This is a genomic window from Pseudonocardia sp. GCM10023141 (genome assembly GCF_042653605.1).
Genome location: NZ_JBHSIR010000087.1, coordinates 1 through 108,931 on the forward strand (window position 1 = coordinate 1; position 108,931 = coordinate 108,931).

The window sequence follows — 108,931 nt, forward strand, 5'->3', positions numbered from 1 at the left end:
GAAAGACCACCAAACCAGACACAACGGTCACGACCGGGACGAAACAAGAAGGTTAAACAACAAGCTTAGTGGGTACCGAAGATTCGTGCACGGCTCGGGTCGCCGTCCCGGCAGGAGTCGAACCTGTGCACCCAACAAGGCATTATGCGAACCTGAACCTGCAGCTAGTGCGTTGACCACCTACGTTCACCGGGTTGGCGACACGCCCCGCCGCGTCCCCAGATAAGCGCTGGTTGCTCGCACTCTTGATCTCGCCGACAAGCGAGATCACGAGAGGTGATGGATGGCAGAGCCCGTCAGAGCACGACGATTGTCCGATCACGAGGGCCAACGGCTGACCCAGATCGTGCGCCGCGGACGCGGGAACCCGATCAGAGTCCGCCGCGCCACGATCATCATGGCCTCAGCGTCCGGGACTCCCGTTGCGGCGATCGCCCGGCTGGTCGCCGCTGACGAAGACACCGTCCGCGACGTGATCCACGCCTTCAACGAACGAGGGCTCGCAGCGCTGGACCCTCAGTGGGCGGGAGGCCGTCCCCGCCTGATCAGTGACGACGACGTCGCGTTCATCGTCACGACGGCCGATACCCGACCAGAGGTAGTGGGCGCCCCGTTCACGCACTGGAGCGTGCGCAAGCTCGCCACCCACCTCGCCCATGACGCTGACCGACGGGTCGTCATCGGCCGTGAGCGGCTGCGCCAGATCCTGCGGGAGAACCACATCAGCTTCCAGCGGACCCGGACCCTGGAAGGAGTCCACTGATCCGGACAAGGGCGCGAAGCTTGACCGGATCGAGTATGTGACCAGCCATTATCTGATGCGCTGCTTCGCGTTCGACCAGTTCGGGCCGTTGTCGATCCGGCCGTGTCACGGCTCCACGTGGTCGCGGGAGTCGAGGCCGATGCGGTTGCCATCGACCTATCACCGCACGCATGGCGTCCGCTACTTCCATGGCTGCTACAGCCTCGGTGACGACCAGCTCTGGGGTGTGAACCGCCGCCGCAAGGGCGGTGACCATTCGTTGTCAGCGATCAAGTCGATCCGGGCGGCCCGCCCGGACGGCGCCCCGATCTACGTGATCATGGACAACTTGTCGGCGAACAAAACCCCGGCCGTGCGCGCCTGGGCCGCCCGGCACAACGTCGAACTGTGTTTGACCCCCACTTCCGCATCCTGGGCGAACCCGATCGAGGCCCAGTTCGGGCCGCTGCGCACGTTCACCATGGGCGCCTCAGATCACCCAAACCACCCGGCGCTGACGCGCCGACTGCAGGCCTACCTGCGCTGGCGCAACACCCACGCCCGCCATCCCGACGTCCTTGCCGCACAACGCCGCGAACGCGCAAGGATCCGCAGCGAACGCCACCAACCTTGGGGCCGACCCCGAGCGGCCTGACCCGGCGAACGTTCATGGTCAACGCACTAGACGGCTTGCCGTTCGCCGTTGATGCCCCGCACCGCAAGAAGCGGCGTGATGGGTATCGGAAGGTCTCCGCCGTCGTCGGTGCTGTCGCCGCAGACGGTGGAGGAGTCGGCGGCGCGTAGTCGTGCTCTACGCGCTGCGTGACTTCCGCGCTCTGGCGACCTGCATTTTGGCGCCTGAGGTGTTCATGCGGAACCGGGCCATCTCGGCCGTCACGTTGTGCATGGTTGCGGTTTGGGCATCGGTGAGGCCGTGGCGTGCGGCATCGATCAGGAGCGGGCGGGGCAGGAGGATCGCTCCGGCCAGCCAGTTGGCCTCTTCCTCCTGTTCTGGATTGCAGGTGAAGAAGTAGTGCTCGGTGATCTTCTGGACCTGCCGAACCTCGTGTCCGAGGATCATGTGCGAGAACTCGTGTGCGACGTTGCTGCGGGTTCGACCGTCCAGTTTCGCCTCTGCCGGTGTGAGGTAGCGCCCCTCGAAATTGACCGGGTTGTAGACGACGACGCGCCGCTTGCCCGGCGGGGACAGCGTTGCCGCGGAGAACGCACCGGCTTGGGCCTGATGCAGGGCGAGGAGGTCGTCGATTCCCCCGTCGAGCAGTTGATCCGCGGGCAGGACCGCGACCCGAAGGTGGACTGCGATCTTGGCGAGGTTCGGGCTCTCGCGGTCGGAGCAGTCGATCGAGGCGCGCAGCGAAGCGGCATGGCGTTCGGCCTCGGCTTTGAACCCCCGCCTCATTCAGACACTCCATCCTGGGTCGCCACCGAGAGTGGGGTCTGCGAGGATCCTGTCTTGCATCTGGTCGAGTGCGGCTCCGAGCCGCTGCGCGGCCTCGGGGGTGAACGTGGTGTGGGCCCGAAGGTGGACCTCGACGTCCGTGCTCGGGGTGGCCAGCGACTGGTAGAGGTTCGCGACGAGCGCGGCGATCTGGTCTGCGGCTTGTTCGCTCAGGTGCGGGTCGCTGTGCAGGTGGGTGCGGATCGTCTCGGGGGTGTCGAGCTCCCGTCGGCGCGACGGGTCGGTGAAGAATGCGCCGGGGTCCAGCCCGAGCCACATCGTCAGGCGGTGGTAGTTCGCGAGATCGGGCTGGTCGCCCTTCTCCACCCTCGAGAGGGTGTTGAACGGCACGCCGGACTCGTCGGCGGCGGCGCGCAGGCTCAGGCCGCGACGCGTCCGCTCTTCTCGGACACGTCGACTGAGCTCATCGACGTCGATCGGTTGCAGAGTTCGTCCTTCCTCGGGCCGGGCCAGCAACGACGACGGTAGACCGCGTACTGCGAGGTCCGCCGTCGGCGTTCTGTACCGAGAACAGTACTAACAAGAGCAAAGCCGTGCTACCGTTCTTCATGGCCGACTTCCCCAGAGTGGGTCGTCCGGACCCGATCGGGTCCGGACTCACGGTGCTCCTGCTCCCCGTATCGGGCACCAGTTCCGACGCTGGCCGCGGCGCGGACCGTTCCTCGTATCGAGACGAGCGTGTGCTGTCGACCGCACCGTTGCCCGATCGAGAGGAAGGACCTTCCATGAGCTACACCGTTGATGCCCTCGATGAGGTCAGAGCAAAGATCGCGGCCTCCGACACCGTCCTGGCCGAGGCTCGAAATCGCCTGCGTCTTGTCCGCGAGATCGCCTCCACGTTCCCCGGCGCCCTGCGGACCTACGCCAGTGGCTCTATCGCCCAGTTCACCGTCAACCACCCGGTCTCCGACGGAGACGGCGGGCTGGTGTTGAACCGACGCTGCTACCCGGCGCTCGGTCCCGACGGCGGCGGCGAGGCTCCACAGCAGGTCGTGCTCGACTTGTGCGCGCTGCTCGCACCGAAGCTCCGCGCGGACTACCGCGCTGCTACGTGCCACAAGTCGAAGCGCGGCCCGAAGCTGCACTTCGCCGTACCCATCCAGGACCAGGACCCCACCGTCGACCTCGTCGTGGGGCTGACTCGCCGCGACGGCAACGGCTTGTGGATCCCGAACCTGGAGGACAACACCTGGGAGGCCTCGGATCCTGAGAAGCATGTGCTGCTCCTCAACACCGGCACGGTGGCGCTGGTGCGTCTGCGGCGACGTGTCAATCGCCTGGTGAAGGCCTGGAACAAGCAGTTCACCGAGCCCGGATTCTCATCGCACAACCTCTCGATGCTCGCCTACGAGTGCGTGGCGGGTGGCCAGAATCTCGCCGACGCGCTGGCCGGCTACTTCGCTTACGCGGCTGAGGCCGTCGCGGCCGGCGACATCGAGGATCCCGCGGGTGTTTCCGTTCCGATCAAGTTGCTGATCCCGCGCGTCGACGCCGTACGCCGTCTGCGGCTCGCCGCTGCGGCTCTCGACGAGGCCCTTGTTCACGATGATGACCAGCAGGCGGTTCGGGCCGCTCTCGCCAAGGTGTACTGGAACTACGATCTCGACTCGGCATCGGGAACGTTCGCTGGTGCGGTCAACGCTCTTCGACGCTCGCCGCGGGTCACCACGGCAACCTTGGGCCTGGGCGGCCCTGCAACGGTGGTGCGACCTACACGTGCCTACGGCGGCGCATCGCGATGACCTGCCGTCGGAAGCGCCGTCCATCGGCCTGGACTGACACCTCCGTCGGTCGGGTGATGTTCATGTACGAGTTGCGGGCGTGCGCCGGCAACGCGCACATCGTGCGGCCCGACCCCCGACACGGAGGCGGCCTCGCCGTCAAGGTCCGTGTCGTGCCACCCGGCCTCGAGACTCGATGCGTGCGCATCTCGTTCGCCCGCGGCGGCGAAGACCCTCTCGTGCACGTCGACGGACCCGCCGAGTCGCCGCATCGCTACCCCTGCGGCGCACTGTGCATGTGGTACCCGCCCGACCCGCCCGACATGCGCTGGACCAGAGCGGACGGGCCTCGCGCGCTACTGGGACACATCCTCGCCCACCTCGTACGCGAGGAGTGGTGGCGCCGGACCGGCGAGTGGATCGGGACGGAAGCCCCACATACCGAACCAGCCGCTACTCGGACCGCGTCCGACACCGTTCTCGGCCTCGCCGGCCGGACGCCCGGCGGACCGGCGCGGCGGTGGTCCCAGACGGAGAAGGGCACGACCCCGAATATGGCAGCATGAATCTGATCGTTTCGATGGTGGGGTCGGCCCAAGGTCCGGCGCCCATCGGACCGGAGGGGCTCAGCGTCGCCGCGTGGGTAAGCATCGTGCTTCCCGCCACCGTCCTCGCGGCGCTGATCGCCGCCTCGGTCAACCTCTGGTTGGCCCGGCTGAAGAGCCGCGACGAAGAACGCGCCCGAGTTCGCAATACCTTCGCCGAGGCGTTCCAAGCCCACGCGGACTACAAGGAGTTCCCTTACGCCGTCCGGCGCCGCGACGCCCAACGGCCGGGCGAGGAACGGGTGCGCTTGTCCGAGCTGATGCGAGGCGTTCAATCGCGGCTGTCCTATTACCAGAGCTGGACGCAGTTGGAATCGTCGACCGTCGGCACTGCCTACGCCGTAATGGTGCAGCAGCTGCGGGTGGTCGCGGGCGGCTCCATCCGAGATGCTTGGAGCAGCCCTGCCGTCTCGGAGGACGCCGGTATGAACATCGCGCCGGTGATCGTCGACCTCAGCTCCCTGGCCGCCGTCGAGTCCGCGTACCACGACGCTGTCGCGGAGCACCTTCGTCGGCTCGGACCGCGGCGGCCCCGTCGATAGCTCTGGGCTGGAAATGTCGAATGGTCACGACCGCCGGGGTGGCGCGGGGCAAGCCGGACTGTCGAAGCCGGTCCTGACCGTCGTCTGTCGACACGGTCGCCGGGATAAGGCCCAGGGACTATGTAGCTCGTCGCTGACAAAGTTGGCGATCCCAACCCGGTTCGGTTACGCAGGCTGGGCGGTTGCGTTGATCGAGCGCATCGTGGTGACCATCACGTCGACGTCGAGGAAGATCCTCAGGCCCGCCGGGCGCGATGGAGCTGAAGGACGATCGATAGAGGACATCGATGGTGATGGTGCCGTTATGCGCAAGGTAGTCGATCACTTCGTTGACGAAGCAGAGCTGGGCCGAGGTCAATGTCTTGCGCTGCTGGAACGTCGCGGATGCCGCAGCCGTGGCTTCACGGTCGAGCCCGACCAGGGACCTGATGAACATGCCGAGGCCGCCTGCGTTGGCTTTGGCCTGGTCGATCCCGTCCTCTGTGCCTATCCCGGACTCGATGAAGATCCGTTCGAGCTCAGCAACACTGACAGCAGGAGCATCCGCCCCCCACCAGGAAGCCCGTGCTGACACCACCGTTCGCGTGTAGCCAGCCGACGATCGCACCTGATCGCTCGCTCCTGCACCGACCACCGACACCCGAATCCCCTGCTACCTGATGAGTTTGTCCGCGCGGAAGATCCGCCACAACGGGACGGCGACGATCACGCTGTTCAGGATCGCCATGCTCAGATAAGCGATCCCGACCGCGACGATGCCCATCGACCCGATGAGCAACAGCGAGAGCCCGACGACCATCGCACCGCTGAGCACCTGCAGAGCGATCACGCGGCCCATCTGCTGCCGGACGCGAGCGGCGGCGACGTAGGTGCTGTAGATGATCGTGAACGGGAGCGCCGCAGCCATCACGCGCAGCAGCGTCGTCCCCTGCTCGGCGTAGGACCCTCCGAGCAACGACAACAGCCACGGCGCCGCGAACAGCAGGAACGGTGTCCCGAGCAGCCCCACCGCGCACGACATCCGGAAGGCGCGACGCATCAGCGCGCCCCCGCGCCGGATGTCGTTGGACGCCTCGGTGACGTAGGACGAGGAGATGTTCCACAGCAGCACGGTGATCGCCTCGCTCACCAGCCACGGCAACGCGTAATAGGCGTTGGCCTCGGTACCGAGCGTGGCGACCACGATCAACGGCATCAGTAGCGGGATGACCACCGCCGTCACCCCGGAGGCGTACTCACCCAGGAAGATGACGCCCAGGCCCCGCCGGCTCGGCAACTCGACCGCACCATCCACCGCGTGGGTCTGCTTCCCGAGCGCGCGGGCCAGCAAGGGGCTGATGACGAGTACCCCGAGCGCCGCGGGGAGCGCCCAGGCCAGCACGATCCCGTCGGCCTGCATGGTGATCGCGAAGACCACCAGCAGCAACAGCTTGAGGCCGGAGAACGCGAGCTGCTCCAGCGGCACCCACCGCGCGGCACGCATCCCGATGAGCACCCAGTCCTGCAGTGCGAACCACGCGAGCACGATCACCAGCAGCGGGAACAGCCAGCGGCCTGCTGCGACGGGGAACAGCGCATCCGCGGCGAACAGCAGCGCGAATCCCGCTCCGAGCACGAACGCGACCGCGGTGACGACTCCGTACCCGACCAGCACCATCGACCGAACCCGCGCTCCGGCCGAGCCCAGGAACCGGGCGAACATCAACCCGGCGGCCGAACTCGACAGCACGCCGAGCATCGTCGCCGTGGACAGCACCGCGGCGGCGCGTCCGACCTCGGCCGCCGGGTACCGCACCGCGACCGCCCAGAAGACGACGCCGAATAACGCCGAGATCCCCGATGTCGCCATCAACGCGAGCGCGTTCATCTCCAACCCACGATCCAGCAGGCGCCGCAACCGCCCCCTGGGCGGAACCGCGGTGTCGGTCGGTAGTTCGTCGTTGGTCACGGTCATGCCGCTCTGCCGGGAGTGTTGAGCGCCCAGATGCCGCATCCGTTGACCGCGGACGAGCGGACCTGTGCCGCATGGGTGGTCAACCACATGGCCAGCGGCCCTCCCGCCGGCACGAGCCGCGGGTCGTTCACGACGAAGAACCGCGCACCCAGCCGTTGCTGCTCGGCAAGAACGGCCGGATCGTGCCGATCGGCGGCGAGGCTCCAGCCTTTCCTGTCGGCCATGAAGAAGATCACCGGTTCCTGCCAGTTGTTGGCGACTCCGGCATCGACCGAGGGGCTCGTCGTGCTGATCACGACCCGATCACCGGGTGCGGTGACCTCCCGCAGCTGGGTGGCACACACCTGGAACCGCCCACCCTGATCACGCATCGCCGCCTGGAAGACATTGACTGACTGGGCAGCGAGCAGGGCGACCACCACACCAGCGACCGCACCGGGTCGACGCACGGACCCGGCGCGACGCAACCACTGCCAGACCCGCTGCAGACCCAAGCCCGTCAGCAACGCGGCGTAGGGCAACGAATACACGTGATACTGGATCCCCATATCCGACCCGCTGTAGCGGCCGACCGCGAAGTAGTAGACGCCCAACGCCAGCAACCCGGCCACCACCAGCGGGAACACCGGCCCCCGGTGCCGCCACAACCACCACGCGCCGAGAACCGCCAGCGGCACCCCGACGAACCCGTAGACGAAGAACACCTCCGACCGCAGATTCCCCAGATAGAACTCCGGCGAGAGCCAAATCCGCAGATTCCCGAACTTGTTGTCACCACCCGAGATCACCCCGAACGTGTTCCCGTACTCGGTGTACAAACCGCTCGCGTGCCGCAGCCACAACGCGGGGGCGACCAGCGCCGCGACCCCCGCCACATACAGCGACGGCCTGCGCAGCCGCTGCCTCGCCGAGATTAGCAACCAGACCAGCATCACCAGCCCGATGTGCAACGACGTCGGCTTGACCAACGCCGCCATCGACGTCGCCGCCGCGGCCCCCACCAGCCACCTGCCGCGATCCTGGGCCAGCCAGCGCTGAAACGCCACCAGCGCGAGGAGGTAGAACGCCAGCACCGTCGCCTCGGGCATGAACGCGGTGCCATAGCGCATGAACGCGGGCGACACCGCGAACGCGATCAACGCCCAGCGCGCCGCCCGAGCCGGCAGCAGCCGGCTCGCGAGCTGCCAGAACGCGGCCGTCGCGACCAGCATGAACGCCAACGACACCAACCGGCGCAACCAGACCTGCTCACCGAACACCTGGTAGAGCAGCGCCGAGAGCCACGGCATCAGCGGGAACTCGGTCTCGACGTACCCCGGCCCGGCACCACCCCAGTTGATCTGCGGGAAGAACAGCATCAGGCCGTTGTCGGCGAAGTTGCGGGCGATCGTGGCGGTATCGGACTGCCGCCAGATATCGCCGGGATAGGTCAACGGCCCGAACGCACGCACCACCGACAGCACGGTCATGACACCGACGACGGCCAGCGCCGCACGGCCCAACATGTCGCCACGCAAGGTGGCGGGATGGTTCTCATCGCGCACCGAGGACGTCGTGCCCTCGGCAGTATTATGGGCATGGAAAGCTTGGACAATCACTGTCGGTACTCCCAAGGAGGGGCGCATTACGCCCACGCATGTAGCGATGACCTGACTCGCATCGGTCCGCAGCACCGTCCACCCGTCCGGTGATCAGGAGCACGCAGCGCGTCACTGATCACTGTCGGACGACGGAGGGGAACTGATGGTTCCACAACTCACGGTCGGCTCGAACCGACCGGACAATGCTCTCTATGTGCGAAGCACGCAGAGCAGGCGTAACAGGGGAGTCAACACCCTGGAATGGGCATCCGCCACAACAGAGAAGTACGAACCGGGCCCGGCCACCTGCAAAACCGATGTGAGGTCGGCGGCGGGCACGCCAAGGACGGAAGGCGCCGCGGCGGGCACTGCCGCGACGGCACGTCGCTGAGCGCCACTGTGCCCTCCGGCGCACTCGTCCTCGGCGGTCATCGACGCAACGGTGACGGCAGGAACGTCGCGTGCCGTGGACGTGATGTCGGCGTGGCTCGCGCCACCGGCCGTCAGCTGCCCGAGGCAGCCCAGCGCCGCGGAAAGGGTCAACAGCAGCACGAGTGCGAGGAATCCGGCGACGATCGTCGAGGCGCGTCGGGAGCGGTCGGCGCCGAGGACAAGAATCATCGTCAACCTCCCCCCGCTGTGACCATCGAGCGGCGACCATCGAGCGGTGCAGCCCTCGATGGTCACACTAGCGACGCGTAGCTGTAGCTGGGCTGAGAACGACCACTCAGCTCATGGGAGCCACGAGCTCCCACGTCCGACCGGCATCCTCACTGGCGAGCACACCCTGCGCGGTAGCGATCACATAGCGCCCCGGCCCGATGATCGTGAAAGCCTGCGGAGGGGCCGCCACGGAACCTTCGAGAACCAAGGCGCCGCGCGCCAGCGTCCATACGGCTCTGCCCCGATCCGCCCCGGCGAGGACGGTGTCACCACCTCCACCCGTCCGACCGGCATGATCGACCAGGTTGAGCGGCCGCGGCGGCTGCTCGGGATCCGGGACGAACGTGATCCCGCCGTCGACGCTCGCGAGCAGGGCTGTGCCGCTGGTGGCCAGGACTCGTTGAGCATCGTCGGGGTCGACCGCGAGCGCGGTCACGTCGTCGAGCTGCGCACCTTGGCGCCAGTTCACCCCGCCGTCATCGCTTCGCATCACCGTCGAGCTTGCCGAGTCCCACCCGTACGCGACGGCACCGTGGGTGGAAAGGGCATGGAAATCAGCCTGGCCCTCCAGCGAGATCGAACGCCAACTCCGCCCACTGTCGTCGCTACGGATCAGGCCGACATTCGAGGGTCGCGCATCCGCCGGGTCCGGATGGCCACTGGAGAGGAAGCGGTTGGGCCCGACGATCGCGAACCCAGCGTGTCTTGAACGAGGTCACCGACCCGTTGTGGTCCCCCGCGGGAAAGGTGGAACGTCCCCGTGCGGGAGGCGGCGTAGACGATTCCATCGTCGGGGTTGATGGCGAGCCCATGCACGTGTTCGAGGCCGGCGGGCACCACCGGAACCGGCTCACCCGTCGGCTCCGCACACCCCGCCGCGGCGAGCACCACGGCCGCAGCTCAACGATCGTCGCAGGTCCAACTCACCTTCTCTCACTCGCGCGCCTCCGATGTCGACCGGTGGTCGTGCACTATGCGCACTTCAAGCGTGGTCGTCTACTGTCCGAACCTATGTCATCGGCCGCAGCAGCCTGGCGCTTCCGGCCATGGGCTCTGATCGCCGCGGCCGGGCTCCTACTGGCCGCCGTTGCGATGTTCTGTTGTGTCGATGACCCCTCCACCGGATCGCATGACCGGGCCGACGGGCATTCCGTAGCCCGCATCGGGGACGTCGAGCTGCTCACCGTCGACGTCGTCGACAGCGGCCCGGACGTTCCCGCGGACGACTGCGTATCGCAGCCCACGGCGGACACCACAGCGACAGCCGGGATCGACGCGCCGCTCACCGACGCACCATCCTCCGTGCGGGTACCGGCGCCGATGACATCCACCTCGTCGTATTCCTACGCGGGCGACGCGCCGCTTGAGCCAGTACCGCATCTTCTCTGCGTCATGCGGACATAGACGCGCGTCTCATATTTTTTTATTACTCCTTCCATGACAGGTCGAGCAGATCGACCATGCCGTGAGTGAAATCAATTTCGCACTATCGCGTCGTCATTGATCGGATCATCAGCGCGATATCCGCTCGATCGACGATAAAATATCGCCAGAGGAAAGACGATGACCGAGAGAACCCGAGCACGGTCGGCCTTGCGGAGGATGGCGCCACTGGTCCGGCTCCTCCATCGGGTCGCGCTGGTCGTGATGCGCGAGGACACCGACGGCCAGGGCCAGCACCTGGACCCCGACGATCCGGCGACCGAGCTTCCCGATCGGGCCCGCTGGACGGCAACACACGTGCAGGCTGTGAGCAGCCCGACGATGGACACGTTCCGCGACGCGCTCCGCCCACCAGACGGCGGCACCGAACGAGAAGGCGTACTCGGCGACCTCGCCGAGTACTACGGCCTCACCCCGGAGGTCGCCCTGCGGCGGTGCCTCACCTGGGAGCAGGCCAGCATCGAAGAATGGGAGGCAGCCCACCGCGACACCCGCGAAGGTCTCTCCGATTTCTACGCCACCGTCACCTCCTGGTCCTTCGACCTCCTCTGGTACAGCTACGTACAGGCATCCGGATTCGGCTATCCCAAGAACGTGATCATCGCTGATCGGTTCGGGACGCCCCAACGACCGAAGCAGCTACTCGACCTCGGATCGGGCGTCGGCGCCACCGCGCAGATGTTCACAACGCTCGGCTATGACGTCACGCTCGCCGACGTCTCCTCGCGACTGCTGGAATTCGCCCGTTGGCGTCTCGACCGGCGAGGCGTCAAGGCCACCTATCTGCAGCTGCCCGCCGAGCTACCGGCTCGCACCTTTGACGCGATCACCGCGCTCGACGTCATGGTCCACATCCCGGCGGCCGAGCTCTCCACCACTGTGCGCAATCTGCACCAGGCACTTCGTCCAGGTGGTCTGCTGGTCGCCGACTACGACGTCCGCCGCCGATCCCGCGCCAACGCCTGGCACCTCCACGACGACGACCTACCACTGCGCTGGGCCATCGAACGCGAAGGCTTCATCCCCGTAACCTTGATCGACGGCATCGTGTGGATCTACCGGGCGGTCCCGACCGACGGCATCCGCTGGAAGGCGCGCACCGCACTCACCTGGCTGCGCCTGGCCAGCCCACTGGCCCGAGCGATACGCAGGCTCCGCCGCGAACTCGCCCGACTCGCCCTCGTCACGTTCTACCGGCTGACCCAGGCCCGACGCAGCCGGTAGTCGCGGTCGACGAGCGGGCAAGACGTTGCGTGGAACAGGAGCGGATGGTGAGACCCGGACGCCCTCCCACCGGGGCCGCTGCCAACTACTACGCGACTTAGTAGATACTCGGTCACCTGCACCAGTGGAGGTCCCATCAGCACCGTCCCGAAGCCAGCACCGGTCGCCCGTGCTGAGGAGACCTCGCCGGAGCGTGTCCCGCGGGTCCTGACCATTCCGGTCGCCTGCGCCGCCTCGGCTCTCGCAGGCGGCTTGTGGGCGCTGGGCGCCTCACCCCGTGAGTATTGGCCACTCCTACCGCTGGGAGCGGCGGTGTTGACGATCGCGGTGCAGGGACGCGGGTTGTACGGGCGGCTACTGGTCGGAGCGGTCACCGGTGCCGTGCTGTACGGGACGACGCTCGGCTGGATCGGCGGCTTCGCATTTGCGGGCTACCTCGGGATCGCGGTGGTGGAGACGCTGCTGCTCACGGCTGCGGTGGCGCTGATCCCCGCCACTCGGCCGGGGGGCCGCTGGGCGTTGCCGGCCGCGCTGGTGCTGCTGGAGGCGGTGCAGACAAGGTTCCCGTTCGACGGGTTCCCACTTCCGGACCTGGTGTACTCCCAGCTCGACGGGCCTTTCGCCGCGGCGGCGCCGCTCGGCGGCTCGCTACTGGTCACCGCGTGCGCCGCGACGGCCGGCGTCGGGCTGGCCGCGCTGGTACTGGCCCGCGGCCGTGCCCGTGTCGTCTCCGTCGGTGTCGCTGCGATGGTGGCCGTGCTGCCGGTACTGGGCGGCGCCGCGATCCGGACCGCCGACTCGGGAACGCTCGACGTCGCGGTCGTGCAGGGCGGCGGACCGCGCGGGCTGCGCGCGGTGTTCACCGACCCCCAAGCCACCACCGACCGGCAGTTCGCCGTGGCCGAGCGGATCGCGGGGTCACCGGATCTGGTGCTGCTTCCCGAGACCGTGATCAGTGTGGACGGGACCGTCGCGGGCTCGGCGGGCGACCGCCGGACGGCTGAGCTGGCCAGGTCGCTCGACGCCACCGTCGTCGTCGGGGTGGTGGAGCGGCAAGGGGCGGGCTTCCGCAACGCCGCCGTGCTGTGGGGACCCGACGGGAGCATCCTGGGCCGGTACGAGAAGGAGCACCGGGTCCCGTTCGGTGAGTACATCCCCGCGCGCGCACTGCTCGAGCAGCTGACCGACCTCACCGCGCTGGTCCCCCGAGACGCGATCCCCGGCAAAGGGACCGCGCTACTCGACTCCCCGAACGGGCCGCTCGGTGTCGTCATCTCCTACGAGGTGCTCTTCGCCGACCGCGTCCGCGAGGCCGTCACCGCCGGCGGTGAGATCGTGCTGGTGCCCACCAACGCGGCCTCCTACGTCACCGAGGACGTCCCGGCGATCGAGGTGGCGGGGGCACGGATGCGTGCGTTGGAATTCGGGCGCACAGTGCTGCAGTCCGCACCCACCGGTTACTCGGTCGTCGTTCTGCCCGACGGGACGGTGGTCGGGCAGAGCACGCTCGGCGAGCCCGCGCTGCTGCGGGCCGTGGTGCCGTTGCGCACCGGTCTGACGCCCTACGCGCTCGCCGGTGACCTGCCGGTGCTCGTACTGGCCGCGCTCGCGTTGCTGGTCCCGGCGCTGCGGGGCAGGCGGCGATGACCGACCCGCGACCCGTGGGGCGCTGGTCGCGGTGGAGCGGCCCGCTCGTCATGATCGTGGCGGCGGTCTCCTTCGGCTCCGTCGCGATCAGCACACTCGTCCCGTCGGGGACCGAGCGGGAGCTCGCAGCCTTTCGTCCGACCGCGCAACGCTCGGATCCCTCCACGGCCATCGCGGGCGTCACCCTCGAACCGGTACCGGCACACGAGCACGACGTGCCGGGCGCCCGACCCGTTGCCGAGCCAGGCCGACCTCCGACGAGCGGATCCCACGGCCCTGCCGTCGCGCGCTGCGACGGTGTGGCCTATCCGGACCAGGTGGACCCGGCGCAGGCCGTGCACGCGCTCGAACACGGTGCGGTGTGGGTCACCTACGACCCCGCGCTGCTCAGGCCCGACATCGTGCGACAGCTCGGCGCCCGCGTCACCGATGGCGCCGACCTGCTGATGTCGCCCTTCCCTGGTCTCGCCGCGCCGCTGTCGGTGCAGTCCTGGGGCCACCGGCTTCTCCTCGACACCCCCGGCGACCCTCGCTTCGAGCAATTCGTCGTCGCGCTGGCCGGCAATTCGTTTCTCGCCCCAGAGTCACACGCCGGCTGTCCGCCGGCCTGACCGAATCGGAGAACCATGCCGCGCTCCTCATCAGCCCTCGCGGGACTGGTGCTCGCTGTCGCCGTCGCGGTGACCGCCTGCTCACCTGCCACGGGTTCGTCCGGAACGGCCGCCACGAAGCCGACCTTCACACACGTGCACGGCGTAGGGATCGACCCGGCCGACGCGACGGTGTACGTGGCGTCGCACGACGGGTTGTTCCGAAGTGGACCCGACGGGCTGGTTCCCGCGGGGGCGGCCGGTCGTGACCTGATGGGCTTCACGGTCGCCGGGCCCCACCGGTTCCTCTCCAGCGGCCACCCCGGGCCGGGCGACACCCTGCCCAACCCGATCGGGCTCGCGGAGAGTACCGACGGGGGCGCGAGCTGGGCTCCGCTGTCGCTGACCGGCGAGGTCGATTTTCACGCCTTGGAGGTCGCCGGCGACACCGTGTACGGCTACGACGCGACCAACGGACTCCTGCGGGCCAGTGTCGACGGGGGACGCACCTGGGCCGATCGGGCCGCGCTGAAGGCGCTCGACATCGCGGTGGATCCGTCCGACGGGCGGCGGGTGCTGGCGACCGTGCAAGGCGGGGTGGTGCTGAGCACCGACGGCGGCGCGACGTTCACGGCTCCCGCCGGACCCCCGCTCGCCTTCGTGTCCTGGGGTCCGGACGGCACGATCCACGGACTCGATCCGGGCAGCGGGTCACATGTCAGCACGGACGGCGGAGCGACCTGGACCACGACCGCAACGGTGCCCGGCGGGCGTCCGCAGGCTGTGACGGCCACGGCGGGCGGACTGCTGGCGGCCACGGCCGGCGGAGTGTTCCGGTCCGTCGACGGCGGTGCGACGTTCACCCGGATCGCCTGACGGTATCTTCTACAGAGGTCAGTACTTGGCGGAGATTTCAGGAGGCGGCATGCGCGGCACGGCCGGACCGACGCGCGTCGGTCGGGTAGCGGCGCTGGCGGTCGTGATCGTCGTGCTGGCTGGATGCAGCTTCGCCAAACCCACCGGCAATGCGCCGAGTCAAGCCAGGGAGTTCACCTTCGTCGCCCCCGGAGGCGAAACCCGCATCCTCTACGATCCGCCCGATTCGCGCGGCACCGTGAAAGGACTGTCCGGGGAGAGTCTCCTGCAACCCGGCCGGATCATCGGTCCGGACGACTTCCCCGGCCAGGTCGTCGTGCTCAACGTCTGGGGCGCGTGGTGTGGCCCGTGCCGCGAGGAGATGCCCGGCCTGCAGCAGATCCACGACCAGATGCGGCCCGAGGGCGTCACCCTGCTGGGCGTCGACGTGCGCGACGACGCCGACGCCGCACGCGACTTCATGATCGACCGCGGGATCACCTACCCCTCGATCTACGACAACCCCGGCCGCTCACTGCTGGCTCTGCGTGGGTTCCCCCGCAACACGGTGCCCTCGACGATCGTGCTCGACCGGCAACACCGGGTCGCGGCGGTGTTCCTGACCGCGCTACGTGTCGCCGAGTTGCTGCCCGTCGTGCAGCGGGTCGCCGCGGAGGAGCCGAGTCCGAGCAGCGGGAGCGGCTCGTGACCGGCTTGACCGAACTGGCGATCTCAGGCCCCTTGCTGGTCGCGTTCCTACTGGCGCTGGCGGCAGGTGCGGTGTCGTTCGCATCCCCGTGCTGCCTGCCACTGGTCCCGGGGTACATCGGCTACCTGGCCGGGCTGGTCGGCGACGAGGGCGTGTCCGGCGACGGCGTCGCGACCCGGACCGGGAGGTGGCGGGTCGCGGGGGCGGCGCTGCTGTTCGTCGGCGGGTTCACCGTCGTGTTCACCGCAGGTGTACTGCTCGTGCTGGGCGTCTCCGACTGGCTTCTCGGCAACGAGCTGGTGCTCCAGCGAATCGGCGGGGTCGTCACGATCGCGATGGGCCTGGTGTTCCTCGGGTTCGTCCCCGCCCTGCAGCGTGACGTGCGGATCCACCACGTCCCCCGCGTCGGGCTCGCCGGCGCCCCCGTCCTCGGCGCGGTCTACGGACTGGGCTGGACACCCTGCCTCGGACCGACCCTCACCGGGGTGATCGCGCTGGCCACCGGCACCCAGGTGGGCTCGTCGACCGCTCGCGGGATCCTGCTGGTGCTGGCCTACTGCGCTGGGCTGGGCGTGCCGTTCGTCCTCATCGCTCTGGGTACCCGCTGGGCCGTGCGCACCGCAGGGTGGATGCGCCGCCACATCCGCGGGATGCAGATCAGCGGCGGGATCATGCTGGTCCTGCTGGGCACGTTGCTGGTGACCGGCGCGTGGGGTGAATTCGTGGCCTGGCTCCGCGGGCCCATCGCCGGATACACGCTGCTCCTGTGACGGCATCGTGAGGCGAACGATGAGCTCGGAGCTGCGCTGGACCGTACTGGTGGTCGTGCTCACCCTCGCCGGCGTCGTCGCTCTCTGGCCCCGCCCCGACCCCTACCCCGACGGCCCTGGCGGCCCCCTGCCCGTCCCGGCCGAGCAGCTCGCGCAGCGGCCCGACGATGCGGCACTCGGCCCGGCGCGGGCCGCGGCCGCGCTTCCACCGTGCCCCCACCCCTCCGGCTCGTCCCAGCCCGCGGGTCCGCTGGCCGACCTCGTCGTGCCCTGCCTCGGCGACGCGGGAGCCGTACCGCTCGGCAGAGCAGTCGCGGGCCGGCCGGTCCTGCTCAACCTCTGGGCATCCTGGTGCGCACCGTGCCGGGAGGAGATCCCCGTATTCGACGCCTACGCGGCCCGGCTGGACGCGATCGAGGTGCTCGGCGTGGTCGTGCGCGATCGACCCGAGGACGCGCTGGCGCTGGCGGACCGGCTCGGCCAGCGTTACCCCTCGGTGCTCGATCCCGACAACGCGGTTCAGGCCGCGCTGGTCGCGCCACCCGTGCTGCCCACTAGTTGGGTGCTGCGTTCCGACGGTTCGGTGGTGCGCGTCACCGATCCGCTGGTGTTCCGCACCGCCGACCAGGTGGCGTCCGCAGTGGAGGCTGCCCTCGCCGGACGCTGATTCCCACGGCTGACGGGCTACCCTCTGACGATGCGATTCGACAGAGGGCCGCGTGCGCGGATTCGGTGAGCTCGAGGCCGTCGTGATGGAGCGGATCTGGGCCTCGCCCGAGGGTGCGACGGTGCCGGAGGTGCACGAAGGACTGCTCTCCGAACGGGACATCGCCTACACGACGGTGATGAGCACCATCCACAATCTGTACCGCAAGGGGCGCCTGACTCGCACGCGGGAAGGACGCAAGCACCGATACCGGGCTACCGCGAGCAGGGCGGAGCACAGCGCCGACCTGATGCGTGACGCCCTGCACAGCGGCGGAGACCCCTACGCGATCCTGACCCATTTCGTTCAGCAGATGGACGCCGCCGACTCCCGGCACCTCGCCGAGCTCCTGACCCGTTCGAACGAGAACGACACACAGGATGACCGCGGGTGACGTGCGCGCGATCGACGACGCCACAGACAACTAACCAAGTACGCAGGGCGACCTCCGGCGGTGTGCGTGCGACGGCCACGGCGGGAGCGATGCCGCGCCACGGAGATCCTTTCGTATTCAGGGTCGAGACCTGACCGTGATCTACTAACTACGACAGTAGTAACGTGCTCACGCTGAGGATCGATCGGATGCCGGGTGAGCAGGTCAGCGCGGTCCCCGCGCGGCCGATACCGTGGACCGAGTGGAAGGGACGTCGTCATGCACAGGTTCGGCGAGCTCGGGGGTGGCGCCCTGGCTGTCCTGAACCAGTTCGTCGAATGCATCGATCAGGACGACGACCGTCGGCTCGCCGAGTTGGTGGCCGGCATGCAGCAGGGACCGCCTCGGTGACGGCGGCGATCTGCTTGATCATCTATGGCACCGTCGTGGCCGCACTGGTTCCGCGGGTGCTCGTCCAGCGGATACAGCTCACCCGGGCGCCGACGCTCGGCGTCGCGATCTGGTTGGCAGCCATCCTCGGCGTCCTGATCGCGTGGTTGGCCGCGGTCGCCCTGGTCGCGAACGACGTCGTTTCCACTCCCGAGGTGCGCCACGTCGTGCACTGGTGTGTCGAATCGTTCTGCGCCGCGGCACTGGGCGAACATGGCACCGTCGGTCAATGGCTGGCGCTCGGGTCCGCGGTTGTCATGATCGCCGGCACTGTCGGCGCCGCGGTCGGACTGGGCCGCGCATTGCTGCGGTTTCGCGCTCGCACGCATCGCCACGCCACCGCGGCCCGGCTGCTCGGGCAGCACGACGTCACGCTGGGCGCAGTGGTCTTGGACGTGCCGGAGAAGGTTGTCTACGCGGTTGCCGGACGTCCACCCGTGATCGTCCTGAGTCGTCCGGTTCTTCATGCCCTCGACGAGGGTCAGCTCAGCATCGTGCTGGCACACGAGCGGGCGCATCTGGCCGGTCGTCACCACCTCGTGCTCGGCCTCATCGGGGCGTTCGCACGGGTCATGCCGCGTATCACGCTGTTCACTGCGGGACAATGCGAGCTCTCGCGACTGCTTGAGATGTGCGCGGACGACGTAGCGGTTCGCGGCCGCGACGCCCGCGACCTGGTCAGGGCACTGGTGATGCTGTCTGGGCCCGCTGCAATACCTGGTTCCGCGCTGGCCGTCGCCGCCACCGGCGTGACTCAACGCGCTGAACGACTCGTGTCGCTTCCCAGCCGCCATGTGCTCCGCCGCACGCGAGCGCTGCTGATCATCGGATCCGTCACCCTGCTCGCCGGGCCAGCCCTGATGGGCGCCGTCGCGTGCGGTGTCCTGCCGCTCGGCCTGTAGCCCCGCTGCCTCGATCGCCGACGACTGAACTCGCCTCATCACAGTTTCCTGACGCCTCGCCGCTAAACTACTGAGTAAGTACGTAGTTTAGGCAGTGGAGGCCAGATGATCCATCGCTTCGGATCGCGCGTCAGGCGACCGACGCCCAGCGCATCCGGCACAGCGCGAACGGCGCCGGTCCGGGTGCGACGGCGCGAGCCGTGAGCCCCTGGACCGCGGTGCTGGTGTTCGTCGGCATCCCCGCGGCCATCTTCGGGCTCGTCGCCGTCGCCGTCGTCCTGTCCAGTGGCCGGAGCCGTCCGTACGACCCGTACGTCGTGATCGGTGCGGTCCGCGAGGAAACCGGCTGTGCGATCCGCACCGATGCCGATGGCCGGCAGGTGCACGAGCCCCGGCCGGGAACCACGCCGACGTGCGTCACCGCCCGGTGCGCCGAGTGCCGCACGGTTTTTCGCGACGGCGCCCACGACGTGCATTTCGCCGGACGAGGCGAGTGTGTCGCGACCGTCACCGCACGGGGGTGGCGCCTCGCCGGGCCGCGGCTGCGCTGCCCGAGCTGCCGATGACAAAAGCACCCATCCATCAGCTGTCGACCCATCAACTGTCGGCGAGGAGACGCGACGTGAGCCGAGAACAACGGAGACGGGCCGAGCGGCGACAACGCCGGCAGACGCCAGCGGCGGCGCCGACCGCGATGTCCGATGCGGTCCTCCGCGAGCTGCACCGCCGCGATGAACCACCGCTGGTGCTCTCGACGCTGCCAACGGCCGGCCCGAAACGGCCCGCATCCTCGTCGTCCAGATCCCGCACCCCACGGCCTGCCGTGACCGTCGCGTCGTCCCTGCAGGTGACCCGCGTGGGCTGTGGCCCGGTGGAGGGTATGGACCCGCAGGCTCTCGGCGTCACCCTCACCTTCGATGCCCCGGCGACCGGCGAGCCCTACCCGCTCACGGTGCGGTTCACCGGCCGGCGGACGGACGCGGCGGGCCCCCCGGCTCCAGAGGACACCTTCGACATCGTCGACACGATCGCTCAGGTCGTTCCGGGCAGCGGCACTGTCTCCCTGACCCAGCGCATCGAGGGCATCACGAGCGGCGAGTGGACCGTGCGGGCCGTTCCCGTCGTCGACCCCGCCGCTCCCGCGGACCGTGCGATGCCCCGGCCGGCCCGGGTCGACGGTCGCACCGGCTACGCCCCGGTCGTCCGGGTGCGCGCACCCGGGGTCCGGGTCGGCGCCTGGCCTGCGCTGGTAGGGGCCGGCACCGCGGTGGCACTGATCCTGCAGAGCCTCTTCGCGTCCCGGGCCGGCCTGCCAGCGGGGCCGGTGCTGATCCTCTTCCTCGTGGCCTGCCTGGTCGGGATCGCCGGTGCCCTGTTGTACTACCGGCTCGAACACCCCGGTCAGCGGCGGATGTCGGCATCGCCCGGCGGCATGTGTATTCAGGGCTTCGTGCTGGCGGCCGTCGGCACCGTCGTGGCGGGTGCGCTGCTGCTCGGGTTACCGATCGGACGCCTGATGGACGCGAACGCACCCGGCCTGATGGCGGGGATGGCGATCGGACGGGTCGGCTGCTTCTTCGGCGGCTGCTGTGCCGGCCGGCCGACCGTCTCGCGGTGGGGCCTCTGGTCGTCGGACCGGCGCCTGGGCATCCGACGTTTCCCCACGCAACTGTTCGAGTCGGCGCTGGCCCTGCTGATCGGTTCTGCCGCGGGCGCCGCGCTGGCGGTCGCCGAGCCCAGCCCAGCGGGTGGGGTCTTCGTCGCCACCGTCGCGGCGTACACGTTCGGCCGACAGGTGCTCTTCCCGCTCCGGTCACTGCGTCGGCACACGTGGTACGGGCGGCACCTGGTGATGCTGGCGACCGGCATCGCGTTCGCCTCAGCCGTGCTGGCCCTGCTGATGTAGGAGGGACGCTCCGCCAACGGGCGAGCCCATGCAGCGCCTACTCGAGGTAGGAGACGACCGTCATCATGCCGGCTTCACCGTGGTACACGTTGTGGCAATGCATCAGCCATTGACCCGCGTTGTCGGCGTCGAAGTCGACCTCGATCGTCTGCTTGGGGAGCACGATCGCGGTGTCCTTGCGCGGGCCGATGCCACCTGCTCCGCGAACCTGGAACGTGTGCCCGTGCAGGTGCATCGGATGGAACATCGTCGTGGTGTTCTCGAACCGCAGCCGCACCCGCTGCCCTTCCCGAACGGGTAGGCCTGCTGCGGGGTCGTAGGTCCGACCGTTGATCGTCCACGTGTACCCGGGTTCGGGTCCGCCGAGTTTCACGGCGTGCACGACATCGGGCTCGCGGGCCGTCAACGCCACCGGTTCAGCGGCAGGCAGATCGTTCACCTGGATCACCGGGCGTTTCAGCAACGCTTTCGCGGCCGTTGCCGCATCGGGGGCAGCGCCGAGTCCGGAGCGCAGTACCACCTGCGTGATCCCGTCCTTACCCTCGGCAAGACCCAGTAACGGCACCACCGCGTCCGGAATCTTGATCACCGCGTCGATGCGCTCGCCCATTCCGAGCAGGACCGCCTCGGCACTGGTGGGCACGACCGCGAAGCCGTCGGTGTGTGTGATGGTCATCGACGTGCCGGGCACACCGACCCGGAACGCGGTGTCGCCGGACGCGTTGATCATCCGGAGGCGCACCCGCTGCCCGGGGCGCACGTCAAGAGTGCGCGGGGCGTCGGCGGTGCGCCCGTTGGCCAGGTAGTGCGGGTAGACGACGTCCCCGGCGTCGCCGCCGAGCAGCTCCGAGCGCGGCATCGTCATCCCCCCGCTCCCACCGCCCATGTCCATACCGCTCATGTCCATACCGCCCATGCCGTTGGCCAGCAGACCGGCGAGCACCTGGTCGGGATTTCGTCCGGTGCCGTCGAGCCAGTCGTCGAACACCACGACCAACTCCTGGTCGTACCCACCCGCCTCGTCCGGGTCCTCGACGATCAACGGTGCGTAGAGACCCCGGTCGAGCTGCACACCGACATGGGGATGGAACCAGTAGGTGCCGGCGTCGGGCACCGTGAACGCGTAGTCGAACGACGCGCCCGGTGCGACCTCCGGCTGGGTCAGCACCGGAACTCCGTCCATGTCGTTGCGCAGCGCGAGCCCGTGCCAGTGCACCGTCGTCGGCTGGGGCAGCCCGTTCTGCAGCCGCACTCGCAGCAGGTCACCGCGGCGCACGCGGATCTCCCGGCCCGGCAGCTCACCACCGTAGGTCCACGTCGACACCCTCGCGGCTCCCAGGTCGACCTCGCCCGGCGTGGCCTTCAGCACGGCGTCGACGCTGCGCTGTCCCGGACGGCTACGCGCTTGCTCCAGCTGCGAGATCCGAGGGGAACCCGGCCCAACCAGTACGGGCGCCGCCGCCTTTCCTGTGGCGCAGCCGGCGAGGAGCGTCGCGCCGGCGCCGGCCGAGAGCGCCAGGAACCGTCGGCGGTCCAGCACCGGGCCCGGCGGAAGCTGTCGTGACATCCGGCTGTCCTTCCGTCATGACCTGGTCGAGCCAGGCGTCGCGCGATCCCGCGGGTATGCCCGGATCGGCACCCCACTACTACTGATCAGCGTAGTAGTAGTGGGGTGCCGATCGTTCGTCAGGTGTGGCTGCTCACGATGCTCGTCCGGTGCCGGTGCCGGTGCCGGTGCCGGTGCCGGTGCCGGCGTCGCCGACCGCGGCGCGGCGCCGAGCACGGCGCCGCCGGCCGGCAGCGAGGCCGTCGCCAACGGCGGGAGGAACGCCACGCCCATGATGACCAGCCCGATCATCATCGACCGGGCGGGGCCGAGCATCGGAGCACCCCATCGCCGCAGCCGTCACGGCCGGAGCCCGGGAGCGGATCGGAATCCTGCCCGCCGTCGAGGACTTCACCAACGTCGAGGGGCTCGGCGTACACGGTGTCGTCGACGGGCACGCCGTTCTCGTCGGGCGGCCCGCACTGATGGAGCAGTGGAGCCAGCCACTCAGCCCGGAGCTGGCCGCGGCGCAGACCGCCGCCGCAGCCCGCGAGCACACCGCGATCGCCGTCGCATGGGACGGCGCCGCGCGCGCCGTCCTCGCCGTCGCCGACACCGTCAAACCCACCTCGAAACAGGCCATCGCCCAGCTCCGGAAGCTCGGGCTCACCCCGGTACCGCTCACCGGCGACAACGCGACCGTCGCCCGGGCCGTCGCCGACGAGGTCGGCATCGACCAGGTCATCGCCGACGTGCTGCCCGTCGACAAACTCGACGTCGTCAAGCGACTGCAGGACGAGGGCAAGGTCGTCGCCATGGTCGGCGACGGCGTCAACGACGCCGCCGCACTCGCCCAGGCCGACCTCGGCATTTCCATGGGCACCGGCGCCGGCGAGGGTGCGCACACAACCGGAAAGTCGACGATGGCAAGCGGCGGCATGCCAGCCATGGCGGCGACCGGCGCCGAGCCCGACCGTCAGGTTGCCGAGGTCGGCTACGGCGAGTCCCCACCCCTCCTGTGTCGCCGCGGGCCGCGGCGGATGCCCCGCTGACCTGCAGCGGGGCCGCCAGGTCGGGCAGGAGGGGGCTTTCGGCCCGTGAAACGGGGGCCGTGGACCGGAGCGGCACCGAGCCGGCGCGGACACCATGAGTAGTAGTTCGGCCGTCAAGAGAGGTTCTGTGATGAAGCGTCATCTCCCGTTCTACGTCCTCGCCGCGGCGATCCTGCTCGTGGGGGTGATCGCGTTCGGCGTCCCGACATCGAGTCTGTGGATCGTCGGCTTCGTGGTGCTGTGCCCGCTGATGATGATCTTCATGATGGGCGGCATGCACGGCGGGGATGGCCACAGCGGGCAGGGCGGTGACGGCCCGGGCGGCGTCGACGTCACCAAGGACCACGATCGCCACTCGCGGCTGGGTCACTGACCCTCGACACGCGCTGACCGCTCGACAACAACCTGATCGACTGAAGGAGTGCTCGCGATGATGTGGTGGTACGGCAATGGCAACGGCATGGACGGTTGGGGCTACGGGCTGATGGCGGTGAGCATGGTGCTGTTCTGGGGGCTGGTCATCTACGGGGTGATAGCCATGGTCCGCTACCTCGGGCGCCAGGACCGCTCGGTGGCCGCGCGGCCCACCCCGGAGCAGGTGCTGGCCGAGCGGTTCGCGCACGGCCAGATCGACGAGCAGGAGTACCAGCAGCGGCTGGACGCGTTGCACGGCAGGCCCCGACCGCTCGTCAAGCCCTGAGCACCCCGAGTCGGCGTCGCGAGCACGCGGGCGACCGCCGCCAGTGATCAGTTGCTGGTCAGCAACGGGATTCCGCATCTCGGATGAGCGCCACGGATCACGACGCAGGAACGCGGCAACGGGCATGCCCCGCCTCGCTCCTGCGCAGCGCCGAGCCTGACGGGTCTTCGCCAGCCTTGCCTGTTCCCCTACCCGGTAAGGGTTTGCAGATATACCCAAGAGGGGTACGACAACGGAGGACTGGCGCGGGAGGCCGACATGGTGGGTTACGTCGACGGCAAGGACACGCTGCCCACCCGGCTGTGTCGGGTGGAGGGTCCAGGTGCGGGGTCTGCAGGGGATGGTGGACTCCGACACCTACTGCATCGACGTGCTGACCCCTCGCCCGCCCCGCGCGACATGAGAGTGAGCTCCGCGACCACCACGTCGTGAACCCGCCACCCGCCACCCTCGCCACAACCGACTACCCGCCGAGCACGAGGAGCCCCCGATGACCCCCACCGCCCAGACCGCCGTCCTGGAGGTGTCCGGGGTGCAGTGGGCCACCCAGAAGGCGACGGTGGAGGCCGTGCTCGGGCGCCGGCCGGGGGTGCGGGCGGTCGACGCCAACCCGGTCGCCCAGACCGCCACCATCAGCTACGACCCGGCCGAGACATCGGTGGCCGAGCTGGCCGGGTGGGTCCGCGACTGCGGCTACCACTGCGCGGGCCGGTCGGTGCCCTCCCACGTTTGCGACCCGCTGATCGAACCCACCGACCACACCGCACACATCGGCCACGATGCCCACTCCGGCCATGTCGCGGCGCCGGCTGCGGGGAACGAGCCTGCTCCGGAGGTGTCGCCGCACGAGATGATGGGCCACGGCGGGCACGGCTCGATGTCGATGGCCGCGATGGTCGCCGACATGCGCAACCGGTTCCTGCTCGCCGCGGTGTTGTCGGTGCCGGTGCTGCTGTGGTCCCCGATCGGACGGCAGGTGTTCGGGTTCACCGTGGCGGCACCGTTCGGGCTGCGCGATGACGTGTTCTCGCTGCTGCTGAGCCTGCCGGTGATCTTCTACTCGGCGTGGATCTTCTTCGACGGCGCGGTCCGTGCGCTACGGGCCCGGACCCTGGACATGATGGTGCTGGTCGCCGTCGGGGTGGGTGCGGGCTGGGTGTACTCGCTGGTGGTCACCCTGACCGGCGGCGGTGAGGTGTTCTACGAGGCGGCGACGGTGTTGACCGCGTTCGTGCTGCTCGGGCATTGGTTCGAGATGCGCGCCCGCGGCGGCGCCAACGACGCGGTGCGGGCGCTGTTGGAGTTGGCCCCACCGCACGCGGTGGTGCTGCGCGACGACGTCGAGGTCGAGGTGCCCACCGCCGAGGTGGTCACCGGTGACCTGCTCCTGGTGCGTCCCGGTTCGAAGATCGCGGTGGACGGAACGGTCGAGGACGGCGAGTCCGACGTCGACGAGTCCATGGTCACCGGGGAGAGCGTGCCGGTGCACAAGACCCCGGGCAGCGAGGTCATCGGTGCCACCATCAACACCGACGGCACGTTGAGGGTGCGGGCGACGAAGGTCGGCGCCGACAGCGCGCTGGCGCAGATCGTCGCGCTGGTGCAGCAGGCCCAGAATTCCAAGGCACCCGGGCAACGGTTGGCCGATCGGGCCGCTTTCTGGCTGGTCCTCGTCGCCCTGATCGGCGGCGGCGCCACGTTCGCGGCGTGGGCGCTGTTCTCCGGCAAGCCGCTCACCGCTGCGCTGCTGTTCGCGATCACCGTCGTGGTCGTGACCTGCCCCGACGCGCTCGGTCTCGCCACCCCCACTGCGATCATGGTCGGCACCGGGCTGGGGGCGCGGCGCGGGGTGCTGTTCAAGAACGCCACCGCGCTGGAAGCCTCCGCCGGGATCGACACCGTGGTGATGGACAAGACCGGGACCCTGACCAAGGGCGAACCTGAGGTCACCGACCTGCTCAGCCAGGGCATGGGCGACGGTGAGCTGCTGGGGTTGACCGCGGCGGTGGAGCGGGAGTCCGAACACCCCCTCGCCCGCGCGATCGTCGCGCACGCGCAGGACCACAACGCCGAGCGGCTGGCGGTGACCGGGTTCGAGAACGTGCCCGGCCACGGTGCGACCGCCACCGTCGACGGGCGCCGGGTCGCGGTCGGCAACCGCCGGCTGATGGACCGCGAAGGTGTCGAGCTCGGCGACCTGGCCGCCCGCCGCGAGGAACTCGCCGCGACCGGGCGGACTACCGTGCTGGTCGCCGTGGACGGCCGCCCGGCCGGGCTGTTCGCGCTGGCCGACGCCCCCCGACCCACCGCCGCCGCTGCGGTGGCCGCCCTGCACGAGATGGGTGTGCAGGTCGTCATGCTCACCGGTGACAACGACGCCACCGCGCGGCGCATCGCCGGTCCGCTCGGTATCGACACCGTGATCGCCGAGGTGCTGCCTGGTGACAAGGCCGCCCAGATCACCCGTCTGCAGCAGGACGGGCGGCGGGTGGCGATGGTGGGTGACGGGGTGAACGACGCACCCGCTCTGGCGCAGGCCGATCTGGGGATCGCGATCGGTGCCGGCACCGATGTCGCGATCGAGACTGCTGATGTCGTGCTGATGCGCTCGGACCCGCTCGATGTGCCCACGGCACTGCGGATCGGGCGCGGGACCCGGCGGAAGATGCGCCAGAACCTGGCCTGGGCCGTGGGCTACAACGCGATCGCGCTGCCCATTGCCGCGGGGGTGTTCGAACCCGCCTTCGGGCTGGTCCTGCGCCCCGAGATCGCCGCACTGTCCATGTCCGGGTCCAGCTTCCTCGTCGCGGTCAACGCGCTGCTGCTCAAACGACTCCAGCTACCCCGGCCACCCGCTCAACCCGACACCGCCCCGGTCACGCCCGCCGCCCGACCGACCACCGTCGGATAGCGGCGGGGGCTTGGCTGCAGGCGCCCGCAGCGCGGGAAGGACGGCAGCACCGGCGCCCTCGTCGTTGTGGCCGCGGCCGGAGTCACGTCGATCGGCTGGATGGCCGCGGTCAACTTCATGATCCGTTCAGACTTCAGGTGGGCGCTGCTCGGGCTCGCCGGCCTGTGGGTACTCGGACTGCTCGTGGCCCTGGCCGCACCATGACGCCACGTCGGCACTCTGCGGCGCGGTGCCGCGAATCGGGCAGGACGACGGGTCAAGGCCTCCCCAACCTGCGGCGCGGCCACTGCAACGACGGGTTGTGCCCTGATGGCCGGTGACGTGCGCCCGGGCACTGCGCGGGCGGCGACGCGGCCGTCGGTGCCCGCGATGCTGGCGGTGACCGCGGTGTGGGGTTTGTGCTTTGTCGGGATCCGGTGGGGCCTGCGGGACGCGCCGGTGCTGTGGTTCGCGGCGTTGCGGTCCGGGGTGGCGGGGCTCGCGCTGCTCGTCTACGGGACGGCGCAGCGGCGCCGGAGCCCGCGCACGCCGCAGGGCTGGGCGCTGGTCGGGGCCCTGGCTGTGACGAACTCCGGGATCGCCTTCGCGGCCATGTTCGCCGGAGTGGCCGGGCTGGCCGCGGGGGTGGCCGCGGTGCTGGCCAACGCCCAGCCGCTGCTCATCCTGCTCCCCGCATGGTGGCTCTACCGGGAGCCGGTGTCCGCACGCACCGCGGTCGCGCTGGGCGCCGGATTCGCCGGGCTGGTACTGGTGGCCGGGACGGGCGGCAGCGGCACCGGAGCGGTGCTGTCGCTGCTGGCCGCTGCCGCTATCACCGCGGGAACGTTGCTGTCGCGGCGGATCGGGACCCTCGACGTCGTAATGGTCAGCGGCTGGCATTTCCTGCTCGGCGGCGCTGGCCTGGCCGCGTTCGCCGCGATGGTGGAAGGAGCACCGCGGATCACCTGGACCCCACGGTTCGTCGCGATACTGGCGGTCCTTGCGCTGCTGGGCACGGCGTGGGCGTTCGTGGTGTGGTTCCGCGAAGCCCAGCGCTGCGAGCTCAGCGTCCTGAGCGCCTGGACGTTCCTGACACCGGTGTTCGGCATCGGCTTCGCCGTCGTGCTGCTCGGCGAGCGGCCCAGCGGCTGGACCGCCGCCGGTCTGGGCCTCGTGCTCGTTGCGCTGTGGTTCGTCTTGCGCCCTCGACCGGCCACTCCACCGCACCCGCCACCCGATCCGTCGTCCGAGCCCGGTCGTGCTGTGCCGGCGCGACCTCGGGCCGACGGATGACCGGCCCGGCCGGGTCGCTCCGGCCGTCACGTGCGGGTGACCGAGCAGACCGCGGTACGCCCGAGAGCCCTGCGGGATCCTGGGGTGGGCGGATACCGCTGGCCCCCTGTTCACCACACACCTCGCTGGGGCTGTGGGCGACCAGTTCGGGGCGGATCCGGGCCGGGTACGTGGCCTGGGCTCGTCGCTCCCCGCGCTGCTCCGCAGTGCGGGCGATGCGGTACATGCTCGACTGTGAGCACCGGTAGCGGCCTTCGTCGAGCTCACGCGCCTAGGCCTGCGGGATTGCCAGGTCCCGGTTGTCGCCGAGGCCAGCATCGCCAGGATCTGCCCGCGGTCCTCGTCGGTGATCGTCGATGGTGGTGACGGCGTGGGAGAATGCGGCCCGTGCAGCGGCCCCAGCGCCACGCCCGTCGGGTCGATGCGGCGGTAGTGGGTGGCCCGCTAGCGGCGGCAACACGCCCCGATCAGGTGATGCCGATGCCCAACGACGACTGATCGCACACTGTTACGTTCCACTACTGTGAGCAGTCGGGTCGGGCGAGATGCCGCACTGGGCGTGGCCCGGTTCGGGGCGCTGCTCGTCCAGGTCGTGCTGCTGCTGCTGGTCGTCGTGGTTCCAGGATGCCCAGCGACGGCGGATGCGAGCTCGGTGGCGGGCGTCGACTCGGTGGCGCTGCACGTTGATTCTCACGATTCGGGCGGGTGTGCGGGCGGTCGCGTAGACGATCTGGTCGCGATGACATCCCAGTCACGCACGCTCTTCACCCAGTTCTTCGAGTCTCGCGGCACTCCGGATGGAGATCGTCGCAACGATCTCGCGGGTCAGCTGCGGCTCACCAGTCTCGGAGTTCGACCGGGACAGGGACCTCGTGACGGGCAGGCAGTGCTGCTCCTCGTGAGTGTGCTTCGGACCTGAGCGGCTGAGCGCTGTCGCGCCAGTTGCGCGGCTGCGGATCTGACTGGCCGATCCAGCCCGGCCCCGCGTCTGCGCGGGCGCACACGAGGAAGACGCGAATCAATCCATGCCTTCACTGCTTGAGTCTTCGCCGACACCAGCCGACTCACCCCGAAGCCTGATCGGCGCGGTCGGTAACACCCCCGTTGTCTTCATCGACCAACCGTTCGCTCCCGCCGGCTGTGGCTTCTGGGCGAAACTGGAGAGCGCCAATCCTGGCGGAATGAAGGACCGCCCGGCTCTGCACATGATCGGCCGGGCGCGCGAACGTGGCCAGCTCAGGCCCGGTGCGCGCATCGTCGAGTCGACGAGCGGCACCCTCGGGCTGGGCCTCGCCCTCGCCGGCATCGCGTTCGGACACCCGGTCACGCTGGTCACCGATCCCGACATGGAGCCTCTTATGCAGCGCATGCTGCGGGCCTATGCCGCCGAGGTCGACGTCGTCGCGCGGCCGTGCCCCGGCGGAGGTTGGCAAGAGGCCCGGCGCCGGCGGGTCCACGAACTGCTGGCTGCCGAACCGGGCTCCTTCAGCCCCGACCAGTACCACAACCCCGACAACGCGGCGGCCTATGCGCCCTTGGCGCACGAGTTGCTCGCGCAACTCGGTCGCATCGACGTGCTGGTGTGCTCGGTCGGAACCGGAGGCCATTCCGCCGGCATCGCGAGCGTGCTGCGTCGCCATCTCCCGGATCTGCGGTTGATCGGGGTCGACACCATCGGATCCACAATCTTCGGCCAACGGCCCCGGCCGCGGCTGATGCGCGGACTGGGCTCGAGCATCTATCCACGAAACGTCGACTATGGCGCGTTCGACGAGGTGCATTGGATCGCTCCGGCAGAGGCCGTGTGGGCCTGCCGAGCTCTCGCCGCGTCCAGCTACACCAGTGGCGGCTGGAGCGTGGGCGCCGTCGGGCTCGTGGCCGGCTGGGTCGCCAGGACCCATTCCCGCGGGACCAGGATCGCGGCGATCTTCCCGGACGGACCGCAGCGCTATTTCGACACCATCTACAACGACGAGTACTGCCGCTCCCGGGGGCTGCTCGACGCGACGCCCGCCGACGAACCCGATCTGCTTGTCCATCCCACCCACCGTGAGGTGGATCGATGGACCAGGTGTGGGTCCGTGATCGATCCGCTGCTCAGCGGTTCGCGGGCGGGGACGATCGGCTGATGCACGTCCTGGCCCAGTACCGGTCGTTTCCCCGACCGGTGCGGCTCTTGTTGCTCAACCAACTCACCATCAACATCGGTTTCTACATGCTGGTGCCCTACCTCGCCGCGCATCTGTCGGAGGATCTCGGTCTTGTCACGTGGCTGGTGGGTCTGGTCCTGGGTGTGCGCAACTTCGCGCAGCAGGGCATGTTCCTCCTCGGCGGGAGCCTGGCCGACCGGTTCGGATACAAGCCGCTCATCGTCGCCGGATGTGCGCTGCGGACCATCGGATTCGGCCTGCTGGGCGTGGTGGACTCGCTCCCGGCGCTGATCGCGGCTTCGGCCGCGACGGGGTTCGCCGGGGCCCTGTTCAACCCTGCTGTCCGCGCCTATCTCGCCGCCGACGCCGGTGACCGCCGGGTGGAAGCGTTCGCGCTGTTCAGCGTCTTCTATCAGGCGGGAATCCTGCTCGGTCCGCTCATCGGACTCGCATTGACCGGGGTGGCGTTCTCGCTCACCTGCGCGGTTGCCTCGGGGGTGTTCGCAGTGCTGACGGTGCTGCAGATCCGGGCGCTTCCACAGCGGACGGGAACTGATGACAGCAGCGGCGGCTCATTGCTGGCGCAATGGCGCACTGTCGCCTCGAACCGACCCTTCGTGCTCTTCTCGCTGGCGATGATCGGGTCCTACGTGCTGTCGTTCCAGGTGTACCTCGCGCTCCCGCTGCAGGCGCGTCTCGTCACCACCTCCGATCTTGGAGCGAGTGCCGCCGTCGCGGCGGTGTTCGCGGTGTCCGGGCTCGTCACGATCCTCGGTCAACTGCGCATCACCGCGTGGTGCCGACATCGTTGGGGTGCTGGACGGTCCATGACCATGGGACTGGTCGCGCTCGGCGTCGCGTTCGTCCCGCTCCTCATCGGCGAATCGCTGCCGATGGACCCGACGAGCACAACAGCCACTGTCGTCGGGGTCTGCGCTCTGATCGCCGCGGCGGCCATCCTTGCACTCGGAACGGCAATCGTCTTCCCGTTCGAGATGGACACGATCGTCTCCCTGTCCGGTAATCGCCTGGTCGCGACGCACTACGGCCTGTACAACACCGTCTGCGGCGTGGGGATCCTCGTCGGCAACCTCGCCACCGGGTGGGCCCTCGATCTTGCCCGGTCCCGCGGCCTCAGCGCCCTGCCGTGGCTGGCGCTGATCGGTCTGGGAATCCTCTGTGCTGTCGCGTTGCGGTCGCTTCGCGCGCGCCGCTTGCTTCCGCCCGAACCGGAACTGGCGCGGCGGGGCGGGCGCCACCGCGCACCGAGCTCGCGTCGCGACCACGCGGCCAGTAGGGCTGCCCCGCCGTAGCCATTGATCTCGATCATCGACGAGTACGCACCCCCGCGAGGCACGAGACCGTCGCGGATCTACCGAGCTGGCCGGGCGAGGCGACTCCACCTGCTTATCTGCGATAGCACCGGGAGTGACTCGTGGGCACCGTCCACCACCTCGACGTCGGTATGGCCGGATCGACGCTCTCCAGCCCGGTCGACGACTTCCTCGCCGAGGTGCCCAACGCGAACAACGCCCGCGCCTACGGCATCGCGCTGCGAGCGCTGATTGCCGAACTCGACGCGGGCACGCCCGTGGCGGTGCTGGACGAGGAGGCGACCGCCGACCGGATCGGCACCTGGTTCTCCCGCCGGTGGGACAAGTCCGCCAACGCCACGGTCAACGCCCGGCTGGACGAGTTGCGCGCGGGCCGACCGATGAGGGCCCCGGCGCGGGAGTGCATGCTTCGGCCGCCGTCGCGGACTGCCTGCTCACTGCATTCGAAGCCTACGAGACAGCGCCCTCGTGAGCGCTATCCACGCCCGGTTCACCGCACCGTCGGGCTGGACCGGTGTTCCTCACCGACCGCCGCGCTCGGGGCGAAGCTGCACACTGCCCCACAAGCCGGTCCGGTTGGGACCGGGCTCGCTCAGTGTCCGAGTGACCGGGTCGCTGCGGGGTCGGTCTGGGCGGCGTGGATGACGCCGTGGACGGCGCGGGCGATGCGGTCGGCGGCGTGTTGGGGGTCGGGTTGGCCGGTGTCGAGCCAGGCGATCACGGCTTCGATGGTGAGCGTGGGGATCAGGCGGGCTGCCCAGTCCAGCCAGGGGCCGTCGGGGATCTGTGCGGCGAGGTTGTCGCGGGCGACGTCGGTGGCGGTGGCGGTGAGTCCGTCGGTGAGGTCACGGAAGTCGGGTTCGCGGGCGGCGTAGCGGAACAGCAGTCGGAACGCGTCGGGGTCGGCGGCCGCGGCGTGCAGCAGGGCCGGGATGGAGTGTTCGTCGAAGTTGTCGCCGCCGACACTGTTCTCGAGCCGGTGGCATGCCCGGTCGAGGACGGCCCGGTACATGTCGGCCTTGGAGTCGAAGTGCCGGTAGAGCAGGAAGCGGGTGATCCCGGCTTCGGCGGCGACGTCGTCGAGGCTGGTGGCGGTGAACCCGGCGCGGGCGAACGCACGGGTGGCGGCGTCGAGGATCTGTTCGCGCCGGTCGGCCCGGCGCAGCCGCCGCACCGGTGCCGCCGCGCTCGTCACCGGATGTTCGGTGCGGCCTTCGTCGCTCATCTACGCCTACCCCTCTTGTTGACTGTGGAGTCTACAAGTAGCTTGTGCACATCAAAGTCTATAAAACGCTGTGCACTAGGAGGTCGTCATGATGCGTGCCGTGCAGGTGCCGCAGTTGCCGTTCGAGCAGCCGTCGCCATTGCAGGCGCCTGCGCTGCTGCGTGGGCTGCAGGCGGCGGGCCCGATCCATCGGGTCCGGACGGCGGTGGGGGATGAGGCGTGGCTGGTGACCGGCTACGAGCAGGTGCGTCAGTTGCTCGACGACGAGCGTCTCGGCCGGGCGCACCCCGATCCGGGGAGTGCGGCCCGGACTGGGGAATCGGCGCTGTTCGGCGGGCCGATGGGTGATTTCGAGACCGAGCACACCGACCACGCCCGGATGCGGTCGCTGCTGCAGTCGCACTTCTCCCCGAAACGGATGCGTGAGCTGCGCCCGCGGGTGGAGGCGCTCACCGCGACGTTGCTGGATGAGCTGGCGCAGCAGGGGCCGCCGGCCGACTTGAACGAGGCGTTGGCGCTGCCGTTGCCGATCGCGGTGATCTGCGAGCTGCTCGGTGTGCCCTACGAGGACCGGGCACGGTTCCGGGCCTGGACACAGGCGGCCGCCGATGTACGGGACCGGTCGCGCTCGGAGCGGGGACTGGCCGAGCTGTTCGGCTACGGCCAGGGGCTGGTGGCGCGCAAGCGCCGCGAGCCGGGCGAGGACGTCATCTCCCGGCTGAGCCAGACCGAGGGTGTCGGCGACGTCGAGGCGGCGGCGATGGGCATGTTCCTGCTGTTCGCCGGGCACGAGACCACTGTGGTCTCGATCGGCACCGGTGCGGTGCAGTTGCTGACCAACCCGGACCAGTGGCATGCCCTGGGCGAGGAACCCACCCGGATCGAGGCGGCGGTGGAGGAGATCCTGCGCACCCGCAGCACCGGCGGAGGCGGCATCCCCCGCTACGCCCGGACCGACCTGGACATCGCCGGACAGACCGTCCGCGCCGGCGAGCTGGTCCTGCTCGACACCGGCGCCGCCAACCACGACGCGGCGGTCTTCCCGGACCCGGACCGGTTCGAGGTCGCCCGCGACGGCGCCCGGCACGTCAGCTTCGGGCACGGCGCCCGCTTCTGCATCGGCGCGCCGCTGGCCCGGATCGAGCTGCATGCCGTGTTCGCCCAGCTCATCCCGCGTTTCCCGGGCATGCGCCTGGCCGTGGGGGTGGAGGGGCTGCGGTTCAACACTGCGACACTGACCGGTGGGCTGCTCGAGCTCCCGGTCACCTGGTGAGCACAATGACGGCCGTGGAGCATCCGGTGTTCGCGCGGCTGTATCCGCGGATGGCGCGGGCGATGGACGAGGGTGGCCTCGTCGAGCACCGCCGCCGGCTGCTGGCCGGCCTCGCCGGTGAGGTGATCGAGATCGGCGCCGGCCCGGGCGGGAACTTCCCGCACTACCCGCCGGAGGTCACCGCCGTGCTGGCCGTGGAACCGGAACCACGGCTGCGCGCGATCGCCGAGCGCGCGGCGGCGCAAGCGCCGGTTCCGGTCGAGGTCGTCGACGGGTTGGCCGAGCGCCTGCCCATCCCCGACCACAGCGTGGACGCTGCGGTCTTCTGTCTGGTGCTGTGCTCGGTCCCCGACCCTGTCGCGGCGTTGGCGGGGGCGCGGCGGGTGCTGCGACCGGGTGGCCGGCTGCGCGTGCTGGAACATGGGCGCGCCGACGGGCATCCCGTGCTGGCGCGGGTGCAGCGGCTGATGGACGCCACGTTCTGGCCGGCGCTGGCGGGTGGTTGTCACACCGGCCGCGACCCCATCGCGGCGATCGAGCGGGCTGGTTTCACCGTGGACCGGGTGGAGCGGTTCATGTTCCCGGCGGCACGGACCCCGTTCTCGTTCCACCTCCTCGCCACCGCCCACTCTGGCCCCGATCCGCTCGCTGAGTGATCAGTTCCGCGGCGTAGTCCCGTCCGGCTTGCTCCGCGTCGCTCGTGATCGGCCGGCTCCGGTGTGGGTTTCGTACATGCGCACGGCGACCGCGATTCCGGACGCGGCGGTCAGCGCGGCGACCGCCCACACCGCGGCGGGGAGGCCGTAGGCGTCGGCGATCAGACCGGCGACCAGGGCGCCGACGACGAAGCCGCCGTCGCGCCAGAGCCGGTAGACGCCCACCGCGCGGGCCCGCCAGGCCGGGTGGGCGACGTCGCCGATCGTGGCCAGCAGGGTCGGGTAGACCATCGCGGTGCCCGCGCCGAGCAGCGCGACGGCAACCACCCACACCGGGAACGAGCCGCCGAGGGCGACGAGTGCGAGGGCGGCGGCCTGTAGGAGTTGGCCGCCCACGATGAGGGGTTTGCGGCCGGTGCGATCGGACAGTGCACCGGTGACCAACTGCCCGAACCCCCACACGGCCGGGTAGAGCGCAGCGAGCACGCCGAGCTGCGCGATCGGCAGCCCAGCGGTGGCGAACAGCAGCGGGAACAGTCCCCAGGCCAGCCCGTCCATCAGGTTGTTGACCATCCCGGCGTGGCTGGCCGCGGACATGGCCGGTTCGCGGAAGCTGGTCTGGGCGAGGATCTGCCGGCTGCTGAGGTCGGCGTGCAGGTGGGCGTGCCGCCCGTCCGCGTGGCCGACATGGTTGGCTGCTTCCAGCCGGGCGTGGTCGCGGGTCTCGCGCACGATCAGGGTGGACAGGCCGAGACCGAGGGCGGCGTAGGCGATGCCGAGGAAGAACGGCTCGGGCCGCAGACCGTGCCGGGCGGCGATGTAGCCGGTGGCCAACGCGGTGGCCGCGACGGCGACGTACCCGGCGGCCTCGTTGAGGCCCATCGCCAGGCCGCGCCGCGCGGGCCCGGCCAGGTCGATCTTCATCACCACGGTGGTCGACCAGGTCAGGCCCTGGTTGAGCCCGAGCAGCACGTTCGCCGCGATGACCCAGCCCCAGCTGGGTGCCCAGATCAGCAGCAGCGGGACCGGGAGCGCGAGCAGCCAGCCGGCGACCAGCACCGGCTTGCGCCCGTAGCGGTCCGACAGCGTCCCGGCCACGTAGTTCGCCACGGCTTTGGTGGCGCCGAAGGCGAGGATGAAGGTCAGCACTCCGGTGTAGGCGGTGAGCCCGAACTCCTCGCGGGCCAGCAGCGGCAGCACCAGCCGTTCCTGCCCGTACATGCCCCCGACCAGCGCGTTCACGGCGACGAGCAGCACGAACTGGGACAGATTTTCGCGCAATCCCAGCCGCAACGCCCGCTGCGCGCGCCCGGTACTGCTGCTCACGAACCCGTCTCCAGATGCCGCCCGGTCGCCTGCATCCAGTCGGCGGGTCCGCCCACGAGGACGGCCAGGTCGTGGTGGCCGGCGCGTTCGAGCACGCTGGCCGCACCCGCGGCGCGTTCCCCGTGCCCGCACATCAGCACGGTCGGCGCAACGGTCAGCTCGGTCAGCCCGTGCGCGGCCTGGGCGAGGGAGCCGAGTTCGATGTGCCGCGCCTGGGGCAGGTGCCCGCTGGTGAACTCGGTGTCCTGGCGGACGTCGAGCACCCGGTGCTGCTCGCCGATCTCTTCCGGGCGCAGCAGCCGGGTGCTGGCGGTGGCTCGTCCCGCGGCCCTCCACGCATCGATCCCGCCGGCGAGCTCGCCCACGACCTGCTCGACGCCGATGTTCACCGCCTGCCACACCAGCTCGGCGATGTCCTGATCAGGGTTGCGCACGACAACGATCGGCGCGTCGGCGGGGACGAGCCACCCGAGCCAGGTGGCGAACTGCGCGCGCAGCGGGATCGACAGCGCCCCGGGGATGTGGGCGCGGGCGTAGTCGCGCACCGGCCGGGCGTCCACCACCACAGCACCCTCGGCGCTCAGCTGTGCGACCGTGGAGACCGGCAACTCGGCGAGCCGCCCGGTCGTTGCGGCGTCGAGCACCGCAGGCCCGCCGCGGTTGATCTCGGCCAGCTGCAGGAAGTACGGCGGGAAACTGCCCAGCGACCCGAGCAGTTGCGCTACGAAGTGGTCCTCGTCGGCGATGCCCAGCAGCGGGTTGGTGGCCAGCTCCCGGCCGATCGTGGAGGTCCGCGCGGCGCCGGGCGGGGCCGAGCAGAACGAGCCCGCCCCGTGTGTCGGCCACACCGCCGTCTCGGCGGGCAGCCCGGCCAGCCGTCGTAGCGAGCCGAACTGAGCACGGGCCAGCTCCTGCGCACGGTCGGCTCCGAGCAGGTCGGTGCGCGCCGCCGAACCCACGATCAACGACCCGCCGGTGAACACCCCGGCCGGACTGGCCCCGTCGCGCAGCAGGAACGAGAGGTGCTCGTCGGTGTGCCCGGGCGTGCCGATCGCGCACAGCGTGAGCCCACCGACGTCGACCTCGTCCCCGTCACCCAGCCCGCGATGGGCGAACCGGCGACCACCGGCCGCCGAGGCCAGCACGACCGCACCGTCGTCGTGGCCCAGTTGCACCGCACCGGACAGGAAGTCGGCGTGCAGGTGGGTGTCGGCGGCGAACCGGATCCGCAACCCCGCCTTCCCCGCAGCCGCGCGCACCGCCCGCAGATCCCGTGGCGGATCCACCACCAGCGCCGCCCCGTCACCGAGGTCAACGAGGTAGCAGGAGTTGCCCAACCCCTCGTCGACGATCGCCGCCAGCTCGATGCCGCCGGTGTTCTCGGCCGTGGTGTTGTCGCTCATGCCGTCCTCCCAGTCGGGGTCTGGCGCCCCGCCCCACCCCTCTCCTACACTGTTCCATGGGATATTGGAGGAGTCCATGGGTGACGCGGGACGCAAGACGGAACTGTTCGAGCAGCTGGCCCGGGTGGGCAAGGCGCTGGGCAGCGGGAAGCGCCTGGAATTGCTGGACCTGCTCGCTCAGGGGCCGCGCAGCGTCGCCGACCTCGCCGTCACCGCCGGGCTGGGGCTGACGACGGCATCCGCGCACCTGCAGACGCTGCGCCAGGCCGGGCTGGTCGCCACGACGCGGGACGGCACGACGATCCGGTACCGGCTGCACGACGACGACGTCGCCGCGCTGTACGCGCAGCTGCGCACTGTCGCGGCCGCGCACCTGCCCGACGTCGAGGTCGCTCGCCGCGGCTATCTGGGCGCGGCCGACACCGAGGAGATCGGTCGTGCGGAGCTGCTGCGCCGCGCCCACGCCGGCGAGGTGGTAGTGCTCGACGTGCGCCCCACCCCTGAGTTCGTCGCCGGACACATCCCCGGCGCGGTCTCCATCCCGGTCGACGAGCTGCCCGACCGGCTGGCCGAGCTACCCGCCGAGGTCCAGGTGGTGGCCTACTGCCGCGGCGCCTACTGCGTGTTCGCCCACGACGCGGTCCGGCTGCTCACCGCCCGCGGCCGGCGTGCGGTGCGCCTGGCCGAGGGCATGCTCGAATGGCGACTGGCCGGCGAACCGGTCGCCACCGACGCAGCCTGACAACCTCCACTCGCGGAGCAACGATCGACCAGGCGTTGGTGCCACCCCTACATTGACTGACTAGGTCAGTCAACGTAGGATGGCGTGGTGCCCCGCCCGATACCCGCCGGTCGTCTCGCCTCGCTGATCGAGGCTGGGACGGCGGTGTTCGTCGCCCAGGGCTACCGCCGCGCGCAGATGCAGGACGTGGCCGACGCCCTTGGCGTGGCGAAGGGGACGGTGTACGGGGCGGTCGCGGGGAAGGATGCGCTGCTGCTCGCGTGCATCCGTTATGCCGACGGCCTGGCCCCACTGCCCGAACCCGAGGCGTGGCCGTTGCCCGCTCCCACCGACGGTGAGCTGGTCACCGTCGTCGCGCAGCGCCTCGGTGAGGTGGCCGACCTTCAGCTGTTCCGCATCGCCGCCCGCCCACAACCGGACCCGGCGGTCGCGGAGATCACCTCGATCGTCACCGATCTGATGGCCCGCCTCACCCGGCACCGACGGGCGATCAAGCTGGTCGACCGGTGCGCCCCCGAGATCGACGACCTCGCGCAGCTGTGGTTCGGCACCGGACGCGCGCGCCTGGTCGAACAGCTACGCGACTACCTGGTCCGGCGCGCCGAGCAGGGACTGCTCCGGCCATCCCCCGCCTTCGACGTCCTCGCCCGCACCGTCGTGGAGACCTGCGTGCTGTGGGCGGTGCACCGGCACTGGGACCCCGCTCCGCTGCCCTTCCACACCACCCAGCCCGAGGACGTCATCACCGCCACGCTCGCCGAGCTGTTCGCCGCTGCTCTGGCCACGGACCGGGACAGCTGAGGTCCGCGCCCGCACCACCCCGCACCATCACCGACTTCACGGGAGATTCCGATGGCTCGCCAATGCCCCGTTGAACACCGACCGGGCCTGCTCGGGCGCGTCCTGTCCGCACAGGCCGCGCACCCACGAGGCGTGCTGGGCCACGCCATGGGTCGGATCTGGGTGACCGAGACCGCAGCGGCCAACGACAAGGCGCTCACCCTGCTCGCCGCCGCACCCCGGGAGCGGGTGCTGGAGATCGGGTTCGGACCCGGCCGGGCCATCCTCCAGCTTGCCGCGGCCGGTGCCCACGTCACCGGCATCGACGCCTCCCCGGTGATGCTCACCCAGGCCCGCCGCCGCAACGCCGCCGCCATCCGCGCCGAGCAGGTGCAGCTGCTCACCGGCCACGCCGATGCGCTACCCCTGCCCGACGCCGCGGTCGACGCCGTCCTGGCCGTGCACAGTGTCTACTTCTGGGCCGACCTCGCCGCCGGTCTCCGCGAGACCCACCGCGTATTGGCCCCCGGCGGCCGTGTCGTGATCGCCTTCCGAGCCGCCGAGCACGGCCTGCCCCGACGGTTCGACCCAGCCGTCTACCGGGTCCCGACCACCCGCGGGATCCAGCAGGCGCTCGACGCCGCGGGCTTCGACACCAGCGCCGTGGAACGTGACCCCCAAGGGGTCACCTACGCCCTCGCCTACACGAGCAGCGACAGCGCACCCGCGCACGGCAGCTGAGCAATGCGGCGAGCCGGCGCCGCATGCCCCTGCCGCACCGGATCGGCCGGTACCACGCCTCCGCGTCAGCCGCCGATGCGTTCGGCGAGGGTCTGCTGGCCGGGACCGGACAGGTCATCGACGGTGCCGTGGCGTCCGGCGATGGCCATCAGCAGGGCTTCGGCGGGTCCTTCGACGGCGGGTCCGGTCCCGGTGGTCCAGTCGAGGTCGGTGGCGATCAGGGTGAGGCCGCGGATGCGTTTCCTGGCGCCGATGGGGGGCGCGGTGCGCGCGAACTGCAGGGTGCAGAGCATGCGGTCGGCGGGGATGTCGCGGGGCAGGCCGAGGGAGCGGCGGATGTCCTGGTGGTGGATGAGGCCGTCGGTGAGCGCAATTCGGCCGCCGAACCCGGCGGTGAGTCCGCGCGGCCGGAGGTGGTCTTCGACCAGCGCAAGGAGGTCGTCGGTGCCGTGGTGGGCGTAGGCGGCGACGCCGATGGCGTTGGCGCGCCCGGGGTTCAGGCCACTCCTGATGAAGCGGGCGATGAGACCGCCGGTGCCGAGTTCCTCGTAGCTGAACATGTGCGCGACCATGTCGCGGACGCGCCACCGCGTGCACAGCGTCGGCGCTTCCCACTGGGCCGGGGTCAAGGTCGTCAGGAGATCGGCGAGGTCGGACCGTTCATCGTAGGCCAGGCTCATCGCGTCCACGGTGGTGGTCACGACTGGTTCGCTGCCCGGTCGGTGACGGTCTTGGCGAAGCCGTCGAGAAGCAACGTCCATCCGCCGCCGCCGCGGATCGCGTCGTGGATGGCCTGGCCGCCGATGAGGCGATCGAAGTACCGGTGCTCGAGCTTGACCGTGGTCTGGTCGGGTGCCTCGGAGGTGAACCGGACCTCGATCTCGCTGGCATGGTCGGGGTCGGGGTCGAACTGCCACGTCCCGCTGATCTGCCAGGTGAACACCAGCCGGTTTGGCGGTTCCCAGGCCAGCACACGGCCCCAGTCGCATTCGGTGCCATCGACTCCGCGCTCGTACCAGCGGCCCCCGTTGTGGGGCTCAAGGATCACTTCGGCCACCTCGGCCTGGCCGATGTGGTACTGATGCGGCCACCAGGTGTTGAACGAGCCGGTGAAGACACGGAATGCCTGATCTACCGACACGCCGATGGTGACCGTCCCGGTGATCGGCGGGATCGGAGCCGTCGTGGTCATGTGTTCTCCTGATCGGGATCGGGATCGGGATCGGGATCGGGGTTGGCCGTCGCCTCGGCGGCCTTGTGAAAACCGGCCAGTGCGTCGCCCCAGACGCCGTCGAGCCACGCGCGCAGCGCGGTGACACCCTCGGCGTTGAGCTGGTAGACCCGGCGGGTGCCCACGGCGTGGCTGACCACCAGCCCGCCGTCTTTGAGCACGCGCAGGTGTTGCGACACCGCGGGCCGGCTGATCGGTAGCTGGTCGGCCAGCTCCTGCACCGAGCACGGGCGACGGGCGAGGAGCTCGAAGATGGCGCGCCGGGTTGGGTCACCGAGTAAACCCAGACCGGCGTCTCCGTAAGCACCCACGAACGGTAAGCGTACACGCACTTAATCGGCGATGAGCAAGCAAACGCCGTCGGGATCGCACACATCGCCGATGACCAGCAGTTTCCCTGCGGTCCAGGAGAGATCGGAGCCGGGGGAACCGGGCGGCGCAACCGCCCCGATCCCCTCGGCCCGCACCCCGATCAGTCAGATCGACTCGTCGTCCTCCTCGTCGGCATCGGCCGCGCTCGGGTCGCGCAACGGCCGCAGACCCCGCCGAGGTCGGCGGGCAGTAGGAACGAGTACCTGCCCAGCAGGTTCACGTGGTGGCGGCCGAACGGGGAGAGCCGGGCGACGTCCTCGTCACGGACCTCGTAGCCGCCCGCGCGCAGCTCGGCGATCGCCGCGTCCAGATAGCGGGTGTTGAACAGCACGATCGCGTTCAACACGAGGCCCAGGGCCCCGAGCTGGTCTTCCATGCCCTCGTAGTAGCGCTGGCGCAGTTCGCCGCGCTTGCCGTGGAAGGTCTCCCGGCCCAGGGAATGGTGGCGAGCTGGACGGCGAACCCGAGTTTGCTGTGCTCGCGGCGCTTCGGCTCGACCAGGGCCCGGTCAGCGTCGTCGAGGAAGAATTACCGCTCCAGTTCGGTGCAGGTGAACCCGCTGGTGAAGCGACCGTAGACCGAAGCCTGGTCGTCGGACAGGAACTCAACCGGCAACGCATCTCTCCTGCTGCTGCGCCTGCCCACTGCGGCGGAATCGCAGCGAACCTCACCAGCTCACCGACCTGCCGGTCAACGAGCAGATCGGCCGGTCAAGCCATGATCAACGCTTAGCGCCGTCCACCGTTCCGATGTTCCTCGACCCCGAGGCCATCCATACGGCATCATCGTCGTCGATGGCGCTCAGCGGAGGTTCACCCGGCGCGGCACGCATCGTCGTGGCCGCGGCCCTGCCGGTTCTGCTCGCAGTGGTCGGCATCCTCGCGCTCGGGCAGTGTCTCTCGGCCGAGACCGTAACCGGGGCTGAGGGATCGTTGTCGATCGTCCGTCACACGGCCGACGATGCTCACCACCACGGCGGCGGGTTCAGCGAGGACGCCGCTGTCACGGCCGCTGTCTCGGCCGGCGAGCTGATGACGGCGGGGCTGCACGGCTGCATCCTGGTTCTCTGCACCCTGCTTGCCGCCTTCCCGATGCGACCGCAACCGATGTCGTCGCCCAGGAAAAGGCTTCTGCGGGGATGCCGTGCCGTCGTTGCGCGATTCACCGGGTCTCGACCGCCCAGCGTCCCCGGGTTCTACCGGCTCTGCGTACTGCGTCAGTAGCCCGACCCGCCGTCGCACGGCCAAGGCCCCTGGGCCCGAGGTTGATCGCGACGACTGCAGGCTCAGGCGACCCGCTCGCGATGTCGTGCGGCCGCTCCCTTCCCGGTCAGAGCCTCCAGCGTCACCCCGCCGCGCTGCCGTTCGAACGGCAGCGCATGCCCGAGAGATGATCAGTATGTACTCCCATAGACCCGCACGCCGATACAGCGTCGCCCTTGTTCTGCTGACCGGCACCGTCATTGTCGCCGGCTGTTCTCAGCCGGCTCGGGCCGATGCCTCGGCCGTGAAGCCAGGATTCGGGCACGTCCACGCTCTCGCCAACAACCCTGAGGACGGGACGACCTACGCGGCGACCCATACGGGGATCTTCCGTCTCGGGCCGACTGGGCCGGTGCGCGTCGCCGATCACATCCAGGACACCATGGGCTTCGCCGTCATCGGGCGGAACCGTTTCTTGGGCAGTGGACATCCTGGGCCCCATGACGCCGGACCAGTGAATGTCGGGCTCATCCGCAGCGATGACGGTGGCCTGAGCTGGTCCCCGGTCGCGCTGGGTGGCCAGACCGACTTCCATGCCCTCTCGGTCGAGGGTGGCACGGTGTACGGGTGGGACGCCGTCAGCATGATGATCATGCGTAGTGACGACGGTGGAATCGCCTGGCAACGAGGCGCCACGATCTCGGATGTGGGCGCACTCGCGGTTGACCCCGACGACAAGCACCGGGTCCTGGCCACCAGCTCCTCAGGCCTACTGGAAAGTGCCGACGGCGGAACCACGTTCGCTGCAGCCGTACAGCAACCGCCCCGGCCGCTCGTACTTGTCGATCACGCTGCTCGCATTGGAGGTGGTGGTGACACCACTCTGGCCGGGATCGATCAGACCGGCACACTGTGGGCCTCGACGGGGGGCGTGTGGTCAGGGGAGGGCTCACTGGGTGCGCCACCGCAGGCGTTCAAGGTGCTCGGACCGGGCCGGTACGTTGTTGCCACCTCCGACGGTGTTCATTCCACCGAGGACGCGGGCCGGACGTGGAACCTCGTCGCCGCGTCGGGCTGAGCTCAGGCGAGTTCGCTGCACTCGCCCTTGGCCGGGCATGTCGCAGGTTGGTTGCCGCTTTGGTGGTCGTGGTCGTCGTGGGGGCGGCGGCCGCGGCTGGCATGGCCGGGCTCGCCTGGATGGTGTGGCCGTCGCCACGGGTTGCAGGCTGCACAGACATCTCGGCAGCGGTCCCGATCGAGGCGAGCGGTCCATCGACGGTCAGCGATGAACAGCGTCGGAATGCGGCGGTCATCGTCGCCACGGGGCGCAACCTGAAGATTCCTGAGCGCGGACTATGGGTCGGGCTCGCCACTGCCATGCAGGAATCCGGTCTGCGCAACCTTTCCTACGGCGACCGCGACTCCTTGGGACTGTTCCAGCAACGTCCCTCACAGGGCTGGGGCAGCCCGGCGCAGGTACTGGACCCCGAGTACGCCGCAACCCAGTTCTTCACCCGTCTGCTCGCCGTCCCTGACTGGACTGCAATGCCGCTGTGGCAGGCCGCCCAGTCGGTGCAGCGGTCGGGTTTTCCCCTGGCTTACGCGAAGTGGGAGCAGGACGCTGCTGATCTGCTGGCCGGCATCAGCCCGGCGGCTTCCACGGCCGGGGGGAACGGATCTCCTGGCTGTGGTCCGTCCGGTCCGGGTGGCATGGTCCCGGCCTTTCCCGGCGGGACCGGCGGGTGTGTCGAGGATGACCCGACCACGACGGGGTGCGTCACAGCCACCACACGGTATGCCCTGGCCCAGGCCGAGGGCGCGTTCGGTGGTCTGCGGAAGGGCCCGATCATCCGATCGACCAGTTGCTACTCGCCGCGCCCGCCGAGTCAGAAGAGCGACCATCCGCTCGGCAAAGCATGCGACCTCTTTCCCGGGACGGCGGGGAGTTTCGCCTGGGGACCGGAGCAGGAGAACGGGTGGCGAGCCGCTGAATGGTTTCGCAGCAACGCCGACGCATTGCAGATCTCGTACGTGATCTGGCAAGGCCGGATCTGGATTTCCGGAGTCCCCGACCAGAACGGTTGGGGCCGTGAGTACACCGGCGGCGGCATCCACGACGCGTCGGACGCAACGGGCGGTCACTACGACCATCTTCACGTCAGCTTCCGAACCTGAGTGCTGTGCTGAGCTCGAGCAGCGGACCAAGCGGGCACGGCCTCGGACGCTTCGCGGACCTCGCCGTTGCCTGCCCGCCGGCCCTGCAGGAGCCAGCCGGCCTAACCGGTGACGATGGCCTGGGACCGGAAGCTGCGCAGGCGCAGGCTGTTGGCGACAACGAACGCGGAGCTGAGTGCCATGGCAGCGCCGGCGATCATGGGGTTGAGCAGTCCGGTGGCCGCGAGCGGCAGGGCGGCGATGTTGTAGGCGAACGCCCAGAACAGGTTGCCCTTGATCGTTGCCAGTGTGCGTCGGGACAGCCTGATCGCGTCGGCGGCGGAACGGAGGTCGCCACGGACCAGGGTGATGTCGCTGGCCTCGATGGCAACATCGGTGCCGGTGCCCATGGCCAGGCCGAGGTCGGCCTGCGCGAGTGCGGCGGCGTCGTTGACGCCGTCACCGACCATGGCTACCACTTTCCCCTCGGCCTGCAACCGGGTGATGACGGCGAGCTTGTCGGCGGGCAGGACCTCGGCGATCACGTCCTCGGTGGCGATGCCGACCTCGGCGGCGACGGCGCGCGCTGCTGTCGTGTTGTCACCGGTGAGCAGGATCGGGTGGAGCCCGAGAGCGCGAAGCTGGTCGATGGCCTGTTTCGAGGTGGCCTTGACCGTGTCGGCAACCACCAGCACGGCCCGCGCGGCGCCGTCCCACGCCACGGCGACCGCGGTGTGGCCCTGCTGCTCGGCGGCGAGCTGGGCTGCGGCGAGGTCCGGGGTGAGGGGTTGGCTCCACTGCTGCAGCAGCGTGGGTCGTCCGACGAGTACGGCGTGGCCGTCGACGGTGCCCTGCACGCCGAGGCCCTGCTGGTTGCTGAAGTCCGCCACCGGGGGCAGGTCGCCGACCCGTTCGCGGGCGCCGAGGGTGATCGCCGCGGCGATCGGGTGTTCGGATGCGTTCTCCAGCGCACCCGCCAGTCGCAGGACGTCGCGCTCCTGAACACCGTCGGTGGTGTGGATCCCGACCAGCGACATCCGGCCGGTGGTGATGGTGCCGGTCTTGTCCAGCACGATGGTGGTGACCCGGCGGGTGGATTCCAGCACCTCGGGACCCTTGATCAGGATGCCGAGCTGGGCGCCGCGGCCGGTGCCCACCAGCAGTGCGGTCGGGGTGGCGAGTCCGAGTGCACATGGGCAGGCGATGATCAGGACGGCCACGGCGGCGGTGAAGGCTGCGGCGGCGCCGATGCCGGTGCCGAGCCAGAACGCGAGCGTCGCAGCGGCGAGCGCGATGACGATCGGGACGAAGACGCCGGAGATGCGGTCCGCGAGGCGCTGGACGGCGGCCTTGCCGGTCTGCGCGTCCTGCACGAGCGTCGCCATCTGCGCGAGCTGGGTGTCGGCGCCGACGCGGGTGGCGCGCACGACGAGGCGCCCGCCGGCGTTCACGGTGGCGCCGACGACGGTGTCGCCCGGGCCGACCTCGACCGGTACCGGTTCGCCGGTGAGCATGGAGGCGTCCACGGCGGAGTTGCCGTCCTCGACGGCACCATCGGTGGCGATCTTCTCGCCGGGACGGACGATGAACCGGTCGCCGACGCCGAGATCGTCCGCGGAGATGCGGACCTCGATGCCGTCCCGCAGGACCGTGACCTCCTTCGCGCCGAGTTCGAGCAGCGCCCGCAGCGCGGCGCCGGCGCGCCGCTTGGACCGGGCCTCGAAGTAGCGTCCGGCGAGGATGAAGGTCGTGACGCCGGCGGCGACCTCGAGGTAGATGTTGCCGGCGCCGTCGCTGGGGGCGATCGTCAGCTCGAAGGCGTGCACCATGCCCGGCATGCCTGCTGTGCCGAACAGCAATGCGTACAGCGACCACGTGAACGCCGCCAGCACACCCACCGACACCAGGGTGTCCATGGTCGCCGCGCCGTGGCGCAGGTTCGCCCAGGCCGCCCGGTGAAACGGCCATGCCGCCCAGATCACGACGGGTCCGGCGAGGGCCAGTGAGATCCATTGCCAGTAGGTGAACTGCAGGGCCGGGATCATCGACATCGCGACCACCGGTACCGAGAGCACCGTGCTGATGATCAGCCGGTCGCGCAGCGGGCGGGTCTCGTCGCGGTTGTCGGCATCGTCGTCCGCCAGCTCTGGGGCTGGAGGCTTCGGGAGCGCGGCCTTGTAGCCTGCCGCCTCGACCTGCGCCAGCAGCGCCGCTGTCTCGACGCCCGCGGGGGCGCTGACCCGGGCCTTCTCCGTGGCGTAGTTGACCGTCGCGGTGACGCCGTCGATCTTGTTGAGCTTGCGCTCGATCCGGTTGGCGCACGACGCGCATGTCATGCCGCTGATCGCGAGCTCGATGTCGGTGACCGTGGCGCTGGTCGGTGCTGTGGTGGAACTCATCCGTGCGACCCTCCATGTCCATCGGTGGCCGTTGTCGTCGGAGTACCCGCCGGCGCCGGGGGAGTGTCGGCCGCAGGTGCGGGTGTGGTGCTGCTCGACCCGGTCAGCACCGTGAACTCGGCGGTGCGGACGACGCCCGCATGCTGGAAGTCCAGGAACAGTCGATAGGTGCCGCCACTGGGTACCTCGGTCACGAACTCGATCTGCGGTCCGGCCGGTGTGCGGCCGTCGCCGGGTGCGCCGTCGGGGTGGACGTGCAGGTAGGCCAGGTCACCTTCGCGCAGCGCGACCAGATGCCCGTAGGCGGCGAGGTAGGGCTGCAGGTCGGTGACCGGCTGCCCGCCACGGCTCACCGTCAGCGTGACCGGTGAAGCCCGCCCCGCGATCAGGTCGCCGCCCAGCCGGACCTCGTAGCCGTCGACGACGGCGACGCGGCTGGGCTGGTGGGTGACCGGATCGAACGTCCCTGGTGCCACGAGGTCGATGCCCAGCTTCAGCCCCTCCGCACCGGTCGGTGTGAAGTCGGCGAACGCGCGGTAGCTACCGCCCGCTGGCAGGCTCAACGGGACCGACCAGGTGCCATCCGGCGCCATGTCGGGGTGGACGTGCTGGAAGGAGGTGGTGTCACGGCGGACGACGATCAGGTGCATCCGCTTGTCGTGCTCGACGTCGAAAGCGGTGACGGCAGCGCCGTCGGGTCCGAAGATGCGAAAGGTGAAGGTGCCGGTGGTGAGCGTCGTTGCCGTGGACGTGAGGATGTAGCCGTCCCGGCTCGATGCCAGCCCGCCGGGCTGGTCCATGATCCCCGTGACGGTGCCGCTGTGTGCGTCCCCCTGCCCGGCACCCTCAGCACCCGAGGGTGCTGCGCCGGACATGCCACCGTGCTCGCCTTGCGCGGCGGTCGCGGTGGAAAGGGGACCGACAGCGGTTCCGGTCGCAAATGCGCCAGCGACGACCAGGGCCAGCGCCGCACCGTAGGCGGAGAGCTTGGCTGCAATACTCATGACGGTCCTTGCCTCTGGATCTGGCCTAACCGGTCGGAGTTGCGAGCTGGTAGCCCGCTTCCTCGACGGCGGCGCGCAGGTCGGCGTCGTCGAGCGGGTCGGAGCTGGTGACGGTCACCGCCCCGGTCGGCAGGTCCACCGCCACCTCGGTCACGCCCGCGAGCTCGCTGATCTCCTCGGTGACCGACGCGACGCAGTGCCCGCAGGTCATCCCGGTCACGGTGTAGGTGGTTGTGCTCATGCCGGTTCTCCTCTTCCTGTCGTTCAGGACTTGACGAGGCGAGCGACAGCGGCGCTCGCCTCCGCGATCTTCTTCTCGGCCACCGGCCCGCCCTGGGCGACGGCCTCGGTGACGCAGTGCTTGAGGTGCTCGTCGAGCAGGCCCAGCGCAACGGCCTCCAGCGCCCTGGTCGCGGCGGAGACCTGCGTCAGCACGTCGATGCAGTACTTGTCGTCCTCGATCATCTTCGCGATGCCACGGACCTGCCCCTCGATCCGACGCATCCGCTTGAGGTAGGTGTCTTTGTCCTGCGCGTAGCCGTTCATGCCTCTCCTTCGCCGATCAGAGCCGAATATACCATAGGGGGGTACCCTATGTTGATGTCGTCACTCATGCAGCTCTGCGGCGTTGCGATCCGTGGACCTGGTGGCGCTCGCCGCCGAACAGGTGCGTGCAGGCCTACGGCTGCGCGGCTGCGGGGCGTCATCGGAGGCATCGTCGTACTGCGCTCGACAGTTCCCTCACGTCGTAGACCCGGCTCTCCGTTGTGCGAGTCCGATGGCTGCCGGCTTGACAGCCAAGCGACTGCCAGCGTAAGAACCTACATACCCCGTGGGGGTATATAGGTCGAGGAGGATGTCATGAATGCAGGACACGTGGCGACCGAGGGCGCCGGATCGGGAAGCGCGGCGAACGTCTCGTCGGCACGAGACGACTTGCTTACCGCGGTGTTCGGGGTGTGGATGATCGTCGGCTTGTTCACCGACGGCTGGGCGCACCTGAACCTGCCCGGGCTGGAGACGTTCTTCACGCCGTGGCATGGCCTGCTCTACAGCGGATTCGCGGCTGGGGCCGCGTGGCTCGCGGTGCTCGCGCTTCGAGGTCGGCGTACGGCGCTGCCGTGGGCACGTGCGCTGCCGCCCGGCTATGGGCTGGCCGCGGTGGGCGTGGTGTTGTTCGGTGCGGGTGGGGTCGGCGACATGGTCTGGCACATCGTGTTCGGCGTGGAGATCGGCATCGATGCGTTGCTGAGCCCGACCCACCTCGTGCTCTTGACCGGCGCCTCGCTCATGCTGACGGCCCCGTTGCGGGCCATCTGGCGCCGCCCGGTGACCGGGGGCAGGTCGACCCTGCGTGGCGAGCTCCCGGCGGTGCTGGCACTGGCTCTGGTCACGGCGTTGGCGTCGTTCTTCCTGCTGTATGTCTCGGTGTTCACCAACCCTGCGGCGGCTGCCGGCGAACTGACGCGCATTCCCGAGAGAGCGCCCGGGCACGAAGCAGCAGAGCTGCCGGCCATCGCCGGCCTGGCCGGATACCTGGTGACCACCGTCTTGCTCGTGGCCCCGTTGCTGCTCGCCGAACGTCTGGGTCGACGCCCCCGCGGTGCGACCGCGCTCGTTGTCGGGATGGTCGCCTGGTTGTCGGTCGTGGTAGGCGGGTTCACGCCGCTCGGGATCGCGATGGCGAGTGCGGTCACCGCCGCGGCGGGGGTCGTGGATTTCGTCATTCACACGATCGACCAGACCTCGCTCGCGAGGACGACCAAGCTTGCAGTCTCGGCTGCCGCGCTGCCGGTGTTGATCTGGCCGGCGCAACTGGCCGCGGTCGCCGTGACCGAGGGGGTGCGTTGGCCGGTCGAGCTGTGGTCGGGCGTCGTCGTGCTGTCGGCGCTGGTGGCGGCCGCACTCGCCACCATCTCGGCGTGGGCGCCTGCCGGTCGCGACACCGAACGAATCGTGACCCGTCCCCGCACGGCAGACGTCGCATCGGTGTAGTAGGTCAGCGAGGCCCCGGTTGAGTCCGCTCGATATCCTCTGGTCACGATGTCGACACGAGCACCGATGACCGACTGGAGAACGTCCGCGTTCGTCCTGATCTGTACGGCCGTGCTCGTCGGCCTGATCGGCATGCATCACCTGTCCATAGCAAGTGGCGATCCGGTCCACGTCGGCGCCGACTCGGCAGAGATCTTTCCGACCGTGACGATCTCCGCTGAGCCGGCGATGGCCACAGATCGGGGCCCGTTACATGGCGAGCATCCCGAGAGCGGTCACGACATGGCGTTGCAGCATCTGTGCCTGGCCGTGCTGACCATCGCCGCCGCCGTTGTTCTGGGCATGCTCGTTGCGTTGGCCGTTGCTCCGGCCTCGCCTTCACCGCTCCAGTCCCCAGGGTGGAATGGCTCCGCACCGCGAGCTCCACCCCTGCCGACCCGGGTACGCCTCGCGTTGCTGTGCGTGCTGCGGAACTGAGGGGGAAGCGGGTTGCACCCGCAGTTCTCTCATCCGCTTCTCATCGCACAGGAGAACCACCATCATGAACATCATCACGTCGGGTACGAGATCGATCGTCGCGCTCGCGATCGCCGGTGTGGCAGTAGCCGGATGCAGTAGTCCGATGCCGGCCATGTCGTCTATGCCGTCCGCGCCACCCACGTCCCCCGCAACCGGAGCACCGTCGGCGTCGCGCAACGATGCGGACATCACGTTCGCGCAGGGCATGATCGTGCACCATCAGCAGGCGGTCGAGATGGCCCGGCTGGCGGCAGGTCGCAGCCAGAACACGCAGGTCCTGGACCTGGCCACGCGCATCGGCGCAGCTCAGACGCCCGAGATCCAGACCATGACCGGCTGGCTCGAGAAGTGGGGGCAGATGCCCCCGGCGACCGGCAGCATGCCCGGCATGAACCACGCTCCGACGAGCGGGACCGACAGTGTGTCCGGCTCGATGACCACTGAGCAGATGCAGCAGCTCACGCAGGCGAGCGGCGTCGCGTTCGACCGAATGTTCCTCGAGATGATGATCGAGCACCATCAGGGTGCAATCACGATGTCGCAGACCGAGGTCACGAGCGGTTCCGATGTCGACGCCAAGAAGCTGGCTCAGAACATCATCACGGCCCAGCAGACGGAGATCGGTGAAATGGACACGCTGCTCACGCGACTGTGAGCTTGTGAGTCGGTGAACGGTGGACCGGTTCTCGTCGCCGAGGCGCGGACCGGTCCGCCATCCCGACCAGCCGTGCAGCGGCTCAGGCGAGGGCGACCTGGTCCTGCCATCGTTGGTGAACGACGCGGCCACCGCCTACCTGCACGCGGTGGATGCAGCGGAGCCTGGCCTGCTCGAAGGCTTCTACCTCGCTGGGTCGGTAGCCCGTGGCGACTTCCGGACCGGTCGTGGCATCGCGCGCGGCGGCCCGTCGGGGTCGACCGTCATCGACATCGACTTCATCGCGGTGACGGCCCAACCACTCAACGACACGGCCGTCCGTGCTTTGGAGCGGTTCGGTCGGTGGGGGACGGGGCGGCGGGCGTCGCGGTCCTCTTGCGGCTCATGTCTGCGTCACCTGCCTGGCTGCCGGGGCGTGTGCGGCGCCAGGCGGTGGCGTGCGGCAGTCGTCGCCTGTTGAGCCCGACGATGACGGTGGAGCTGCCCGGCACGCCCAGGGGCAGCGGCAGTTCCCAGCCAATGTCCCAGATGATCAAAGGGGGTGATCACAATGGCGGCGATGTCGAGGTTGGCCCGGCCATCGACGGCGGCGGTGACCCCGCACCCGGGTTCGGAGGAGAACTGCGCGGCGTGGGCGAGCGGGATCTGGCGTTCCTGGGCCACGGCGACGACGGCGCGGGCAAGGGATGCTCGCTGGGCCGTTCCTGCGTCGACGACGAGCGCCAGCAGCGCGTCGGAATGCAGGTCGGCACCGCCGGGCCGTCCCGTGGCAGCACGGCCTGGAAATGATCACCCGGCCGGACCCGTAGGGCGGCACAGGTCGACGACCGTGTCGGCCAACCACTGCGCGTTCTCCTCGCGGGTCCAGCCGGTAACACCGCCCTCACCGCCCTCGATGTGATCGTCGACGGGGGCCTCCTCGTCACGTGATGTCGAGCCGCCGGGCCGAACCGAGGGAGCTGGATGCCAGCCTTGATCGACGGACTTCCGCTACACGTACTCGTCGTGCACGCGGTCGTGGTGCTTGTCCCGCTCGCGGTGCTCGGATCGATCGCGGTCGTGCTCTGGCCCGCGGCGCGCCGTCGCTACGGCTGGCTCGTCGTCGCGGTCGCTGCGGTTGCCACGGTGTGCATCCCGGTTGCGACGTCCTCCGGTGACGCCCTGGAACATCGCCTGCCCCGCACCCTTCTGATCGAGGCGCACGCCCGCCTCGGCGGCCAGCTGCTGATCTTCGTGGCCGGTTTGCTGGTGTCACTCGCCGCTTTCATGGCAATCCACCGGCTCGCCAGCGTGGGCAGGGGAGCACGCGGGCCGGGCACCGTGACTGCCACGGCGCCTCCGCGGATGGTGGCCGGGGCCATCGCTGCGCTCACGATCGTGCTCGCCGTGGTCTCGGCGGTGCAGGTCTATCGGATCGGGGACTCGGGGGCCGGCGCCGCCTGGTCTGACACCCGCTACATCGCCCCCACCCCAATGGATTCCTGATCCGGCACGTTGCGCGCCCTCGCACGATCCGGTGAGCACGCCCAGCAGGATGATCTCCTCGGCGGTGACCGCGACCTCGTCGAACCGGCGGATGAACAACTCGATCGCCGGTCGCCCGTTGACCTTCCAGGTGTTGGCGTGGGCGAGACAGAGCGCAACGCCGCCTGCGGCCAAACGGCTGAGCAGATGCAGCAGCTGATGCAGGCGAGCGGCGCCGCGTTCGACCGGATGTTCCTCGAGATGATGACCGAGCACCATCGCGGTGCAATCACGATGTCGCAGACCGAGGTCACGAGCGGCTCCGATGCCGAGGCCAAGAGGTGGCTCAGAACATCATCACCGCCTAGCAGGCGGAGATCGCCGAGATGGGCCTGTTGCTCAAGCATCTGTGAGCACGATGAGCCGGTGAATGTCTGCCATCCATCGGACTTCCAGCGGGTTCAGGTGGTGTCGACGATCCGATCACGGTCGTTTCGTCGACGAACCGAACCTGACAACAGGAGGCTGATCATTCCTGCCAGGCGGACATCACCGCGATCGGAACGTCTCTGATCTGTAGGTAGGGGTGAGACCGGTGCGCAGCGGCACCGCAGTGAGCACACCACCCGCACCGCAGGCCTGACTCTGGCGGGCGCCGCCCGACACCGCTGGTGATCACCCAGGGCTGGTCGCTTGGCTTCCTGGTCGCCGCGGGGATCATGCTGGCCGGGCTGTTGATCATCATGATGATGATCAAGGCTGTCCGCCCGTCACACTGACGGCTGGGTCAGCGTAGGCCTCGACGACCGCGCGCCCCCGGTCGAAGCGGCTGCTCGGGGCATGCGACCCGATCCCACTGGGCGATGCAGCATCTCCACCACCAGGCGCCGCGCGGTCACGACCGCAGCTCCCGATGGTGGTGTCGCGGTCTAGGTGCAGGCGTGAGCGGTGCGATGGTCGTCGGGCTCACCCTGGTGCCCATCTCGCCGCTGGGGATCACGTTCGTGGGCATCGCCTGTCGCAGCGTGGCGATCCTGGGCAGCGTGATCGTCACCGTCCCGCTTCTACGGATCTTCCGCACCGACCGGCCCATTCTCCCGGAAGCAGTGCCCAGCGACCGCAGCGGCTGAGTGCTCAAGGCTCCGTTGCCGCCGATGCAACCGGCTGCTCGTGCTGCCGGGGCTGGGGCCGTTGCTCCTGCTGCTTGCGCTGCCCGTATCGAGTCATGCCTGTTGGCTTGTACACCGACAAACCGGTCGCGACGAGCAGCAGTAGCACCGCGGCGCCGCCGTGGACCACGGGGGAGGGGTTCTGCAACTCGCCGAGGTCACTGCCGGATCCCCCCTGTGTCGCCGTGTCGGCGAGGACGCCCAGCGTCTGCATGTAGAGCAGCAGGACGGTGATCGCGACGAGGTTGAGCAGCAGCTTCGCCACGACCCAGTAGTGCCTGAGCAGTCCCCATCTGCTGCCCAGTGCCTGAACCAGCCCGGTGAGCAGCGACGCGAGGCTCAACGGCACCAGCACCGTCCAGCCCATCAGCTCCATCGTCAGATACACCGCCCGCACCACCGCCGGGTCAGAGCTGATCAGGCCGGCAACAGCGAGCGCGAGCGACGCCGCGACGGCACCGAGCCAACCCACCGAGCAGGCGATGTGTGTGGTGAGCACGAACTTTCGGAGGCGACCATTCATGATCCTCATCAGAGGGCGACCCGGAGCCGCGTGGGACCGCCACCCCGATCGGCGTCCGCGGCGACGTCCGGCAGCAGCACGGTGTCACCTGGGCTGCCGGACGAGAGATGCCGCCCGGGTCCGTGGCTGCCGCCCAACCCGGTGAGCTGGACGATCGCGAACACCACGATCAGGACGATGACGACGATCACCGACACCTTCACCCAGCGCGGCGCGCCAGTGGTCGGCCGGGGGCCGGGGCGCGGTCCTCCTTCGTCGGACAGGGCGGCTGGATCGGGTGGTGGGTCAGACATGGGGTCCTCCGGGGTCGTCACACTCCGCTCGAGCGGCGCGGCTGATTGAGGCCTGAGTTTACGAGACAGTATGTCTGTGTCAATACATCTCGTCGTTAACTTGTCATCGTGTATGTTCGTGGGATGCCGCGGTTGTGGAGCGACACGATCGAGACGCACCGGCGCGCGGTGCGGGATGCGACGCTGGACGCCACGGCGGCGCTGGTGGCCGAGCACGGTGTGGCGTCGGTGACCATGTCCCAGATCGCGGCGCGGACCGGCATCGGGCGGGCGACGCTGTACAAGTACTTCCCCGATGTCGACGCGATCCTGCTCGCGTGGCACGAGCGCCAGGTCGCCAGCCACCTCGACCATCTCGTCGAGGTCAGGGATCAGAGAGCTGACGCCGGCGAGCGCCTCGAAGCGGTCCTGACGGCGTTCGCGTTCATCTCCCACGGGCGCCACGGGGGTGACGTGGGGGCGTTCCTGCATCGGAGCGAGCACGTCGTCCGTGCCCAGCAGGAGCTTCACGAGTTCGTGCGAAACCTGCTGGCCGACGCAGCGCGCACCGGCAAACTCCGCGATGATGTCGCGCCCGACGAGCTCGCAACGTACTGCCTGCATGCCCTCGGCGGTGCGGGCAGCCTGCCGTCTGCCGCGTCTGTGCACCGACTGGTCGCGGTCACCATGAACGGGTTGCGTTCCTGGTGATCTCCGGGGTTCGTGTCGGCAGGCCGATGGTGGACCAGGTCAGGGTCACCAGGCGCATGCCAGTGCATCGAGTGGGTCGGTCGATCGGCAGCCAGCGACCTGAGCCGGTCGAGAGTGCGATGCAGTGGTGCTGTTAGGGCAGGAAGCGGTCGATGCGGCGCAGCAGCGCTGCGAGCGGGCCGCGTTCGTGCCAGCCTCGCCTGATCACCGCGTTGCGGGCGGTGTCGATGCCGCCGCGTAGCCGGCTCGCCGGAGTGGGGTGATGCTCGTCGCGCTGCACGGTTGCCCGTCGCTTGAGATAGATCGCGCAGCCCAGACAGACCCCGACCTCGGGATGTGCCCCCAGACGGGTCAGCTCGTGTTCAGGGAATGCCTTTCCGCAGCACCAGCATGTCGGGGCGGCCGTCGGTTCGTGGTGGGCTTGGGCGCTCATCGCTCACCTCCGGGCGAATCGACCGATCGCATGTCGGTGCAGGTCGGCGGGGTGGGCCGGCCGGTCCCGGTCGAGACTAGCGGTGGTGGGAGCGTCGAGGGTCGTGAGCGGGATGTTCACCGCGCCTGGCCGATGCATCTCGGCGTCCTCGGCGGCGGGCCGCACCTCGATCAGCTGCGTCCCGGCGCTGAGAAGGCGGCGCCGTTCCGGGAGGTCGATGGAGCCCATCAGGTGCGCCCCTCACTGTTCGGTTCCTGGTTGATGTCCGCGCCTTCGCTGGTGTCCGCTTGCAGCATGGCCTGCACCCACTCATCCAGCGGGGCCCCGCGCAGTCCGTCGGGGCCGGCGTAGAGGCGGCAGCTCAGCCCGTAGTCCCGGCGTGCCGCCGCGCCTGGATCGACGTCGTGGCCGTCGACGCGGATGGTGGGGGAGCCGAGGAACCGCTCGCGCTGTGCGTGCTCGGCATCGGTGATGAGGTGTAGTCGCACCGGTTCTGTGACACCGGCGGTGATCGCGAGCTGGCGCAGCCGGGGCAGGTAGTCCGCGGCGTTCGGGCAGCCCTCGGTGTGCAGCATCTCCACCCTCACGCCAGGTGCGGTCATGATCGCAGCTCCGTCTGCGGTGGAGTCGTCGCGGTGTCGGGGTCTGGGTGCAGGAGGGTTCCGAAGGACTGCCGGGCGACCGTGAGGGCGTGGGTCTGCTCGAGCACGACTCCGGTCAGGTCGGGTCGGGTCCGTAGGTGCTCCTCGGCGCTCTGGTGGCTGGTGTGGAAGGTGACTGTCGGGCACAGGAGGTCGGCGGCCGAGCCGCAGCCACTGCTCTGCGCGAGCAGCACTGCTGCGTCCGGCGGTGTCCACGTCCAGGTGTCGCCGCGGCGCTCGACGCGGATCGGTTGCTGGTCGTCGGGGTCGGAGGAGCTGATCTCCCCGTCGAGGCCGGTCATCAGGGGGATGCCCAGCGCATCGATCGCGCACATCGCCTGCAGCACCGGTGCGGTGCCGTTGTCGGGGCTATCGAGTTGCGCGGTGTGCCCGGTCGGTCGGCCGGAGAACGGGTAGGCCACCACCACGTACCCGTCGGCGTCCAGCTGCACGATGTCGAGGCCAGTGAGCTGCGCGAACGCGTCGCCGCGGTCGAGCCCGTCAGTCGGCGGGAGATCGTTGCGATGTGGTGGCTGTCCGGTCGTCAGGAATGCCAGCAGAATCTCCCGGTGCAGAGCCCGCACCTCGCCGGACAGGGTGGCGAGGCGGGCGCCGACCCCCTGCTCGATGTCGCATAGCGACTCGAAGCGCAGTGGCTGCCCGGGAACGGGAAAGGTCATGACGGGTCCTCGGGTTCGGTGCTGATCTCGGCGAGGATCGGGCATTCCCGTCGGTGCCGCGGCCGCTCGCACGTTTGGACCAGCCGGGCCAGCGAGGTGCGCATCTGCTGGAGGTCCGCGATCCGCGCGTCCAGCTCGACGATCTTGGCGGTCGCCAACTCCCGCGTCGCGTCGCAACCCTCGGGGCCGCCCTTGGCCAGCTCCAGCAGCGACTCGACGACATCGAGGGCGAAGCCGAGTTCTTGGGCTCGTTTGATGAACCGCACGATCTGCACTGCCGGCGGGCCGTAGGTCCGGTAGCCCGATGCCGACCGGGTCGGTTCCGGCAGCAACCCACGCCGTTCGTAGTACCGCAGAGTCTGCGGATTCACCCGCGCCCTGGCCGCCACCTCACTCGTCCTCACCCGACCAGCATGAACCCTGTACCTGGGTACCGGGTCAAGGGCTGTGACCAGGATCGACTGCGGCGGGGTGGGGCCTGCGGTGGCGGCGCAGCGCCCGGATGAGCACTGGGGCTCCGACGGCGGCCGGGAGCAACCACAAGACCAGGACCGGGAGTTGGTTCCACAGCGGTAGCCGGGGTCCGTTGTCGACGTAGAACGCGGTGAGCATGACGATGTAGGCGGTGCTCATGCCGGTGATGTGGACCGCGACCCGGGCCGGGCGTAGGAGCCTGATAGCGGCGAAACCGGTGGCGGCCGAGCCGAGGGCGAGCGTGCCGAGGACGGCCAGGTGCCATCGATGTGCCCAGTCGACCGCGGCCAGGATCGGTGCGGTCAGGCCGAGTCCGGTCAGTGCGGCGAGGTAGACCCGGCCGAAGCGACGGTGTCGGTGGCTGCCCTTGCGGGTCAGCATCGCCGCTGCCCCGCAGGCCACCGCGATCCCGCCACACCCGACGTGTACGGCGATCGTCAGGGCCAGGGCGGCGGCAGGGTCCACGGCTTGCCTCCTGGGGTAGCGACGCTATAGGTAGTAACGCTACTGCTGTTAGCCGGCGAGACGGTCGGATCTGCGACTGGATCACCACAAAGGAGTAGCGTTGCTACGTATGCGGGCGGAGGCGTTGAAGGGGCATCTGGACGGGCTGCTGCTTGCTGCGTTGGAGCCGGGGCCGCTGCATGGATACGGCGTGATCGAGGTGCTGCGGACGGGTAGTGGCGGGCGGATCGATCTGCCGACCGGCACGGTGTATCCGGCGCTGCATCGGTTGGAGCGCGCCGGGTTGGTGCGAAGCCAGTGGTCATTGGCGTCGGGGCGGCGGCGGCGCAGCTACGAACTCACCACGGCGGGGGTCGCGGCGTTGGATACGACGCGCGCCGGCTGGGCGGAGTTCTCCATCGCGGTGTCGGCGCTGCTGGCGAGGCGATCATGGCCGGTCGTGACGTAGTCGAGTTCGAGGTCGAGCGCTACCTCGACGCGGTGGGGGCGGGACTGGTCGGGCCACGCGCGGCGCGGGCCGCGATTCTCGACGAATTGCGTGACGGCCTGCACGACGCGATCGCGACCCGGGTCCGGCACGGCGAGCATCCGGCGGCGGCGGTGCGGGCAGCGTTGGCCGAGTTCGGTGCACCCTCTGTGATGGCGTCCGGGTTCGTCGGCGAGCTCGCCGGCTCCCGGGCTCGTCGCACGGTGGCCGCCTATTTGGGTAGCGGGCCGCTGGTCGGGATGTTGTGGTTGCTGACGCTGGCGCCCGCGGGATGGTGGCGCCACGGACCTGCCGCGTTGTGGGGGGCGATACCGCCAGCACCTGTGATCGGGCTCGCGTGCGTCGTCGGGGTCCTGGTGCTCGCCGGCACCGGCCGGGGCAGCCGGTGGCTGCCGCTCCCGCCGGGACAGATCGTGGCCGGCGCGCTGATCGTGGTCGTGGTCGCTGTCCTCGGCGACCTGTTCATGCTCGCCCGGGTAGCCGCCGCCGGCCCGGTCGCTTCCACGACGATCGCGGTCCTCGCTGTCACGGCGAGCATCATCCGGCTCGGGTTCAGCATTCCGGTCGTGGCAGGCTGCCTGCGGCTGCGGCGGACGATGCTCGGCTGAGCCGTTCCCGTGCGAGTGGCAGGCCCGTTCTCGGTGGCTGTCACGTCGCCTGGCGGGGCCCCGATGGGATCCGGATCCCGCTGTGAGGAGCCTGCGCCGCCTCGAGTTTGGGCTTGACCTTCGAGTCGGGTCGAAGGTTTATGTTCGGGGTGTGACCAGTTTGCGGATCTCCCAGCTCGCGACCCGGACCGGTGTCCCGGCGACGACGCTGCGGTTCTACGAGACAGCCGGGCTGTTGCCGGCCGAGCGCGCCGACTCCGGCTACCGGGTCTACGGCGAGGACGCGGTGGCGCGGCTGGCGTTCATCTCCTCGGCGAAGGTGCTCGGACTCCCGTTGGAGGAGATCCGGGACCTGCTCGGGGTGTGGGAGCAGGGGGTGTGCGCGGCGGTGCGGGAGCGGATGCGGCCGCTGGTCGCCGACCGCATCGCCGACGCCGATCGCCGCCGGGCCGAACTCGCCGCGTTCTCCGCCCGGCTCGCCGGCGTGCACGAGCGGTTGTCGCAACCGGCTCCCGCCGGGGCCTGCGGCCCGGACTGCGGATGCACGACCAGCGCCGCGCCCGGCCCGGTTCCCCTGACGCTCTCGCCCGCCCGCGCCGAGGCCACACCGGCAGAGCCGTGGCGGGAGGCGCCGGTGGCGTGCACGCTCGACGGCGCCCAGCTTGGGCAGCGGACCGTGCAATGGCAACGGGTCACCCGCCACGCCACCGGCCGCCGCGACACCGCCGACGGGATCGAGCTGACGTTCCCGGCGACACCGGAGCTGGCCGCCGAGGTCGCCGCGCTGGCCGCGGCCGAACAGGACTGCTGCGCGTTCTTCGACTTCACCCTGCACCTGACACCGACCGCGTTGGAGCTGACCGTGCGCGCCCCCGACGCTGCCGAACCACTGCTCGCGGACCTGTTCGGGGCGAACGCATGACCACACCGATTCCTCGTCCGGCTCGCCCGTGGACCCGGTTCGGCGCCGCCGCTGTGGTCGCGGCGTGCGCGGTGTGCTGCGCCGGACCGCTGCTGGCGTTGCTCGGTGGCCTCGGTGTGGCGTCGGCGGTGGGGGCGATCTGGGTTCCCGCGCTGGCGCTGCTCGCCGCGGCCGCCGTCGGGGCGATCGTCGTGGTTCGCCGACGCAGCCGGGTCTCGGCGTGTGCCGCTGACACCGGCCCGGTCGAGTTAGGACTGACCACCGTCGGTGCGGACACCGGCGAGCACGCCCCGCCCCGCCCCGCACCGGCGGCTGATCGAACCGGCGGCGCGACGGGCGGATCGGCTGCGTCCTGTGAGGATGGTGACCCGCGACAACGGCCGCGGACACGAACGGACAGGAGTTCTTGGGAGTGGCGCAGCAACCGCCGGGCCTGGTCGAGCGGATGGAACAGCACCAGGTCGCGGTCTATCTCGCGGCTATGGCGGCCGGGGGCCTGCTCGGCTGGGCGTGGCCGGCGGCGGGGCCGGGCCTGGAGCACGCCATCAACCCGGTGCTGGGCGCCCTGCTGTACGTGACGTTCCTCCAGGTCCCCGCCGCCGAACTCCTCCGCTCACTGCGGGACGGCCGGTTCCTGTCCGCGACGCTGGTGGTCAACTTCGTCGTGGTGCCGCTGGTCGTCGCGGCGATGTTCGTGTTCCTGCCCGCCGAGCAAGCCATTCGGATCGGGGTGCTGCTGGTACTGCTGTGCCCGTGCGTGGACTACGTGATCGTGTTCAGCGGCCTGGCCGGGGGCAGCTACCGGCGCCTGCTGGCCGCCACCCCGCTGCTGCTGGTCGCGCAGATGCTGCTGCTACCGCTGTTCCTCTACCTGTTCATGGGCTCCGAGCTGGCTGACATCGTCGAGATCGGCCCATTCGTCGAGGCGTTCGTCGGGCTGATCGTGATCCCGCTCGCCCTGGCCTGGGCCACCCAGGCCTGGGCCGCCCGCGCCGCCGCCGGGCGCACGATGTCCGCCGCGGCGAACACCACGATGGTGCCGTTGATGGCCGCCACCCTCCTGATCGTCGTGGCGTCCCAGGTCCCGAAGCTGGGCGGCAACCGCGCCGACGTGGCCGCCGTCATCCCCTTCTACGTCGCGTTCCTGGTAGTCATGGCGCTCGCCGGATGGGCGGTGGCGCGGATGTTCCGTCTCGACGTCCCCGCCGCGCGGGCGGTGGTGTTCACCGGCGCCACTCGCAACTCCCTGGTCGTGCTGCCCCTGGCCCTCGCCTTGCCCGACCGGCTGTCTCTCGCCGCGGCCGTCGTCGTCGCCCAGACCCTGGTCGAAATGCTCGGCATGGTGGTTTACGTGCGCCTCGTCCCTCGGCTCGTCCCCGCCCGTGCGGGCACCGCCGCGCCCTGAGCGGTACCCGGTGTGGCGTCGTCGCCTCAGCTCAGAAGAGGGTGTCGCGCATCCGCAGCGGCCGGTAGCCGGTGGGGCCGAGCTGGGCGAGCTCACCTTCGATGTCGACGTCGATGGCGCCGAAGAAGTTGATGTTCTCGCTGTGCGCCGGGGAGATGTGGCCCAGGACCTCGTCGTCGATCCGCCGCCCAGCCGTGCGCATCGACTCCACGGCCAGGCCGTAGTACTCCGTCGTCCACGCCACCACCGCGTTGGTGACCAGGGTCAGGCACCACGCCTGCTCGGTCTGGGCATCGAGGTGCCGCGCGCGGACGGCACCCTCGTGGGCGTAGAGCAGGTCGCGTTTCAGCGCGTGCAGCGACTCGCCCTTGTTGAGCTGCCGGGAGATCATGCGCCGGTAGGCGGGGTCGGCGAGATAGCGGGCGGTGTAGATCCTGCGTCGCAGGGCGCCGTACTCCTCACACGCCCGCACGGTGCGTCCTTCAGGCACTACCGTCGTCAGTAGGAGCGAGGCGCCCGGCGGGGGTGCCGGAGCGGCGGCGACATGGACATGGACACCATCGGCCCTTCCAACGGGCCCGAAGCTGCGCGATCACGCCAACTTCGCGGTCACCGGCGAACCCGGACGGCCGGACGATCGAGCGGATCCAGCTGCAGGGCGTCTGACAACCGACGACCCGCTCGACCGAGCGGAGATCCCGCCAGTTGGACCCACCCGACCGAGAGGGAGAACACCATGCCGTGAGCACCGTCACCGTGCCGATCCCCGCGCCGCGGCCGGCTGATCCGCGCCCGTCGTGCACTCAGTCCGCCGGACGGCCGAGATCGACCGTGTCCCGGCGGGTTAGGTGGGGGATTAGCTCGATCGCGATCGGGGCTGTGGTGGACTTCGGTACGCAGCAGGACAGGTCGGTGCGGCATCCGGGGGGTGCGGGTGAGTCCTGCAGTGTGGTGCGCAACTGGTCGAGCTGGCTGGCGAACTGCTCGAGCTCGGCGATCCGGCCGGCGATCTCGGAACGCTTCTGGCTGATCAGCCGGCTCACGCGCTCGCGTGCCGCGCCGCAGTTGGCGCCGCCGTCCCAGATCGGTAGCAGGGCGCTGATCTGTTCGCAGCTCAGGCCCATCCGCCGCGCCCGGGCGACGAAGAGCAGGCGGGTGGCGTCGTCCTCGTCGTAGTCCCGGTAGCCCGACCCGGATCGCGTGGGCAGGGTCAGCAGGCCTACCCGCTTGTAGTACCGCACGGTCGAGGTGGGCACCCCGACCCGATCGGCGAGTTCGGAGATCCGCATCTCGGAACGGTAAACCCTGCACCCGGGTTCGGGGTCAAGGCTTGACCTTGCATTCGAGTTCAAGGCCTACCTTCGCCGTACGGACCGAGCGGCGGTCCCCGAATCGGGAGCAACGACATGGGTACCTTCACCCGCGAGAACACCGACCTCGCCATCGACCTCGACGGGGTCGGCCAGCAGCACCGTGCCGAGGCCGGCGGGATGATCATCGCTCTGGAGCGGTGGCACGCCGGGCTGGACACGGCCGAGATGTTCGCCGGCCTCCCCGGCGGTGCCTGCCAGGAGGACCACTGGGGCTACACGCTCCGGGGCAGCGTCACGATCCGCTATACCGACGGGCAGACCGAGACGCTCGCCGCCGGGCAGGCCTACCACATCCGCCCCGGCCACAACGTGCACATCGACGACGACGCCGAGTTCGTCGAGTTCACCCGCGCCGACCAGACCCCCGGCATCAACACCCTCCAGCCGTAGGCCGACCACAGAGCAGAAGGAGCCCCGCAATGATCAAGATGGCGGCTGAGGCCACGATCCACCGGCCCGCGGACGAGGTCTTCGCCTACCTCGCCGACCTCACCCACTTGTCCGAGTGGCAGGCCAACGTGCTTCACGCAACTGTCACGACACCCGGTGCGGTGCGCGTCGGCACCGAGTACACCCAGACCATGCGGATGGGTCCGGCGACGGTCGAGGGCAGGTGCCGGATCACCGGGTTCGAGCCCGGACGGGCACTCGCATTCACCCTCGCCTCGAAGGTCCTGGACTGCGCCGGGGAGCTGCGGCTCGAGCCGGTCCCCGGCGGAACCCGCCTCACCTCGACCGGCACCGGGTACCTGCGCGGGCCGTGGCGCGTCCTGACGCCGATGGTCAAGGCCCAGGTGAAGCGGGAGTCGCAGCAGGAGGTCGACCGGATCAAGGCGGAGGTGGAGGCCGCGGGCCGGGTCGGCACGCGGTGATTCTGGCCAGGCGGCGCGCGGGGCCGTCGAGAGTGATCTCGCCGGTGGGACGACGGCTATGAGCCAGCGGTTGGCGGCGAGAGTGACGTTCCTTTGGCCGCCGAGCGGCTCCGGCGGGGTCGCAGCCGGAGGCGATGCGTCGGTGATGGCAGCTGGGAATGGCGGGGTGAACCGCCGGTTGCGTTGACGCGTAGGTGTCAACGCGGGGCGCGTGCGGGCGGGTGCCCGGTCTCGTCGGCGATGACGCGCTCGGCGAGCCGGCGGAACTCCGCGGCTGTGGAGGCGACGGCGTGCCCGTCGTTGGGCGGCCCGTCGGGGCTGGTGAGAAGGGCGTTGGCGAGGTGGCAGATCGGCCAGGTGATGAGGGCGCCGTGGCGGGCGAGGTAGAGCCCGGCGGCGCGGATGCGGTACTGGTCGGTGGTGTCGAGCCAGGCGTAGCTGAGCAGCCGCCAGAGCCAGCGGCCGACACGGTCGGGGTCGCTTGCTGTGGTGATGGTCTTGACGTCGATCAGCACTACGTCGGCGGCGGGCTGTCCGGGGGCGGGTAGGAGGAGGTCGCCGTCGGCCCAGTGCTCGACGAAGACCGGGCTGCGCCCCACCCTTCGGCTGATGACCAGCTGACCGTCAGGACGCCGCCGGACGACCGCGCGCAGGCCGGAGCTGACCGGCAGGTACGGGGTTGGGACTGCCGTGCCATCTGATGCGCGGGTGTCGCGGGCACGGGTAGTGCCACGAACAGCAGCTGCTCGCTGATCCCCACGTAGAGCAACGCGCCGGGCACATTGTTGCGATCCGCCAGGGGCGGCGTGGCGCATCAGGCCGGCGGCCATCTGGGACTTGCCGTCGTTGCGCACGCACACGAACAGCACCGCGGGCAGGGCTAGCGCGGTGTCGGTCACTTTCCGGCCGCCGTTTCGGGCTGGCCGGTCAGCTCAGCGAGCAGGCCGCGGACGCGGGCGTCGATGTCGTCGCGGATCGAGCGGACGTCGGCGGGCGGCTTCCCTGCGGGGTCGGTGAGTTCCCAGTCGAGGTAGCGCTTGCCGGGATAGACGGGGCAGGCGTCGCCGCAGCCCATGGTGATGACGACATCGGCGGTGTGCACGGCGTCGGTGGTGAGTTTCTTGGGGGTCTCGCCGTCGAGGTCGATGCCGATCTCGGTCATGACCTGGCGGACGGCGGGGTTGATCTGGTCGGCGGGTTCGGAGCCGGCCGAGGTGACGCGGACGGCGCCGCGTGCGTGGTGGTGCAGCAGCGCGGCGGCCATCTGGGACCGGCCGGCGTTGTGCACGCAGACGAACAGCACCTCGGGTATGTCAGTCAACTTCGGCTCCTGGGGTTGCAGGCGGGGGGTTCAGGCGGAGACTTCGGTGTGCAGGTCGGTGACCCAGGATTCCCAGGCTTGGGTAGCCATCTGCACGGCATCCCATGGCGAGCCCAGGGGTGGGGTGTAGGACAGGTCGAGGTCGCTGATCTCCGCGACGGTCATGCCGTGGAACAGGGCGGTGGCATAGGTGTCGACGCGCTTGGAGACCTCGGTGCCGAGCCACCCGACCAGTTGTGCGCCGAGGAGTTGCCCGGTTGTGGTGTCGCCGGTGACGCGGATGGTGATCGGGTAGGCGGTCGGGTAGTAGGCCTTGTGGTCGTTGGGGCTGCTCTGCACGGTGAGCGGGGAGTGCCCGAGGCCGGTGGCTTCGTGGTCGCGCAGTCCGGTGCGGGCGATGACGAGGTCGAACACTTTGACGACCTGGGTTCCGAAGCTGCCGTGGAAGCGGGCCCGGCCGCCGATGGCGTTGTGCCCGGCGACACGGCCCTGCTTGTGTGCGGTCGTGCCGAGGGGCAGGTAGGTGAGCCCGAGCTGGCGGTGGTGGGTGATGACGCAGTCCCCCGCGGCCCACACGCCGGGCAGCGAGGTGGCCATGCCGTGGTCGACGACTACAGCGCCGCGGGCCCCGGTCTGGGCGCCGGCGGTGGTGAGCAGCTCGGTGTCCGGGCGGACACCGACGACCACGAGCACCAGATCGACGTTCCACGCGGCCGGTCCGGTGGCGGTGCGGCCATCGACGCGCAGCCCCGTCGCGCCGCGGCTGATGCGAGTCACCGTGGTCGCGGTGACGACTTCGACCCCGTGACGTGTGAGGCCGTCGTGGACGAGCGCGCCGAGTTCCGCATCGACGGTCGGGAGTACCTCGGGGAGCTGTTCGACCTGGGTGACGCGGATACCGCGCGCGGTGAGGGCCTCGGCCATCTCCAGGCCGATGTATCCGGCGCCGACGATCAGCGCGTTGGCGGGCTGGCGCTGGTCGAGGGAGGCGGCGAGGTCGAACGTCTCTCCCATGGTGTGCAGCAGGTGGACCCGTCGACGGCGCCGAGGGCGTCGGGTCCGGTCAACCCGTCGATCGGCGGCATGACGGGGACGGCGCCGGTGCCGACGACCAGCGCGTCGTAGCCGAGGACCTCATTGCTGCCGTCGGGGTTGCGCACGTGCAGCTCGTGCCGGTCGGGATCGATGCGGGTGGCCCGGGTGTCCAGGCGCAGGCGCAGACCAGCGGCCTCGAGGTCGGCGCGGGTGCGGTGGGCCAGGTCGTGCCAGTCGTGGACGTCACCGCTGATGAAGTAGGGGATGCCACAGATGCTGAAGTTGGGGTAGGCGTCGGCGACGACGAGGGCGACTGTGGTGGACGGGTCGACTTCCAGGGCGCGCAGGCCGGCGCTGATGCCGGCATCGCTGCCGCCGACCACGACGAGGTCCATGTGGGTTTCCCCTCGTAACGTGGAGGCGTCCCTTAGAGGGAGGCCGTGAGATGGCCGAGACGAGACGGAAGTTCGATCAAGAGTTCCGGACGGGGGCGGTCCGGATCGTGCGGGAGACCGGCAAGCCGATCGCCCGGGTGGCCAGGGAGTTGGGGATCAACGAGGGCACGCTGGGGAACTGGGTCGCGACCGACCGGCGGGCCCGGGAGCGTGGCAACGGCGCGTTGAGCCAGGACGAGCGGGCCGAGCTGGTCCGGCTGCGCCGAGAGGTCGCCGAGCTGGCGATGGAGCGTGATGTGCTCAAGCGCTCGGTCGCCCTCTGGGTGAAGGAAGCGATGGGGCGGTGACCCTGGCCGCGTTCATCGTGTCCCAGAGGGACGAGCACGCTGTCCCGGCCGCCCTGGCCTGCCGGGCTTTGGGGGTCTCGCAGGCCTGGTTCTACAAGTGGCGCCACGGTGATGTGTCGCTGCGGCAGGCCCGCCGCACGGCGCTGGACGCGGCGGTGGCCTGGTTGTTCCGGCGCCGCGGTGGGCGCGACGGCTCCCCGCCGATCACCGCTGCCCTGCAAGATCTGGGCTGGAAGGTCAGTAAGAACACGGTCGCCGCCTCGATGCGCAGCCAGGGCCTGGTTGCGCGGCCGAAGAAGAAGCGCCGGGGTCTGACCAGGGCCGACCGGCGCGCGCGGAAGGCCCCGGACCTGCTGAAACGGGACTTCGCGCCGCCGCCGGCGGTCAACCAGCGGTGGGTGTCGGACCTGACCGAGATCCCTACCGGCGAAGGGACCCTGTATCTGGCGTCGATCCTGGACCTGAACTCGCGCCGCTGCGTGGGCTATGCCCTGGGCGTGCACCATGACGCCGATCTGGCGGCAGCGGCGCTGTGCGTGGCGATCGCGGTCCGCGGCACAGACGTGGCCGGGGTGGTGTTCCACACCGACCAGGGCGGGGAGTTCACCGGCGGCGAGCTCACGAAGGTCTGCGCGAGGGCCGGGATCGTCCAGTCGATGGGTCGCACCGGGTCGGCGCTGGACAATGCTGTCGCGGAGGCGTTCCACTCCACGATCGAGTTCGAGTTGCTCTCCCGGCGGAGGCTGGCCACCCAGGCCGAAGCCCGTCGGGCCGTGGTGGCCTGGCTGGAGGAGTACAACGCCGTCCGGCTGCATTCGACCAACGGCCTGATCACCCCGGTCGATTACGAGCACGGCCGACGCCGCCCGGGCGCGAAACCGTATGACCAGCTGCGCCGTCGCCGACATCATCAACGACGTCCGGTCGGCGAGGGGGACCAGAACAACCCAGCGGAGGCGGCTTCGCCGCCCGTAGTCCCTGTTGAGCCGCTGCGCGATGGTCACCGACGGCGCGCAGTGTCCGAGCCCGCCCCTCCGGCCTCAAGGGCCGCTGCCGCGGTCGCTGACGCGACGGCCCTGCGGGCCCGCCCTTGACCCCGGAGCCTCTGCGGGCCCGGGCAGGCAACCCCAACAGCAGGCCACAGCCTGCCGTCGTGCCCGCGCGCCGCAACCAAACCAAGATCCTTAACGAGCTGGGAACTACAAGATCACGCTAACCGGAGTCTCTACGGTTTCAGGGGATTGACACATGAGGGTGTTGCCTCCTTTGCGGACGTTGTGTCCTGACGGGCGGGGCGGTCTGGCAAGCGTGATGGGCCAGTGGCGGGTGTGGGTGGTTGTTCAGGCGGGTGCGGGGGTGGTGATCTCGGTGACGAGGGTGCGGACGCGGCGTTCGATCTCGTCACGGATGGGCCGGATCGCCGCGACGTCGAGGCCGGCGGGGTCCTCGAGGACCCATTCCTCGTAGCGGCGGCCGGGGAAGACGGGGCAGGCGTCGCCGCAGCCCATGGTGATGACCACGTCGGCGGCACGGACAACCTCGTCGGTCCACGGCTTGGGGTACTCGCCGGCGATGTCGATTCCGCGTTCGGTCATCGCTGCGACCGCGGCGGGGTTGATGGTGGAGGCCGGTTCGGAGCCGCCCGACCAGGCGACCGCGTCATCGCCGGCGAGGTGGGTGAAGAACCCGAGCGCCATCTGGGAACGCCCGGCGTTGTGGGTGCACAGGAACAACACGATCGGCTTGCCGTCGTGGCCCTTGCCCTCGACCTTGGCCAGGGCGCGCAGCCGCTGGCGGGCGAACTTCTCGGCCAGCAGCGGCAGGAAGTGCAGCACGACAGCGCGGCCGGCGAACTCGTCGTAGGAGGAGTGCAGGAACCGTTCGATCGTCTCCTGCCCGAATATGCCATCGAACTCGCGGCCCAGGTGCCCGGCGGCGGTCTTGAGGGCGAGCATCTGGTCAATGGACAGGGTGTCGCGATGCCACGTGCTGGTCATGGCTGCCTCCGTTGGCGTGGGCCTGACTTGGATTACGCAGACTCGGGGTGGACGGTTGGTGCGAGGCGGGTGATGCGGTCGGTCAGCTCCTGGAACGCCTGGTCGAACGCGTCGTCGTCGGCGGTGCGGGCCGGGTCGGCGACCGACCAGTGGGTGTGGCCGATCGCTGTCGGGAGTTCCTCGTGGGCGCGGTCGCAGACGGTGATGATGACGTCGCCGGGCGCGACGATGTCGTCGAGCAGGCGCGGGGTCTGCGGGTGCAGCGCCAGGTGGTGGCGCGCTGCGGTGGCGACCGCACCTGGGTGGATCTGCGGGGCCGGGTGGGTTCCCGCGGACGCGGCCGGGACGTCGCTGTGGCCGGCCCACAGGGCGGCGGCGAGCTGGGAGCGAGCGGCGTTCTCGGTGCACACGAACACCACCCGCGGCGCGCGCAGCTCCGCGATCGGGTCGAGCCCGCGCAGCGCGCCGGGGACGAGTGTCAGGTAGGAGCGGCGCCGGTCGCCTTCCGAACGGACCCGGCGGACCAGCCCGGCGCGCTGCAGCACACCGATGTGGTGGGCGAGCAGGTTCGACGCCATCCCCAGCTCGGCCTGCAGTCGCGACGGCGCGACATCGCCCACGGCCAGGGCGTCGACGATGGCCAGCCGTCCGGGATCGCTGAGCGCGGCGTGCAGGGCAGCGCGGCGCACCAGCTCCGACTCTCGCTCAATCTTCATTGAGTCAATGATGACTGAGTTATCAGCGTTCGTCAACTCTCGCTCCTGCCCTCGGCGCCGTGCGAGACGACTGCGGCGCCGGCCGTGCGGGCAACGTCTGGATAGAGGATCAGGACCAGGCCGGCGCCCAGGGTGGCACCGACGATCTGGGCGAGGATGAAGCCGGGCACCGAGCTGGGGGCGATCCCGGCGAAGGTGTCGCTGAACATGCGTCCGATGCTCACCGCCGGGTTGGCGAACGAGGTCGAGGAGGTGAACCAGTAGGCCGCGCCGATGTAGGCGCCCACCGCCGCAGCCGAGAGCCCGGCGCGGCCGGTTCGGGCCAGGGCGAAGATCAGTGCGATCAGACCGGCCGTGGCGACGATCTCGCCGATCCACAGCCCGGGAGTCGCACGCACCTTGTCCGAGATCTGCAGCGCTGCGAGGTCGAACATCGCGTTCGCCAGGATCGCCCCGAGGATCGCGCCGAGGATCTGGGCACCGCTGTAGGCGGCGACATCCCGCCCGGACAGCCCGGTCCCGGCGCGTCGGCCTGAGAACCAGTCAACCGCGGACACTGCGGGGTTGAAATGCGCCCCCGATACCGGCCCGAACAGCAGGATCAGCACGCCCAGCCCGAACACTGTGGCCAGCGAGTTCTCCAGCAGCTGCAAACCGACATCGTCGGGCGAGAGCTGTTGCGCAGCGATACCCGACCCGACCACCACCGTCACCAGCAACGCCGTGCCGACGCCCTCGGCCAGCAGACGCCGCCCCAACGTCGCGGTCATGACGGCCCGCCACCGAGCGAGACGACTGCCACGACCTGACGCGCCACACCAGGCACGTCCCAGTCACAGACCCAGGCTCTTCGACGCCCATCGGCGGTCAGTCGAGCGCGCCCGTCGCGGTGCCGCACCATCTCAGAACTCCGCTCAGTTTTCATTGAGTCAATAGTTGATGAGGTAGTTCCGGATGTCAATATCCGCCCGGCCTCACAGCTCGTAGCCGGGTTGCTGGTCGTCCTCGCCGCGCTGGCACCCAAGCGAGCCAAGCTGCACCTGCGGGTCGGGCGTGCCCTCGGCCAGTAGGTGTCGCGCCAGGGGTGCTATGCCGGTGCGTTGTCGAGCGCGACGACCGCAGCGACCCGCCGCAGCGCATCCGGCACGACCCGGTAGTAGATCCAAGTCCCGCGCCGCTCACCGGTGATCAGTCCGGCCTCGCGCAGCACCTTGAGGTGATGACTGATCGTCGGGCCGGTCAGGTCGAACACCCCAGTCAGGTCGCACACGCATGCCTCGCCGCCCTCGTGTGAGGCGATCAGCGACAGCAAGCGCAGCCGGACCGGGTCACCCATCGCCTTGAACAGGCGCGACAGACCCACCGCCTGCTCGACCGACAGCGGTTGACGGGCCAGCGGCGAGCAGCAGCCGACGACGTCGGTGAGCTCGGCGAGCATCCGCTCCTGTTTTGACACCCCTCTACCTTGACAGGACTCTAATCAGGGCGCAACCTCTGTATCGACAGTCATCTAAGCAAGCCGATTCAAGGAGTGGTGACCATGTCCCGAGTCCAGCTGGCGCTGCGCGTGGCCGACCTGGAGGCCTCGATCACGTTCTACCGGTCCCTGTTCGGCGTCGAGCCAGCCAAGCGCCGGCCCGGCTATGCCAACTTCGCCATCACCGAGCCGCCGCTCAAGCTGGTCCTGATCGAGGGCAAGGCCGACCAGCCCACCGTGATGGACCACCTCGGGGTCGAGGTCGAGACCACCGACGAGGTCCACGCCGCCACCGAGCGCCTGTCCTCGCTCGGCCTGTTCACCGCCGTGGAGAACGACACCACCTGCTGCTACGCGCTGCAGGACAAGGTGTGGGTGCACGGCCCCGGCGCCGAGCCGTGGGAGGTCTACACCGTCAAGGCCGACGCCACCGACGCCACCAGCATCCGACCCGACGCACAGCCCGACGCCAGTGGGTGCGAGTGCGGGACACCGACCAGCACGTCGGGGGTGCCGGCCGCGACCGCCTGCTGCTGAGTCCAGCACTGGCCGGAGTCGTAACACCCCCGCCCATTTCGGGTCGCATAGGGCGTTGACCTGCGCTGCAATGCGCGGTGACCGCGGATGTTGAGCTCGCCATGGGCCCGCGACCTCGCCGAGACCTGTGGAGAGTCGCGGCGCTACGACGAGCGAGCACCTCCTGCCGGTCGCCGTCGGCGGCGGGACCGGACCTTGAGACAGTGCCTCGTCGAGCCGCGGCTGGCCGAGCGTTCGCGGTCGGGTGGTGCTGAGTCCGCCGGGTGACCACACTGGGGTGAGCCCGCCGAGCTGATCGACTGGCCGCGTGGCATTGACTGTTTGGTGTGGAGCAAATCTGGAGCACGCGTATGCGTTGTGCTGCAGTCAAGTGCGCTCAACCGGCCAGAACTGCGGTCACATGACCTGCATTTTCGGGGTTTCTGCAGGTCAAGTGCCTCTTCGGGCCCGCTGGGGGTCAAGGGGTCGCAGGTTCAAATCCTGTCGTCCCGACGGCATGATGGCCGGCGTCGTCTCGACGGAGACGCCGGCCATCAGCATTTCTACCTGCGGAAACGCTGCCGGGCGCGGTTGAGGCGTCCTCGTGGCCCCGATACCCGTGATCGTGATCATCGGCATTTGGCCGATGTGGTCGCGGTGTGGTCGCACGGTGCCAGGTCGCGGACACCACCGGGTCGCGGGGGAGCGGTCACCATGGCCTGGGCGGCCCGACCGCGCCCTCCGAGATCGACGAACATCCGTCACCGAGGGCACGCCCGAGCACCACCGTCATGACCGGCCCGGCGGTTCGGTATCTCCGGGCCGGTCCGGGACTCCTCTACGCGAAGGACCGAGCGAGCGGAGGACCCTCGATGACCGCACCACTGGACAGCAAGGCCCTGGAAAGGGCGATCGACGGCGCCGAAATGGCGCGTGGACCGATCGAGGAGGTGAAAAGCCCGTTTCCGCCCCTGCGGCCAACCCGTCTGGACGAGGAGACCATCGGTGAGCACGCCGACGTCCGCCAGCTCGACGGCGGCGCCGCGGCCGGTAGCGGCAGGCCGCACGCCGTCCCCGGCCGTGCGCCCGAACGCCACCGCCGCCGCAGCGTCGACCGCGACGAACTGCGCGACCCCACCGGAACGATCTTCGATACCGACGACCGCTACCTCTACCTCGACCTGTCGTTCCCCTGGGGGATCGTCGGCAAGATCCGCACCGCAGGCGCTTGGGGCACCGGCACGATGATCGGTCCGCGCCACGTGCTGACCGCGAGCCACTGTGTCGACTGGCCCGCCGTCGGCGACGGCGCCCCCGGCTGGGCCACCTTCACCCCCGGCTACTACGACGGTCGCGGGCCGGCCGGGGAAATCGCCCTAACCGAAGTCGTCTACTGGACGCGGGTCACGGGCCTCGCCAGCGATCTTGAGACCGCTTTCGACTACGCGATCCTGACCATGGACGAGCCCCTCGGTGAGCGGCTCGGCTACGCAGGCGCCCGCACCTACGACTCTGCCTGGGAAGGCGGTGACTTCTGGCAGTACACCGGCTATCCCGGCGAACTCGCCAGCGGCGAACGACCCGCCTTCCAAGGCCGTTCCGTGGTCTCCTCCCGTGCCGATCACTCGCTGTCGGGGCAGACCGGCTACGTCCTGGGCCACTTCAACGAGTTCACCCCCGGCCAGTCAGGCGGCGCAGCCTGGGGATGGTGGCCCGACGAACCCTGGCCCCGAGTGATCGGCATCGGCAGCACCATCGGCAGCACCGCCGTCGAGAAGGCCCACGGGTCCACCACCGGGGACAACGAGTACGGCGGCGGCCCCGCCCTCACCGCCCTGATCTCCTGGACACGCACCAACCGACCCTGACCAGATCCGCGTCACGGCGTCCGCCAGTCGGCGCGACGACACCGGTCGGCTGCTTGCCCTCGCGCAGCTTCCGACCCGGTTCCCCGACACCGACCCCCGGACGCCCCTCGGCATGGCTGGGACAGTTCCAAGACCACGACGCCGTCGTACATCGTTCGGCGAAGATCGAAGTGCGGGACCGGCGAGGCTGCGTGGGAGCTGTTGATCCGTGGCGATGGGGGCGTGGGCGCGCTCGCGGGGGTCGGGGCGGTAGCGACGTATCTCCCGAGCCGGCAGGCGCCGCAGCACCCGGACCCCGCTGAATGTCGGCGATCATGAAATTCCCCCAGTGTGAGGGGTTGACGATCACGTAATTCCCCCACCGGCGATCACGTAATTCCCCCGGGGGATGGCGTGCGTGTCGGTGTGGCCTGGTCCTCGACAGACCACAGGCTCCTGCTCGTTGCCCAGCGACGAGCGGAGCCAGAGTTGCCGAGGAGGACCTTCGACGTGATCGACATCGTGGAGATTCTGATCCACTGGTATGCGGGACACGGCCGCGGTGATCGGTGCGGCGTTGACGGCGAGAGCGGCGGGGCAGGGTTGTTCGACGGCGTCGGCTGCAGTCCGCTGGCAGCACGACGGACGGGGCCATTCCCGGCGACTCCCGCGAGGTGCTGGCCGAGCAGGCGGTCTGACTGCTCGACGTCCCCGTGCACGAGACCGGCACCGCGTTCACCAAACCCGTGGACCCGCTCGTCGGCCAGGTCATCGATGCCTGGCAGGCCGAGCGCCCGACCCAGCCCAAGCGTCTGGACCGCAAGACAGGCGAGCACGTCGGGCGCTGGCTCGGCTTCGACGTGCATACCCCTTCATCGACCACGTACCGACCACAACGTCCGCCGCCGACCACGCGGCAGCCACCGCCGACCACACCTCGGCCGCGTCCCCGACGATCAGGTTGCTGAGCTAGACGACATCACCGCTCGCCTCCAGCACGCCGCTTGTGGTAACTGTCACTGTGCGAATGCGGGTGTGCGCGGACCGGTGCGGTACAGCGCGGAGCGACCAGGGGGTGCCGGTGCCAGCTGCGACTCGGGTGCAGCATGCGATTCGGCTGCTTGCGCTGCTGTGGCGGACAGGAGAGCCCGCCGGTGCTCCGGGTGACCCGCCGCAGGCGGTACGCGCGATCCGCAGCGAGCGGAGGCTGCAAGCGCTGGACTTCTGGCTGCGCAACCCGGACTACCTGGCCGACGAACTGCTGACCGAGGTCGAGGCCGGCCGCCTTGACCGCTCCTTTGTCGAGGTTGCGTCGTCGCTTCTGTCCGATCCGGAGCCGTCGCTGCGGCACTACCCGATGCCGCGCTGGCTGTTCGGGGCATACGAGCCGCTCGATGACGCGTTCGCGCATCTGGAGGTGTATGGCCTCGCGATCATGCGCCGAACCCCGGGCGGACACCGCAACCAGTTCTTCCTTCTGACTGACGGTGTGGCCGCTGGGAACGACCTCGCCGCAGCCCCCTCGGTGCTGGCCTGGTACCCCCGCCAGATAGAGCTTGTACTCCGGGTCGCGGGTAATCAGTCTGGCAGCCAGCTCAAGGTCCGGCAGTACCAGCAGGCTGCATACGCTGGCACGGAACTGGGCACCAGCATCGCCCCCATTGCCAATCGAGTACGACAGCGACTGGTGACGGCGAGGAGGGCGTCGTGAGTGAGCTGGGGCGAGCCGTGACCGACAAGCTCAAGGGCGCGGTGCCGGAGCAGGTCGTGGAGGAAGTTCTGCGCGACTCACAGATCATCACCGCAGCGGCCGTCCCGACGCCCGTCCGGCTGCGGATCCTTGAGATCAGCTTTTCCGGCACGAAGCGCCTGCGTCAGACAGAGAATGACGGCGACACCGGCGAGGTGGTCCTTGAGCCGCTCGCGTTCACGTGGACGTTGGGGCCGGGCCTCTACGTGATCGGCAGCCACGAGAACCTTCGAGGCAAGAGCACCGTGCTTGAGGTCATCCGGTGGGCACTGCGGGGCCGCTGCCGCCTGCAGGAGGACGTCCGATCCTGGCTGGAGCACGTCCAGGTCGTCTTCCAGGTCAATGAGGAGCGTCTCATCGTTGACTTCGTGTTGCGTGATGGCGAACCCGTCGGCGCGGTGCATCGAGAGGGCACCGATGGTGTCGGGCGCGTCGAACTGGCTCGCTTCGACACCGAGGACGACTTCGAGCAGGTGATGGACTCGGTGATGATGACCCGGCTGCATCTGCAGCGGATCGCCGCGTGGCAGGAGGACCAGGCGGTGGAGCACGCGTGGGTCGCCTATGCGAGCGCATTGTCGATCTCCTCGAACGGGCTCGGCACGCTGCTGGGGGACGTCGTGTTCTCGGGGATGCCCAGCCGATTGCTGCAGATGTTCGTCGGCGCGGCTTGGGCGGCGAGCCGGGCGCAGGCGACAACCGCGATCAAGGCGACCGAGTTCGCCCTGGCGCGCCTGGACCAGCAGGCGAAGCGTCAGGAGGAGGTCACAGCTGGCAGGTGGGAGGAGGCTGGCGAGCGAGTGACAGCTGCGCGCGCGCTCCTGGACGGCCTTCCGGACGGGGGTGGTCGGCTTGCGGAGGTCGAGGCCGCGGTAGGCCGGGTCGGCCAGCTCGGGGCTCAGATCAGCGGGCTGCGGGTGCAGCTGGACGGACTGCGCGACGTCGAGCGCAGCGCGCAGCGCGAGCTGCTGGAGGAGCAGGCGCGCGCTCACGCCCAGTTGGAGGACGCGCTCGGCCGCCGGTTCTTCAACGCATTGCGCCCGACTGCCTGCCCGCGGTGCGCGGCGCCAGTGACCGAGAAGCGGCTGGCGGAGGAGGCGCAAGGGCACGAGTGTTCGGTGTGCACCACTGAGCTGGATCTTGAAGCGTTCGCGCAGGAGGTGCTCGTCGCGACGTCGGCGCCGGAACCGGAGCGGGAAGCATCGCTACGGAGCAAGCAGTTTGGCGACAGCGCCGATAGCGCGGTGAACGGCGGGGAGGAGATGTCGGTCGGGGGCGAGCATGCTCTGCGGCGGGCACTCGATGAAGCCGGGGCGGCAGCGGAACGCGTTGAGGGACGGCTCCGTACCCTGGAGCGAGAGCGCGACGAAGCCGCAGCGCTGGCTCGCACCGGCGGTGAGCTCGCAGACCTGGCGCGGCGACGGCGAGACGCCGAGTTGGAGCTCGCCCGCGCCGAGGGCGCACGTACCGCCCTCGAACCGACGCCCACTGTCAGCGGACAGCGCGAGCGGGGGGACCTTGAGCGCCGACGCAAAGTGCTCAAAGCAACTGACCAGATCACCACTCTCTGGGTGCAAGTGGCTCAAGGAGAAGCTCTGGCCGACCTGTCGCGCGAGATTGCCACACTGGCGCAAGGCTTCGGGATTCCCCAGCTCACAGCGGTCCAGCTAAGCGGTAATGCGACCTTGAAAGTACATAAGGGCGGGGTCATTACATCCTACTCGAAGTGCACTGCGGGCGAGCAGTTGCGGTTGAAGGTCGCGACCGCCGTCGCGTTGCTGCGCGCGGGATTCACTACTCGGATTGGGCGCCACCCCGGGCTGCTAACCGTTGACTCGCCGGGCTCGGAGGAGGCGACCAAGGACAGCCTGGACACCATGCTGCACGCCCTACAGGCGGCAGCCGCGGACTCTCCGGACATGCAGGTCATCGTTGCCACCACCCGGACCGAGCTACTAGAGGAGCTAATTCCGCAGGATCGTCGGCGCGTTGCTCCTCCTGGGGGATACCTCTGGTAGGTATACGCGAGCGTTCATCTGTGCCGTCGGCGCGGTTGCCGTACGGCGAGCAGCTCGGTAGTGGAGGCGGAAGGGAAGTAGCAGCGCATGAGCAACGACGCCGCGCCCGGCGGCGCTGCCGCCGTCCCCGACGTTTTATGCGGCCCGTGGACGGCTGGCGCTGCGAGCTGGACAGATGCTCCGGCTTGGGTGGCGGCGATGGTCGACGATCCCAACCTCATCGATTTCACGCGTGCGATCGTCGAGGTCGGTCCTCCGTCGCACCTGGCTGCCGGCGTCCACACCGTGCTCGTCGACGCCCTCGCTCATTCCTCGTCTCCGACGGTCTTCGGGGAGTGCCTGACCCTGCTCCTGGACAGCGGCTCGGCGCTGGAAGCGATTGGGAAGCCGATCTACAACGTGTGTCTGGAGCGGTCGCAGCCCCCGGCAGTTGATGCGGGAGCGAAGGCGTGGCTGCTGGCCGCGGACGCTCTCGAGGCCGCCACCCGGCTGGCGCTCGGCGACTGGGTACCACGCTTCGGGGTCCTGGACCGACTCGTGCAGTTGCCGGAGGTCACGCCTCCGGCCTTTGCCAGGGCCGCGCTGCGCTGTGTGGCGGCCAGCTATGAGCGCTGGCGGGAACCCGAACTGGTCTCGACGCTTGAGCGGCTCGCAGGCCTGTCAACACCGGTCAGCGGCGCACCGATCGATCTGGCGGTCGGTCAAACGCTCGACCCTGGCACCGCGCGGGAGTGGGCCTACGACATCGCGCCTGATGCCGCCTATGAGGTCGGATGTGCCTCGCTGCTGCAAGCTCTCGGAGCGGACACCCTGTCCGAAGCCGAGGAACACCTCCAGGCTGCCGTCCGCCGCCTCGTGATCGCCGCCGACGACCGTGACGATGCCGCAGTCCTGGCCGACGTGGTCCGCATGCTGCTCGCTCACCTTCCCACTGACGCCGGACACGCGATTCGAATCTCCACCGACCTACCGGCTCTCGCCGACCGCCTTGAGCGCGGGGTGCGGACGCACATCATTGGTTACGCTCAGCTAGAGCACTGGCGCTCCCCGCGGCTGGACGCCGAGGTTGCCTGGGCTTGTCTGGCTCAAGACGCCGCTCGCACCAGCACAGCGATCGGGCAGGACAGCTGGTACCACGCCGAGAAGATGTTGGCCGATGTGCTCGCGGCCTACACCGCGTCCCGGTGCAGTCGCGTTCTGCGGCGGGAGGATCAAGCGGGCGTCCGCGCCATCCTCGGCCCCACCATCGAAGGCGGCATCGCGATCCGTGCCGGCCTGATGAAGCACCTCGAGGACCACATTCGGGCTCTGGAAACAACCGCCGCCGCTCAGCACGGGCTCCCGCCGCTGGCGGACGCGGTGAACCGGGTCAGCGAACTGCAGGCGGCGCGGTCGCTGCTCGACGCAGCACGCACTCAGCTCGCCACCGAGGACCACCACCCAAAAGTCCCGGGCGGCGCCGCCTCCGCCCCGCCTGATGACTACGCGGCGCTGCCCCTACTGCAGCAGCTACTGCACGGCAGAACTGCCGGCCTGGACACTCTGCCGCCGGACATCGCGCGGTGCATCGAGGCCGCGCTCGTCGACCAGCAGGAACGGGCTGGCGGATCGCTTCCCGAACGCGACGTGCTGGTGGTCGAGGAAACTCTGGCCTTCCTCCGGAAGGGGCTGAAGCACAGCCCTGACTACCGCGGCGACGCGCAGCGCGCCGTGGACGAGGTGCTGGTGTTGCTGCTGCGATTCTGGCGCAGCCGCGACGGGGCCGGCATGCCGTACCTGTTCAAGCCGGATGCTGTCGAGGAGGACCTCGCCGTCGACCTCAAGACCTGGTTCGACGGAACGCCCCATGCTGGCCGCACCGCCACCGAGGTGCGCCACGTCGGCGGCGGCCGGGTAGATGTGGCGTTCCTATTCCCCGACTTCCGGCTGTACATTGAGCTGAAGAAGGATCACCGCGATCTCGACATCGCTGAGATGAAGCGCTACCTGCTCCAGACCGGCGGCTACCAGAGCGCGGACCTGCCGATCGGTTTTCTGGCTGTGCTCGACCTGCGCCACCGGACTGGGCCAACCACGCACCTGAGGTCCTGCTTCGGGCTCGTCGTTCTCGACGACCCGCAGCTAGGACAGCCGCGGCACATCGTAACGATGCTCGTGCCCGGTAACCGGACGGTGCCATCCTCAATGCGTTGATCGACGTCGCTCCACTATCGCAGCACGACTTGGTCCGAAGGTCAGGGGAAGTAGCTGCTACTTGGGACGGACCAATCGAACGTCGCGAACCGAGGGCCCTGTCGGACGACGAGGGCCTGAACGGGCCCACGCAGGGATGGGGACACAACCTCGATCCACTCCTCGCCGTCGTTGTCGGTGAAGCACCGACGCAATGCCGGGAAGTAGCGTAATCCGAACCCTGCGAAGTAGGGAGTCGACGGCGAGTCGACATCCAGATCCTTACCGTGCAGGTGGACACCGGTCAGATCGACGCCTCGTTCCTCCCAGTGCGCCAGTACGGCGAGCGCCGTTCGGCGGAGCGGACTGGTGGGACTCCACCGGTCATCGATGAGTTCGTCGAACCACGTGGCCGTTGGCACGTGTGCCGCCAGGACGACTGCGGTGACGTCGATTGCACCGCCGTCGACGAGCGTGACCAGGTCTTGGCGCAGGTGCCGCGGAATCCTGTCGCCCGACGAGAGTAGGTACTCGGGCATCGCGTCCCGCGGCGCTCGCGTCGCCACGGGATCGCTGACGATTGCGTGGACGCGGTCGATGGCCTGCTCGATGGGATCGCCTCGGCGCCACAGCGGAGTCATGGGAATGTCCCCGTGTGCCTCCCGGCCGAACTCGATCGACAGCGACCGGGTATGGCCCCGCAACGCCATCCGCAGCGTGGCGTTTGGATCACGCCCGTAGCCGAACGTTGAGTGGAAGTGCTCCTTCCACTCCGCCCGGTGGTGATCGAAGTCGACCATCACGTCGACGTCTTGAGGTTCGAGCGCCCCTCTTGCGTAGGACCCGAAGAGGTGAACCTCCTCGACCACATCGAGCTGCCAGCTGCCACCTGCGTCAAGGCGCCGCAACATCTCGACCAACAGCGCCGTCGCGCGATCCCGCTTCACGAGCTGGCCACCCCGTTGGTTGACGAGCTTCCGACGAGCAGGTCCCCTGCCTGCGGCAATACTAGGACGATTGATCCCCGGGTGTCCGGAAAAATGAGGACGCGCTCGCGCGGTGAGGGGCGGTGGCCGCAGTTCATTCGGGCTGAACCCACTGAAGACGCAGCAGCGAGATGTGCCAGAAGCGATGCTTCTGGCTGGGCCACGAGGGCGTGGCCGGGCTGCGGAACGGGGGCGTTCCTTGATCGAGTCCCAACGTCGTCGGCGCAACGCCGTGCGCACGAAGGGCGGCGTGGTCGCGCGTGGTCGCTCTCAGCTCGACTCGTGACCACGTGAACGCCAAGCCGATCTGCTGCAGTGTCCGCCATGAGCGTGGGCAGCGACGGTCAACCTGCCGGTCCGCGACGTCGGGTCCGATCCGATGTTCCGCGGCGCAAGCAAGTGGTCGTCAGATTCTCCGATGAGGAGCTGGCAGCCGTGCGGGAGCGTGCCGCGCTGTCCGGACTCGCGGTCGGGGCATGGATCGGGCAGATCGTGCTCGACGTCGCAACGGGTGGGGCGCAGATCGCTGTCGGACTTCCGGATCTCGTGCGACTTCATGCGGACGTGGTGGCGCTTCGTCACGCAGATGGTCACCGGTCCGAACTCGACGACGAGCAGATTGAGCACCTGCTGGATCGGCTCACCTCGGCGATCGATGTCGTGGTCGCCGAGCAACTCGCTGGTCGGCGGCGGTGATCACGAAGGTGGTTGAGGGTTGGCGGGTGGGCGGGCTGATCGCCTACCTGATGGGGCCGGGGCGAGCCCAGGAGCACGTGAACCCGCGGGTCATCGCGAGTTGGGACGGTCGCGACGCCGCGTGGCAGCCGCAGCAGACCGGGCCGACGGAGTTCGACCGTGAGCTGGGTCCCTTGATCCGGGCGCTACGGGCACCAGCGGTCGCGGCTGGCCTGCCGGAGCAGGATGCCGGCGGGAAGCGAGGCTACGTGTGGCATTGCTCGGTGCGTCTGGCGGCCGCGGACCGGGTCTTGACCGACGGGGAATGGGCTGAGATCACCCGGGAGCTGTTGCACGGTGCTGGCGTTGCGACGCGTGATGACGTCGGTGGGCCGCGGTGGGTAGCGGTTCGGCACGCTGACGACCACATCCATATCGCCGTCGTGCTGGTGCGGCAGGACACCTGCCGGCGGTTCTGGCCCTCCCACGACCGTAGGCGGCTTCGGACGGCTGCGAAACGGATCGAGCGACGGCTCGGTCTCACATCGACAGCGCCGGCGGACGGAACGGCGGCTCGGGCGCCCCAGCGTGGCGAGATCGAGAAGGCGCGGCGCCAAGGGCGTGAGCCCGCCCGGCTGGAGCTGGCGAGGGCCGTCCGGACGGCCGCAGTCGCCGCAGCCGACGTCGAGAGTTTCGTTGACGAGCTGCGCGGCGCCGGATATCTGGTGGAGGTTCGGCGTGCGCCCTCGGGGGATCCGCTCGGCTACAAGGTCGCCCGAGCCGCCGACGTCACCGCTGCTGGAGTGCCGGTGTTCTACAGCGGCAGCAAGCTCGCGCCGGACCTGTCCCTGCCCCGCCTGCTGTCCGGATGGGCGGCAGCGGCAGAGGGTTCCGACGCTACCGATCCAGTACGGATCGCTCGAAGACGAGTCATCGCTGCGCGCAGCGTGGTCAGTAACGCGAGGCGTCGTCACGGTGGCAACAACGAAGGAGTTGAGGACGTCGTGCACGCCGCGAACGACGTGCTGACCGCGATCTCTGGCTGGTCTGCCGATCTCGGCACCGGCAGCGAGCAGTTCACGCGGGCGGCGCGTCCACCGCGCGGGACCCGCACAACACCCGGACCCCGAGCAGCCGGGCTCCGCCGCGTCGCCCGTCAGCTCGTGCGTACTCGGCGGATGCCTGGGGCGCGTGACGATCCCAACTCGGCCGCAGTTGCGCTGGTGGTCGCCCTGTCGACTCTGATCCGCGAGGTGGCTGCGTGGCAGCGCGACAGCGCGCGGGAGCACCAAGCGGCTGCTGCGGTCGCCGCGGCGCACAGCCTCGACCGGTGGACCATGAATCGCGTGGCGAGCGCCGCCACGGATGGGCAGCTGGCACTCGACTACGAACCGGCAGTACGGCGACCACGCATCGACCACGCGGCGGTCGGACCATCCAATCCGCCAAGCGGATGACGCTCATGGCGCCTGCGACGGAATGCCCGTCACCAGGCGGAGAGAGGAGCGAATACATGACGGAGAGCGATCGTCGAGTCTCAGTCGTGACGTTAGCCGGACCGCAGCACACTGCAGTCGAGGCCAATCGGCCTGGTGCCGCCAGCGCCGTGGTCAGTGTTCGGATCGGCGCCGCCACGCTCTACACCTACGACCCGCACACCACGCGCGCGCTTCTCCATACCTGGCAGCTGGCGGCCCGAAAGGCACGCACGCTCCCTATTCGCTCCGACTCCGAGACCATGATGAGGGTGGCCGGTCGATCGGAGCCCGCAGTGAGGCTGCACGCCGTTGAGTGTCCGACCGTCTGGTCTCGGTTCGACGTCAACAGGCGTCAACTGCAGATCTGCATCGGCCGACTTGTCTTCGAGGTCAAGGATCACGACGCACTCCGCACGACCCTGCTCGCGTTCCGGAATGCCGAGCAGATTGCCCAAGTAACCTTCGCCGCCTCGAACCAGGAAGCTCCCCAGAGTGAACCGAATTCGCCGAACCGCGGGTGTACTCATCGCGGCACCGGTGCCGTCGCAGCAGCAGGTCGTGTGCCGGCGGCAGCACGGATGACATCCGATGGACGGCAACGATGACCGCCCCGGACTATCCACTCCTTGCGCTGGGCAGCTACGAGACGTACCAGTTGGCCCACATCGCGACGTACATCGCGGAGCGACTGTCACGTCACCGGCGCTCCGGTAAGGGGCGCGAAGGTCGGACGGCGCGGACCGAGGCCGTCCGTGATCTCGCTGGTGCCGCTACCGCTCTCAACAACGCGACGGGCACGACCACCGCGGACGCCGATCTGCCGAGGCCGCTGGACCGCGAGGCGTTCGCTGCGGCGAGTGAGTTGCTGACCAGCGGACCGCGCACCGCGGACGTCGTGTCCATGGCGGGCATGGGCGAGTCGGGCTGGGCCATCGTTGGACACGTTCCCGGAATCGGCGCCGTGGGTGCCCGCGTCGGAACCGAGCAGATGGCTGAGTCGTTGCGCACCCACTTCCTGACCCGTCCGACCAGTGAGCTGGCAGCGTGGGCGGTGACCGACCAACCACAGAAGGTCCCGACCTTGCCTCGCAGCGTTGACCTTGCGGCGTTCGTCGAGCATCTCGACGTCGACAACGCCAACGATCGTGCGGTGGGCCGGAACCTGCGAGGGCAGAACCGCCGCACTGACGCAGCGATTCGCGGTCGTTTCGCACATGTCGACCTCGATGCGCCCGCCGTCGTCGTCCCAGCTCAGCAGGCTCCGCCTGCCACCGCCGAGCGCCCGAAACGTCCCGCGATACGTCGCGGGCCGGTCCGAACGGCAGCGCGGATGCGGATTCAGCGCCCGAAAACAGCACCCACCGTGCCGAATACGAGTGCTGGGCCATAGGGCACCAGGTCAACGACCTTCGAGCGCCTTCCGACGGTGAGGACGATGGCTGTGCCGAGGACAAGCAGCGCGATGTTGCGCACGCCCACGATGACGGCATCGAAGTGGTCGAGGACGATGCCCAGGGTGGGGGCGAGTTTGACGTCGCCCCACCCGATCGCCGCGCCGGACCACGACTTGACAAGCAGCGCCAGAGCGGCGCTGGCCGCCGCGACGCCGAGCACCCGGATCGGATCGCTCCTCGTCACGGACGAGGCTGCCAGTGTCCCGAGCACAAGCGCCAGGGTCAGCGGATCGGGAAGGCGGCCCTCCTGTGCGTCCACCACCGCGGCGGCTGTCCCGACGACGGCGAGCGGCAGCAACACGACCGCGGGCGGTGTCAGCAGCGCCGGGCCGATCAGCCACGCCGTCACGCCGCTAGCGAAGACGGCCGAGATCCGCGGTACGCCACGCGGCGCGGCGCTGAGCGAGGTCCGCCGGACAAGCTCCATCGCGACCAGCGCAGAGAGCGCCACGAAGATCGCCCGCGCTGCCACGCTGAGTACTGCTTCGGTGATCACGAGCGAGGGCGCCGAGGACCCATCGGCAACAGGTCGTGGAGCACGACGTAGCTGTCCGGGGCGAGTTCCTCCGGCACGTCGAAGCCGCGTGCGTCGAGTAGAACCGCTGCATACAGCTCAAGCTCCGTCTGGTTGTCCTCCGCATGCGCGATGCGCATGAGATCCGTCAGCGGGCGGTCGTAGGCGACGTCGACATCCACGAGGCGGGCGTGCTCGGCCGCCCACCGCGCGGTCGCGGTGTCGTCGGCATCGAGTGCGATATCGACGAGTTCGTGCGCGGCGTCGATCAAGAAACCCGGGATCTGAAGGTCGTGGCGTTGCTCATGGTTGTTGAGCCAGGCGTACCCGCCGGGGCGGAGAGGGGTCAGGACGGGGCCGCGGACGAGGTCCAGTGCCGCCGTGTAGTCGGCGGTGGCGCCGGAATGGCCGGCGGCGTGGCGGGCCTGTCCGCGCTTGCGCAAGCGCCGGAACAGGTCCCAGTCGAGAAGGTGACCACGAAGTCGATAGATGCTGTCGTACTGCATGTCGCTGACGAACGCCGTGCCCGGATCGCCACCCAGACCGCGGCCGGCCCAGCGGCGGGCGCCGTAGAAGGCATGTCGGACGGTGGCCGGGCTGATGAGCTGTCCCTCCGGCCAGAGGTCGGTAACCGCCTTCGACGGGCTGACGCCCGCCGGATGCAGGCTGAGGTACACGAGCACCTCGGCGAACCACGGCAGCCGCGTCGTGGGCACCAGCCCCGGCGCGCGTACGAACGGCTCACCCAGGATCGCGATCAGCGGGACCGGTGGTGTCTCATCGCTGAGCCACACTTTCAGGTCCTCGTCGAGGAGCGGGTCCTGGAAGTCGACGATGGCCAGCCTTGTGGCGCTCTCCGAGGACACGACCGGCTTTCGCGGTTGTGGAAGTTCGACATCCGGCAGGTCGTCGCCACTGTCCGCAGTAGTGGCGACCTCGCTGTGCTCGTCTCCGCCCACCGATTCGTCTGGCGGGTCATCGCTGAGCCCACCGTCGTCGTCCATCCCGTCAGCCCAGGCATGTGCATCACCGGCTTTGCCGACTGGTTCGGCTGGCGCCGTCGTCGTCGCGAGAACGGCGGCCAGATGGGTACCAGCCGCCGTGGTCAGTTGCGTGGCCTGCCACGGGCCGTCGTCGACGTCAGCGAGTTCGAAGATCCCGTCCTCGGTGATGACGATGTCGGGGGCGGCCGGATCGATGACGACAACGGCGGTGGCCGTGCCTGGTCGGTGCTGCGCCTCCAGCTTCCGCAGCTGCTCTGGCTCGTTGTCACCGGGGCCGACGAGGACGATGGTCGGCAGCCACGAGTCGGCGGCGATTCCCCGCAGCCGTCCCTCGACGGCCGACGACAGCTGATGCTCCTCAAGCGCCCTGACGGTAGCCGCGGTGCGATAGCGCAGCTCGTCGCAGGCCGTGCCAAGGTCCGTGGCGCGGAGACGGTCAGGATCCAGCGCAGTCAGTTCATCGCCCATCCCAACGAGCAGGATCTCGCAGTCCTCCGCCATCGAGCCCGTGGCGAGTTCTGCGGCGATGTGGCGGAGCAGTGCGTGGCATCTCGCCGGGTCGCCGCCGAGATGGAGAACACCGCGACCCTCCAGGTCGATCATGAGGGTGCGGACGTCGTCGGTGCCGACCGATACCAGGGTCGGGAACGGCGCACAGTATCCGGCCAGCTCCTCCGCAGGGGCCGGCAGGTCGGTATCGACATCCAGGCCCCACATGCCAACGTCGCTGGTCTCGAGGAACGGCGCCGGAAGCTCACCCTCGGCGGTGGCGAGGAGGACATCGGCGTCGGTCAGCCGAACGGAGTGGATCTGCGTGACCGGCCGCTCCACGGTGAAGTCGGGATGCGTGTGGGCGCGTAGCGCCAGGTCCAGACGTTGTGCCGCGCTCTGCGTGTCCTCCGTGGCGGGGCCGGGGTTGGTCATGGACCACTCGGCCCGGCCGACTTCGTCCGATGGCACGGTCACCCGATGCCGGAACGGACGATGTCGTAGCTGTCGACGCCGCCGAACCGCGAGTGATGCGATCACGCCGCTCGCGACGAGCGCAGACATTCCTAGCGACACCGTGCTCCATGCAGGCTCATCGGTTTCGGTGCGGGTTTCCGGTTCAGATGGCGGACGTTGCGCCGGTGTCGGCATAGGCGAGCTGGGAGCAGCTGATCGTGATGTCTCCGGCACGCCGGACGGGGCGTCTCGCTCCGGAACGCCCACGCTCGCCGACGGTCGCGATGCCGCGCTCGGCGCCGCTGGTTCGGGGGTTGGTTGAATCGTCGTCGGCGGCGGCCCGGGTGCTCGCGGCGAAGGCAGCGCCACCGCGGGTGGTACAGCAATCTCCTCGCCGTCGGGTCCAGGAAGGCGCAAGATCCACCCTGGGCGGATCTCATCGGGGTCGGTCAGGACCGCGCCGCCCGGTTGCGCCGTGGTGACGTTGGCGCGGAAGAGGTCTGCGGAGCGGCCGGGATCACCCAGGTGCTCAGCTGCGAGGTCCCACAAGGTGTCGCCGGGCTGCACGGTCAGCGTGTCGCGAGCATCGGCGGGCAACAGCAGACGCCATCCCACGGTCAGGTCCGATGCCTCTGTGAGGCGGCCACCGTCCGGCTGGATTCGGCCGACGTTGAGTTCGAAGATCTCACGCCAGCGCATCGGGTCGCCGAGAGCGACCTGCGCGATCCGCCACAGCGTGTCCCGGTGGACGACCAGGTGCACCGGACCGTCGTCGGCCGCGTGTTCGGAACGGGCGGGTTCCGCCGCTGCCTGGGGGTGCTCCACTGGCGAGACGGACGTGGTCGACACCGCTGCAGGAGCGGCGACGGCCGGTGCGGCTCCCAGCATCGCGGCGACCAGCGCTGCCGCGATACTCCGGCCCCACCCGAATCCTGGAACGGTGATCCGCGGTGCGGGTCGACCGGCAACGGTGGCGACGATCTCACTGATGATCGAGATTGTGAGGATGAGCCATGCGCCGACGCCGACGATCGCCAGAAACCCCATAAGCAGCGTGCCGTCATCCGGTCGCAGTGTCAGGTCGATCAGTGAGGCACCCTTCGGCAGCCCGATGGCGACCAGCTCGACGATCACCATCCAGAGCAGGATCGGCACACCGACGACGATCCCGAGGACCACGGCCCCGGCGAACATCGCCGACACGATCCTGGTGGCCACGCGCGCAACGAGGTTCATGGCGGGTCTCCGTTCGGTGCGATCGGGACAAGTACGGCGTCGGCTTCTCCGGTGCTGGTGATCGACGGGCGGCCGATGAGCCCGAGCAGCACGGTCGGTCGGGTAATCCGTGTCTCAACGCGGATGTGCTGTCCGCTCAGTAACGTGACCGTTCCCTCGACGCCGGACGCGGCAAGATGAGCATTCGCTGCGGCCACTGCGCCGCGGGGATCGACGGTCGTAGTACCGCCGCGGAGTGCGGCGACATCCAGGACCTGACCGGCTGCGCGAGCGGCTTCCTCGGCTACCGCATCAGCGGTAGCGAGGCCCTGCGCGGCCCGCGCACCATCGATTCCGAGCCCTATCGCGACCAAGAGCGCGAGGGCAGCGATCGCCATCGGTGCGCTGACCGCGCCGCCGCCGCGCTCGCGCTGGAAGGCATCATCTCGTTCGGCGGGAACAGCAGCGTTGATCACGACCGTTCCCGCCATCGATCGATGGGACTGATCGCACTCGCTTCGACCACTGGTCCGCTGCGGGCACCGGGCAGACCGAGATCGGACCAGGCGACGACGCAGCGAACTGTTGCGCGGACCGAGGCGGGGGTGCCCAGTGGGGCACCGAATTCGGCTGTACCGACCGTGATGCTCAGCTCGGTGCAGGTCAAGCCTTGATCGGCGAGGCTGTCGTCGGCCGCGGTGCGCGCGGCGCGCTCCGCGTCTGCGGCGGTCCGATGCAGCGATGCCGCCCTGGCAGCGGCCCGAGCGGCATGGTCGGCTCCTGCTTCCGCGAGAACGAACCGGCTGCCCGCGATGGCCAGCAGGATCAGTAACCCGAACATGCCGACGAGCAGGGCGGCCTCCACTGATGGACTACCGCCATGCTCGCCGGAGTGACTGTCGAGGCTGTTCGACTGGTTCATGGGGTGACCCGCTCCATCGGTGCGACCGCCTCCCGTTTCACAGTCAGCGGAACTCCCGGGACCAGTGAGAGTGCGGAGCCCGTCACCTGAACCCGCAGATTGCCCGTGCCGCTGTCGACCTCGGCCGTGACCACGACGTCCGTCAGGACAGTGCCGCTCGCCCGCGCGAGGAAGCGTTCGGCGTCAAGACGCGCGGCCGCGATGAGCGCTGCCTCGACCGGAGCTGCTCGATACGTCCGGCCCGACCGCAGACCGTCCTGCGCCGCGGTGAGTGCGAGCTGACCGGCGTAGGCCACCAGCGAGACCTGGATGACACCGAGGATCATCACCAGCATGGCGCTCCAGAGGAGTGCCAGCTCAACGCTGGTGGCGCCACCTCGCTCGTGCTCGGCGAACAGCCCGTTGGTCAGTGTGGTCACGGCGGGATCCCCTACTCCAGGGCGCCGAGCTTGTTGGCGACGAAAGCGCCGACTCCGACGGCGATGGTGCCGGCGATGACGGCTCCGGCGCCGATGTGCAAGCCCTCGTCGGAGTTGCGACCGCCACCCCGTTCGTCCATCGGTTCCCAGGTCGCCGGGCGGAGCCGGACGACTGTTGTCCAGATCAATCGCTGTGCGTGGGCGACCGCTCGGCTCGCTGGGCCTGTTCCCGCCGTGTTCGGTTCGGACATGGTCATCTTCTCCTCCTGGTTGTGTCACGTCGACGTGCTGAGCAGCGCCGTTCCGGCTGGGTAGAGCACCCATGCGGCGATGATGAAGACCTGCAACGCGCCAGGTGTACTCATCTGACCGCTGGCGCGATGAGCATCGGAGTGCTCATCGGCGAGCAGTTCGTCACGCAGGCTCTCGGCGCGGGCGAGAAGCGTGCCGACGACTGCGGAGCCGTCCTGCCCGGCGGTGGCGGCGATGGCGGACAGGTCGGCGAGTTCGGTGACCTGGATTCGATCGCCGAAACGGCGAAGGCCCTCCCACGGCATCAGCCCGGCCTTCTGCGCCAAGTCGAGTTCGTCTCGAATGCGCCGCATGGCCCAGCTGTCGGCCAGGAGCTGTCCGGGCAGGGTCAGGGCAGCTGCCACGCCTGCGCCGCCACGGCGAAGAAGGCTCACCTGTTGCAGGTACGCGACGAGTGCGGAGCGCAACTCGTCCCGGGCGTTGTCCGCGCGGTCCCGGACGTTCCGGGTGTAGGACGTCCAGCCGACCGATAGGCCGACAGCGGTCAGGGCGACGGGGACGACGATCGGCATCCCGGTGTCGAGCACGGTCAGGAGCGTGGCGAGTACCGGCCCCGCCACTGCCAGCCCAGCAGCCGAGCCCGCGGCACCGAGCAGGAAACGGTCCCGCCCGAGCCCCAGCAACTCGAGGTCGGACTGGCTCGCGGCGACAGGCAGGCGGCGCAGCAGCGGAAGCAGCATCCGACCACGGCCAGCCGATGGTTGTTGCGGAGGTGGAGGGACACGCTCGTCGAGGGCGATCAACGCATCGGTGAGCGCAGGATGGGTCCGCGCTGCCGCTGTCAGCCCCACCGCTATCGCGAGTCCGACCAGCCCACCGCCGACGAGGACGAGCAACGCCGCGTTCACGACTGCCGCCCCTGCTGCGCCAGTGCATTACCGAAGAACCGCGGGGCCGGCGTCCCCAGCGACAGCCGACGCATCCACACCAGCAGGCCTGCGGTGCCGATCAGCAGAATCAGCATGACGATCTGCCCAGGCATCGTGCTGTAGGGCGCGGCGAACGTCGGGACGATTGCCAGCAGGACCAGCACGCCGCCCTGAATGATCAGCAGGAGGCGGATGGACTGTCGAGATTCGGCGCGAGCCGCCTCGATGTCACGTCGAACCCGGACGTCGCGAGCGACGCCGTCGGCGAGCTGGCGCAACACCAGTGCGACGCCACTGCTCTGCTGGTGCAGGGCGAGCAGCAACGCCGCCGCAACGGTGTCTCCGGCCCGGTCGTCGACGTCGTCCGCGAACCGGCGCAACGCCGCGCCGTGGGCGTCGGGGCCGTCACCGTCGCGGAGATGCTGCGCGAGCGTGCTGACGGCACCTGCGATGGGCTCGTCGGCGCGTGTTGCAGGCGTGACCCCGTCGAACATCGCAACAGCCTGGGCGAGTCCGATTGCTCCACCACCGGTCAGCGTGTCCGCCATCCGCCGACACCAGGCTTCCAACGCCTCAAGCTTCTCGATGCGCTCGCTGACGATTCGGCGCGAACCAAGGAGCCACGGCAACCACAGCCCCGCCGCCAAGGTGGCGATTCCGGCAATCGGCCAGCCGGAGACAGCCCAGATCGCGGTTGCGAGGACTCCCCACACGAGCACCCGTTGCCGTCGAACACTCGCTGGACGGCTCGGATCTCCGGCCGCGGCCCACATCCGACGAACGATCACGCTTGCCCGCGACGCCGGAATCGCCACGGAGTCGTTCGCGTCCCCACGGACACCGATGACCACGAAGATCGCGGCCATCAAGCAGGCTGCTCCGGCCGCGACCGCGAGTTCGCCGGGAGTCATCGCGTCCACTCCTCCGGTCCTTGGAGGAAGTCGAGATCGATCCCTGCCTCCTCGAAGGGGCGCCGCTGCTGAGGCAGCAGGGAGAACATGGCGCGTGGGTCCGTCGGCGATGGCGCGAAGGTGCGGTTGAGTGCGACGCCGCCGTTCTCGCCGATGCCCGCGACCTCGGCGACTTCAGCGACGAAACGAGCCCGCCTACCGTCGGGCAGCGTGGCATGACGGAGATGGACGACATAGGCGATGCCCTGCGCGGCCAAGCGTGTGACGAAGGCGTCCGACACTCCTGATCCCGCTGCCTTCATCGCCGCGGTGACGACGCGCTCGAACGCGCCTCCCGCCGATCCGGCGTGCAAGGTGCACATCGACCCGGGCATCCCCGCGTTCATGGCCTCCAACATCGGCAGAGCCTCCGCACCGCGGACCTCTCCGATCACGACCCGCGTGGTGGACATCCGAAGCGCCTGATTCAGGAGGTCGGTCAACGTCTGCTCACCAGCCGGACGGCCGGTTGCCGTGTCACGCTCGGTCGAACCGGCCCGACACTCCGCCGCCCACAACAGCGGATGCTCCATGGGCAACAGGTGCAGGTTCAGCTCGAACTCGGTCTCCAACGTCGCGAAGCGCTCCTCAACGCCGATCTGGCGGCTGAGTGCCCGCAGCAGCGTTGTCTTCCCGCACGCTGGCATGCCCGTCACCAGGATGGAGCGCCGTGCCGCTACGAGCGCCGCCAGGAAGCGAGCCAGCTTCCCCGAGAGCATGTCGCGTCGGACGAGGTCTTGCAGACGGACGTCGACGAGTCGGTGCTTCCTGATCGTCACGATGGGCCGCGGCACGACCTCACGCATCGCGGCCAGCCGTGAGCCGTCCGGAAGCTGCATATTGAGGAACGGCTGGGCCGGTGAGAAGGCTCGTTCGGAGCTTCCGTGATGTGCCGCGATGTGCTGGAGCTGCGCAATCAGGTCGGCGTCCGTATCCGCCACCGGCGTGTCAGCACGCCGGACGGAGCCGTCGGTCATCCGCATCACCGGTATCTCGCTGCCCTTGATGTGGATGTCCTCGACGTCGGGCACGTCAAGGAGTTCCTGGATCCGCCCGAGGCCCCACAACGCGTTCTCGACGGCACGGGCGACGGCGCGCTCCGCCGCGCCGTCCAGCTGCGATTCACGACTGACGGCACGGCGGGTCGCTTCGCTGTGCAACTCGGCCTGCACCCAGGCCAGGACCATTTGGCGCTGGTCAGCCGGTGTCAGCGGTTGCGACTGCAGCTCCTCTGCGAGGCGTGCGACTACTGCGCTGTGGACCCGACGAACGACGTCGCGGTCAGGTGCGGCAGCGTTCGCGATCCGCCGGTTCGACCGTTCGGATGTACCACGTCGTGCTGCGCCGTTCACGCCCTGCGTCATGCCGCACCCCGATTCACGATGTCGAGCGCTGCCAGCTTGGGCACGAGATGGCGTGCGTCCCGCTGCAACAGGCTGCGCCGGAACCAGCGTCCCGGGGGGTCCCCGTCACTCCACACAGCCGCCGCACGCGGATCGTGCGACATCTCGCCGAGTAGCGCCGTTCCGCACGCTGCGGCGATCTCGGCGGACGAGTACGGCTCGTTCGGCCCGACGACCAGCACGGACAAGCGAGGATCGTTAGGAGAAACGGCCAGTTCCTGGCCCAGTGACGGCGCGACGCGAACCGCTGCCCGGACCGCCCGCAAGGACGACTGCGTGACCAGCACGAGCGCGTCGCAGCAGCGAAGCAGTCCACCGATCCCGTCGGCGACGGCGTACCTGCCGCAGTCTGCGACCACATCGGCCGCCCGCAGCCGTCGCAGTTCGTTGCCGATATCGGTCCAGGGCAGCGTGGCCGCCTGGCCCACGCAGCCAAGCCCGGCAAGAACGGGTGGAGCCCAGGGCGCAGGTTGATGTGCCCGTCGACTGAGAGCTTCATCGATCCCGACTGATCGGAGGTCGGCCACCGCCTCGGCCAGCCCGGCGGAACCCGGCCATTCTCCGCCGGCCAGTCCGGCACGGACGTCTCCGCCGAAGGGGTCGGCGTCCAGCAGCAGGACGGCTCTCGGCCACACCGAGGCGAGAGCGAGTGCCGAGGTGGTCACGCCTGGGCTGCCTTTGGCCGACACGAGCCCCACCAACATGTCGATCACCCCCGCCCTACGAGAACGACAGCGACCTGACCTGAGGATGACGCCAACGCCAACTCCTCGGCGTCAGCACGCGGTACGAGTACGTCGACCGTCGCTCGTCCGCTGACGTCCGGATTGCTCGCTCGAACCACAGTGGCCTGCCGGGCTGGTTTCCCGCCGCCGAGGACGACGAGGACGACATCGCTTGGAGCCAGCGGTGTAGACGGCACCCGACCTGCCTCGACGGCCAAGCCGACGACGGCGTCACCCGGTGCCGGGATGCGATCGGTGGTGACGGAATCCGGCGTCAGCACCTGCCCCGCACGAAGGTCGACGGCCGCCAGGCGTCCGACGACGGTGTGGACGTCGCTCCACGCCAGTGTGGCAAGGCCAGTGTCGATCGGGAGCCGCACTTCCCGTACGTCCGTGAGCTGAACGGTGGATCCGAACGGTAGGGCTCGGGTGAGTGCGACCACGCCCTCCCGAGCGAGCGCGACGCGGTAGGCGTACGACGAGAGCAACATGCCGAGAACACCGAGCAGAACCGCCAGGATCAGACGTCGGGAGGATCGGCGTCGCGGCAGTGTGGGCGCGGCGCGACCGTTCGTGTTGTTGCTATGGCGCTCCGTCGCGGATGGAGCGGTTGCGATCATCGCTGTGCACCTCCGACCAATACCTGTAGTTCGCCGATCGGCAAGGCCATCGCGGTCGAGACCGCCACGCTTTGGGCTCCCCCGACTGGGACCCCTCCGCTGAATCCCGACCAGTTCACCGTCCATATGCTCGTGGCCGTCACGGTCCACATACCTGTTCCACCGGTCCGCTCAGGCAGCGACCGCAACGAGTAGGTGTAGCCGCAGTCCGGGGACTCCCCGACCTGACCGGTCCAGGGCGTGCCCGGACCCGCGCAGCGGACAGATTGGCCAGGTGGACCCATCGTCCACTCCACCGCCGCCAGCGTTCCGGTGGCAGTCACACGAGCGCCGCCTGCAGTGGCCGTAGCCGATAGCGGCCCGGTGGAGGCCACTCCGTTCTCGATCCATAGCCAGACGGGGACCCCGACGTAGCCGTTGCCCGTCACTGACATGCGCGGCACTGGCTGCTTCAGAACCAGCTCGTCGACTGCGCGTTGGGCCAGCACGGCCACCGGTACCGCTGCGGCTACTGGAGCCGCGGCGACCGCCGCTGCAAGTCCGTTCGGGATCTGGAGTTCGGGGGCGTCGGCCAGCACCCACCCGCCGTCGCCCAGCGGGCGCGCCACCATGGGGCGGGGCGGGGCCGGCGGGGGCGGGGTAGCAGCCGGCTTTCCGGCGGGGCGCGGGCGGCGGCGTTCGGACGGATCGTCGTTGCTCGGTGGACTTGCGAGTCGGCCGGGATCGACCGCGATCACCAGACAGCGACCGTGAACGCCGACGACCGCGCATCCGGCTGGCTGCTCGGTCGGCTCGGCGACCGTGATGAGGGCGCCGGCCATCGCGAGACCGGTGGCGATGGCCGTCAGCACGGCTCATCCAGTGAGGCCTCGATGCGGTCGACCAGCCATTGATCGCGCTTCGCAACGATCTCCGCGCGGTAGCGGTACCGCTGCACGCGATTGGCAAGGTCGTCCAGAACCTCCCCGGTGCGATCAGCCACAAGCCGCGAGTCGCCCAGATCAACGCAGTCGACGACGTTGATCCTCACGTCGGTCACGTTCGACACGGCGGGGGATCGCGATACGGCGCCGACGGTGTGCGCGGGGAACTCCGCATAGCTCCGGACCTCGGTCAACGTGGCTTCAAGCGCTGAGCCGGTCGCGACGGCGGCGAGGTCCGCCGCCCAGTCACGCGATGCAGGGCTCGCGAACGCCGCTTGCGACACCGACCAGAAGCTCTCGTAGGCGGCGAGTGCGCGCTGCTCCGGACCGACCGACGTCGAACCGGCACCGGCGGCCGGGCCGGAGCAGCTCGCGAGGAGCACCGCGGCCAGCAGCAGCCCGGAGTGTCTGGGTGTGGTCACCGAATCAATCCTCCGTTCATGCACAGAGCGATGGTGCTGTCGGGCGTGGTCGATCCGTGGTCTCCCGTGGCTGCCCTGCTGTCGTCGCGTGGTCGCCCGTTGTTCATAGGGGTATCAGCGAGCAAGATCGTTCGTGGTTGATCAGTGCAACGGTCGCCCATTCGGAGTAACGGGTGACCACGGAGTCGCAGTTATCGCGCGTCAGCGTCGCCTCATCCGCCCGAGGCGAGGAGATTGACATGGCACACAATGTCCGACTGATGCTCTGCGCTTTGAAGCTCGCCGAGCGTGGGATGTCCGTGTTCCCACTGCATCCGGGCAGCAAGACACCGGCACTCGCCCGCAACTGGGAGGCGCAGGCCACGACCCATGTCGATCAGATCGAGCGCTGGTGGATGGCGGCGCCGTACAACGTGGGCGTCGCCACCGGTACCTCCCGTCTCCTGGTCGTCGATCTCGATTCGCCCAAGGAGCATGGCTCAACCGGCGCGCCGCACGGGCGACAGGTCCTCCACAATCTCGCGCGCGAGCACGGCGAGACGGTTCCCCGCGAAACGTTCACGATTGCAACTGCCGGTGGCGGGTTGCACCTGTACTTCGAGGCGCCTCGCGAGCCGACGAGCAACAGCGTCGGTCGGCTCGGTCCACATATCGATACTCGTTCCCGTGGCGGATTTGTCGTCGGGCCGGGGTCCACTGTGGGTGGGAGGCGGTACCGCGTGATCTGCGACCAGGCGCCCGCGCCAGCGCCGGACTGGATGGTCAAGGCGCTGCGGCCAACCGTCCGTCTGCCGCTCCCGTGTCAGGCCAGCGACCTACATCGGGGCGTCTACGTTCGTGCGGCGATCGACGGCGAGACCCGCAACGTCGACGAGGCGCCCGTCGGTCGACGAAACCACGTTCTGTTCGTCGCTGCGGCGCGCCTCGGGCGGTTCGTCACCACCGGCCAACTCAGTGCCCACGAGGTGCACACCGTGCTCGCCACAGCGGCCGATCGTCATGTCGGGACAGAGGGATTCACGACCGAGGAAGTTCGGCGGACCATCGAGAAGGGGTTGCGCCGCAGCACGTCGACACAACCGGGACACCCAGCGATCAGAGCACAGGGCTCGCCGCCGCTCACGAGGTGAGCAGTCGAGTGGGCCCCGACGTTTCGATCGCCGAGGTGCTCGCCGACCGGGTACCGGTGACGCTGACCTGTGTTAGTCGGCGGGGTCACCGGCGGCGTGTTGCGCGTTGAGCGCGTTGGCGGAGTACAGGCTGTTGGTCAGGTCGCGCATGGCGGCGACGGCGTTGAACTGGTCGGGATGGTCGGCGGGTCGCAGCCCGCGGAGCTTGAGGTCATCCCACAGCGCGTCGACGTACTCGGCCAGTTCCTGGCGCGCCCGCGCCTGAGCAGCACGTTGTGTGGTGGTCAGCGTTGCGAGGCGGGCCATGTCGTGTCGATAGAAGTCGTCGGTGAGCTCGCCCGCGGCGCTCTGGTGGCGGCACTCGTCGAGGGAGTCGTCAGCAGTGGTCGACATGTCCGGTGACGCTACGGGCAGCTACCGGTCGCCCGAGGCCGTTCGGGAGAACTGGATGGGTCTCGGGCCGAACTGCGCGCGGAAACTGGGCTTGCACCGTCGAGTACCGCCATCGACGTCGTCTGCTCCGAATCGCGGCCGTCTGCTCCGAATCGCGGCCGTCGTTGACGTACACACAGTTGCGGCCGGCCTGCTTCGCTGCGTACATCGCCCGGTCGGCAGCCGCCAGCAGTGCCGCGACGTCGGTGTCGCCGCCGCGGTGCGACGTGACACCGATTGACGCGGTCAACCCTGGCAACATGACACGTCCACTCGGGGTAGCGATCGGAATCTGTCGCTCAGCCAGACGTGCCCGGATGCGCTCGGCGACGTCGTATGCGGCGTGGGAGTCGCGGCCGCTGAGCAGCACCACGAACTCATCACCACCCCAACGGCCGACGACATCTCCCGCGCGCACCGTGGTGCGGATCGTCGAAGCGACCGCAGAAAGAACCTGATCGCCAGGCCCGTGCCCGTAGGTGTCGTTGACGGCCTTGAAGTTGTCGATATCCAGCATCAGCACGGCGTGCGAATCATGGGACCTGACCCCATGCAGAGCTGCCGCCGCTTGCGGCGGCCACGCATCGCGGCGCAGCACGTGCGTCGTACGGTCGATTGTCGTGGCCGCCAGCAGAACGCTGAGCGTGCGAATCACGACAAACAGCGCCAGGTCCGGTCGAGTGTGAACACTCGCGCACACACCGCTGGCACGTTCGCCTTCCGGCATTGGACGCGCGTTGTGGACCGGGTGTTGGTTGCCGTTCCAGCAGCGGCCCACGCGGTCCCACGGCTTGGGAGGGGTCTCGTGCGGGACGGCGAGGGCGCCCTGGCTGCGCCAGCCGCCGCCGGCTACGCGCTCCCAGCGCAGGAGCGCTGGGTCTTGCCCGCACATGGCGACTGCCGCCACCAGCTCGGGGCCGGGCTCCGGATGGTGAGAGGGCAGCCAGTACGGGCCGTCCGGCGGGTCGACCGAGAGGTGGCAGCGGCACAAGGGGCTCATTGCGGCGCCCGTCGCATCCAGGGGACGCCGGGGACGCGGCCGATCCGATGCTTGCCCCGCTGGGGTTGACGGGGAAGAAAGACCCCCAGCAGGACCGCCACGCTACGGGTTCGATCGTGACAAGGGACGCCGTGGCGGATCGGCTGCGCGCCGCCGCCCATCATCGCGACGCCGACCGTGCTCGCGCTGGCTGAGCCCCAGGACCAGCTCACCACTGGCACCGCCGCCCGCACGGCCGCGGGAACAGGCCGACGAAGATGTCGTTCGCCACGGCGGTGTCCCAGTCGCGCACCGCCTCGACCGGCACGCCAGCGCGGACCGTGGCCACCCATGCGGCCGTCCGGCCCGAGCTGCTCTCCGCGGTCATGTCGCCCCAGTAGGCGCGCGCCGCGTTCACGTAGGTCGCGCGGAGCTGCTCGACGTTGCTCGTCGTCGCTGCCCGTTGAACGGCAAGCACCCGGTCCTTCATCGGAACCCTCCGCCCTTGAGTGAGGTTGCAGTCGCCCCGCTTGCGCACCACCGCGCATACCTGAACGCCGCTCACCGCGGCGGGATCGGCTCCCGGACAGACTCGAGTACCACCCGCCATCCCGGAAGTGCTCAGCGAGCGCGAGATGCGGCACCAGGTGTTCTCTGCCGTCCAGGGGTGCGGCGCCGTGATCGAAACCGCATCTTGCGTCCGCGTACACATATCCGGCTCCCTGCCTGGGTACCGGCTGGTGCGGGGGACGGGGGGGATCAACCCCGCACCAGCCGGAAGCCTTATCGCCCCGAGCCCAACGTCGAACGTCCGTGTCTCCAGGACGTCATCCGCGGCGATCGACGTCACGGAAACGGGTCTCGAAGCCGAGCCGCGGTCGTATCCGCCCGGCGGCGGGATGGGATTCGCTCCGCCGCCGGGCGGGCTTCTGCGCGGGCGATCGAGGCAAAGCTCGCCCGCAGAGTTCGGGCGCGATGCGATTGGCGGCCAGTCGTCCGATCGCAGGCCGCGACGTGATGCCTGGCGACGGTACGGGCGCGGATGTGACTGAGTGTTCATGCTCGACCTTCCGGCCACGATGTGCGGCGTTGCCGCCCGTCCGACAGGCGGTGAGGCGTCCTGACGTGCCCGGATCCCGCGATCCGCCAACCCCGAGCCGTACCGTAACATCAAAACGTATAGTTACGCTACGCCCCTGCGGCTACGGAGTGATGTCAGTGGACCTAGGATCGCTTCGTGAACGCGGGGCCGACGATGCGTCGTAGACAGCTGGGTGCAGCGCTGCAGCAGCTGCGCAAGGCTGCCGACGTGTCCGTCCAGGATGCCGCGGCGGAACTGGACTGCGCTGTCAGCAAGATCAGCCATATCGAGACGGGCCGCAACCCACCTCGAAAGCTGGAACTGCAGGCATTGTCGAAGCTCTACGGCGCGTCCGCTGAGGCGTACACGACGCTGGAGAAGCTGCGGACCGAGGCGAACGCGCGTGGCTGGTGGTCAACGCAGAAGCTGCCGGCATGGCTCGGGGTGTACGTCGGCCTCGAAGCCGATGCGGTCACGCTGCGCTCGTTCGACGGCGAGGTGATCCCGGGTCTGATGCAAACCGAGGGTTACAGCCGTGCCACGCATGTCGCGGCCACGCACATGGTCCGCCCCGATGAGGTCGACCGGCTCGTGGAGACCCGACGCCGCCGAGGGCTGCGACTGACCTCTGACGAGCGCCCACTGGACTTCCACGCGGTGATCAGCGAGGCAGCGATCCGCCGCGCCCAGGGTTTGGGCGAGGTCGGAACGACACAGCTTCGGCATCTGCTCGACCTCGCCCAGCGTGACAACGTCCGCCTGCAAATTCTGCCCCTCAACATGGGGTTGCATGCGAGTCTGGGGGGATCGTTCGTCCTGCTCAGTTTCGCCGACGAGGCCCCGCCCGCCGCATATCTCGAGTACGCGTCCGGCGGCCAGGTCGCGGACGAACGCGAGATCGTCGACGGCCTCTTTGCGGCCTGGGAACTGCAGCACGCCCAGGCCCTCACCGCGCCGGAGAGCATCCGCTGGCTGCGACGCGTACTCGACGGCACCGACCCCCCAGGAGAAGATCATGGATGAGACCACCGCGTTGGGCTGGCGAACCTCCAGCTTCAGCAGCGGAGGCAACCAGTGCGTCGAAGTGGCCGACCTGCCCGATGGCGGACGCCTCGTGCGCAACACGAAGAATCGGGACGGAGGGACATTGGCGTTCACCGCCGCGGAGTGGGTGGCGTTCACCGCTGGCGTCCGGAGCGGAGAGTTCGACTAACGTCACTACCAGGAACCTGTCCGATCACGGCCCATGGCTCGGATTCGTCCGAGTCCACTGGCCGCTGTCGGCTCCATGGCCGAGTCACCGAGCCGCCACCTCCTGATCGCCCTGCACGCCTCGGAGGCGAGATGCGGGCAAGCCGAGCAAACATTTGTAGCGTCTCGGCCGTCGGACAGGATGTCGTGTGGAGGGCAGCGATGTCCGGACTCGTCTCGGCATCGAGAGCCCCGTCATCGTCACCGGCGTGCGGGCGGCGGCGCCGGGTTCCAGGTGGTCGAGCGGCGGGCGACCTCATACACCGCGCCGACCTCGTCCTCGTTGAGCACTGCCGGGATCGAGCGCAGCGTGTGCACCAACTGTCGTGGCATCACCACCGTCACCCCTGGTGCCCATTGCGCGATCAATAGCCGACCGCCCACGACCGCGATCAACGGACGCACCGCGACCCGCTCGGCCAGCTCGGCCGCTCCTGCGGCGACCATTGCCGGACGCAGGAACCCCGTGACCCGCTCGGCCTCCCGGCGGGCCTTGCGGATGTACTCCGTCGGACGCCCGTTCACGACTAGTTTCTCGCCGTCGAGTTCCAATCGTCCGGTTCGGTGGTGTTTGGTGTTGATCGTGATCACTCCGGGCGGGCCGATCACGAGATGGTCGACGTCGCCGCGAATGCGGCCCTGGCCGTCGCCGAGAGGAACCGAGTGCAACACCCGCCATCCTGCGGGCTGTCGACGCAAGCGTCGCCACCTCGACGCGTCGGTGAGCTCGGCGAGTACCGCCGCGATCGCAACCTCGCCGTCCGCGCCGACGCGCCAGGACCGATCCGCGCCCGGACCGTCGCTCTTCCGTCGCCGTGCGGCCTCGTAGCTGACGCCGATCCCCGGCGCGTTGAGTGCAAGATCGGTCCACTCGTGCCCGGTTTCGGGGCTCGACCCACGCATGCCTGTGAGTGTGTGCCGGATGGCGACAGGCCGTGGCCGAATGGGACAACATCAGCGGTGACACCTTCGGCGCTGACCAGTGGGACTGGGCTGGCGAGCGCAGCGTGCCGGTGGGATCGGGGACTGCCCGCATGGGCTGAACCACCACCGGGCGACATCGCCGCTACGACGCTGCTGCGCCCGGGTGGGGGGCAACAACCACGGCGCGGGACCGTTCCCCGTGTTGCCCCGTTCCGGGATCGTAGTGCTGCTGCCCCGTCCGATGCTGACGTCGGGAACCCAAACTAAATTCATTCCGGGCGTGAATAGAACATGCGTGCCCGCCTCCCGCACTTCGCCGTTGAAGTCTCGGAAGGAGACCGGCACTTACGAGAAGCCCACCGGGGGTCGCCTGTGTTGAAGCACCCAGCCAGAACACTCGGCCGACGACAGCTGCTCCATCCCGGCACCTGCCGCACCCAGCCCGCATCACGGGAACTACCGCTGATCCCTCAAACCCAGGTGGAGACGATGGTTATGGCGGAGAGCAAGCCCTTCCCGCTCGATCTGCGCGAGTGGGTCGCCAGCACCCTGCCCGGCGTGGACGAGATCACGGACGTGTCCTGGCCCCGAGGCAGCTCCCGGGTCTGGCGCGTGGCCGCCGGCTCGAACGCGGCCTTCGTGAAGCTCAGCCTGACCGAGATCGACTACGACCGCGAGGTCCTCGGCTACGCCTACGCCGCGCGAAACCTGACCGACCACCAGGCGCCCCGGCTCTTGGCCGTGGACCCCGACCTGAAGGCGATCATGACCTCGCCACTGCCGGGCACGGTCGTACGGGGCCTGCCCCTGGAGACGGAGGTGGAGCAACGCGTGCACGAGGCCGCGGGCCGTCTGCTGCGCCGCTGGCACGACCAGTCCGACCCAGGTTCGGAGCAGGACCGCCATTCCGCCCGCGCGGCGATGCGCGAACAGGCCCGCGAGGCCCTGTCTGGTCAGCACCGCTGAGCACCTCAACGCCGAGCAGCGCGCCCTGGTGCAGGCCGCATCCTGGGAGCTGCCGGAGCTGGCCGAGCAACTGCCGCTGGTCTACCAGCACGGCGACTACTCCACCCGCAACTGGCTCTGGGACACCGACAGCGGCCACCATGGGCTGATCGACTTCGCGATGGCCCGTCACGGCACCGCCGTCGAGGAGTTCGTGTGGCTGTGCGGCGCGGTCTGGGCCACCCGCCCGGACCTCAAGGACGCCTATCTCACCGGGTACGGCAGGCCGCTGTCGGACACGGAGGAGCGGCTGTTGCGGCTGCTGACCACGAGGCTCGCCGTCTCCTACCTCAACTCTGGGCTCGTCAAGGACCGGCCCGACCTCGTCGAGCGCGGCCACCTGGTCCTGCACCGGATGACCCACGAGTACCGGTAGCCGCGCAGTCAAGTGGCGCAGGCGCTGCGATGCGCCCCCGATCCGTCCCGACCCAAAGCGAATGGAAGCGGGCCGGCTCCAGCGCGAAGAGCCCGTTATGGTCGGTGTGGTCGCGGGCATCGTGGGGTGAGCTCGGCATCGTCACCGCTCGACAACCTGGAAGTGCGCGTGGCTGAGTCGGCGGCCGTTGACCTGGATCGCGATTGCGTACGTTCCGGGCGTGATCTTCGTGTTGGCGGTCGAGCGCAGCGGGTGCTGCTTGGTGAGATGCATAGTCCGGCCTGGCTCGGTCGTGGCTTTGGTGAGGAAATAGACCTTCTCGCGGGGTGCCCCTCGCCGCGACGTCGAGGAGATCACGTATGTCACGTGCAGCGGAGTCGGCACGCGGCTGGTGAGGTCCGCGGCGAACGCGAGCGTGTCGCCGTCCGTGAGTTCGCTGTTCTCAAGGAGGACCGATGAGAGTTCGACCGGTGCGTCGCTCGGGTATCCAAGGAACTCGTATCCGGGCGCCCAGCCCTTTTTCAGCCGGGTGCGTAGGGCCTTCCGCGCGATGAAGTCGAACTCCTTGCCCTGGGCGCGCCCGGCGTTCTTCCAACCCTGGAGGGTGGCTAGGACCAGGTCCGGGTTGTCGTTGGTGATGTCGTGCAGGTGGTTGGCCACCGAGCGGGTCACGAACCGGCTGGAGTCGGTATACAGCTGGTCGAGTACGGGCAGGGCCGCGTCGATCGGCAGTGGGATGCGGGGGGACCACGGGAGCTTGGGGCGGGTGGCTTCGCTCGCTAGACGGCGCACTCGGTGGTCGGGGTCCCGAGCCCAGGTGTCGACGGCCTTCATCGTCTCGTCGGGGAATTCCTTGATGAAGTATCGGACGGCGTCTTCGGCGGAGAAGTAGGTGGTCAGGCGCCTGAGCGCTTCCAGCGCGTGCTCCAGTTCCGGCGCCGTGCGGCAGTACCGGGCGACGTAGTCGGAGTGGGGTGAGTAGATGTGCAGGCCGAAATCCGAGGTCGCGCCAGCGGCCTCCGGGGTGGGTGGCAGGGACCGCAGTAGCACGTCGAGCGCTTGGGTGCCGGTGCCCGGGAGGTGGTCCCGCAGGGCCTGGCTGGTGCGCGCGATGCGTGCCTTCAGCTCCAGTCGCGGGAAGTCGGCGAGTACCTCGCGAGCGAATCCTGCGGTGTCGAAGTCGGGCTGGACGGCCTGGACTTCTCTGCCGATCCGGGTGATGCGATCAGCGTTCAGCGCCTGCTCTTTGAGGGGGACTTTCTCGGCCTTCTCCTCGGTCATGCGCACACGCTACTGACAGCGGGGCGCCGGCTCGCGCCATCTCGCCGCCCGTACCCGCAACAGCCCGAGCAACGGGGCCGCCATCAGCGTCGTGACCAGCGCCATCAACACCATGACCGTGTAGACGGTCGAGTCGATGATGTGCAGTTCGAGCCCGAGCGCGAGGATCACCAGCTCGGTGACCCCGCGCGTGTTCATCAGCACGCCGAGGGTGGCCGCATCCGACCACCGCTCGCCGACCAGCCGGGCCGCAACGGTGGCCGCGCCGATCTTGCCGACGACCGCGATCACGATGACCGCACCGAGGAGGACCACCGCCGCCATGGTCAGCTGGTCGATGCGGGTGGCGATGCCGGCGACCGCGAAGAAGATCGGCAGCAGCAGGTTGCGGACCACGGCGTCGAGCCGGTGCTCCACCTCGAGCCGCCAGGCCGGGTGCCGCGGCATGATCAGCCCCGCGAGGAAGGCGCCGATGATGGCGTGGATCCCGATCTGCTCGGCGGTCCAGGCGCTGAGCACCGTCACCACGATCACACCCCACACCGGAAGCCGGGCCAGCCGGCCCAGCAGCGGGCGCACGACGAACAGCAGCACGGCCACGAAGGCCAAGGCAAAGCCGACCGTGGTCAGGGTGCCCAGCGGCTCCGACGAGCCGATCACCGCGACCACCACCGCGACGAGGCACCACGCGACGAGGTCGTTGATCGCGGCGCAGGCCAAGCTGATGATGCCCGTGCGTTGCGTGTCGAGGCCGAGATCGACCAGGATCCGGGCCAGCACGGGCATCGCGGTGACGGCCATCGCGGCGCCGAGGAAGATGCAGAATCCGAGCGGGTCGACGTCGGCACCGAACTCGCCGTAGATCACCGCACCCAGCCCGACGGCGAGCGCGAGCGGCACCAGCAGCGACGCCGGGGCCACGGCGGCCACGGTGCGGCCGTTGCCGCGCAGCTGCGACGTGTCCAGATGCAGGCCCACCAGGAACATGAACAGGACCAGGCCGAACTGCGACAGCACCTGCAGTCCGCCGATCACCTCCGCGGGGAACAGGTAGGTCGCCACGCCTGGCGCCACCAGCCCGAGCAGGCTAGGCCCGAGCAGGATCCCCGCGATGATCTCGCCGATCACGCGCGGCTGCCGGATGCGCGCCATGAGCCAGCCGGCCACCTGCACGGCGACGATGATGACGGCCACCGCGAGGAGCAGCCGGATGTTCAGCTGTGCCACCGTCACGTGATCACGGCCCGGGACTTCGCGCAATCCGGGTGCATGATGGTCTCCGCTTCCTGATCAGCTACTACGGCTCATGACCACGGACCTCGGGATTGCTCTTCTAGTGGACAGAGGTTCGGTACAGGAGGCGGTGGTGGCGGGAGCTGTCGCAGGGCGAGGCGGTGTGGAGGATCGCGAGGTTGTCCCACACGACGAGGTCGCCTTGGCTCCAGCGGTGGGTGTAGACGTACGGGGTGCTGGTCACCCGCTCCAGCAGATCGTCGAGCAGGCGGTTGGTGTCCTTCTCGGCCAGGCCGACGATCCCCCTGATGACCATGGAGCCGAGCAGGATCGACCGGGCTCCGGTGACCGGGTGGGTCTGGACAAGGGGATGCTCGACCTCGGGGCGGCTGGCGAGGCTGCCAGCCGCCGCCGAAGACTGGCCGCCGCTGGCCTGGGTCTGTAACGCTGCGAGCCGCTGGATCGAGTGGATCGCGCGCAGGCCCTCGATGCGCTCCTTCAGCTCTGCGGGCAGGTCTGTGTAGGCCCGGGTTGAGTCCGCGAACCGGGTCTGTCCACCGAGCTCGGGGGTAATAACCGAGTACAGCAGCGTCGCCCGGGTCAGGCGCGGCTTGAAGCTGTTATCGGCGTGCCACTCGACTTCGTCGTCCCCGTCATAGATGCCGGCGGGAGTCCCGCCTTCGACGATGTTGCTGACCGTGGTGATCCCGGGGAATCCGCCAACGGCGTACCGGCGGTCGACATCGGTGTCCACGGCGCCGAAGTTCGCGCTGGCCACGAGGAGGTCAGCGTGGTTCAGGTGCTGGCGGGGGAAGACCAGCAAGCGGTGACGATGCAGTGCCTCTGCCAGAGCCGGTGAAAGCGTCGGATCATCTCCGGCCTCGCCGAGGTCGTGGTCGACCACGGCACCGAGGCCGCCGGTGAGCGGGTGGATTGACAGAGCCATCGCAGATCCTCCTGGCGAGTCACACTGGGACGCTCAGTACTGGGACGACTGCAGGAACCGGCTGATGTCCTTGACGCCCGACGCGGCGATGCACAGGCGCTCGATGCCGATGCCCAGACCGACGCTGACGGAAGGCACTCTGCCCTCGTCGATCGCCTCCCACACCAGGCGCTGCTCCTCGTCGAAGAGGTCCACCTCCCGGGCGCGCTGGGCGAACGCGGGCCCGTCGACCTCGTCTTCGTAGCCGTGGACGACCTCGATCCCGTCGACGATGAGCTCGAACCGGTTGATCAGTGCCGTGGTGCCCGGTGTGAGACGGGCACACGGCTCGTCCCCGCCAAGTGGGTAGTCAGTCAAGAAGACCGCGGCTCCCGGGCTTTGCGTCTCCAGTTCGTGCTCCACGAACTGCCCGAGTACGACCTTGAACGGTGTCTGGGGGTTCAGGTGCATGCGGTCGGCCATCCGCGCCGGCAGATCACCGAGAGGCTCGTGTCGCAGATCGATGTCGAAGAGGTCGCGTATGTAGTCCGCGACGGAGATCCGCACGGGGGTGTAGGCGAGGTGCGGGGTGACCAGACGCTCGGCCAGGCCGAAGAGGAACTCGAAGCTCTCGTGTGCCGCGTACAGGTCGAGCATCGTGAACTCGGACGCGTGGAGGTCGTCCGGCTTCTCTGGGCGGAAGCACGGGCCGATCTCGAAGATCCTCGGGTGGTGTTCGAGGTTCACACGCAGGGCCGGTCCGATCATTGCCCGCAGGAACCGGCCGCCATCCAGGTCGACCGGGGTGCGGCGTCCCGGTCCGAGATCGGCTCGCCGGACGACAGGGGTGACCACCTCGACGAAGGACTCCGCGTGCAACGTCCTACGCAGGCTGGACAGCATGTCGGACTTCATGGCGATCGGGTCGGGCATGCAGCTTTCCTCAATTCGGGGTTTCGGGGTGCCGCTTGGGGACGGCCGTGTGCATGTCCGGCGACCCCGACTCGTTGGCAGGCCCCAAGCTAGCTGCGGCCGTGTGCGCAGCAGAACCCCCGCCGTCGGCACCCGAAGCTCAGCGGGCTCGCCGGCGGCCGCCGCACGCCCCCATGCGGCGCGTTCCAGCAGGTCAGGGGCTTCTGCATGCAACGGTCGTGCAACACATCCGTGCACCTGCCGCAACGCCGCGGAGCGTTGCGGGTGCAATGCATGGCCGCCTAGCGTCACTGCTCAAGCGCCCGGCGTGACCGCGCCACACCACCACTCCTCGCGGAGAAGGCACGTGCTTCTGACGTGAACCTCCCGGCGATGTGCGCACCTGCCCCGCGGCGTTTCCAGACGAGCCTGAGCAGCTGATCTCTGCCACGGCCCGGCACCACCATCACCATCGCTTGATCACCATGGACTCGCGGAACCTCCGCGACCGAAGGGAGAGCCCATCATGACTGCGACCGCTCTGGAGCACGGGAATCACTCGGACGCCGGTCTCAAGCTAGGCATGCGTCCGGACGCCGTCGCGCTGAAGGCCGGGATGCGGCCCGACGCCGGTCTCAAACTGGGTATGCGTCCGGACGCTGTCGTTCTGAAGGCCGGCATGCGGCCCGACGCCGGTCTCAAACTGGGTATGCGTCCAGACCACGCCGTAGCCGCCTGACGCAGACCCGCGTCACCACTGTCCCTGCTCCGGTGCGTCCTGCACGACCGTGCCGGCCAAGCCCTGCGGTCGCCCGGCGCGCCGGAGTGGGGGACAGCCCGCACTCGCGCCTTCGTGATGTTCAGCCCGAGTATCGCTATGAATGGAGGAGCTGATGGGCAGCGCCGCCCCGCACTCGGTGCAGCAGTCGGCACCACAAGGCAGGACGCGCAGCGGGACCGGCGCCTCGGGACCCGTCCGCAAAGCCCTCGGGTCGAGGCTCGTCACTGACCTCGAACAGTTTTGCGGTCGGCCAACAATCGGAATGGTCGATATCTGCCAGGACCTCGTCTCGATCGTCGCCGCGGCCGTCATCGGGCACCTCATCGGCCACGTCGTCGGCCCCCTGCTCGCCGTCTGCTACATCGGAGTCCGGCAGCGGCACCTGTCGAACCTCGCTCACGAGTGCGTGCACTCCAAGCTGATGGCCACCCGCGCGGGAAACCGCCTCGTCGGGTACCTCCTGACCGCGCTCCTGGGGGAAGGGTTCCTGCCCTACCGCAGCAGCCACTACGTACACCACGCCCTGCTCGGCTCCGACCAGGACCCGATGTTCCAGTCCTACCGTGCCGGCAACATCCGCGCGGCCGGGCCGACGCCGAGCCGTCGCTCCTTCGTCTTGCGGGTCATCGTGCGAGGTGCCCTGTGGCGCCTGCCGAAGGCTGCCGCCTTCACCCTGGTCACCAAGGCGCCGGAGGAGACCTGGCGGGCGCTCGCCGCCCGCGCCGCACTGTGGATGGGCGTGATCGCCGCGTGCTGGCCTTTCGGCGCCGTGCTGTCATTCCTGCTCTACTGGCTCCTGCCGCTGGTCTTCGTCAGGCCGGTCGTCACCTGGATCACCGATCTCGGCAACCACGCGGGACTCATCGAGAACAAGGACCCGCTCCTGCAGACCCGAGGCTGGTCCTCCCACCGGCTTACCCGTCACCTGCTCGGCGGCCATCTCGACGACATGTACCACCCGGTTCACCACTGGTGCCCGCAGATCCCCTGGCGACGCCTGCCCGAGGCCGCCGCCATGGCCGCGCAGAACGTGGAGCGCTGGGACGAAGTGCCCTGGTGTAGCGGCTACTTCTTCCGCCGGAGATCCACGCCCGACCAACAGTGCGTGATCGAGGACATCATCACCCGCCTGAGCGCGGCCGCTAACGGTTCCTCCGCCCCGCGCGTCAGCGACGCGGCCGCCTGACAAGT

The 108,931-nt window shown here is 69.4% G+C and carries 121 protein-coding genes and 3 pseudogenes; 67 read left to right on the forward strand and 57 right to left on the reverse strand.

All coding sequences use genetic code 11. The annotated features are described in order from the left end of the window. Positions 1–397 precede the first annotated feature (397 nt). Positions 398–763 (forward strand): helix-turn-helix domain-containing protein, encoded by a 366-nt coding sequence (locus ACFPFQ_RS46540; protein WP_379629734.1) that lies wholly within the window; start codon positions 398–400, stop codon positions 761–763. Between the two features lie 37 nt (positions 764–800). After that, on the forward strand, positions 801–1,397 hold the full coding sequence (locus ACFPFQ_RS46545) for a transposase (protein WP_379629735.1): 597 nt from the start codon (positions 801–803) through the stop codon (positions 1,395–1,397). 156 nt (positions 1,398–1,553) lie between these two features. Here the strand turns inward: ACFPFQ_RS46545 and ACFPFQ_RS46550 are convergent, their stop codons facing one another. Together ACFPFQ_RS46550 and ACFPFQ_RS46555 are read right to left on the reverse strand one after the other, a co-directional pair. After that, on the reverse strand, positions 1,554–2,162 hold the full coding sequence (locus ACFPFQ_RS46550; protein WP_379629736.1) for an ImmA/IrrE family metallo-endopeptidase: 609 nt from the start codon (positions 2,160–2,162) through the stop codon (positions 1,554–1,556). Further along, on the reverse strand, positions 2,163–2,678 hold the full coding sequence (locus ACFPFQ_RS46555) for a helix-turn-helix domain-containing protein (RefSeq protein ID WP_379629737.1): 516 nt from the start codon (positions 2,676–2,678) through the stop codon (positions 2,163–2,165). Positions 2,679–2,947: 269 nt separating this feature from the next. Between ACFPFQ_RS46555 and ACFPFQ_RS46560 the strand changes: the two genes are divergently transcribed. Next, a complete protein-coding gene (locus ACFPFQ_RS46560; RefSeq protein ID WP_379629738.1) occupies positions 2,948–3,964 on the forward strand; it encodes a hypothetical protein in 1,017 nt (338 codons plus the stop codon). Positions 3,965–4,505: 541 nt separating this feature from the next. Next, positions 4,506–5,090 carry a hypothetical protein gene (locus tag ACFPFQ_RS46565; protein WP_379629739.1) on the forward strand — a complete coding sequence of 195 codons (585 nt, stop codon included), beginning with the start codon at positions 4,506–4,508 and terminating at the stop codon, positions 5,088–5,090. Between the two features lie 118 nt (positions 5,091–5,208). On the opposite strand, the gene ACFPFQ_RS46570 is transcribed toward ACFPFQ_RS46565, so the two are convergent. From ACFPFQ_RS46570 to ACFPFQ_RS46590, 5 genes are all read right to left on the reverse strand, one after another. Then, on the reverse strand, positions 5,209–5,730 hold the full coding sequence (locus tag ACFPFQ_RS46570) for a type I restriction-modification enzyme R subunit C-terminal domain-containing protein (RefSeq protein WP_379629740.1): 522 nt from the start codon (positions 5,728–5,730) through the stop codon (positions 5,209–5,211). A gap of 12 nt (positions 5,731–5,742) precedes the next feature. Further along, entirely contained in the window at positions 5,743–7,044 is a 1,302-nt protein-coding gene (locus ACFPFQ_RS46575; RefSeq protein ID WP_379629741.1) for a lipopolysaccharide biosynthesis protein, read from the reverse strand. Continuing rightward, positions 7,041–8,642 carry an ArnT family glycosyltransferase gene (locus ACFPFQ_RS46580; protein ID WP_379629742.1) on the reverse strand — a complete coding sequence of 534 codons (1,602 nt, stop codon included), beginning with the start codon at positions 8,640–8,642 and terminating at the stop codon, positions 7,041–7,043. Before ACFPFQ_RS46580 ends, ACFPFQ_RS46575 begins: the two co-directional genes overlap by 4 nt. 192 nt (positions 8,643–8,834) lie before the next feature. After that, positions 8,835–9,245: a hypothetical protein gene (locus ACFPFQ_RS46585; protein WP_379629743.1), complete on the reverse strand. Its 411-nt coding sequence runs from the start codon at positions 9,243–9,245 to the stop codon at positions 8,835–8,837. Between the two features lie 106 nt (positions 9,246–9,351). Further along, positions 9,352–9,723: a hypothetical protein gene (locus ACFPFQ_RS46590; RefSeq protein ID WP_379629744.1), complete on the reverse strand. Its 372-nt coding sequence runs from the start codon at positions 9,721–9,723 to the stop codon at positions 9,352–9,354. A gap of 575 nt (positions 9,724–10,298) precedes the next feature. On the opposite strand from ACFPFQ_RS46590, the gene ACFPFQ_RS46595 reads away from it, so the two are divergent. The 13 genes from ACFPFQ_RS46595 to ACFPFQ_RS46655 all read left to right on the forward strand — a co-directional run bounded on the left by ACFPFQ_RS46595 (position 10,299) and on the right by ACFPFQ_RS46655 (position 20,862). Next, positions 10,299–10,691, forward strand: a complete 393-nt coding sequence (locus ACFPFQ_RS46595; RefSeq protein WP_379629745.1) for a hypothetical protein — start codon at positions 10,299–10,301, stop codon at positions 10,689–10,691. Between the two features lie 360 nt (positions 10,692–11,051). Continuing rightward, positions 11,052–11,954: a class I SAM-dependent methyltransferase gene (locus ACFPFQ_RS46600; RefSeq protein ID WP_379629746.1), complete on the forward strand. Its 903-nt coding sequence runs from the start codon at positions 11,052–11,054 to the stop codon at positions 11,952–11,954. A gap of 252 nt (positions 11,955–12,206) precedes the next feature. Further along, positions 12,207–13,601, forward strand: coding sequence for an apolipoprotein N-acyltransferase (gene lnt / locus ACFPFQ_RS46605; protein WP_379629747.1), 1,395 nt, complete (start codon positions 12,207–12,209; stop codon positions 13,599–13,601). Then, positions 13,598–14,212 carry a DUF3105 domain-containing protein gene (locus ACFPFQ_RS46610; RefSeq protein WP_379629748.1) on the forward strand — a complete coding sequence of 205 codons (615 nt, stop codon included), beginning with the start codon at positions 13,598–13,600 and terminating at the stop codon, positions 14,210–14,212. Before lnt ends, ACFPFQ_RS46610 begins: the two co-directional genes overlap by 4 nt. A 15-nt stretch (positions 14,213–14,227) precedes the next feature. Continuing rightward, positions 14,228–15,067 (forward strand): F510_1955 family glycosylhydrolase, encoded by an 840-nt coding sequence (locus tag ACFPFQ_RS46615; RefSeq protein ID WP_379629749.1) that lies wholly within the window; start codon positions 14,228–14,230, stop codon positions 15,065–15,067. A 49-nt stretch (positions 15,068–15,116) separates the two neighbouring features. Next, positions 15,117–15,755 carry a TlpA family protein disulfide reductase gene (locus ACFPFQ_RS46620; RefSeq protein ID WP_379629750.1) on the forward strand — a complete coding sequence of 213 codons (639 nt, stop codon included), beginning with the start codon at positions 15,117–15,119 and terminating at the stop codon, positions 15,753–15,755. Continuing rightward, positions 15,752–16,525: a cytochrome c biogenesis CcdA family protein gene (locus tag ACFPFQ_RS46625; protein WP_379629751.1), complete on the forward strand. Its 774-nt coding sequence runs from the start codon at positions 15,752–15,754 to the stop codon at positions 16,523–16,525. Before ACFPFQ_RS46620 ends, ACFPFQ_RS46625 begins: the two co-directional genes overlap by 4 nt. Positions 16,526–16,544: 19 nt before the next feature. Further along, complete coding sequence (locus ACFPFQ_RS46630; RefSeq protein ID WP_379629752.1) at positions 16,545–17,192, forward strand: TlpA family protein disulfide reductase; 648 nt, start codon at positions 16,545–16,547, stop codon at positions 17,190–17,192. Positions 17,193–17,244: 52 nt separating this feature from the next. Beyond that, positions 17,245–17,625, forward strand: coding sequence for a BlaI/MecI/CopY family transcriptional regulator (locus ACFPFQ_RS46635; protein ID WP_379629753.1), 381 nt, complete (start codon positions 17,245–17,247; stop codon positions 17,623–17,625). Positions 17,626–17,883: 258 nt separating this feature from the next. Further along, a complete protein-coding gene (locus ACFPFQ_RS46640) occupies positions 17,884–18,015 on the forward strand; it encodes a hypothetical protein (protein WP_379629754.1) in 132 nt (43 codons plus the stop codon). After that, entirely contained in the window at positions 18,012–18,956 is a 945-nt protein-coding gene (locus ACFPFQ_RS46645) for a M56 family metallopeptidase (RefSeq protein WP_379629755.1), read from the forward strand. The genes ACFPFQ_RS46640 and ACFPFQ_RS46645 overlap by 4 nt, the downstream gene beginning before the upstream one ends. Positions 18,957–19,156: 200 nt before the next feature. After that, positions 19,157–19,522: a hypothetical protein gene (locus tag ACFPFQ_RS46650; protein ID WP_379629756.1), complete on the forward strand. Its 366-nt coding sequence runs from the start codon at positions 19,157–19,159 to the stop codon at positions 19,520–19,522. Between the two features lie 314 nt (positions 19,523–19,836). After that, on the forward strand, positions 19,837–20,862 hold the full coding sequence (locus ACFPFQ_RS46655) for a prolipoprotein diacylglyceryl transferase family protein (protein ID WP_379629757.1): 1,026 nt from the start codon (positions 19,837–19,839) through the stop codon (positions 20,860–20,862). Positions 20,863–20,899: 37 nt separating this feature from the next. Here the strand turns inward: ACFPFQ_RS46655 and ACFPFQ_RS46660 are convergent, their stop codons facing one another. Then, positions 20,900–22,429: a multicopper oxidase family protein gene (locus ACFPFQ_RS46660; RefSeq protein ID WP_379629758.1), complete on the reverse strand. Its 1,530-nt coding sequence runs from the start codon at positions 22,427–22,429 to the stop codon at positions 20,900–20,902. A gap of 311 nt (positions 22,430–22,740) precedes the next feature. On the opposite strand from ACFPFQ_RS46660, the pseudogene ACFPFQ_RS46665 reads away from it, so the two are divergent. From ACFPFQ_RS46665 to ACFPFQ_RS46710, 10 genes and pseudogenes are all read left to right on the forward strand, one after another. Continuing rightward, positions 22,741–23,361, forward strand: a pseudogene (locus tag ACFPFQ_RS46665) (HAD-IC family P-type ATPase); the annotation flags it as partial. Between the two features lie 229 nt (positions 23,362–23,590). Beyond that, on the forward strand, positions 23,591–23,833 hold the full coding sequence (locus ACFPFQ_RS46670) for a DUF2933 domain-containing protein (RefSeq protein WP_379629759.1): 243 nt from the start codon (positions 23,591–23,593) through the stop codon (positions 23,831–23,833). Positions 23,834–23,890: 57 nt separating this feature from the next. Continuing rightward, on the forward strand, positions 23,891–24,160 hold the full coding sequence (locus ACFPFQ_RS46675) for an SHOCT domain-containing protein (RefSeq protein WP_379629760.1): 270 nt from the start codon (positions 23,891–23,893) through the stop codon (positions 24,158–24,160). Between the two features lie 340 nt (positions 24,161–24,500). Beyond that, positions 24,501–24,563: a hypothetical protein gene (locus tag ACFPFQ_RS46680; protein WP_379629972.1), complete on the forward strand. Its 63-nt coding sequence runs from the start codon at positions 24,501–24,503 to the stop codon at positions 24,561–24,563. An 87-nt stretch (positions 24,564–24,650) separates the two neighbouring features. After that, positions 24,651–27,071: a heavy metal translocating P-type ATPase gene (locus ACFPFQ_RS46685; protein WP_379629761.1), complete on the forward strand. Its 2,421-nt coding sequence runs from the start codon at positions 24,651–24,653 to the stop codon at positions 27,069–27,071. Positions 27,072–27,137: 66 nt separating this feature from the next. Then, complete coding sequence (locus ACFPFQ_RS46690) at positions 27,138–27,275, forward strand: hypothetical protein (RefSeq protein ID WP_379629762.1); 138 nt, start codon at positions 27,138–27,140, stop codon at positions 27,273–27,275. A gap of 105 nt (positions 27,276–27,380) precedes the next feature. Continuing rightward, entirely contained in the window at positions 27,381–28,343 is a 963-nt protein-coding gene (locus ACFPFQ_RS46695) for a DMT family transporter (RefSeq protein WP_379629763.1), read from the forward strand. A gap of 592 nt (positions 28,344–28,935) precedes the next feature. Beyond that, complete coding sequence (locus tag ACFPFQ_RS46700; protein WP_379629764.1) at positions 28,936–29,262, forward strand: hypothetical protein; 327 nt, start codon at positions 28,936–28,938, stop codon at positions 29,260–29,262. Positions 29,263–29,368: 106 nt separating this feature from the next. Further along, positions 29,369–30,472, forward strand: coding sequence for a PLP-dependent cysteine synthase family protein (locus tag ACFPFQ_RS46705; RefSeq protein WP_379629765.1), 1,104 nt, complete (start codon positions 29,369–29,371; stop codon positions 30,470–30,472). Beyond that, positions 30,472–31,806, forward strand: a complete 1,335-nt coding sequence (locus ACFPFQ_RS46710; RefSeq protein WP_379629973.1) for an MFS transporter — start codon at positions 30,472–30,474, stop codon at positions 31,804–31,806. The genes ACFPFQ_RS46705 and ACFPFQ_RS46710 overlap by 1 nt, the downstream gene beginning before the upstream one ends. Positions 31,807–32,419: 613 nt before the next feature. Here ACFPFQ_RS46710 and ACFPFQ_RS46715 read toward each other — a convergent pair. Next, positions 32,420–33,052 (reverse strand): TetR/AcrR family transcriptional regulator, encoded by a 633-nt coding sequence (locus ACFPFQ_RS46715; protein WP_379629766.1) that lies wholly within the window; start codon positions 33,050–33,052, stop codon positions 32,420–32,422. An 88-nt stretch (positions 33,053–33,140) separates the two neighbouring features. Here ACFPFQ_RS46715 and ACFPFQ_RS46720 point away from each other — a divergent pair, with 88 nt between their 5' ends. Further along, positions 33,141–34,325, forward strand: a complete 1,185-nt coding sequence (locus ACFPFQ_RS46720) for a cytochrome P450 (protein WP_379629767.1) — start codon at positions 33,141–33,143, stop codon at positions 34,323–34,325. Positions 34,326–34,330: 5 nt separating this feature from the next. Then, positions 34,331–34,981, forward strand: a complete 651-nt coding sequence (locus tag ACFPFQ_RS46725; RefSeq protein WP_379629974.1) for a class I SAM-dependent methyltransferase — start codon at positions 34,331–34,333, stop codon at positions 34,979–34,981. Here the strand turns inward: ACFPFQ_RS46725 and ACFPFQ_RS46730 are convergent, their stop codons facing one another. Both ACFPFQ_RS46730 and ACFPFQ_RS46735 read right to left on the reverse strand, forming a co-directional pair. Then, positions 34,982–36,307: an MFS transporter gene (locus ACFPFQ_RS46730; RefSeq protein ID WP_379629768.1), complete on the reverse strand. Its 1,326-nt coding sequence runs from the start codon at positions 36,305–36,307 to the stop codon at positions 34,982–34,984. Beyond that, positions 36,304–37,710, reverse strand: a complete 1,407-nt coding sequence (locus tag ACFPFQ_RS46735; protein ID WP_379629769.1) for an MBL fold metallo-hydrolase — start codon at positions 37,708–37,710, stop codon at positions 36,304–36,306. Before ACFPFQ_RS46735 ends, ACFPFQ_RS46730 begins: the two co-directional genes overlap by 4 nt. Before the next feature lie 76 nt (positions 37,711–37,786). On the opposite strand from ACFPFQ_RS46735, the gene ACFPFQ_RS46740 reads away from it, so the two are divergent. The 3 genes from ACFPFQ_RS46740 (at position 37,787) to ACFPFQ_RS46750 (ending at position 39,973) form a co-directional block, all read left to right on the forward strand. Continuing rightward, entirely contained in the window at positions 37,787–38,452 is a 666-nt protein-coding gene (locus ACFPFQ_RS46740; RefSeq protein ID WP_379629770.1) for an ArsR/SmtB family transcription factor, read from the forward strand. Positions 38,453–38,539: 87 nt separating this feature from the next. Beyond that, entirely contained in the window at positions 38,540–39,253 is a 714-nt protein-coding gene (locus tag ACFPFQ_RS46745) for a TetR/AcrR family transcriptional regulator (protein WP_379629771.1), read from the forward strand. A gap of 51 nt (positions 39,254–39,304) precedes the next feature. Next, complete coding sequence (locus tag ACFPFQ_RS46750; RefSeq protein WP_379629772.1) at positions 39,305–39,973, forward strand: class I SAM-dependent methyltransferase; 669 nt, start codon at positions 39,305–39,307, stop codon at positions 39,971–39,973. Between the two features lie 65 nt (positions 39,974–40,038). Here the strand turns inward: ACFPFQ_RS46750 and ACFPFQ_RS46755 are convergent, their stop codons facing one another. The 4 genes and pseudogenes from ACFPFQ_RS46755 to ACFPFQ_RS46770 form a co-directional block, all read right to left on the reverse strand. Beyond that, on the reverse strand, positions 40,039–40,674 hold the full coding sequence (locus tag ACFPFQ_RS46755) for a maleylpyruvate isomerase family mycothiol-dependent enzyme (RefSeq protein WP_379629773.1): 636 nt from the start codon (positions 40,672–40,674) through the stop codon (positions 40,039–40,041). Continuing rightward, a complete protein-coding gene (locus ACFPFQ_RS46760; protein ID WP_379629774.1) occupies positions 40,671–41,165 on the reverse strand; it encodes an SRPBCC family protein in 495 nt (164 codons plus the stop codon). The genes ACFPFQ_RS46755 and ACFPFQ_RS46760 overlap by 4 nt, the downstream gene beginning before the upstream one ends. After that, on the reverse strand, positions 41,162–41,515 hold the full coding sequence (locus tag ACFPFQ_RS46765) for an ArsR/SmtB family transcription factor (RefSeq protein ID WP_379629775.1): 354 nt from the start codon (positions 41,513–41,515) through the stop codon (positions 41,162–41,164). Before ACFPFQ_RS46765 ends, ACFPFQ_RS46760 begins: the two co-directional genes overlap by 4 nt. Positions 41,516–41,680: 165 nt before the next feature. Further along, positions 41,681–42,018, reverse strand: a pseudogene (locus ACFPFQ_RS46770) (Tn3 family transposase); the annotation flags it as partial. 307 nt (positions 42,019–42,325) lie between these two features. On the opposite strand from ACFPFQ_RS46770, the gene ACFPFQ_RS46775 reads away from it, so the two are divergent. From ACFPFQ_RS46775 to ACFPFQ_RS46785, 3 genes are all read left to right on the forward strand, one after another. Continuing rightward, positions 42,326–42,799, forward strand: a complete 474-nt coding sequence (locus ACFPFQ_RS46775) for a hypothetical protein (RefSeq protein WP_379629776.1) — start codon at positions 42,326–42,328, stop codon at positions 42,797–42,799. Positions 42,800–42,965: 166 nt separating this feature from the next. Further along, a complete protein-coding gene (locus ACFPFQ_RS46780) occupies positions 42,966–43,856 on the forward strand; it encodes a F510_1955 family glycosylhydrolase (protein WP_379629777.1) in 891 nt (296 codons plus the stop codon). Between the two features lie 62 nt (positions 43,857–43,918). Beyond that, a complete protein-coding gene (locus ACFPFQ_RS46785) occupies positions 43,919–44,953 on the forward strand; it encodes a hypothetical protein (protein ID WP_379629778.1) in 1,035 nt (344 codons plus the stop codon). A gap of 101 nt (positions 44,954–45,054) precedes the next feature. On the opposite strand, the gene ACFPFQ_RS46790 is transcribed toward ACFPFQ_RS46785, so the two are convergent. Genes ACFPFQ_RS46790 through ACFPFQ_RS46805 form a run of 4 tightly spaced genes read right to left on the reverse strand, consistent with a single transcriptional unit; the run spans position 45,055 to position 48,881 of the window. Continuing rightward, complete coding sequence (locus ACFPFQ_RS46790; RefSeq protein ID WP_379629779.1) at positions 45,055–47,331, reverse strand: heavy metal translocating P-type ATPase; 2,277 nt, start codon at positions 47,329–47,331, stop codon at positions 45,055–45,057. Further along, positions 47,328–48,335 (reverse strand): hypothetical protein, encoded by a 1,008-nt coding sequence (locus tag ACFPFQ_RS46795; RefSeq protein WP_379629780.1) that lies wholly within the window; start codon positions 48,333–48,335, stop codon positions 47,328–47,330. The genes ACFPFQ_RS46790 and ACFPFQ_RS46795 overlap by 4 nt, the downstream gene beginning before the upstream one ends. A 25-nt stretch (positions 48,336–48,360) precedes the next feature. Beyond that, positions 48,361–48,576 (reverse strand): heavy-metal-associated domain-containing protein, encoded by a 216-nt coding sequence (locus ACFPFQ_RS46800; RefSeq protein WP_379629781.1) that lies wholly within the window; start codon positions 48,574–48,576, stop codon positions 48,361–48,363. A 23-nt stretch (positions 48,577–48,599) separates the two neighbouring features. Beyond that, positions 48,600–48,881 (reverse strand): metal-sensitive transcriptional regulator, encoded by a 282-nt coding sequence (locus ACFPFQ_RS46805; RefSeq protein WP_379629782.1) that lies wholly within the window; start codon positions 48,879–48,881, stop codon positions 48,600–48,602. A 315-nt stretch (positions 48,882–49,196) separates the two neighbouring features. Here ACFPFQ_RS46805 and ACFPFQ_RS46810 point away from each other — a divergent pair, with 315 nt between their 5' ends. The 7 genes from ACFPFQ_RS46810 to ACFPFQ_RS46840 all read left to right on the forward strand — a co-directional run bounded on the left by ACFPFQ_RS46810 (position 49,197) and on the right by ACFPFQ_RS46840 (position 54,098). Next, positions 49,197–50,330 (forward strand): hypothetical protein, encoded by a 1,134-nt coding sequence (locus ACFPFQ_RS46810; protein ID WP_379629783.1) that lies wholly within the window; start codon positions 49,197–49,199, stop codon positions 50,328–50,330. A gap of 66 nt (positions 50,331–50,396) precedes the next feature. Then, complete coding sequence (locus ACFPFQ_RS46815; protein ID WP_379629784.1) at positions 50,397–50,807, forward strand: DUF6153 family protein; 411 nt, start codon at positions 50,397–50,399, stop codon at positions 50,805–50,807. 64 nt (positions 50,808–50,871) lie between these two features. Further along, positions 50,872–51,504 carry a DUF305 domain-containing protein gene (locus ACFPFQ_RS46820; protein WP_379629785.1) on the forward strand — a complete coding sequence of 211 codons (633 nt, stop codon included), beginning with the start codon at positions 50,872–50,874 and terminating at the stop codon, positions 51,502–51,504. A 468-nt stretch (positions 51,505–51,972) separates the two neighbouring features. Further along, positions 51,973–52,293 (forward strand): hypothetical protein, encoded by a 321-nt coding sequence (locus ACFPFQ_RS46825; RefSeq protein ID WP_379629786.1) that lies wholly within the window; start codon positions 51,973–51,975, stop codon positions 52,291–52,293. A gap of 174 nt (positions 52,294–52,467) precedes the next feature. Then, positions 52,468–52,989: a DUF2231 domain-containing protein gene (locus ACFPFQ_RS46830; RefSeq protein WP_379629787.1), complete on the forward strand. Its 522-nt coding sequence runs from the start codon at positions 52,468–52,470 to the stop codon at positions 52,987–52,989. A 9-nt stretch (positions 52,990–52,998) separates the two neighbouring features. Then, positions 52,999–53,541 carry a DUF305 domain-containing protein gene (locus ACFPFQ_RS46835; protein WP_379629788.1) on the forward strand — a complete coding sequence of 181 codons (543 nt, stop codon included), beginning with the start codon at positions 52,999–53,001 and terminating at the stop codon, positions 53,539–53,541. 368 nt (positions 53,542–53,909) lie between these two features. Continuing rightward, entirely contained in the window at positions 53,910–54,098 is a 189-nt protein-coding gene (locus tag ACFPFQ_RS46840) for a hypothetical protein (protein ID WP_379629789.1), read from the forward strand. Between the two features lie 4 nt (positions 54,099–54,102). Here ACFPFQ_RS46840 and ACFPFQ_RS46845 read toward each other — a convergent pair whose 3' ends face one another. Both ACFPFQ_RS46845 and ACFPFQ_RS46850 read right to left on the reverse strand, forming a co-directional pair. Next, on the reverse strand, positions 54,103–54,660 hold the full coding sequence (locus tag ACFPFQ_RS46845; RefSeq protein ID WP_379629790.1) for a DUF2269 domain-containing protein: 558 nt from the start codon (positions 54,658–54,660) through the stop codon (positions 54,103–54,105). Positions 54,661–54,668: 8 nt separating this feature from the next. Further along, on the reverse strand, positions 54,669–54,953 hold the full coding sequence (locus tag ACFPFQ_RS46850) for a hypothetical protein (RefSeq protein WP_379629791.1): 285 nt from the start codon (positions 54,951–54,953) through the stop codon (positions 54,669–54,671). 123 nt (positions 54,954–55,076) lie between these two features. Here ACFPFQ_RS46850 and ACFPFQ_RS46855 point away from each other — a divergent pair, with 123 nt between their 5' ends. Continuing rightward, entirely contained in the window at positions 55,077–55,643 is a 567-nt protein-coding gene (locus ACFPFQ_RS46855; protein WP_379629792.1) for a TetR/AcrR family transcriptional regulator, read from the forward strand. Positions 55,644–55,776: 133 nt separating this feature from the next. Here ACFPFQ_RS46855 and ACFPFQ_RS46860 read toward each other — a convergent pair whose 3' ends face one another. From ACFPFQ_RS46860 to ACFPFQ_RS46880, 5 genes are all read right to left on the reverse strand, one after another. Next, complete coding sequence (locus tag ACFPFQ_RS46860; protein ID WP_379629793.1) at positions 55,777–56,076, reverse strand: hypothetical protein; 300 nt, start codon at positions 56,074–56,076, stop codon at positions 55,777–55,779. 227 nt (positions 56,077–56,303) lie between these two features. Next, a complete protein-coding gene (locus ACFPFQ_RS46865) occupies positions 56,304–56,678 on the reverse strand; it encodes a thioredoxin family protein (protein WP_379629794.1) in 375 nt (124 codons plus the stop codon). Next, positions 56,675–57,397 (reverse strand): organomercurial lyase, encoded by a 723-nt coding sequence (gene merB, locus ACFPFQ_RS46870; protein WP_379629795.1) that lies wholly within the window; start codon positions 57,395–57,397, stop codon positions 56,675–56,677. Before merB ends, ACFPFQ_RS46865 begins: the two co-directional genes overlap by 4 nt. Next, on the reverse strand, positions 57,394–57,801 hold the full coding sequence (locus ACFPFQ_RS46875; RefSeq protein ID WP_379629796.1) for a MerR family DNA-binding protein: 408 nt from the start codon (positions 57,799–57,801) through the stop codon (positions 57,394–57,396). Before ACFPFQ_RS46875 ends, merB begins: the two co-directional genes overlap by 4 nt. Before the next feature lie 34 nt (positions 57,802–57,835). Continuing rightward, positions 57,836–58,336 (reverse strand): DUF2306 domain-containing protein, encoded by a 501-nt coding sequence (locus ACFPFQ_RS46880; protein WP_379629797.1) that lies wholly within the window; start codon positions 58,334–58,336, stop codon positions 57,836–57,838. A gap of 109 nt (positions 58,337–58,445) precedes the next feature. Here ACFPFQ_RS46880 and ACFPFQ_RS46885 point away from each other — a divergent pair, with 109 nt between their 5' ends. The 4 genes from ACFPFQ_RS46885 (at position 58,446) to ACFPFQ_RS46900 (ending at position 61,758) form a co-directional block, all read left to right on the forward strand. Further along, on the forward strand, positions 58,446–58,784 hold the full coding sequence (locus ACFPFQ_RS46885) for a PadR family transcriptional regulator (protein ID WP_379629798.1): 339 nt from the start codon (positions 58,446–58,448) through the stop codon (positions 58,782–58,784). Beyond that, entirely contained in the window at positions 58,766–59,431 is a 666-nt protein-coding gene (locus tag ACFPFQ_RS46890; protein ID WP_379629799.1) for a permease prefix domain 1-containing protein, read from the forward strand. The genes ACFPFQ_RS46885 and ACFPFQ_RS46890 overlap by 19 nt, the downstream gene beginning before the upstream one ends. A gap of 151 nt (positions 59,432–59,582) precedes the next feature. Beyond that, positions 59,583–60,353: a MerR family transcriptional regulator gene (locus tag ACFPFQ_RS46895; RefSeq protein WP_379629800.1), complete on the forward strand. Its 771-nt coding sequence runs from the start codon at positions 59,583–59,585 to the stop codon at positions 60,351–60,353. A gap of 445 nt (positions 60,354–60,798) precedes the next feature. Next, positions 60,799–61,758, forward strand: a complete 960-nt coding sequence (locus ACFPFQ_RS46900; RefSeq protein ID WP_379629975.1) for an arsenic resistance protein — start codon at positions 60,799–60,801, stop codon at positions 61,756–61,758. Between the two features lie 31 nt (positions 61,759–61,789). Here ACFPFQ_RS46900 and ACFPFQ_RS46905 read toward each other — a convergent pair. Both ACFPFQ_RS46905 and ACFPFQ_RS46910 read right to left on the reverse strand, forming a co-directional pair. Beyond that, positions 61,790–62,224, reverse strand: a pseudogene (locus ACFPFQ_RS46905) (Tn3 family transposase); the annotation flags it as partial. A gap of 337 nt (positions 62,225–62,561) precedes the next feature. Continuing rightward, the gene (locus ACFPFQ_RS46910) at positions 62,562–63,047 is read right to left on the reverse strand and encodes a MerR family transcriptional regulator (protein ID WP_379629801.1); all 486 of its coding nucleotides are present in this window, start codon (positions 63,045–63,047) and stop codon (positions 62,562–62,564) included. 117 nt (positions 63,048–63,164) lie between these two features. Between ACFPFQ_RS46910 and ACFPFQ_RS46915 the strand changes: the two genes are divergently transcribed. Then, entirely contained in the window at positions 63,165–63,521 is a 357-nt protein-coding gene (locus tag ACFPFQ_RS46915; RefSeq protein WP_379629802.1) for a hypothetical protein, read from the forward strand. 29 nt (positions 63,522–63,550) lie between these two features. Continuing rightward, positions 63,551–64,003: an SRPBCC family protein gene (locus tag ACFPFQ_RS46920; protein ID WP_379629803.1), complete on the forward strand. Its 453-nt coding sequence runs from the start codon at positions 63,551–63,553 to the stop codon at positions 64,001–64,003. 197 nt (positions 64,004–64,200) lie between these two features. Here ACFPFQ_RS46920 and ACFPFQ_RS46925 read toward each other — a convergent pair whose 3' ends face one another. The 4 genes from ACFPFQ_RS46925 to ACFPFQ_RS46940 all read right to left on the reverse strand — a co-directional run bounded on the left by ACFPFQ_RS46925 (position 64,201) and on the right by ACFPFQ_RS46940 (position 66,754). Beyond that, the gene (locus ACFPFQ_RS46925) at positions 64,201–64,602 is read right to left on the reverse strand and encodes a hypothetical protein (RefSeq protein ID WP_379629804.1); all 402 of its coding nucleotides are present in this window, start codon (positions 64,600–64,602) and stop codon (positions 64,201–64,203) included. 296 nt (positions 64,603–64,898) lie between these two features. Continuing rightward, positions 64,899–65,324, reverse strand: a complete 426-nt coding sequence (locus ACFPFQ_RS46930) for an arsenate reductase ArsC (RefSeq protein ID WP_379629805.1) — start codon at positions 65,322–65,324, stop codon at positions 64,899–64,901. Between the two features lie 30 nt (positions 65,325–65,354). After that, a complete protein-coding gene (locus ACFPFQ_RS46935; protein ID WP_379629806.1) occupies positions 65,355–66,338 on the reverse strand; it encodes an FAD-dependent oxidoreductase in 984 nt (327 codons plus the stop codon). Next, on the reverse strand, positions 66,278–66,754 hold the full coding sequence (locus tag ACFPFQ_RS46940; protein ID WP_379629807.1) for an NAD(P)/FAD-dependent oxidoreductase: 477 nt from the start codon (positions 66,752–66,754) through the stop codon (positions 66,278–66,280). The genes ACFPFQ_RS46935 and ACFPFQ_RS46940 overlap by 61 nt, the downstream gene beginning before the upstream one ends. Positions 66,755–66,804: 50 nt before the next feature. Between ACFPFQ_RS46940 and ACFPFQ_RS46945 the strand changes: the two genes are divergently transcribed. Next, positions 66,805–67,101: a transposase gene (locus ACFPFQ_RS46945; protein WP_379629808.1), complete on the forward strand. Its 297-nt coding sequence runs from the start codon at positions 66,805–66,807 to the stop codon at positions 67,099–67,101. Continuing rightward, positions 67,098–68,195, forward strand: a complete 1,098-nt coding sequence (locus tag ACFPFQ_RS46950; protein ID WP_379629809.1) for an IS3 family transposase — start codon at positions 67,098–67,100, stop codon at positions 68,193–68,195. Before ACFPFQ_RS46945 ends, ACFPFQ_RS46950 begins: the two co-directional genes overlap by 4 nt. 246 nt (positions 68,196–68,441) lie before the next feature. Here the strand turns inward: ACFPFQ_RS46950 and ACFPFQ_RS46955 are convergent, their stop codons facing one another. From ACFPFQ_RS46955 to ACFPFQ_RS46970, 4 genes are all read right to left on the reverse strand, one after another. Next, positions 68,442–69,098, reverse strand: coding sequence for an arsenate reductase ArsC (locus ACFPFQ_RS46955; protein ID WP_379629810.1), 657 nt, complete (start codon positions 69,096–69,098; stop codon positions 68,442–68,444). 32 nt (positions 69,099–69,130) lie between these two features. Then, positions 69,131–69,814: a helix-turn-helix domain-containing protein gene (locus ACFPFQ_RS46960; protein WP_379629811.1), complete on the reverse strand. Its 684-nt coding sequence runs from the start codon at positions 69,812–69,814 to the stop codon at positions 69,131–69,133. 32 nt (positions 69,815–69,846) lie between these two features. After that, complete coding sequence (locus ACFPFQ_RS46965) at positions 69,847–70,584, reverse strand: aquaporin (protein WP_379629812.1); 738 nt, start codon at positions 70,582–70,584, stop codon at positions 69,847–69,849. Positions 70,585–70,901: 317 nt separating this feature from the next. Continuing rightward, on the reverse strand, positions 70,902–71,252 hold the full coding sequence (locus ACFPFQ_RS46970; protein ID WP_379629813.1) for an ArsR/SmtB family transcription factor: 351 nt from the start codon (positions 71,250–71,252) through the stop codon (positions 70,902–70,904). Between the two features lie 102 nt (positions 71,253–71,354). Between ACFPFQ_RS46970 and ACFPFQ_RS46975 the strand changes: the two genes are divergently transcribed. From ACFPFQ_RS46975 to ACFPFQ_RS46995, 5 genes are all read left to right on the forward strand, one after another. After that, a complete protein-coding gene (locus ACFPFQ_RS46975; RefSeq protein WP_379629814.1) occupies positions 71,355–71,828 on the forward strand; it encodes an ArsI/CadI family heavy metal resistance metalloenzyme in 474 nt (157 codons plus the stop codon). A gap of 851 nt (positions 71,829–72,679) precedes the next feature. Beyond that, positions 72,680–73,675: a trypsin-like serine peptidase gene (locus ACFPFQ_RS46980; protein ID WP_379629815.1), complete on the forward strand. Its 996-nt coding sequence runs from the start codon at positions 72,680–72,682 to the stop codon at positions 73,673–73,675. A gap of 1,078 nt (positions 73,676–74,753) precedes the next feature. Beyond that, positions 74,754–75,365, forward strand: coding sequence for a hypothetical protein (locus ACFPFQ_RS46985; protein ID WP_379629816.1), 612 nt, complete (start codon positions 74,754–74,756; stop codon positions 75,363–75,365). Then, on the forward strand, positions 75,362–77,422 hold the full coding sequence (locus ACFPFQ_RS46990; RefSeq protein WP_379629817.1) for a hypothetical protein: 2,061 nt from the start codon (positions 75,362–75,364) through the stop codon (positions 77,420–77,422). The genes ACFPFQ_RS46985 and ACFPFQ_RS46990 overlap by 4 nt, the downstream gene beginning before the upstream one ends. An 87-nt stretch (positions 77,423–77,509) precedes the next feature. Further along, entirely contained in the window at positions 77,510–79,615 is a 2,106-nt protein-coding gene (locus ACFPFQ_RS46995) for a hypothetical protein (protein WP_379629818.1), read from the forward strand. 41 nt (positions 79,616–79,656) lie between these two features. On the opposite strand, the gene ACFPFQ_RS47000 is transcribed toward ACFPFQ_RS46995, so the two are convergent. Continuing rightward, positions 79,657–80,541: a nucleotidyltransferase domain-containing protein gene (locus ACFPFQ_RS47000; protein ID WP_379629819.1), complete on the reverse strand. Its 885-nt coding sequence runs from the start codon at positions 80,539–80,541 to the stop codon at positions 79,657–79,659. Positions 80,542–80,904: 363 nt separating this feature from the next. On the opposite strand from ACFPFQ_RS47000, the gene ACFPFQ_RS47005 reads away from it, so the two are divergent. From ACFPFQ_RS47005 to ACFPFQ_RS47020, 4 genes are read left to right on the forward strand one after another with little or no spacing between them, the layout of a single operon-like run. After that, positions 80,905–81,276, forward strand: a complete 372-nt coding sequence (locus ACFPFQ_RS47005; protein ID WP_379629820.1) for a plasmid mobilization protein — start codon at positions 80,905–80,907, stop codon at positions 81,274–81,276. Beyond that, entirely contained in the window at positions 81,273–82,712 is a 1,440-nt protein-coding gene (locus ACFPFQ_RS47010; RefSeq protein WP_379629821.1) for a relaxase/mobilization nuclease domain-containing protein, read from the forward strand. The genes ACFPFQ_RS47005 and ACFPFQ_RS47010 overlap by 4 nt, the downstream gene beginning before the upstream one ends. 56 nt (positions 82,713–82,768) lie before the next feature. Continuing rightward, entirely contained in the window at positions 82,769–83,338 is a 570-nt protein-coding gene (locus ACFPFQ_RS47015; protein ID WP_379629822.1) for a hypothetical protein, read from the forward strand. After that, the gene (locus ACFPFQ_RS47020; protein ID WP_379629823.1) at positions 83,335–84,123 is read left to right on the forward strand and encodes a hypothetical protein; all 789 of its coding nucleotides are present in this window, start codon (positions 83,335–83,337) and stop codon (positions 84,121–84,123) included. The genes ACFPFQ_RS47015 and ACFPFQ_RS47020 overlap by 4 nt, the downstream gene beginning before the upstream one ends. Here ACFPFQ_RS47020 and ACFPFQ_RS47025 read toward each other — a convergent pair. From ACFPFQ_RS47025 to ACFPFQ_RS47080, 12 genes are all read right to left on the reverse strand, one after another. After that, the gene (locus ACFPFQ_RS47025; protein WP_379629824.1) at positions 84,072–84,683 is read right to left on the reverse strand and encodes a prepilin peptidase; all 612 of its coding nucleotides are present in this window, start codon (positions 84,681–84,683) and stop codon (positions 84,072–84,074) included. The genes ACFPFQ_RS47020 and ACFPFQ_RS47025 overlap by 52 nt on opposite strands. Then, positions 84,680–87,886 carry a LysM peptidoglycan-binding domain-containing protein gene (locus ACFPFQ_RS47030; protein WP_379629825.1) on the reverse strand — a complete coding sequence of 1,069 codons (3,207 nt, stop codon included), beginning with the start codon at positions 87,884–87,886 and terminating at the stop codon, positions 84,680–84,682. Before ACFPFQ_RS47030 ends, ACFPFQ_RS47025 begins: the two co-directional genes overlap by 4 nt. Continuing rightward, a complete protein-coding gene (locus ACFPFQ_RS47035) occupies positions 87,883–88,356 on the reverse strand; it encodes a hypothetical protein (protein WP_379629826.1) in 474 nt (157 codons plus the stop codon). Before ACFPFQ_RS47035 ends, ACFPFQ_RS47030 begins: the two co-directional genes overlap by 4 nt. Further along, positions 88,338–88,787, reverse strand: coding sequence for a TadE/TadG family type IV pilus assembly protein (locus ACFPFQ_RS47040; protein WP_379629827.1), 450 nt, complete (start codon positions 88,785–88,787; stop codon positions 88,338–88,340). Before ACFPFQ_RS47040 ends, ACFPFQ_RS47035 begins: the two co-directional genes overlap by 19 nt. Then, entirely contained in the window at positions 88,784–89,206 is a 423-nt protein-coding gene (locus tag ACFPFQ_RS47045) for a TadE family protein (protein ID WP_379629828.1), read from the reverse strand. Before ACFPFQ_RS47045 ends, ACFPFQ_RS47040 begins: the two co-directional genes overlap by 4 nt. Before the next feature lie 11 nt (positions 89,207–89,217). Then, complete coding sequence (locus ACFPFQ_RS47050; protein ID WP_379629829.1) at positions 89,218–89,346, reverse strand: hypothetical protein; 129 nt, start codon at positions 89,344–89,346, stop codon at positions 89,218–89,220. A 135-nt stretch (positions 89,347–89,481) separates the two neighbouring features. After that, positions 89,482–90,045 (reverse strand): hypothetical protein, encoded by a 564-nt coding sequence (locus tag ACFPFQ_RS47055; protein ID WP_379629830.1) that lies wholly within the window; start codon positions 90,043–90,045, stop codon positions 89,482–89,484. A gap of 317 nt (positions 90,046–90,362) precedes the next feature. Beyond that, positions 90,363–91,298 (reverse strand): type II secretion system F family protein, encoded by a 936-nt coding sequence (locus tag ACFPFQ_RS47060; protein ID WP_379629831.1) that lies wholly within the window; start codon positions 91,296–91,298, stop codon positions 90,363–90,365. Next, complete coding sequence (locus tag ACFPFQ_RS47065; RefSeq protein WP_379629832.1) at positions 91,295–92,701, reverse strand: CpaF family protein; 1,407 nt, start codon at positions 92,699–92,701, stop codon at positions 91,295–91,297. The genes ACFPFQ_RS47060 and ACFPFQ_RS47065 overlap by 4 nt, the downstream gene beginning before the upstream one ends. Continuing rightward, positions 92,698–93,444: a hypothetical protein gene (locus ACFPFQ_RS47070; protein WP_379629833.1), complete on the reverse strand. Its 747-nt coding sequence runs from the start codon at positions 93,442–93,444 to the stop codon at positions 92,698–92,700. The genes ACFPFQ_RS47065 and ACFPFQ_RS47070 overlap by 4 nt, the downstream gene beginning before the upstream one ends. A gap of 5 nt (positions 93,445–93,449) precedes the next feature. Beyond that, entirely contained in the window at positions 93,450–94,085 is a 636-nt protein-coding gene (locus ACFPFQ_RS47075) for an SAF domain-containing protein (protein WP_379629834.1), read from the reverse strand. An 844-nt stretch (positions 94,086–94,929) separates the two neighbouring features. After that, positions 94,930–95,430 carry a hypothetical protein gene (locus tag ACFPFQ_RS47080; RefSeq protein WP_379629835.1) on the reverse strand — a complete coding sequence of 167 codons (501 nt, stop codon included), beginning with the start codon at positions 95,428–95,430 and terminating at the stop codon, positions 94,930–94,932. Positions 95,431–95,669: 239 nt separating this feature from the next. On the opposite strand from ACFPFQ_RS47080, the gene ACFPFQ_RS47085 reads away from it, so the two are divergent. Continuing rightward, positions 95,670–96,560: a bifunctional DNA primase/polymerase gene (locus tag ACFPFQ_RS47085; RefSeq protein ID WP_379629836.1), complete on the forward strand. Its 891-nt coding sequence runs from the start codon at positions 95,670–95,672 to the stop codon at positions 96,558–96,560. A gap of 72 nt (positions 96,561–96,632) precedes the next feature. Here the strand turns inward: ACFPFQ_RS47085 and ACFPFQ_RS47090 are convergent, their stop codons facing one another. The 3 genes from ACFPFQ_RS47090 to ACFPFQ_RS47100 all read right to left on the reverse strand — a co-directional run bounded on the left by ACFPFQ_RS47090 (position 96,633) and on the right by ACFPFQ_RS47100 (position 98,461). Further along, positions 96,633–96,953 (reverse strand): hypothetical protein, encoded by a 321-nt coding sequence (locus tag ACFPFQ_RS47090; protein ID WP_379629837.1) that lies wholly within the window; start codon positions 96,951–96,953, stop codon positions 96,633–96,635. Then, positions 96,937–97,719 (reverse strand): GGDEF domain-containing protein, encoded by a 783-nt coding sequence (locus tag ACFPFQ_RS47095; RefSeq protein ID WP_379629838.1) that lies wholly within the window; start codon positions 97,717–97,719, stop codon positions 96,937–96,939. The genes ACFPFQ_RS47090 and ACFPFQ_RS47095 overlap by 17 nt, the downstream gene beginning before the upstream one ends. A gap of 481 nt (positions 97,720–98,200) precedes the next feature. After that, on the reverse strand, positions 98,201–98,461 hold the full coding sequence (locus ACFPFQ_RS47100) for a hypothetical protein (protein ID WP_379629839.1): 261 nt from the start codon (positions 98,459–98,461) through the stop codon (positions 98,201–98,203). Positions 98,462–99,208: 747 nt separating this feature from the next. Here ACFPFQ_RS47100 and ACFPFQ_RS47105 point away from each other — a divergent pair. Further along, complete coding sequence (locus ACFPFQ_RS47105; protein ID WP_379629840.1) at positions 99,209–100,075, forward strand: helix-turn-helix domain-containing protein; 867 nt, start codon at positions 99,209–99,211, stop codon at positions 100,073–100,075. Beyond that, a complete protein-coding gene (locus tag ACFPFQ_RS47110) occupies positions 100,068–100,265 on the forward strand; it encodes a DUF397 domain-containing protein (protein WP_379629841.1) in 198 nt (65 codons plus the stop codon). Before ACFPFQ_RS47105 ends, ACFPFQ_RS47110 begins: the two co-directional genes overlap by 8 nt. A 239-nt stretch (positions 100,266–100,504) precedes the next feature. On the opposite strand, the gene ACFPFQ_RS47115 is transcribed toward ACFPFQ_RS47110, so the two are convergent. Then, positions 100,505–101,206, reverse strand: a complete 702-nt coding sequence (locus ACFPFQ_RS47115) for a nuclease-related domain-containing protein (protein WP_379629842.1) — start codon at positions 101,204–101,206, stop codon at positions 100,505–100,507. 516 nt (positions 101,207–101,722) lie between these two features. Between ACFPFQ_RS47115 and ACFPFQ_RS47120 the strand changes: the two genes are divergently transcribed. Next, a complete protein-coding gene (locus tag ACFPFQ_RS47120) occupies positions 101,723–102,193 on the forward strand; it encodes a phosphotransferase (RefSeq protein WP_379629843.1) in 471 nt (156 codons plus the stop codon). After that, complete coding sequence (locus ACFPFQ_RS47125) at positions 102,177–102,608, forward strand: aminoglycoside phosphotransferase family protein (RefSeq protein ID WP_379629976.1); 432 nt, start codon at positions 102,177–102,179, stop codon at positions 102,606–102,608. Before ACFPFQ_RS47120 ends, ACFPFQ_RS47125 begins: the two co-directional genes overlap by 17 nt. Positions 102,609–102,749: 141 nt before the next feature. Here the strand turns inward: ACFPFQ_RS47125 and ACFPFQ_RS47130 are convergent, their stop codons facing one another. The 4 genes from ACFPFQ_RS47130 to ACFPFQ_RS47145 all read right to left on the reverse strand — a co-directional run bounded on the left by ACFPFQ_RS47130 (position 102,750) and on the right by ACFPFQ_RS47145 (position 106,980). Continuing rightward, positions 102,750–103,889: a hypothetical protein gene (locus tag ACFPFQ_RS47130; RefSeq protein WP_379629844.1), complete on the reverse strand. Its 1,140-nt coding sequence runs from the start codon at positions 103,887–103,889 to the stop codon at positions 102,750–102,752. 9 nt (positions 103,890–103,898) lie between these two features. Next, on the reverse strand, positions 103,899–105,116 hold the full coding sequence (locus ACFPFQ_RS47135) for a cation:proton antiporter (RefSeq protein ID WP_379629845.1): 1,218 nt from the start codon (positions 105,114–105,116) through the stop codon (positions 103,899–103,901). 106 nt (positions 105,117–105,222) lie between these two features. Continuing rightward, positions 105,223–106,068 carry a TauD/TfdA dioxygenase family protein gene (locus ACFPFQ_RS47140; RefSeq protein WP_379629846.1) on the reverse strand — a complete coding sequence of 282 codons (846 nt, stop codon included), beginning with the start codon at positions 106,066–106,068 and terminating at the stop codon, positions 105,223–105,225. 33 nt (positions 106,069–106,101) lie between these two features. Beyond that, positions 106,102–106,980 (reverse strand): amino acid--tRNA ligase-related protein, encoded by an 879-nt coding sequence (locus tag ACFPFQ_RS47145; protein WP_379629847.1) that lies wholly within the window; start codon positions 106,978–106,980, stop codon positions 106,102–106,104. Between the two features lie 505 nt (positions 106,981–107,485). On the opposite strand from ACFPFQ_RS47145, the gene ACFPFQ_RS47150 reads away from it, so the two are divergent. After that, positions 107,486–107,698 (forward strand): hypothetical protein, encoded by a 213-nt coding sequence (locus tag ACFPFQ_RS47150; protein WP_379629848.1) that lies wholly within the window; start codon positions 107,486–107,488, stop codon positions 107,696–107,698. Positions 107,699–107,840: 142 nt separating this feature from the next. Then, a complete protein-coding gene (locus tag ACFPFQ_RS47155; RefSeq protein WP_379629849.1) occupies positions 107,841–108,926 on the forward strand; it encodes a fatty acid desaturase family protein in 1,086 nt (361 codons plus the stop codon). The last annotated feature ends 5 nt before the right edge of the window (positions 108,927–108,931 follow it).

Bases quoted from the DNA above. Each gene is read 5' to 3' on its own strand.
- ACFPFQ_RS46540 (WP_379629734.1), top strand. From the start codon at position 398: ATGGCCTCAGCGTCCGGGACTCCCGTTGCGGCGATCGCCCGGCTGGTC.
- ACFPFQ_RS46550 (WP_379629736.1), bottom strand. From the start codon at position 2,162: ATGAGGCGGGGGTTCAAAGCCGAGGCCGAACGCCATGCCGCTTCGCTG.
- ACFPFQ_RS46560 (WP_379629738.1), top strand. From the start codon at position 2,948: ATGAGCTACACCGTTGATGCCCTCGATGAGGTCAGAGCAAAGATCGCG.
- ACFPFQ_RS46565 (WP_379629739.1), top strand. From the start codon at position 4,506: ATGAATCTGATCGTTTCGATGGTGGGGTCGGCCCAAGGTCCGGCGCCC.
- ACFPFQ_RS46575 (WP_379629741.1), bottom strand. From the start codon at position 7,044: ATGACCGTGACCAACGACGAACTACCGACCGACACCGCGGTTCCGCCC.
- ACFPFQ_RS46585 (WP_379629743.1), bottom strand. From the start codon at position 9,245: ATGATTCTTGTCCTCGGCGCCGACCGCTCCCGACGCGCCTCGACGATC.
- ACFPFQ_RS46595 (WP_379629745.1), top strand. From the start codon at position 10,299: ATGTCATCGGCCGCAGCAGCCTGGCGCTTCCGGCCATGGGCTCTGATC.
- ACFPFQ_RS46600 (WP_379629746.1), top strand. From the start codon at position 11,052: ATGGACACGTTCCGCGACGCGCTCCGCCCACCAGACGGCGGCACCGAA.
- ACFPFQ_RS46610 (WP_379629748.1), top strand. From the start codon at position 13,598: ATGACCGACCCGCGACCCGTGGGGCGCTGGTCGCGGTGGAGCGGCCCG.
- ACFPFQ_RS46615 (WP_379629749.1), top strand. From the start codon at position 14,228: ATGCCGCGCTCCTCATCAGCCCTCGCGGGACTGGTGCTCGCTGTCGCC.
- ACFPFQ_RS46620 (WP_379629750.1), top strand. From the start codon at position 15,117: ATGCGCGGCACGGCCGGACCGACGCGCGTCGGTCGGGTAGCGGCGCTG.
- ACFPFQ_RS46630 (WP_379629752.1), top strand. From the start codon at position 16,545: ATGAGCTCGGAGCTGCGCTGGACCGTACTGGTGGTCGTGCTCACCCTC.
- ACFPFQ_RS46640 (WP_379629754.1), top strand. From the start codon at position 17,884: ATGCACAGGTTCGGCGAGCTCGGGGGTGGCGCCCTGGCTGTCCTGAAC.
- ACFPFQ_RS46655 (WP_379629757.1), top strand. From the start codon at position 19,837: ATGGACCCGCAGGCTCTCGGCGTCACCCTCACCTTCGATGCCCCGGCG.
- ACFPFQ_RS46660 (WP_379629758.1), bottom strand. From the start codon at position 22,429: ATGTCACGACAGCTTCCGCCGGGCCCGGTGCTGGACCGCCGACGGTTC.
- ACFPFQ_RS46670 (WP_379629759.1), top strand. From the start codon at position 23,591: ATGAAGCGTCATCTCCCGTTCTACGTCCTCGCCGCGGCGATCCTGCTC.
- ACFPFQ_RS46675 (WP_379629760.1), top strand. From the start codon at position 23,891: ATGATGTGGTGGTACGGCAATGGCAACGGCATGGACGGTTGGGGCTAC.
- ACFPFQ_RS46685 (WP_379629761.1), top strand. From the start codon at position 24,651: ATGACCCCCACCGCCCAGACCGCCGTCCTGGAGGTGTCCGGGGTGCAG.
- ACFPFQ_RS46695 (WP_379629763.1), top strand. From the start codon at position 27,381: ATGGCCGGTGACGTGCGCCCGGGCACTGCGCGGGCGGCGACGCGGCCG.
- ACFPFQ_RS46705 (WP_379629765.1), top strand. From the start codon at position 29,369: ATGCCTTCACTGCTTGAGTCTTCGCCGACACCAGCCGACTCACCCCGA.
- ACFPFQ_RS46710 (WP_379629973.1), top strand. From the start codon at position 30,472: ATGCACGTCCTGGCCCAGTACCGGTCGTTTCCCCGACCGGTGCGGCTC.
- ACFPFQ_RS46715 (WP_379629766.1), bottom strand. From the start codon at position 33,052: ATGAGCGACGAAGGCCGCACCGAACATCCGGTGACGAGCGCGGCGGCA.
- ACFPFQ_RS46720 (WP_379629767.1), top strand. From the start codon at position 33,141: ATGATGCGTGCCGTGCAGGTGCCGCAGTTGCCGTTCGAGCAGCCGTCG.
- ACFPFQ_RS46725 (WP_379629974.1), top strand. From the start codon at position 34,331: ATGACGGCCGTGGAGCATCCGGTGTTCGCGCGGCTGTATCCGCGGATG.
- ACFPFQ_RS46735 (WP_379629769.1), bottom strand. From the start codon at position 37,710: ATGAGCGACAACACCACGGCCGAGAACACCGGCGGCATCGAGCTGGCG.
- ACFPFQ_RS46740 (WP_379629770.1), top strand. From the start codon at position 37,787: ATGGGTGACGCGGGACGCAAGACGGAACTGTTCGAGCAGCTGGCCCGG.
- ACFPFQ_RS46750 (WP_379629772.1), top strand. From the start codon at position 39,305: ATGGCTCGCCAATGCCCCGTTGAACACCGACCGGGCCTGCTCGGGCGC.
- ACFPFQ_RS46760 (WP_379629774.1), bottom strand. From the start codon at position 41,165: ATGACCACGACGGCTCCGATCCCGCCGATCACCGGGACGGTCACCATC.
- ACFPFQ_RS46775 (WP_379629776.1), top strand. From the start codon at position 42,326: ATGTTCCTCGACCCCGAGGCCATCCATACGGCATCATCGTCGTCGATG.
- ACFPFQ_RS46780 (WP_379629777.1), top strand. From the start codon at position 42,966: ATGATCAGTATGTACTCCCATAGACCCGCACGCCGATACAGCGTCGCC.
- ACFPFQ_RS46790 (WP_379629779.1), bottom strand. From the start codon at position 47,331: ATGAGTTCCACCACAGCACCGACCAGCGCCACGGTCACCGACATCGAG.
- ACFPFQ_RS46795 (WP_379629780.1), bottom strand. From the start codon at position 48,335: ATGAGTATTGCAGCCAAGCTCTCCGCCTACGGTGCGGCGCTGGCCCTG.
- ACFPFQ_RS46800 (WP_379629781.1), bottom strand. From the start codon at position 48,576: ATGAGCACAACCACCTACACCGTGACCGGGATGACCTGCGGGCACTGC.
- ACFPFQ_RS46805 (WP_379629782.1), bottom strand. From the start codon at position 48,881: ATGAACGGCTACGCGCAGGACAAAGACACCTACCTCAAGCGGATGCGT.
- ACFPFQ_RS46810 (WP_379629783.1), top strand. From the start codon at position 49,197: ATGAATGCAGGACACGTGGCGACCGAGGGCGCCGGATCGGGAAGCGCG.
- ACFPFQ_RS46815 (WP_379629784.1), top strand. From the start codon at position 50,397: ATGACCGACTGGAGAACGTCCGCGTTCGTCCTGATCTGTACGGCCGTG.
- ACFPFQ_RS46820 (WP_379629785.1), top strand. From the start codon at position 50,872: ATGAACATCATCACGTCGGGTACGAGATCGATCGTCGCGCTCGCGATC.
- ACFPFQ_RS46825 (WP_379629786.1), top strand. From the start codon at position 51,973: ATGACGGTGGAGCTGCCCGGCACGCCCAGGGGCAGCGGCAGTTCCCAG.
- ACFPFQ_RS46830 (WP_379629787.1), top strand. From the start codon at position 52,468: ATGCCAGCCTTGATCGACGGACTTCCGCTACACGTACTCGTCGTGCAC.
- ACFPFQ_RS46845 (WP_379629790.1), bottom strand. From the start codon at position 54,660: ATGAATGGTCGCCTCCGAAAGTTCGTGCTCACCACACACATCGCCTGC.
- ACFPFQ_RS46850 (WP_379629791.1), bottom strand. From the start codon at position 54,953: ATGTCTGACCCACCACCCGATCCAGCCGCCCTGTCCGACGAAGGAGGA.
- ACFPFQ_RS46855 (WP_379629792.1), top strand. From the start codon at position 55,077: ATGCCGCGGTTGTGGAGCGACACGATCGAGACGCACCGGCGCGCGGTG.
- ACFPFQ_RS46860 (WP_379629793.1), bottom strand. From the start codon at position 56,076: ATGAGCGCCCAAGCCCACCACGAACCGACGGCCGCCCCGACATGCTGG.
- ACFPFQ_RS46865 (WP_379629794.1), bottom strand. From the start codon at position 56,678: ATGACCGCACCTGGCGTGAGGGTGGAGATGCTGCACACCGAGGGCTGC.
- merB (WP_379629795.1), bottom strand. From the start codon at position 57,397: ATGACCTTTCCCGTTCCCGGGCAGCCACTGCGCTTCGAGTCGCTATGC.
- ACFPFQ_RS46885 (WP_379629798.1), top strand. From the start codon at position 58,446: ATGCGGGCGGAGGCGTTGAAGGGGCATCTGGACGGGCTGCTGCTTGCT.
- ACFPFQ_RS46890 (WP_379629799.1), top strand. From the start codon at position 58,766: ATGGCCGGTCGTGACGTAGTCGAGTTCGAGGTCGAGCGCTACCTCGAC.
- ACFPFQ_RS46900 (WP_379629975.1), top strand. From the start codon at position 60,799: ATGGAACAGCACCAGGTCGCGGTCTATCTCGCGGCTATGGCGGCCGGG.
- ACFPFQ_RS46910 (WP_379629801.1), bottom strand. From the start codon at position 63,047: ATGCGGATCTCCGAACTCGCCGATCGGGTCGGGGTGCCCACCTCGACC.
- ACFPFQ_RS46915 (WP_379629802.1), top strand. From the start codon at position 63,165: ATGGGTACCTTCACCCGCGAGAACACCGACCTCGCCATCGACCTCGAC.
- ACFPFQ_RS46920 (WP_379629803.1), top strand. From the start codon at position 63,551: ATGATCAAGATGGCGGCTGAGGCCACGATCCACCGGCCCGCGGACGAG.
- ACFPFQ_RS46935 (WP_379629806.1), bottom strand. From the start codon at position 66,338: ATGGGAGAGACGTTCGACCTCGCCGCCTCCCTCGACCAGCGCCAGCCC.
- ACFPFQ_RS46940 (WP_379629807.1), bottom strand. From the start codon at position 66,754: ATGGACCTCGTCGTGGTCGGCGGCAGCGATGCCGGCATCAGCGCCGGC.
- ACFPFQ_RS46945 (WP_379629808.1), top strand. From the start codon at position 66,805: ATGGCCGAGACGAGACGGAAGTTCGATCAAGAGTTCCGGACGGGGGCG.
- ACFPFQ_RS46955 (WP_379629810.1), bottom strand. From the start codon at position 69,098: ATGACCAGCACGTGGCATCGCGACACCCTGTCCATTGACCAGATGCTC.
- ACFPFQ_RS46960 (WP_379629811.1), bottom strand. From the start codon at position 69,814: ATGAAGATTGAGCGAGAGTCGGAGCTGGTGCGCCGCGCTGCCCTGCAC.
- ACFPFQ_RS46965 (WP_379629812.1), bottom strand. From the start codon at position 70,584: ATGACCGCGACGTTGGGGCGGCGTCTGCTGGCCGAGGGCGTCGGCACG.
- ACFPFQ_RS46970 (WP_379629813.1), bottom strand. From the start codon at position 71,252: ATGCTCGCCGAGCTCACCGACGTCGTCGGCTGCTGCTCGCCGCTGGCC.
- ACFPFQ_RS46975 (WP_379629814.1), top strand. From the start codon at position 71,355: ATGTCCCGAGTCCAGCTGGCGCTGCGCGTGGCCGACCTGGAGGCCTCG.
- ACFPFQ_RS46980 (WP_379629815.1), top strand. From the start codon at position 72,680: ATGACCGCACCACTGGACAGCAAGGCCCTGGAAAGGGCGATCGACGGC.
- ACFPFQ_RS46995 (WP_379629818.1), top strand. From the start codon at position 77,510: ATGAGCAACGACGCCGCGCCCGGCGGCGCTGCCGCCGTCCCCGACGTT.
- ACFPFQ_RS47005 (WP_379629820.1), top strand. From the start codon at position 80,905: ATGAGCGTGGGCAGCGACGGTCAACCTGCCGGTCCGCGACGTCGGGTC.
- ACFPFQ_RS47015 (WP_379629822.1), top strand. From the start codon at position 82,769: ATGACGGAGAGCGATCGTCGAGTCTCAGTCGTGACGTTAGCCGGACCG.
- ACFPFQ_RS47020 (WP_379629823.1), top strand. From the start codon at position 83,335: ATGACCGCCCCGGACTATCCACTCCTTGCGCTGGGCAGCTACGAGACG.
- ACFPFQ_RS47030 (WP_379629825.1), bottom strand. From the start codon at position 87,886: ATGAACCTCGTTGCGCGCGTGGCCACCAGGATCGTGTCGGCGATGTTC.
- ACFPFQ_RS47035 (WP_379629826.1), bottom strand. From the start codon at position 88,356: ATGGCGGGAACGGTCGTGATCAACGCTGCTGTTCCCGCCGAACGAGAT.
- ACFPFQ_RS47040 (WP_379629827.1), bottom strand. From the start codon at position 88,787: ATGAACCAGTCGAACAGCCTCGACAGTCACTCCGGCGAGCATGGCGGT.
- ACFPFQ_RS47050 (WP_379629829.1), bottom strand. From the start codon at position 89,346: ATGGACGAACGGGGTGGCGGTCGCAACTCCGACGAGGGCTTGCACATC.
- ACFPFQ_RS47060 (WP_379629831.1), bottom strand. From the start codon at position 91,298: ATGACTCCCGGCGAACTCGCGGTCGCGGCCGGAGCAGCCTGCTTGATG.
- ACFPFQ_RS47065 (WP_379629832.1), bottom strand. From the start codon at position 92,701: ATGACGCAGGGCGTGAACGGCGCAGCACGACGTGGTACATCCGAACGG.
- ACFPFQ_RS47070 (WP_379629833.1), bottom strand. From the start codon at position 93,444: ATGTTGGTGGGGCTCGTGTCGGCCAAAGGCAGCCCAGGCGTGACCACC.
- ACFPFQ_RS47075 (WP_379629834.1), bottom strand. From the start codon at position 94,085: ATGATCGCAACCGCTCCATCCGCGACGGAGCGCCATAGCAACAACACG.
- ACFPFQ_RS47085 (WP_379629836.1), top strand. From the start codon at position 95,670: ATGGCACACAATGTCCGACTGATGCTCTGCGCTTTGAAGCTCGCCGAG.
- ACFPFQ_RS47090 (WP_379629837.1), bottom strand. From the start codon at position 96,953: ATGTCGACCACTGCTGACGACTCCCTCGACGAGTGCCGCCACCAGAGC.
- ACFPFQ_RS47095 (WP_379629838.1), bottom strand. From the start codon at position 97,719: ATGCCGGAAGGCGAACGTGCCAGCGGTGTGTGCGCGAGTGTTCACACT.
- ACFPFQ_RS47100 (WP_379629839.1), bottom strand. From the start codon at position 98,461: ATGAAGGACCGGGTGCTTGCCGTTCAACGGGCAGCGACGACGAGCAAC.
- ACFPFQ_RS47110 (WP_379629841.1), top strand. From the start codon at position 100,068: ATGGATGAGACCACCGCGTTGGGCTGGCGAACCTCCAGCTTCAGCAGC.
- ACFPFQ_RS47115 (WP_379629842.1), bottom strand. From the start codon at position 101,206: ATGCGTGGGTCGAGCCCCGAAACCGGGCACGAGTGGACCGATCTTGCA.
- ACFPFQ_RS47120 (WP_379629843.1), top strand. From the start codon at position 101,723: ATGGCGGAGAGCAAGCCCTTCCCGCTCGATCTGCGCGAGTGGGTCGCC.
- ACFPFQ_RS47130 (WP_379629844.1), bottom strand. From the start codon at position 103,889: ATGACCGAGGAGAAGGCCGAGAAAGTCCCCCTCAAAGAGCAGGCGCTG.
- ACFPFQ_RS47140 (WP_379629846.1), bottom strand. From the start codon at position 106,068: ATGGCTCTGTCAATCCACCCGCTCACCGGCGGCCTCGGTGCCGTGGTC.
- ACFPFQ_RS47145 (WP_379629847.1), bottom strand. From the start codon at position 106,980: ATGCCCGACCCGATCGCCATGAAGTCCGACATGCTGTCCAGCCTGCGT.
- ACFPFQ_RS47150 (WP_379629848.1), top strand. From the start codon at position 107,486: ATGACTGCGACCGCTCTGGAGCACGGGAATCACTCGGACGCCGGTCTC.
- ACFPFQ_RS47155 (WP_379629849.1), top strand. From the start codon at position 107,841: ATGGAGGAGCTGATGGGCAGCGCCGCCCCGCACTCGGTGCAGCAGTCG.